Below are 84,270 nucleotides of genomic sequence, written 5' to 3'. Positions count from 1 at the left end.
CCTGCTCAAATAATCGGCAGGGAGGGTTTATACGTGGGTCAATATTCGATGCAAATCTAGGGGATTAGTGGGTCAGTTTTGGATGCAATTCAACAGTTTCACATTTATAAACAGCTGCCTGCGCGTTATCGATACACATCGCGATGACTAACGAGCTGATAACTCTCATGATTCCCTTCCTATACTTATTGTCTATTTTGCGTTCTTCATCGGCAATTGCCAGCTTTTCTAAATCCTGCAGAAATTGCGTCTGCCTCAGATGAAAAAGTTACACGGTTTTTATGGCTCACGCGATCGTAGCTGGGGCATCCTTCGGGCAAGTGATAGACTTTACTATTGCGGTTGCCCCTCACCGATCCTTCTTTTCCGTAGTCATGGCCGGCGTTGCTCACGTTTGCGACGGTGAAGTTACCCAATCCGTCGCCAGAAGGCTTGTAGCCAATCGACCATCTTCGCTCTCCAGTGACAAAGGGGTTCGAGTGTCCCATTCGACGCGCCACTCGGCGATCACGTTCTCGCTCCCACGCAGTAACTGGATACATCCGGTCCCATGCCATGAAAAGGCGCTGATCTTTCTTTGAGAGGCGGAGGTTGTATCGATCTGCCATATAGAAATAGATGCGGGCAACTTGTCCTTTCACTTCGTCGCGAGGCTCGAACTTTCGGCCTTTGAAGTCAGTTTCGGCGTCACAGGCGCCATACTGAGGTGCGGCGTCGGGTATCTCGGCCATGCTGTAGTTGGAGCGATCACCGTTTACTTCGCCGACGGCGGGGACCAAGTTGTGCAGGTCGGCTTCCATTATCTCGAATACAGGGTCATTAGCAGTGCAGTTTTTCCGTCCGCCGGACTGCCAGCATTGGCGCTGATGGCCCATAACCCACGCCGGTACGACATGCTCCCACTCAGTTCTCGCAGCCCGGGTAGCCTGGGCACGCACTTTGTAGCCGCATGAGTCCAGCTCGGTACGTCCGCCGGACCGGCCTACCCAGCGCCAGTTGCAGCCGCAGTAGAAGTCGCCGTCGTCGTTGCGGTCAGAGTATACGTAGGTACGTGCCTCATACTTCGAATCGCTGAACGATGTGGGTTGGGCGAGTGAGGTGATTGCGGTGAATGACAGGACAATGCCACAAAGTACACGTAGAACAGTTTGCATGCGCAAGGCGGGCCTCGTTAGTTATAGAAGGGTGTTGCTTGTTATTTTACTGGGTAGCGAAGACATGCAAGGCGCCTCCCTAAAATTACAAAAAATAAGAAGCCGTTAACTACACGTGGTCAACACATTTCCCAGCATGGGAATCCGTTATTGGGTCAATAAAAACGCAGTTTCATGGTAGCATTTAAACGCATGAGAAAAGCGCGAAAAACACGCATTAATAGTATCCAAAGCGCGAGGTTTTGATGTCAAAAAGTAACAGCCAAACAAAGCGGATGATGCTGCTCGGATCTGCATTCGGTCTGGGTGCGTTCATCACCATGTTTGTATTCGATATCTCGATCCCAGTGGCGTTCGGCTTTGCCATCTTCGGCTATATCGTGTCAGGCATTTTTCTGATGATGCGCACCGGTGAGGCCCGCATCTGATGCCATTGCCAGTCATCTTTATTGCTGCGGGATTATTGCTGCTCGGATTCATGCCTCTACCTTACGGGTACTACACGTTCCTGCGAATAGTCGCGACGATTGTCTTTGTTTGGGGGGCTTTCGTCTTACACGAGCAAAAGGAACCGGTACTGCCTTGGGTATTTGGGCTGGTTGCGATCTTGTTCAATCCGTTTATCCCGGTGCACCTTCCCAAGGACATCTGGGCAGGTATTGATTTGGTGGCAGGATGTCTTCTGATTGCGACCCACACCAAGCTCGCCAAGAAAGAAGTTAAAGAGTAGGTACTGATAGATGACAGCGGAAGCAGGGAGATTGGGCAGCATCGACGAGCTATTATCGGAGATAGCTAACTGCGATACGTTGCGAGAGCTCAACGAGATTGTGAGCGAGATGGAAGATCGGTACCGCGCTGGCGAGCTCGATATTACGGAGGAGCAATGGCCACGTATATCGGCCTTTGTGCGAACCCGCAAAGATATGGTCGTTAAATTCAGGTGACCAGTAGGGCCCCGGGCGGCCGCTAAGAAACTTACGCGATGGGTACTACGGATAGATATTCATGATTGATAAAGCGCGTTCATTTGCGGTTGCTGCTCATGGCAACCAGCTATACGGGGACCTTCCTTACCACACCCACCTCGATGCGGTGGTAGGCCTACTTGAACCCTACGGTGAGCAGGCGCAGGTCATTGGTTACCTGCACGACGTTGTGGAAGACACTGGGGTCACTATCACACAGGTTGAGAGGCTTTACGGCAAGCTCGTTGCCGACGCTGTTGAAATACTTTCGGACGAGGAAGGGGAGAACCGCGCTCTACGAAAAATAAAGACGTATCAAAAGATGGCGCGGGTTAAGGAGGAACTCCAAATAGCCTTGGTAGTAAAGGTGGCAGATCGTTTGGCGAATGTTCAGGCTTGCCACGAAATGCACCGGTTGGACAAATTGGCGATGTACCAGAAAGAGCACGAAGTCTTCCGTCAGTCGCTCTATCGTCCAGGGCTGTGTGAGCCGCTATGGGAGGAGCTTGAACAGGCCATACAAAGCTGAAGCAGGGACCGAGGGTGGAACGAGTTGGCCAGCAGCTATCGGATGCTGGTGCAGTGGGCGTCTCTTGTATATGTGGTTGCATCATTGGCAGAGGAGCAGCTGGCATTAGGGTCGCAGGGTAAAGAGCAGATGGTCTTTGAGTGAGACGCATGCTAAATAAACTGGCGTAATTATGCCTAACCGCTACGTGATTCTTTAAAAAAACATTGAGCCACGGAAAAGTAAGGTATCTATGAGTTACATAATTGCATTTGTGGGCTTTGATGGCTCAAGCGACGAGTATCCAGTGGAGTGTTTCCGAACTGATATTAGGCCCGGAGATAGTGTCATAATTCGCAGAGCGGATGGAAAGCTTAGGTACGCATCGGTTCGTAGCATTGAGTATTTGAACTGGGACTGCAAAGCTAGGATTGAGTGCCTGCTTGAGGAAGCTAGCCAGAATGCAGTTGGTCAATATATTGTTCCTGATGGCGCGCCTACTACCTATGGCTTATCAAGCCCAGAAGCCTTTAGTAAAGAATTGAGAGCGCACGGATGGGTCCCTATGAAGACAAAGCGTCGACAATATCGAGCCGTATTCGGCAAAGCCAATCAGTCCAGAGTCGCTTACATCTTTATAAGGAAAAATGGCATAGACATCGAAATGATCCGTAGCAACGATATCGAAGAACTAAAACCTTATAGCTTTCACCAACGATCCTCAGATATTGAAAAGGCAGTTGCGCATTATCTAGCTCACACCACGTTCAACCTTTTCGAGGGTTTACTACGTTTTTCCGAAAGTTTTATCAATAACGAAAGTGACCTTGATCGCTATTTCGAAGCACAGGGGTCGAAAGACAAGAGAAACGAGATGCTAAGAAGACAAGGTCAGGTAAGAGATGCCGAGCGTAGGCGACTAAAGGCAGAGCGAGATTACTATGACCCTGATGATCATGGTGACTACCCTGAAGATATGTACCTGGGGTATCACATTGATTGATACAGTACCGGTGCTATTTCCTTATAAGCTGTCGAAATCTTAAGAAAGACGAGCACTTGTTCGGTCATTAGCTTCTTGGGCACACGCCCACTAGGGATGCATATATCGTTGTATGCATCCCTTGATGCCAGCGAGCTGGGTTCTCGGCGAGAAATTTGTCGACGATAGCTTTGATCTGGGTGGCTACCATGTCGTCGATACAAGTCCGAAACCAATTCATGTCGGCTTTGTCCGCTGAAAGCGTGGGGGCCAGCTTCAGTCCGTCTACAACACCTGCGACGTATCCCATCTGCTCGGCGCTCGTCAGCGACTGATAGCGATTCCCACTGGTGAAAGCAGGATCTATATATACATCGGCATGGCCGATTGTTGGCAGACATAAAACTAGTATCAGAAAGAAAGTTCTCACCACAATATCCTCCTTTAGCCAACCGATAGACTAGGTCACTGACTATATTGAATTAGAAATGCGATCGAAGCGCAAACGCTTGCCCGGTATTTTTATACCGCACTGCTGTTACGTAGATTTTCGGTGAGATTGACATCTTTAAGCGCAGTAAAAAGACGTGAGCGTTAGGGTTCGCCTGTGTTGCAAATATTCTAGCGTGGAGATAATTAACTGAGAACTACGTTGTTGGAGATTTGCGCATTACTCCGTTTGACATAGGGTGCGCGACCTGAATAATTGTCGCCTCGCAAACGCTGTCGATACAGCGCGAATCATCGACTAATAACACTGCCAATGAAGAAAAAGGAAAATTGCATGAAACGACTGGTGACCACTGTTGCCGCCTTTATTCTCGCCGGACCGACTTCTGCCTATGACCTGACGCTTGCAGAGACCCTGGCGCTTGCAGAGACCCTGGCGCAGAACCACACCAACAAGCAGGCCCATGAAATTGGCTTGGAGTTTGGGGTTGGCCATTACCACGGCCCCTACGATAATGAGCAACCAGTTCTGCCATGCTCGATCGTAAGCCATCCGGATTGCATCAGTTATACCGGTTACCAGGTTGGCAGCAACATTTTTGAGCGCGTGAGTGAGAATAGCTCCCAGATGGTCGAAAACTACGTCTACTACCATGCACCTCTGACGCATAAAGATGATCTGACTATTCAAACGCCTTATCCGGGTGATGGTGGCTGAAAGCTTAATGCCGATGTTGCCCGGCTTGTCCGGGCTTTTCGTTTTGAGCCGTCGTTACCGTATTGAATTGCAGATTTATGGGATGCAAAGTAGGACTCGCAAGATAATGTGTAACCCAATTGTGTGATCCCCTTCAGCCTTCATCATTTGCACCACCATGATAAAGAACGCGACCTAGATTGCGATCGATCACAATAATCTCACTGTCGCGAATAAAATAGGGATCACGCGGTTTCAAGTACGCAATCCAGCAGTTTTCTAACGCTATGCCGTATAGAACCGGGTTCCGGCCGGTGATTTCATCGGGATGCAATACCTTGGTGACAAACGTGCCGGGGCGGAGCTCGTTAGCGTGCTGCGTGGCCAGATCAAAAGCCTGTTCCCGAGAGATCATGAGACACCGTGCTGTTAAGGCGCTGGCACGTCAACGACTGAGATGTAGTCGAAGAACTTGTGCAGTTCATTAAAATTGATGGCATGGCCTTCAACAGCGGCCCAATCGATCTCATCTCGATAATCGGCGTCATCGGTCACTACCAGGGTTTGCGCTTGACGATCGATTCGAAACAAGGCGTGAGGGATTCCGACTAAGACCGTGGTATCGCCTATGCCCAGCGAGATGCTAGCGCTCAAGCTGTCAGTGACCCGATAGCGGTGTTCATACTGATTGGTGCTGGAATTACGGTGGGCCACGGCTGAGTAGGTTCGATTCTCAAAAAGTGACACCATGGCAGGGTAACCATCAATCGTAAACTGCTGGGCTGGTGGTTCAAAAGCATGGTAGGTGTTGAGAGAATGGGCCTTTACACTCCCGGTGCAGAAAAAATCAGCGCCTTGGCATGTTCCCACAGGGAATTTGAGGATGTGGCGGCTGTTGTCTTTAAAATCAATGAACGGATGTCCGACGATGACAAATTCGGCACCATTAATTGTGATTACATCACCGATGTTGGTAGCTATTGCGTTGCGGGTATAGGGGTGGTGTGTTTGTTGCGTTGAGCCACTGCCGGTACTGCTTGCCGCAGACTCCAAGCTCCCAATTCGCCGATCCAGCGCCTGAAAGTTTTCGTTCACATGATTTGCATCAGCTACCTCGCCGTTGCGAAAGGTGTGCGGTAATCCTGCTGTAGCGACGTTGCAAAGCAAAGCAGCGCCTACCCCTAGACTAACTAGTTTGATGAGCTCCATTCAGCGGATCCTCCTCAGGTTGTTTGTCCCCATGTGAGCGGAGTGTCAGAAACGGTTGGTGCTCCGCCGGTGTTATTGGTTGGTGTTGATGTCTCTCCGTTACCGCCACCGCTACTACCACCGCCACCCCCACCGCAGGCAGACATCGTTAAGGCGAGCACGATTGGGAAAATACGATGCAGCATAGATTTCCTCTTACTGTTTTATTTGTGTCTTACAGGTTGCCAGACGTAGTCGTAGCGTCAATAGGGCGAGAGTGAAAAGAGGGATAGGGGTGGTGTAAAGGGTAGATATCGACTGTTAATCTCTGGTTGCCTGTTTTTGTGCTGCACAACTATTCGCACCAATGATAGGCTCTCTGCGCGTGTTTGAAGCACGCGTTTTTTTATCAGTAGAGAAAGGATTTCAAATGAAGAAACTCGCTATTGCGTTGCTGGCCCTCAGTGCGACTGCAGGATCGTTTGCTGCAGACAAAACGGGTGGTTTTGTCGGTATTAAGACCGGCAACATGGATATCGATTCATCCATTTTCGATGCAGACGCTCCGCTGGGTATCGTTTTCGGTTACCAAGGTCAGAGTGGTGCGGGCGTTGAGGTTGAGTACAACCGAGCGGATGTTGACTTTGTGATTAACGGACGTGCCTACACCGCGGATTTCAAAACGTTGGCGCTCTACGGTACTTACCGCTCTGAAGGCGACGCGTATTTCAAAGGCAAGCTGGGTATCTTGCGTGAAGACCTCGAAAACGATTTTGTCTCTATGGACGACAGTGGTCTTAGTGGCGGTATTGGTCTGGGCTTTCGTCTGGGCGAAGCTGCCTCGCTCGAACTGGAGTACACGGTGATTGAGGAAGATGTGAACTACTATAGCGCCGGCCTTAACATTCACTTCTAGGCCATGCCGGGCGCTTAAGGCGCCCATTCTTTTCCCGGCCCTGAATGACTTCTCGCAGAGACGGAGAAAACAACGATGAAAAACGATTCAGCGTTACGTGACTCTATAACCGCGATTTGCGTCAGCGCACTAGTCGTCCTTTTTCTGGCCATTCCTCCCTTTGCTGCGGCCATAGCGGCGGTGGTGGCCGTTCAAGACGGCAACATGACAATGGCCGTGGGTCTATTGTTTCCCGTGGTCGTAGGTGGCGGTTTTGCCGTATGGATGATTCCGGCCTTCATTAAAGACCAGCGCCAGGCGGCGAAGATCAGGGCGATGCGGCGAGAAGAGCTCCCTTAGCCCAGGCGCAAGGATGTATGGATGGCGGGCCAGCTTGAAAGCCTTGCTGCCACTAGGCTTTCGGATATTTCGAATATTGACGCTTTCGAATATTTCGAATAATATGGGCTCATCGGAATACAGCCAGCATGAGTTTGCCATGAATAGACTTGACGCCAAATTACCAACACCGGAAGAAGTTGCGCTATCTAAGGCATCGAGCCGCGAGCTGTCTGCATTTTTGGCGACGGGGGCGTCGGTTCAGAAGGTGGCTATTACCGACCCGAAAGGCAAAGACCATGTCGTGTCCTTACCGGTATCGGCCCTGCGTTTATTGGTAGACATTCTGACGGAGCTGGGTGATGGCAATACGGTGCAGCTGGTGCCGGTGCACGCTGAGTTGACGACTCAGGAGGCTGCGGATTTGCTGAACATGTCGCGTCCGACGCTGGTTAAGTTGCTCGATGAGGGCGCGATCCCGTATACGCAGGTGGGTAATCGACGCAAAGTGCGCTATGCGGATGTGCGTACCTATCAGGCGGCGCTGCGTGCTAAGCGACTGGAGGCTCTGGAGAGCCTATCCCAGATCGATCAGGAGTTGGGCCTGGGCTACAAATGAGCTCCAACTACACCGTCGTATTTGATGCCAATGTGCTGTATCCGGCGGAGCTGCGTTCGTTTTTGATGTACGTGGCTGTGTCGGAAGAATTTAGGGCTCGCTGGAGTGCGGATATCCACGAGGAGTGGATTCGCAACGTGCTTCTGGAGCGCCCGGATTTAAGCCGTGAGCAACTGGAGGGCGTCCGAGATCGGATGGACAGCCATGTACCGGGCTGTGTGGTGTCGGGATATGAGTCGCTGATTCCCTCGATCGAATTGCCAGACCCGGATGACCGTCACGTTGTGGCTTGCGCGATCAAAACACGGGCGGAAGCGATCGTGACGTTCAATCTAAAAGACTTTCCCAAGGAGGTGTTGGGGCCGCTGGATATCGTGGCGATTCACCCCGACCAGTTTGTTAGTGAACTGGCGACGATTAATGCGGCGGCCGTGATCGAGGGGGCGCAGTTGCATCGGCGCAGTTTGCGTAATCCGCCGTTCACCGTGCAGGCGTATTTGGACCTTTTGCAAAAGCAAAGGCTACCTGAGACGGTCGCTTTTTTGCGGCGTTATGAGGCGATTTTATAGCGCTGGATCCCGCTTTAACTTATACCACCCCCAGCTAGAGCCTCCGGCACCCTCCATCTAGCCCGTGCCACCCATCTAAGTTATACCACCCCCAGCTGTACCCCCACACCCCTCCCTCCATCGAGCACCGTGCCACCCTGATAGACCTTGTTTTTCCTTCCTTTTCCTTTCCTTTCCTGGCCTCGCGCGCACGCGAGGGGGTCGATAGGGTTGAGGGGTAGGGCTACGGAGTGCGTTGGGGTAGGGGGGTGGTTCGGAGTGGCGGTTGTGGTGGGTGCCCCGTCTGGGGGTGGTATAACATTTAGGGTTTGGTGAGGTGTTTTCGGTGTATGCTGGGTACCTATAAAAGGAGAGTGCTATGAATCGTCCCCAGAACACGCCCGACGGCATGACCTTTTCCTACGGAGACTACGAACGCTCACCCGTCGTGATGCTGAAAAACCGTAGAAATCTGCCCGTGGCTGCGGCGATCTATGTCGAGGGTAGTTGGCAGCGGCTCGATACGGCCGAGGCGTTTACGAAGGCAGGAAGGATGGAGAGGGCGCCGTGGGCGGAGCGCTTCGGACGCTCTCCGACTGAGCCTGAGCAATGGCTTCTGGCCAACATGAATAATGCTGAGGTTAATACCGATGTATAAGACCGGTGCTGATACGTCTCAACAGCGTCGAGGTCACGCGTATCAGTGGCTATGGCGCTATGGCGTTATCGCTTTATACGTCTCGCTCATACAGCCTGCGACGGCCAACCCTGCGCAACAGGACCCGCAACTACACGCTGATAAACACACAAACTATCTCTCACCGATCGAACGGGAAAAACAGGGGCCCCAAACACGACCGCCCGGGTCGCTGAGCGATAGCGAATTAAACCGGATTTCCATGGAGCTTTGCTCAGGAAGTTATACCTTCGAGGAATTTGTAACCCTCATGGAAGAGCACGGGATACTACGAAACTACCATCGCCATTGGCCGCAATTCTATTGCGATAAGCAGGCGCAGTATCACTTCCTTCACCTTCTTATTGATAACTACGATAGTTCAATGAGGTATATAAATGGGCTGCTGACCTCACTGCGTATCGTTGCCGCCTCTGACAACCTGGCAGAGCTGCTGAATATACCCGATCGGGAAGGATATACCGCTCTCGACATGATCGACTTTTTTATGGAAGACACGTCTGAAGACGATTATTTGAAGTTAGAAAGTCTTCGCAAGTCGTTAGCCTTCTTTGGGGCCAAGAACTCTCCTGAACCTTAAGTGACTCGCGGAACCGCTCACCCCTCTGGGCTTTTCTTTGACGCATCATAGAGGCGCCAGCCAACGATAGTCGATCGCCATATTGAAATGGTCGCAGGATGACTTAACGGTCACTGTTGCCATCAAGACAACCCCCTTGACGCTATAGTCCTGCGTTATAAAATTCACAGCGCAGTTCCATCCTGCCCGACGTAAAATCGAATTAAGCACGACAGTAAGACACCCAAGCCAACATGAAAATCGTGAGTCTACCCAGCTAATTAATGCCTCTCTGACGACTTTTTACTCAAAGAAGAACTCTAGGAGCCCTATCAAAAATGCTAACCGTGCCTACTGGCGAAACGTGTCCCACATGTTCCGGCCCGCTCGTGCGGGATACACGATCGATTATCACCTGCCCAAAATGCACGCCTGATGAGCAGCCAGCGCCCTCCGACATCCACGATGCCATAGAGGGGGAGAGCGAGATCAAGGAAGCGATAGACATCCAAGAGATTGTAGCGCGTATCTATATCATGGTGTTCATCGGATCGGGTATCGCGGCATTTGGATTCGACAAAGACGGCGCTGGAGTAGTATTTGGTCTGGGCGTGCTTATCGCCATTTTTTGGGGCGCGGTCGCCGGCAGCCAGCAGGAAGAAGAACGAAAAGACGAGCTGCTTCAACGTCAACGTAAACACATCGAATCCGTGTCCAAGCGTTATGCCGATGTGCTTGCCCGAAAACGCCGACAGCTCATCATCAAAGACGATTACGGCGATATCGACGACATTGCTTGGAAAAAAGAAATCGAAACCTTTGTGAATAAAAAGGTTAATCCATTCCCCGAAAACGCTATTGACGCCAAGCTTGGCGTTCACCTATCAGGCAACGAGATTGCCGAGATCGTGGATCAGATCGCCAGGAATGCGCAAGAAAGTGCACAAGCGCTGCCTTACGAGGAGGCCATGGATGGAATTGAATACGAACACTTTTGCGCATCATTGCTACAGGCATCCGGTTGGGATGCGCGCGTATCACAAGCCTCTGGCGACCAGGGTATCGATATCGAGGCACGAAAAGAGGGAGTTTCGGTAGTGATACAGTGCAAAAAATATAGCTCCCCGGTCGGCAACAAGGCGGTTCAGGAAGCATTGAGCGGAAAGCAATTCGCTGGGGCGGACTACGCCGTTGTTGTAACGAACGCGAGTTTCACGCCGTCCGCCAAGAAGCTCGCCGCAGCCTCAGGTGCCATCTTGCTTCATCACGAGCAGCTCGTCGAGCTTGAGACGATACTAAAGGAGTGTTCCACAACGACAGTTCAAGCGTAGGCACGGAAGCGTTCTAGGACGAACTTGCAAAATGCATGGCCGTCCTCGAAAGACATCGACTCGCCATCGAGTTCAACGTCTACACGCGCGCTAAAAAAACGGTCTTTCACGGTTCCGCCGTGAAGCCGCACCAGAGCATGCGCCATGTTGGAATTGAAGAGACCGTCGCCATACTTGATTTTCCCATAGTAATGCCGCGACTCAACGACCTTGCTCACGCCCTCGTACCGTTTCTCAACCTGATGCTTAATGCTAAAGGAACTAACACTACGGCCCATCACATTCACAATCTCATTGAGATAAAGCGCTGCCTCCTTGTGGCCTGATTTAATCAGATGTTCGGCATACGCCTGAATCTCTTTGTCAGACCCGAAATATCTCGACAGGTATTCCCCCTTAAGTTTGTTGGCAATTTCCTTTGCGTCATCAAACCGTTTTCTCTCCAAAAGGAGAAGCTTGAAAGCAAAAGAAATCCGCCATGAGAGCTTTTCTAAATCCTTCGAAATCGCATCGATGCGGGGGTAAAACTCGCATGCGACCGCCCAGGGCTTGTCGATAGGGCTGGTCGAGAAGGGTTGGTCGTTTTCAAACTCATCGGAGGAGGCGTTGTGCGAGTCCTCTGCTCGGGACTCGTCATATTGTTTTCGCTTGACCGGATCCGATAGCACGTCATAGGCAGCATTAATCTGCTGAGCTTTCTCAGCGGCATTTTCGTCGCTGTTTCTATCAGGGTGATAAATTGCCATCAAAGCGCGGTAGGCTGCACGAATCACCGCGTCCTCCGCGTCCGGCACAAGACCGAGGATGTGGTAGTAGTCAGGTTGGCTCATAAAATTTCCTCATCTGCATCACCCCAGCAGCAGATTCTAAACTAGTCGGCCAGTGTTCACTGCCCGTAGTGGCGCTCCCGGTGGCAATTGGGGCAAAGTGCCTCGGCGTTCTCGACCGTATCCTCACCCCCATTCGCCAGCATATCCTTATGGTGCACTTCGAGGTACGGCGTGCCATCCGAGGCACGAAGAAAGGGGGCGGGCTTCTGGCAGCGTTCGCAGGTGCCCGCGGCGCGTTCTAGGACTTCCGCCACGACGTCGGGATTGCGGACATGCTCAATGCGTGTCACATAGCGTGTTTTGGGGTTGGGATCCGCGTCTTGCAGACGTTTTTTCCGGGCGGCGGGGTCTTTGCTGGCCAGCCTCACATGCTGATAAAACGTCTCCCATTCTTCCTGCTCCGCTTTCAGACTATGAAAGGGGATACCGAGGTCTTTCATAGCTGCCTTTACCTGATCCGTTGAGTATTTCGCGGGGGGAAGATCAGCTGATAAGGCATACGTGTACTTTAGGGGGTAGAGCTCCTCCTCGAAAATAATGAACCAATCGACGCGATTCAGCGTTTGTGTCCACGGCCGGTCACCGTCGTTATAACGAGCGATGCCCTTCTTGAGGTCTGTCAGTGTGATTCTCGGAGCTGGCATAAATTCCTATCGCTTGATTCCGGAGCACGGTAGTGGCAACTACCACGATCTATCGTTTGAATGGTTTAGCATGATTCTTCGGATCAGCGAATATTGCGTCCAAAACGCCCACTAAATCGTCCGGTATATGTGTCATGCCCAAGGTCTCGCCGCGGAACCAGTCATAGAATTCACTATCGGTGATTTCTACGGGCGAATCGAAATACATACCATCCGATGCTTCACCATAGCGAACCGTATTCTTGTAAATGAATACGCCCTCCCAGAGAGCGCCGCCGGCTCTTTTGTGGACATCCGTTGAACGGTACTTGTAGCCCAACCGGTAGATCGTACTGCCATCTTCGCGCACAACTTCGATCACATACACAAAGTTGCCTTGCGCGGCCTCGTTCGCCTCGTGCTGTTTGCTGGTGAGGGAATAAGGCTGTTTTTCTACTTCGGGTAATATCTTAGACAGGGGGCCGTGTTCATAAGCGAGATGTTTTACTGCGAAAGCTTTCAATGATTACTCCTAACTTCAAAAAAATACTCATAGTTCATTTGCGATCGCCTGTTTAATAACCGGTGCTACAGTTTGGGGTGAAATGCCCCTGACTTTGCAATACTCCGACTGAAGCCATACCGAAAGCTGCTTTTGCCCCTTACTCGCATTGCAGCCTCGACAACACAGGGCAATGTTCTCCCGCGTAATGATCGTGGCATCGTTGATGATGTGCTCCCAGCTGGCAGATTGCTTGACCGATTCTTTGGGCGGAAGAAACTCTTTCCTGCAGTACACGCAAACCGTATCGCGTTCACGAACTTCGGCCTCCAGCGATGCAGGGATATTCCAATTGTTCGCCATAGTCACCCACTTGAGCTCTACGTTGCCGATTTATCCAAAGCGTCGATACACAGATCACATAGCTGCTGAAAAGACCACATTATGTGTCCCTGTTCTTACAGGTCAAACGCGGAGAAGCTCTTTCGCCCCTTTCGTGCATTTTCAAACGTTCCAGCTATTTTCTTTGCCAAAATGCTATCCGCGATGAGTACGGTGAAGCTCTTCTCCTTGTACGTGAAGGCGATTTCGCCGATGTCCACAACGCTTTTCTTATGGTTGCTATTAAATCGCAAGTCGGGGGAGCCATCTTTGTTGGTGTAGGTCCAAGTGTCCTCAATCACAGTGGCGCCTTCTGGGGCTCGGTCCATGACGACAGCGACTGATCGGGCGTTTACGGCGAGGTCGCTGTAGAGCAGAGCCTCCATACTATCTGCGGTTCGGACGAGGATGAACTCTGGCAGGAAATACCAGTGAGTTGAGCTAAAGCCAGTGGGTATTTCAAACTGGTAGATCGGGAGGTTGCATTCAACGTCGTCTGGGTTCCAGCGTGATGCAGCAATCGGTGTGCTGGTGAAGGTGCTAGCAGCATTGGAGTTGCGCCGCCATTCGCCAGGTGACGCCAAGCGTGTCTCCGATTTCATGAATTCTAACCATGGTAAGCTCGCGAGTTGCTGCAGGGCTTTGCACTTTCGGCTGTAAGCGTCGTGTGCGGCTTCACTTGGGAACTCAAAGTGAAGACGAGGAGTTTCTTTTGTTTCGTCCTCGCCAGGGGCTTCGTCCTTGGTTGGTCTTTCAGGATTACGGTAGTACAAGTATGTTGCGACATAGGCGAGTATGGCGCCGAGCACCAGTCGGCGCCAGCCATAGGGCGTGTTCATCATAGTTAGGCCGGTAAGCACGGCCATGGCTGCGCCGCTACCGGCAATCATGGTCCCCCAGCCATAGCGATTCATCGGCAGCGGGGTGTCTGGAGACTCAGCTTGCTTGGAGATGGCGACGAAAGATTCGCAAAACACTTTTTGTTCCGCTGAAAGTTCATTGGCGGTGTTGGACCATGGGCTTGGGGAGTATTGTGCGGTGTTCGGGGCGGTATGGTCGCTTGGCAGGGGGCGTGCCTCGGGAGCATTGAACACCCGGCCCAGCTCCTCTCGATAATAAAAGCCGTGTCGCCCAATGTGGATATAGCTTCGGCCGTCGGGTCTGATACCAAGGCGAAAACCGGTGATCCCAACAGATGCGCCAAGTCCACTTTTTGAAAGGTTCAGCCGAATTGGACCTAGATTCACGGACGATTTCAGGTAGGTGGGCACGATGCTCCCTCACGGCTTGGCTTTGCAATACAGCATAGAATATGGGGAGCGCCAGCGAAACCGACTGATGGTAGCTCAATAGGGAATTGTGCGACGGAGTGGGGCGGCATCTGGTTTTGACAGATTAATCATTACTTCGATTGAAGTAGCCGGACTCCTTCAGAAAGAAGGCACCGATCCCCAAGGCCACCAAGCCTAAGAAGATTGCGGCACCGTCGGACTCCGCTGGTTCGGCATGGGCGCCTCGAATTCCATAGTTAGCATACAGGCTGATATCACTGCCAGAGTGGCCTGACATCAGGAATACCAACCCGGCGAACGCCGACAAGCCGCCTACAATGGCTAGCCCCGAATCCTTTCTCATCATTTCTCCTGATATTCAAGCTATTGGCATTAGCCACTTTTGCGATGGATGGGATAGATACGCTCTCGGCCGGCCAACGATATGGCAACACAAAGAACGAATAATAACGGACTTAGCCACACCCAGCTGCCCATCACAGGGATTAATGCCCCAAGTAGACCACAGGATATCAAAAGCAAAACCCCACTCAGAGATTTATTCTTCTCGCTGAGCTTTGCCGTCGTATATTGCGCATCAACCACGACGCCATCAACGGACAGCTGACACTCAATTCTGCCTGTGAGTGGATTGCCAACCCGTATGTCTAGCTTATAGACGGAATCCCCTATGTTGACTGAATAGCTCGTTTTTAGCTTGTACCGACGAGATTGGCGCAACAGCCGGCCATTCAAGTAGACGAATTCATTGCCGAGCGGGGTAAGTTCTACAGCTAGACGGTCCTGCCCAACATCGAATTTAAAGTTTGCAGTCGCCAAGCAACGAGCTCCTGAAGTAGTTCGATTCAATATCTTACATGAACTTGCAGTTTGAGAAACCGAGGTAGGGTAGTAGTAAAACCTTTGCAGGAGTACTACATGAAGAAATCCATTCCCACCCTCGGGCACACCGTCGAAGATGTCGTTGCTGCCTGGCAGAACACCGGTACAACCCTCTGCGGAGAACGCGGCTGGCTGCGTCCCTTTGCTGAAGATATCTTCACCGGCCGGGAGTACTTCTGGAGCGGTACCGGGGCCCTACAGCGCGTTATCGGGCCAAATCAGTGTGTGGACGTCTGTGAATCGGAAGAAAAGTCGCTCATGGAGTCATTAGCAAGTGGTGCGGTAGAAATATATCATCGCGGCACTTGGGGGGCGTACGCAGATCGGCGCTGGCCGAAAATCACTTTGCATCGTGCAACGGGTCGCCGGATGCCTACGGAAAAGTGTGATGCAGCGTAGGCGCTAACGAAATATCGCCTCGATAATGCGGTTTTTGACCTTGATAGACAGATCAGGATGGAAGTATTCGTCTCGTCGCGCCTCGAACTTGTCTTGCGCGTTAACCACTTGATTGCTGGTCGCCGTCGGGTCCGGGTATTGAGTAGACTCTGATAGTCGGCTTAACGCGGCACGCATAGCATCATGTGCGCGTGTCTCATTAATGCTGCCATCAGTATTGGCCGTGCATCGACTGGCATCAATTCGAATAATTTTCTGGGGTTGTCGCCCTTCGCGTGTGTAATACGCCATCGCGAAGAGAACGTCGCGTCCTGCGTGTGATTTGAGTTCGGGTTCTCCGCGGAGAAAAAAGCGCTCCCATGCAGCATTTGGAAGGCGTTTGATGGAGCCGTCCGCCTCAACAATGAATACTCGATATCCCATGCTCATCACAATGCCCCTAGTGGTCATTGATACTCACAATACCGATTTATATCAGTTCAGTTGGGAGGGCGCCAATTTCGAGGGAAAGCTGCGGCGCACTGGTTTACAGGGAGTGGAAGAGTGTAACGCGGAGTCAGAAGAATCATCGCTATATGTTCGCGCACATGATTGCTTAGCGTGAAACGAGCGATAGAATAATCCCATGAGCGAACTGTTAATCCCCTTTGCAAGACACGAGCAAAGCGATCGCGTTGTTGGACCTGAAGAGGTCGAGCGCGGCGCCGCTTGCGGCTGTGTGTGCTTGTTTTTTGACGTCCTCCCCCACCTAGCGTCGGTGGGGGATTCCTTACGCAGCTATCGCTGCGCTGGGTGCCAGCCCCTCGCGAGGTAGCACAGGTTCCTGCTTCATTGAGTCATCCAGTGAGGACTCTCCGCAGGCTAACACCCGCCGTCCGCGGGCTAAAATATTAATCGCAGCAACACGATCCGCATTGTCTTGGTGGCCGCATTGAACGCAGGTGAAATTCGCCTGTGTTTTGCGATTATCCGGACTCACATGATCACAGGCCGGGCAGGTTTGACTGGTGTGATGTGCTGGCACCGCCAGCACGTCGCCACCCAACCAGGCCTGCTTGTATTCAAGCTGACGACGGAACTCGTACCACCCCTGATCGAGGATTGATTTGTTCAGTCCGCTCTTGGCTTTCACGTTGGTGCCAGGTGCATCAATTGTCCCCTTAGCCGATCGGCTCATATTCTTCGTGCGTAGATCCTCGATCACAATCATCGCGTGGTTTTTGCTGATCTCGGTCGAGGCTTTGTGCAGGAAGTCGTTGCGGCAATGAGCGATCTTGCTGTGCAAACGAGTGATGCGTTGTTTCTGTTTGCGCCAGTTGTTAGAGAATTTCACCTTTTTGGCCAAGCGGCGCTGTTCCTTGGCGAGGCGTTGTTCGTATTTCCGATAGATGTTAAGCGGCTTGATGCTCGTGCCATCGGAGAGCGTGACAAACTTAGCAACGCCCATGTCGATGCCGACTTCTCTGGTCGACGGATGGGCGAGCTGCTCTACCTTCTGCTCAACCTGGAAGCTGATAAACCAGTGGCCGGCGTTTCGGGTGATCGTGCAGTTTTTAATTTTCCCGGCGATGTTTCGCGACTTTCTGAAGCGGCACCAGCCCAATCCGCCTGGGAGTTTCACGCGCCGATTGTCGATTTTGCAGTATTTGCTGAAATTGACGAAGCGAATACTGTTGTCAGAATCGACATGTTTCTTTTTGAAGACAGGGCGAGAGGCCTCTAACTTTGGGTCAAAGTAACGCTGCCAGGCAAGGCTGAGGTCGCGCAGCTTTTGCTGGAGGTTGTCGGTGTAAGAGGTCTTTAGAAACGCATGCTCTGGGTTGTCACGAAATTCCTTCACCCAGTAAGTAATCGCAGTCTGTCCTGGTATCCGCTCGCCGGAATCCAGTAGCTTTAAACATCGATCCAGGCCTTTATTCCAGGCCCATCGAGCGCAGCCAACAAGTTCTGTCATTCGCGCGGATTGCTCGCATGTCAGATCGAGACGGAACTTGTAGGCTTTCAGAATAACTGGCTGCATATACAGTATTGTAGTGAGGGTTTCACTATTGTCAAAACAAGATGAGCTAGCGCTCATCTGCGCAATTCACCCCACACCTACTTCGGTGTGGGCACCCTTGCGCAAAATCTGGTGGCGGTGGCGAAGCGGTAGTTGCCCGTCGGGGCGAGACGAACAGGGAGCACTTTTCCCACGCGGCAAAGAAAGAAGAGCCTTGCCCGGCCAGCTTTAAGAGGGCCGTCCTGTGGATGGTTGGAAGGATCTTCCGGGAGGGAGCCTCGCTCGTCACGACTGACTACCAGATCGTTTTGAATCCCGGCGAGTGGGATGCTGAAGAAAGGCAGGTTACTGAGTCCCGCCAAATCAGCTATGAAGTCGTGTCGGTAAGAGAAAATGCAGCAGAGACACAACTCTATGCAGACCTGAAGGTGGCAAACGCCTCGCTGGGAGTGATCGCTACGTTCGGAGTAGCCGAAATCCCGCAAGAGTGTAAAAGTGAGCGAAAACCTGTCATTGAGATGAATCTGGTGATTGCGCATCTCCTGTACCAGCAGCACAAACAAGGGTTTCGTCAGGCACTTCAAGAAAAACTGCTCGGATCCGCTGAGCATAACCGCTGGTTGTACCATCCCAGAGAAACCTCTATGCGGAAGGCCTTCATGGACCATCGCGAGGCAGAACTCAGGAAGATTGAAGAAAAAAGGCTGGCCAGCGATCGAGAGTACGCCGCACAACAGGAACAAAGGCGAAAGGAACTTGAAACTGTCCCTTCATCGGAGAGAGAGCGCATTGATTGGTTAGCCAAACAGTGGGAAGAGCTCGCGCTGGAAGGGCATAGCCATGCTGCACATTGCCAGAACTGCATGGCCGCACAGGCGGATGATGCGCACTGCTGTAGGTATTGTGGGAGCGATGCGCTTGAGACTCGCCCAACCGGCAAAGGCATTTTGCTCGATATACGTTACAAGTTTCTCTGCTGGGGCTATGGCGTGAAATCGCTAAAAGCGATGCCGACCATCGGTGCAGATCAGTAAAGTATAAATTTTGCCGGCGTGACCGGGAAGCTCAACTGCAGCATCTAAAGCTAGGTAGAATAAAAGATTCCCTCATTACGGACATAGCCGGCTTGGGCGTACAGTTCCGTGTCTTGAGAGGCCATTTCTTTCAACCGCTCCTCGGTTAGCGGTCGGCCTGGGCGCTCAACCGGAAACTCTAGCTCAACGTATCCATTGCGGCCGTGATAGAAGTAGTCCATATAGAGTGCGCGGGTGCGGCGCTGGATAACGATATCCTCAGTGCGCCGTATCTTTCGCTTACTCTTTCTCATTAAGCCTTCAAGGTATTCGATGCCTGCGATCACGTCGTTGTCGTCTGCCCCCAAGCCTGCGAGCAGCGGAGCATAGTTTGTACTGACGACGAGATTGTCCAGCAAACTCTTGTCGACTTCTGCCAGTGCTCCGTAGCGATAGTCATCAAATAACTGCAGCAGTGCCTCCTTGGTGGGAAGGCTGTGCCACAGGTCGGTGAGTAGCAACCCGATGGGATTGGCTTTGTAGGGTTGGGGTTTTTGGCCAGCAACTTGGGGTAGGGCGTCGTGGTCGTCTGTGAATACCCAGCCGAGGAACAGCAAGCCCATGAACGCCTCAAGCCTTCCCTCGGGACCGTGAAAGTTGACCAGCGTGTGAGGCAACGCGGAGAAACCGACGTGTTGATAGCCGGCCAGCGCTGACATCAACTTGTGGATGGGGCTTGCCAAAAGTGGGGTGCGCTCTTGGGGCGGTATCTCTGCATGAGAACAAAGGCGGGGGGACCAGCATCTGTTCAGGATGTCCCGAGCCACGGGGTCGTGTTGGAAAGCTTCGAGAACGGCCAGCAGTCGGTTAATATGGTGCGGTAGTGCGCGCATTTCAGCGAGATGGATGCGATCGTCACTGTCGCCGCGGTGCGCGTAGTGCGTTCGGTGGTAGAGCTTGAGGGTTACGCCGAGATAGTGGAGCGCTTCGAGTTCGGCGTCGAGTCGGTTGAGCAGATGGATTGTTGGCTTAAATCGGGACTCAAGCAGTTCGAGCAACTCGATGCGGTTTTGCCGTTGTTGTATCTGTTCTGCCCGTGCAGCGAGGTCGCGTGTCTGTTTGGATACGCGGTGGGCTCGTTCGGCAATCACGAGAGCGAACATGGTACCCAGAAGTGCTGTCGGTATCCCCAAAATGACGGAGATTGAGTTTGAGGTTGAGCCGATGGTGTCGGAGTTAATGCCGGAGGAACCAAGCCACGCGATGAGGCTGAGTGCGGATATGGGCTGCTCGCTAGTGAAGAGCACGATGGCGCCCATAGTGAGGTAGAGTGCGATGACCGCGACGACAATAGCGATGGTGAATACGGCTGCGGATGAGGTTGGAAATCGCTTCAAGTTCAATCCTTAGGCTGTCTCAAAATTGGACAGTTTAGCACCAACTCAGGGTGAAAAAGGCACCGCCATGGCAGCTTGCATTTCTTTAAACTCTGTTACGATATCTCCATTCGACCAATGGACTGGCTAAGACATGAATGTGTTCATCTTTTTGGAAAAGGCTTCAGCATTGAAGCCAGTGAGCCCGCAAGATATCGCCGGGTACAAGGCCTCGTACATGAAGGCGGAGCGCCGAGACGCTCTGCAAGTCAGCGGTAGCATTGCAGCTATCATGCTGTTGCTTGGGATCGGAGCTATGTTCAGCCCCGCGCCGGGCCTCGCGATTTTGGCGCTTATCGCGGCTGTCCTCTGCATTGGATTCTTCTGGAACGAGCATTCTACCAGCTCCTCAGTCTTTGAAGTTGCGGTGTCGAGGATGACGGAAAGCGACTTTTCCATGGAATTCCTTACTCTCTGCCAGAACTACCCTGAAATACTGCAAACCATTCAAGCGCTCAAAGCGAAACAGGAGGGCACGGTATACAACTTCCAGGTGTGGCAGCTGTCACGACGGGGCCACAAACTTGCCGTGGAAGAGATACAAGCTCGTCAGATGGAGGCAGGTCATCATGCTGCATAAGATCAATGAAAACGTCGCCGACTTTGTGCGGCAAGAACAGAACAGCATTCTGCGTGCCGGCACCGGTGTTTCATGTCACTACTTCCGCGGATCGTTCGAAGGTGAGTACCTGAGCGACCGGGTGTGGGAGAAAGTTTCAGAGCGCGGCGGTATCGATGTGTTGTGGCTCGGCGCCAACCCAAATGCGCCGGAATCGCTAGCGCGTATCGTGTCGCAAACAGACCATGAGCACTACGAGGCCTTCTTGTCGCAGTTGGAAAAACGCTGGATCTGTGACGTAGCGCCGGATGACCCTGATCATTGGGACCCCCTATCAACGGTCAAACATGCCGGCTGGAAGTTCTATTGCGATTCCTTCGAGCGCGCCGGCGGGGCTGAAGCGATCATGTTTGCCAACATCATCCCTTGGGGGAGTAAAAATATCGATTCACTGTTCAAAACGCTGGATGAGAAATCTCCGGAGCTGCTTAACCGCGTCCTGCAGTTTGGCGATTCCCAAGTCCGAGCTATGGTCGATCTGCTAAAACCCCGATATGTCTTGGCGCCGAGCAGCTTTTGCAATCATCGGCGGCTGCGTGGCGTTATCGACTCTCCCATCCTGGGTGGGCCAAGCTATAAGTTTGAAAGGCGGTCGGTTAAGCCCGGCAAGCGAGCCATGAACTTCGCCATCCGGACAGATCGAGAGGCCGGCATTACGGTCGTGCATGCGGCCCATCCATCAGCATTGCGGGTAACCAATCAGTACCGCGACTTATACTTTGACGAGTTCACTCAGATACTGAGCGAGTTTTCCGTGGAGCGTCCGTCGGCGATGACTAGCTAGCGGTGGCCGCCGGCCGCGGCACCATCTTAGGCATCCCATCTCTAACCACACAGAAGGCCCTCTCGTTGAGGAGGGCACCTTGCACTGCCTTTTTATCAGGCACCTTCCGCCATACCGGGAAATGCCCGGGTGCGACGCTGTACTCCAGAATGTCCAGCTTGATCGGCCTGGCGGAACCGGAGTAGCGGCCTTCACCTTCAACCTCGGTCTGATCGAGGAATCCGCCCCACGCTACCCGGTGGAAATCTCCGTTTTTCAGTAACACAGGGACCACATCGACCTTATTGGGGCCAAGCTCGGAGAGGGTGGTTAACACGGCATTGTATCGGTAGCGCAAAATGACCATGCTGTAATTATATACAGTATCACGCGCGAGGCACAATTCCTGAGTCGGAGCATCCCTCTCGGTGCGAAAACTCCCCTATACGAACGCTGTGGCAGGTCCACCTCATGATAACTTGACCTTATCGTGGAAGGATTTGGAGAGATGGTTCAATGGAAATACGCGTAAGCAGTTACACGGCCGTCGTCGACTGCCCGCATTGTGGGTGTGGTAATTCAAATTGGGTCATGGACCCGAGGGGCGCCGAAGCAGAATGCGATAACTGTGAAAAGAAATTCACCGTTCCTGAAAACGCCAGTATTACCCTGACGTAGTAGGGATTAAGGCTTGTAGTCCCGCGCCAGGGGCCCCTCAACCTTTTGGTTGATCTGGCTCGGAAACTCAAGCTCTGGGCGAATGGTCTTAATGGCTTTAAACATCTTGTTGATGTTATTGCCGTAGTTCATGGACACGTTGTGGAACGTTCCATTCTTCATCAGGATGCCGCTGTAGGTGATTCCATCTCCCGCATGAGAGAGCTTGCGCCGGTGTTCAAACCGCTTAATATCGGCGATCGATACGTCGAAAGACCACGCCTCTGAATCCGGATAGCTCACAACAAAGCGCTCTTCCGTGATGATCGCCTCATACACGGCAGGATGTGTGAGCAGCCAATAAACGAAGGCCAGCAGTAGAACGCTGGCAATGGAAAACCCCAGCACCGCCCAGAAACGAGTATCAGCAGGGATGTCCACTGCGAAAAACCTTTCTGCGGCGAAAATGGCGCCGATATAGACCCAGCACGCGATAGCCATATTGAGAAAAAGAAAGGCCCACTGGGCTCGGGATTTTCTGTAGTGGTACAGTTCTTTTGACATCGTTTGGTGTTTACCTATCAACTTTAACAGAAGTCCGTGACGAGGAGAAAATGGACTCGATGGAAGGGCAGGACAATGATTGAGTTGTGGCCATTGGTAGGTGGGGATCTCACGCAAGAAGGGAATCATGTACAGTGTCGTTCGGAAACTCCTTCACCCCTTCGGCGCCAAAATCCACCATGACAGAACCTCGTTTGAGAGTAACGACACGCCCTTCGCCAAAATTCTTGTGGTAGACAATCTGTCCCTTGACCAATGCCCATAGAGTGACCGGTTCTCGCTCAGATGGCTTTCTAGGAGGGCGCGGGGTTTTTTTAAGAGATCGAACAGGGCGTGGATTGCGCATTGAGTCGAACTCGTCCTCTGAGATTAAGCTTAGATGCTGCCCGGCGCTTAGCCTGAGAACTCGCCTGCGGTCCTTCTCAAATTCAACCCAGAAAAAAATAGGGTTTTCTGAAACAATACGTCCACCCCCGAACTTTCTGTGGTAGACCGCGGCGCCACAGCCCAGTGTTGTCTGTTGATCCTCCGGTGCCTTAACGATTAGCTCGTGATCGAGCGCCGCCAGATAGGCTTCACCACTTTTGCTTAAGGGCCGCTCGGGTGAGAATTCCGCCTGGCCGCTATCCAGTGTGCCGGAAATAGCCTGGGCCTCATCCAGGTTGATCTCTTCTAAGAAGCGGCTCGGTGTAGTGGGGGACCCCAGCGCCAACGAAACGTCATCACCACCAACGGGCAGCTCCGGCGCAATCAGGTGCACCGATCGAATCGCCCGCGTCATGGCCACATACAGTAAGCGCCTTTCCGATTCGATCTCTCTCGGCGTTGGCTCGCGACCTTCTTCTAGCTGCTTTGAGGTTTGGTGCGGATAGTTCTTGTCGCTCAGACCCGGGATAACCACGGTGCCCCATTCCAAACCCTTGGCCCGGTGGATTGATGTTAGCGTGATAGGTTGCTGCGAGGTGTTACGCTCGGTGTTGGTCAGACCAGCGACCAGCTCATCAAGCCTTACGGTCATGTCGTGGGCAGACACCTCCCTCTGTTCTCTGACGAAATCAAGAAACGCGGATACGACCTCGGCGGCCTCATCACCGTCCTGCTCACCCAAAGCGCCAGCCTGGAGAGCCCTAATCAGATCCATCTCTATGCAAAACCCGCGCAATACCAGGTAGGCACTTTGCTTGACTGGAACAGTGGCGAGTAACGCATCCCAAACTCGCGAGAGCTGCCGCGCCGGCCAACCCTCAAGCTTCGCCAAAAATGGCTGTACAGCTCTCTCTCCTCCAGCCATTGCTTCGGCTGCGCCGGCCAGAACAGGGCCATTCACCTTGAGGTTGCAGATTTGTAGCAGCGTGACAAACCGGGATTCCCGGTCAGCGTCTGAATGCTCCCACACGTCGCCGGAGGCAAACTGGAGGACGGTGTTCAACGATTGAACCTCATCGCGCTTGAGTGCATAGCGACCGCCGTCCATGCGATAAGTTATCCCGGCCGACAGGAGGCGGAGCTCGACTGCCGTGCTTTGGGACCACACTCGAAACAGAATGGCTACGTCTTTGGGATCACCTCCGCTGGCAAGCGCCTTGCGTACGATGGTGCAGGCAGCTGCCGCCTGATTTTCACAATGTTCGAGTTGCACGGAGGTCTTTCGTCCATCGGGCGCCGCCAAGCATACGACGTCTTCTCGCTCTTTGTTGTGGCCAATAAGGCTGTTCGCCGCGAGCGCTAGTGTATGGCCGTAGCGGAATGTGTGGCTCAACGAGTACTTGGTGGTGCCCGGATAAGCTAAGTCAAAATCGTGGAGCATGAATTCCGGACGACTTCCTCTCCACTCATAAATAGTTTGATCAGGGTCGCCAATGCCAACGACCTGCGCCCGGCATCCCGCAAGGGTGTTTACCAGATAGGCCTGTATGCCGTTAATGTCCTGCATCTCATCGATCAGGATGAAATCCACTCGGTTGGCCACTATATCGACAGCATTCGTATTTGAGCGAAGACACATGACGGGATCAAACAGCATGTCCGCGTAGGTGATCTTGCACTTAGATTTACGCCAGTGCTCAAAACTGTCAAATAGCTCGATAAAGAACTTACATTCACTGCCAAGCTGCAATCGCTTAAAGGTATCTCGGGCTGAAACGACATCAGCTTTCACGTTATCAATGAATGACGCCGCGGCGGATATCCATTGCTGTCGTCGATTGGCTTGCAGCTCTGCCTTGAGCGACTCGCCACCGAGTTGTTGCAGCAGTTTGAGTATTTGAAGATTGACCTGCTTTTCGGAAAGAGGGCGCGTATCAATGCTTGGCAGGAAACCCCGCTGGATAAGGTTTTTATACAGCTTAAGCCCCATAGAATGAAAGGTACGCACCTCCGGGAGAGTGTAACGGCCGGCTCCACGGCGCTCCAGCTTCTGCACAAACTCCACTTGTGCATCTTTGTTGAACATGATCACGCGCATCAGCCGCGGATCGGTGCCCCTTTCGAGCTGGGCAAGAACGTATTCAACCAGCGTGGTCGACTTGCCCGCCCCGGCTACTGCTATGACCTTTGCATGGCCTCCGGAATGCTGGATAAAAGCCGATTGTTCTTTTGTAGGTCGCAACTAAGATGCCTTGCTTGATTCCAGGAAAAAGTTAATCTTCACTGGCACTCGACCGCGGGGTCAATCCTGACCAAGCGAATTGGTCTCTGGTTATTCCCGCTGTAGTGATAGCTCAATACTATACCATTCTCGCGAAAGAACGCTGCATCCGGATTCGTACACGCGTTCTCTATAAGAGAGGGTCGCATTACTTCCTCAACCATATCTGGATCAAGCTCGTCAGCGGGGTAAGAAACGAGCGTAAAGTAGCTTCGATATTCGTTGCTCAGCGCTTCTTGCCGATCGAGTCGGGTGACTTCGTCGACCATCATAGGAAGTGACTCATTGCTGATTGTTGCTATTTCCCGTAGCTCAGAGTTGAGATTGCGCTGAGATATCACATAGTCGTCGTTATAGTCGGACTCCCTTTCGGTCTGATTGACATAGGCAGTAACCATACCATTTGCTAGCAAAACAAGGGAAATAACGGTCACTGCCAACACAATCCGACCACTACCCATAGGAGCGGCACTTACGATATAGCGGCCTTCATCATAGCTTGCTGGCTTGCCCTGTTTGACACGGCCATGCTGGTACACGCATGTGAACAGACTTATCAACGGGAAACCTGTTCCGAGACCTGACCAGTAAACCCTCGCCTGGCGTGCGAGGTACATTCCAGCAGTTAAACGATTACCACTGGCATTGCGCACGTTAACGTTAAACAGAGCTTTTCCAATTGTCGTCCCGGTAAGGGCAAAAAGCAGGGCTTCGACAAACAGTATAAAAGGGGCCATGAACCAGCCAAGAAGAAGCGCCGGTGTTTCCAAGAGCCAATGCTGGAGCGTTGGGGAGACCATGCTCGCAAAATAGCCAAGAGGGTAACCTAGTAGTAACCCTAGCACCCAAATATCTACCGTTCTAGCTATATAGCGCCGCCAAGGGCCGGCGACCACCCCTGATGCTAGATCAGCAGGAAGAGAGGTTGTGACCTCATCTTGCGTTTGTTCTGAGCTGGCGGTAGAAGGTGCTTGTTGAAATCCATCAATGCTGCCAAGAGGTTTCCAGCTACCAAGGCCGTGGCGCCACACCATTGCGCGGCTGTCGACTCCACCGTTTTGGCAAAGTTTCCTCAGCTCCGATTCGCTTAAAGGTCCTCTCCGTTCACCTTCGACATTTATCCACCACTGGTCGCTCACGTTGCACTCCCTTGTTCTTATCCTTTGAAATATCAAACCACCGAAGGCGTTTACGCCGGTATGGTGGATCCGCGCCTTATCACATATTGCCAAAGCGAATATGAATGTCATACTACATTTGCTAGACGCAAATAGTAAGAATAACGCCTTAGCAAAACCGTCTTTGCACGGCGCAATGTCATAGGGAAGTGGAAGGAAAAGCATGCTTATTTTAGCTCGCCAGCGAGGCGAAAGTATCATCATCGACGGCCAGTTCAGGGTTACCGTCGTCGCTATCACCAGTCAAACAGCAACCATAAAGATTCCTGGTGATGAGCAGCCATACGAGCTCGGTCTCAGCGAGTCTATTCCCGTGTTGCAGGACGTAGAGATTCAGGTTTCCAGCATCAGTGGCGGACAGGTCCGCTTGGGAATTACCGCTCCGAGGCATATCGGGATCGTACGAGAGGAACTATTGGAGAAACCGCTAGATGAGCGGGAAGCCGAGCCTAATAGTACTGTACGATCTGCAGGCACGGAGTCTCCAGGCAGCGGTTCAACACGATCGGCTTCTAGGCCAAAGCTATCACTCAATCGGCGTAGGGCGATTTAGCCCTGACGAGATCAAATGACAGCCAATCGTCTCTCCTACATAGTCGACATTGAGGCATCAGGGCTTTCACCAGAAAGTTACCCGATTCAGGTGGCGTGGGTGGGTTTAGATGGAGGCCCGCCTGATGGGTTCTTTATCGTCCCAGCGGAAGGATGGACATACTGGGATTACAACGCGCAGGATCTGCATGGCATTTCTCGGGCGAAGCTGTTGGCCGAAGGCATATCCATCTACGAAGCTTGTCAAAGACTAAATGAAACGTTTCGCGGTTGTGAGCTCTATAGTGACGCGCCAGGGCACGATCAATTCTGGCTGAGCCAACTTTTCGAAAGCGCCGAAGTACACGATGAAATGCCCGAGCTAGCAAGTGTTTTCACGTTGCTGACTGCCGATGAAACAGAAGAGTTTATTCGTATATGTGGACTCCAAAGGCGTACTCACGACGCGCTAAGCGACTGTTCGGATGTACGAGAAGCGATCATCCGGGCGAGAAGGTACGACACGCTGCAGAGCTAAGCTGATGCTGAGAACGTCCTTCGCAAACTATCGCCTGTGTCTGTATTTTCTGTAGTCGACAGTGGTGTGATCAAACCCCAGTTCAGCGGAAAGCTCGTTAGCAATCCAGCCCCCGTAGAAGTTTTCGGTTAGCCACTGCTGGTGGCTTTGAGGCATATCTGGACCTTCACTATCACAATTAATTTGCTCAGGCTTGGAGAGAATCATTGTCGCCACAGCATTGAGCTTGCGGTGCAAAATGATGTGCTGCGCTGCAAAATGCTCATTTAGCAGCGGCTCAACGATCCACCCAGCAGCGACGTAGTCCGCACGTAATTCCTCAACCTCACACCTAGTATCATCCGCCAGCGCCTGAAGCTCTGCCATACCGATTACTGTGACTTCTCCCCACCCTACGCTTCGCTAGGGTGAGGCTTCTCACTTCTCAGGCCGCAGCCGACAATGTGTCGGTCTTACGCAGGCCTCCATGAGCAGAAACGGCGAGCCCCGCGCTTTTAACTTTAAAATTCCTTGCTGTCTTATGTTGATCGCTGCGTTCGTATCGCGATCCAGGACTGCGCCGCAGGCGCATGTCCAGGATCGGATATTTAAAGGCAGTTTTTCAACCTTTTTCCCACAGCAAGAGCAGGTCTTTGACGAGGCAAACCATTGGTCTATTTTGACCAGATGCTTGCCGGCTTGTTCGGCTTTGTAGCTCAGCTTTTCGATCTGGCTGTGCCAGCTTGCATCGGCAATTGCTTTTGACAAGCGCCGGTTCTTCATCATGTTTTTGACTTTCAGTGTCTCGACAACGATCGCTTGGTTTTCGTCAACCAGTCGTCGGGATAGTTTGTGCTGGAAGTCATTTCGAGCATTCGCCACTTTCTCATGGCACTTGGCAACAGCGAGCCGAGCTTTCGCACGATTCGAGCTGCCTTTCTTTTTTCGAGAAAGCGATTTTTGCTTTCGCCTTAGATTCTTAGTCGATCTTTGTATAAACCGCGGATTATCTATTTTAATGCCATTGTCGCAATTGACCAGGGCCGCAAGGCCAACATCAATGCCTCTTACGGAGTGAGCATTGATATCCGTGATCTGCTCAGGCAGAACCTCGTCAGTATCTACAAGTATCGCAGCGTAGTATTTTCCAGTCGGCGAGCGCGATACTGTGATGCTTTTTAGAGACCCCTTAATATCTCTGTGTATTTTTGCTGGAATTTTGCCAATCTTCGGCAGGGTGATGCTTTCATCGTCGTATGCCGTAGTTCCAGTGCAATGATAGCTCGACTGCTGGCCGCGCCGACTCTTAAACCTTGGATAGCGTGACGGACTGGATTTGTCGAAGAAGTTTTTAAAGGCCGTGTCGAGATTGCGACAAGCTTCTTGCAGAGCAATTGAATCAAAATCTTTGAGCCAGCTGTATTTTCGGCTTCGCTTTGCAACAGCGAGTAGAGGTTTTATATCCTTTGAGGCGCGCAAAGAATCGCCGTGAACCTTGTATCGGTGGCTGATTATCGCGAGTGCTTTGTTGTAGACGAAGCGCACAGCGCCAAACTGCCGATCCAATTCGGCTTTTGCCTGATCATCCGGATACAGCCTGACTTTCATTGCGCGTAACATGAAGATGAATATACTGTATGTATATACATGGCGCAAGGTTTCTGGGATGTACGATGAAGCGATCCGAAAAAGACACAGCGTAACGCTACTTTATGCGCACTTGGTATTCACGACCAAGTATCGCCGAAAGGTATTAACCGGGCGACATATAGAGGATATATCTTGGGCGTTTAAGCATGTGTGCGACAAGAATGGTTGCGTACTAGAGCAGTTTGATGGGGAACAGGATCACGTACACCTTCTCGTAAAGTACCCGCCGCGTATCTCGATATCATGGCTTGCGAACCAGCTCAAGGCGACTGGATCGAGACGCCTTAGAGGATTGCATCCTGAGTTGCAAAGACTTTCGAAAAGCTCCGCGCTTTGGAGTCGTTCATATTTTGCTTGCTCCGCAGGTGGTGCGCCTATAGAAGTGCTTCGTCAGTACATCGAACAACAGGATACACCGCCAGGCTAGCGCCTGGGCGCCTTATATCCCCGCCCTAATAGGACGAGGGTTTACGGCGCAACTGCTAACAGAACCGAAAGCACGCTCGAAATGCCCCCAGACTTTCGCTAAGCTATTGCTAGACCAATAACAAGAACACATCGGGGGAAGATATGGACTCAAACATTCTACTTCTAGTTTCTGCATTGACCTGCGGAATGATCTCGGCGCGCGCCGTCACGATCGCAGCCAGAGGCGGAGTCGAGACAACCAACCCTTTGGTGGCGGCAATAAGCTTCTTTGGCATGCTATCAACCTTTGCCATCATTATCTGGGGGTTTATGAATGTGGCGTGGTGGATACCGCTTGCTGCAATCGTAGGGACATCAATCGTAGCTGCGTTAGTTGTGGGGCGGTCCACCTGGGCCTTGTTCTATGAGCTAGCACCTATAACAAGTTTGGCCGTTATAGCATTGAACGCGTACGCTTGGCTTGCATGAATCAAAGCGCTCTGGAGAGGGAGTTATGTTCGGCCTCGGAAAATCGTCTGAACTGGATAAGTTATACAACCAATTTCAAGCGTCAATCCACTCCTTACTGCGTGGGTCGGATGCTAGCTCATATGATGCGGCAAAAGGCGTCAAAAAAGCATTCGATGTATGCATCCCAATCGAGGACGCTGGGTTTTCAGGGCTCGTTGACAGGCTCGAAGAAATTGAAAGAGAAATTGCACATCAGGAAGATTTCGTGCGAGGTGTGACCCTAGTTAAGATCATGTATCAGACGAAATCACTGAAAGATCCAAGTGCTCAGGAATACGTGGTTTATATGGAAAATACGCTGATTGCAATCGCACAATCGCTCGAAAGTTCAGATGTTCAGGTGGCAAAACGAATTCCACCCCCTATTACCCCCTCGACGAACTTTCGACGACGCTCGTAATAGGACGCCGAATGAAAGCGCAGCTTCAAAACATCGTCGAAACTCGCGAAACGTTAGCGGGAAAGATATTTGACACGGTGATACAATGTGCAATCGTAGTCTCGCTGATTTCATTCTCGATAGAAACGCTACCAACAATCTCCACAGATCTACGAAATACGCTTAGGGCGATCGAACTCTCGGTGGTAGCATTATTTACCGCTGAGTATTTACTGCGATTCTACGTGGCTAGCTCTCGTCCAAAATTTGTTTTTAGCTTTTACGGGATTGTAGACCTTTTGGCAGTTGCTCCATTTTACATTGCTGGCGGTCTGAATCTGTCGCCATTGCGTGCACTGAGGCTGCTTAGGCTATTCAAGCTCCTGCGCTACAGTCGCGCAATTACCCGCCTCAGCCGTGCTTTTGGAAAAATCAAAGATGAATTGGTGCTTTATGGCGCCGCGTCCCTGATCGTCCTGTACCTCGCTGCCGCCGGCATCTATCTCTTTGAGAACCCGGTACAGCCAGACGCTTTCCCTTCAGTATTCCATTCGCTTTGGTGGGCGGTTGCGACACTGACGACGGTCGGTTATGGGGATGTCTACCCGATAACGGCCGGCGGTCGCATATTCACTACCTTCATTTTGGTCATTGGGCTCGGTGTCGTAGCCGTCCCTTCTGGCATGCTGGCTTCTGCGCTAACAGAGGTCCGTGACGAAGAGAAAATGAACTCGTTGGGAGGAGGAGACAATGATTGAGTGGGCTCAACACCTGAATAAAGATGGGCAGCCTCTTTCGCGAGGGTTCAACCACCGTGCCAACAAGGAAAAGCTGGCTCTCTGTCTTCGCGGTATCCTCGAAGGGATAGAAATCGAAGGCCTGAAAGATCGCGAAATCGTATTCCTTCAGGCGTGGCTAGACAGCGTAGACGCCCTTCAAAAAGACGGAGACCTGCTCGATCTCGCTGACTTTGTCAGAGATATACTTCAGGACGGCGAGATCGAACCCGAGGAGAGGAAAGAACTTGCCCAGATGGTGGCGGATATCCTTGAGTACAGTGATATTTTCGCCGACTCCATCGACGCCTTTACAAACCAGCTCATTGGCTTCTGCAAGGGAATTGCAGCTGACGACTACATCTCGGACAAGGAAGTCCACGAATTGCGCAAAATGCTTCACACGGCGGTAGGGGACGATTTCCAGTGGCCTGCCTCAGAGCTTGCCGCGCGGCTCGATATCATTCTGGCTGACGGCGTAATAACTGATGATGAACGGGCTGAATTGCTCACGGTAGTAAAAGGGGTTACAGGCGCCCGCTTCACCGACACCGGCCTTGCTGAGGGCTTCGCAGTCACTGCTTTCTGCGATCCAATGCCTGAACTACCCATTGACGGCCTGACAGTTTGCTTTACTGGTAAATGCCTCACCGCAAGCCGCCAGAAGCTCCACGAAGACGCTCAATCACGCGGCGCAATCGTAAAGCGCTCTGTTTCATCCAAACTACAGGTATTGGTTACCGGTGAACTTGCAAGTCGAGACTGGGTGTATACCTCGCACGGTCGCAAGATCGAGCAGGCAATTCAGTTGAAGCGAGATGGTCATTCGCTAGCGCTTGTCTCAGAGCAGTCCTGGGTAGACTGGCTTTCCCGCTAGGCCGCGAGAAAAGACCCATAGAAATGAAAAACCCGCCGAAGCGGGTTTTATGATTACTGAAATTTCTTCTCGACAAACAAACTGTCCATCGCCGTACCGGGGCTATTGTTCAGTATGTTGTGCAACACATTCCACGCATTGGCGTGAATCGCAGGACCGAAGCCAAACCCGTCAAAATGGTCTCCCATGCCCAGTGCGTGCATAAACTCATGGATGGTCACATCAAGTGAAAGTCCGCCGGTGCAGCCGTCTGGCGAACTTGAGTCCAGATTGACCTGCAGAACGCTATCCATGTGCCCAGTTTCGCCATAGAAGTTTCTCGGCCAACCCGTCGAACCGCCTAACGCACCTACATGGCCACAGGCATTCGCTTCCGGGCCGCCTGAAGCGCCAACCGCCGTACCATAGCTGACAACGATACCTTTCTGGATCTGATCGTCTGGCGTGCTTTGAATTGATGTGCGATCGAACAAGGTTGTGCCCAGCTTGTCCTCAATAGCGTTCATCGCATCAATCGCGATTTGCACATTATTGTGTTTAACCGGAATCAACCCTTGAGTCGTTACATCCCACTGCTTCAAACGCTCATTGGTGGCTACCTTGGTATCGTGATCTGCATTGATCCACGGGAACTTATAGCTATTTCCATTTGCTGACCGGATAAAGTCTCTAATTGACTCTTCGTTAGCCGCGGGCATGGCGTTTCTATCATCGTCGTCATCGTCCTCATGCATGCAGCCGGCAGCAGAAACCAAAACTGCAGCGAGAAATATCGTCTTACTAAATCGCATAATCTTCCCTTGGTGGTTTGTCACACGCATCATACCGGCAGAGAATAGAATGCACGGGGGGCGCTCAGGGTGAAAACCACCCGAGTGAAACGGTCGATGTTATATTGCAGAAATGGTTGTGATAGATTTAGGTTTTTCTGTTAGAGAAGTACAGCAGCCTTTGAATCGTAAGATATCACCAGGCAAATAAAAGGCCCGACCGATTTCTCGGGCGGGCCTCAACGACAGTCGGGCATAGCGTGTTGAGCCTCGCCCCTGAAATCGCACTTGGTAGCCATAGGAACCCAGGTTGGGATAATCATGTTTGGACAGATAACGATCGCCTAACTTGGCGAGCTCAGTGTCTGTATAGCAATGGTGAGTACGGCGCGGCACGGTGTCTGAAACTAATCAATTGAATACTCCTAATTTAACATAGAGCTTTTCAAAGAAATAAATTGCGTGTTAATCTTGCCCTCGACTGGCGGAAGGGCCGAAAGCCCTCTGCCGTAACTGACGTTACGATCTACCATCGACAATGGAGAACCTCTATGGCTGACGCACGCCTGTACTCAAGCTTATTTACTACCCTCTACGACGAACCCGCCCCTATCGGTACGATTGGCCGCGGAACACATTACTCTATTCTTCGTGCGGTTCAGCTTCCCGGAATTGGCGCACTTCGTTCGTCACGCTCCGACGGCAGCACCACGCAAAACACCAACGCACACCCAGTCCAAGATATCGCCATACTCTGGGACGAAGACCACGACGCCCGTGTCATCAAAGCCCTTGAGAATATTTATATCGCGGGACTCGCGGCACCGATCCTGTTTATAGGTGAGCGCAAAGGGCATCTGAGTGTACTTGTGGACGAAGCCTTTATTGAGTCCGCTACAGACGCCGTGTTCGACGAGTACAAAGACACCATTTCAGCGATTGCTGATCAGCTCGATGACCCATGGTCCGCAGATGTAGGGGGCTTCGATCCGCGCGCAACCATCCAGTCGACGAGCTACCGATATAGCGTCATCGACGATTCAAGTGGGAAGGCCATGACCTACCTTTCCAACATCAATAATCTTTGGGCGCTCGGACCCAAGCGATTCTTAGATGGGGCCCCGCTACATTCCAAAACGGGTTCTGCCGAGATAAATTCCGATCCAGAGCCGACACGCAAAACTAGCGATCCTATCGTTATCAAAATTGCAGAGCCGGCTCTCCTCACCGAGGACGATTGGCCCAAAGATGGGGCCCTGATCGCGAGAAATATTAATTATCGAGGCGGACTGAACTGCATCAACCCAAACGCTGAGTTTAACGTTTCATTGATACCGGAAAATATTTTCAGCGGCCCAACGCTTCGGTACACGCCTGGCCAAGTCATCACGGCCGAGAAAATTGCTGAGTATCTCCCTGATGCGGAGGCGCTGGAGTGGTCGGAGATTGATGACGGCGAGTTCGGGTTCACTACCCGTAGCAGATCCAGGGCATCCTACGGCGGTTTGACCATAGATATCTGGGCAGGGGATAAACATGACCGAACGCACAAAGAGGTGAGGGAGGCTTTCCTATCCTTCATGCGGGGGGCGTAGTTCTCTAAAAAAGGTAAAAACCCTGCCCAAACGGACCAGAGAAAGCGAGACAGGGTAGCACTAGCTAGGTAATCAGTCGTGCTACCCGCTCCCCGCGGCGGGTAATATCCTGGATGCCCGGACTGGAGCTGACTAACTTACGCAAGGTTCGCCGGGCTTGCGCCAGCGGAAGCGAATCGTTGCCCGGCGTTTGCAGGTAGTTCAAGTGATCAACTGAAATCACCCTGTTCAGGTTTTCGATGTATCCGGCAGCGCGAAGGTATGCCGTGGTGTCGGTCGAAATCCAGCCGATGAGCTCTGCAACATCATGGACCATGTCTAAAAGGTTCTGGATAGCCTGGTGAGGATTCGCGGGATGCCGATGCTTCCACAGCGGTTCGTGATGAAACGCCCGGTTCCGAAATCTTTGTATTTTAACCAGCGACCGCCGGATAGGATCGCGCTGACGATGAACTCTTGTCGCATGAGGGAACACCGGCTGTAGCAAGGTAGGCCAAAGTGCGCGGGGCTGCCCGTTCACATCAAACACCTCGTTGAAGAGGTTGGTCCAGAACCCGAGCGTCTGCATGGCCACAATACGATCTGGGCTTGCCCGTCGTCCTAAAGCCTGCCGCGCCTTTGATATGTTGACCCCATGCTGCCGGGTGTGCCTCTGCTGCGCTGGGGTCGGGCGAGCCTTAGTTTGAACATTATCGAACCAAGCCTGCCCCCAGAGCTTGGAGGCCTCACCGTGTATCGCATTGCGCAGCGTTATCTCCAGCGTCTGCAACAGTGGGAAAAATGCACCGGCTACCTCTTTGTTCCACTGGTAGGCCCCCAGCAGGGCGACATCATCGACAGGGTTAAAAAAGTGACGGTAGGCATCCAGCCGGGGGGTCGAGATGTAGGGCTCAATGGCCGCATGGTTCAAGTTGCGCAATTTGACTTCCTTGGTCGCGTTTTAATATAATCCACCCATAGCCAGCGATGTGACCTCTCCCGCTAACCCGGTGAAGCCCTCGCAACATTGGCACATGTGTAAAGCCCCGGTGCGTATTGCGTGCCGGGGCTTTTTAGTTTCAGGGCCGCACTCGCGATGGCCCGCCCCCATAGCCACCCAGTATACCGCCCCTACCCCGGAACGCTAACCGCCCACCACTGCCGGCCGGCGCCAAAAACTCGCCCATACAACATTCCCGCCGCATGGGAATACGCTCATCTAGTTCTTACCAAATGGTTTTGACATGCCGATACTCTCGAATTTTGGTATCAGCAGTCACAAGCGAAACGGAACGATGCCGAGCTAAAGCGACGATGATCCGATCTGCGGGGTCAGAATGGAACTCACCAGGCAGTCGAACCGACTGCACAGCGACATCCGTAGTAACTGGGACAAATGAGATGCCATCAATGGCGGAAACGGTGTCCAGCCAGTCGTCAATATCCATCGTAAGCGCCAGTCTTCCTTTTGAAACCAGCATGGCGATCTCCCAGGCGCTTATCGAAGAAACGAATACTTGCCCATCCGGTAGTTCCGACTCAATTGCCTTCTTTGCGTTCGTTGATAACTGCTTGTCACCGTTAACCCACCAGATAAGGGTATGCGTATCCAGAACGATCACCCAAGCGCCTCCCATTCACCCTCGCCCACAGGTTCCGTAGGCTCAGAGTATTCAGTCACGCTACCCCTAAGAACGTCCAGCGGGTTACGTTCAACGTTACGATACTGGCGCACCTCAATAGTTGGTTTACCATGGTCTGTCACGATCACGGCCTGGCCGCTCGACTCAACCTGCCTAAATAGCTCAAGCGCTTTGGCCTTGAATTGAGACTTTGAAACCTGTTCCTGCATAACAACACCTATAGTCATGTAACCATGGTCATTATGGTATCGTGAAATGACTAGATCAAGTGGTCACTTGATGTCTCATTAGAGGGTTTTAGAACTTCAATTACGACGGGCGATCAAATAATGAACAAAAATTCAATCGTACGATTGAATTTTTGGTTGAATATTGACCACTTTTGCAGGTGGGGCGCTTGAATCAACGCCTATATACATCAAAGGGGTATATAGGGGGCTTTCGATATAACCAAAAGCCAGTTTTCTGTAGTGTACACTACACAACCCCTGACTTTTCCATGATCGCTCTTTCCTACACGCTGGGTTTCCAGAGCGGCGCCGTCCAACGCAATACCCAGTATAGCGCCCCACGCCCAGGACGTTAACCGCCTCGTGTCCGGGCGGGCTCGCCCCCATCCAACATTCCCATGAAGCCCCGGAATTGCTAGCTTTAGGGTTAAAAACCACTTTAAAAACAGCATATATCACATATCGGCACATAACGGTGTTTGTGATAATCCGGAGGCTGACTTATGCGGCGACCAAACAACCGGCTCAAAGATATTTACGAACCAGGGCGCGGCAAGGCTCAAATAATTGATACCCCAAAGCAACTCGCGCATGTCCTATGGGCCGCTTCACGGGGAGCGACTGGGCCTCGCAATGTAGCGTTGCTCTGGATGCTGTTTGGGAGCGGCCTACGGATCAACGAGGCGGCCCAGCTAAAGATTCGGGATGTTCTGACGGTGAACTAAGGGGAAGTTTCAGACTGCCCGGCAACTACACCAAAACCGGAAACCCACGAATCATCTACCTGCTGTGACAGCCTTGAAAACCTTGTCAGAGAGCTTATTAAGCGGGCCGGCGTTGAGGCTGGCTCACACAGTGGGCGCCGCAGTCTGGCGATCTGGATGGATCGCCGGGGGTATGACTTGAAAACCACCCAAACCGTTCTGGGTCATGCTTCGCCTGACATGACGCTGGTTTACATAGATGCCCGGGACAAAAGAATCTCCCTTGCCTTTCGTGAGTCGTGCAGAGGCTTGCGCCCACCTAAATACGAAGGGCAATATTCTATATACAATTGCCTTATACGTACGCGCTATATACATATTTGAGGATCGCATGAGCACAGGCACAGTCTTTGAGAACAATAGCACTCAGGCCGTTCGGCTACCAGCGGATACCCGATTCCCTGAAGGGGTAAAAAAGGTCAATGTTCGGGTGCAAGGCAAAGAAAGAATAATCTCTCCACTAGAGAATACGTGGGATAGCTTTTTCTTAAATGGGCCTGCGGTAACTGATGACTTTATGGAGGAGCGAGTAAGCCAAGAGTAGGCGCCACGAGAGGCGTTCTAATACTGGTCTCGAACAATCTAAGAGAGTTTGAGAGGGTCAAGGGAATCCGTATGGAAAACTGGGTTACACACGTCAAGGGGTAAAAGGTAATGTTAACGGCAAACAAAGGCGAACCCTACGGGGGGCATTCCGTCGCAGGCTACGACTAAAAAGGAACGTCATGTCGCTCGACAGAAATCAAAGAGGCCGAATAAAGAAACTGCAGCAGTCGACGTGAAGGGTGACATTTTGACGCGTAGTACTTGATGCTAAGCCTCTGTCTGAGCCAAGCGTTTACACACCAGCATGCCGCTCAACGGAATCCACAAAACGGCCAGGGTCACACCGATAGTAGATATGAAAACCTTCGCTAGCACTCCTGGGAAAGCGAAGTAGCCAACGACCGTAACAGCCATTATCACGGCTAGTCCCACGAAATATAGACCCACCATTGGGCGCAAAAATTCACTGGCTTTCATAATCATTCGAAACCCTCAGCCCATATCATTGGAAGCAAGTATAGCAAACCGCGAGGTAGAACGAGCCGGGAACGTTACTTCACATGATCCCGGTCGTTCTGAATTTAGCCGTAGTGCATAGTTAATTGAACGCACTAAAGCCCCATTAAGCCATCGGGACTGCTAAATCACCGCTATAGCTACTCCCTAAGCGCAGGTTAAATCCATGCTTTGAACTCATAAGCTCCGCGAAAGCCGATAGATAAGGAAGCGGCATAGAGTAATACCCAGCGGGTTCAATATGAAAATGAGGTATTTTCACCCGCTTTGCTACACTCAAACTTCGGTCCACCGATATATGATATGCACTGTCGGTAGTACACAAGATTCAGCAATTATTGATGAAGCGATCGGATATCTAAGGCGCCCACACAGTGAAAATTGTTAGCCAAAAGGAGAGCCTGTGTGTGCGGGCGTTCTGGCAACTTCTAAATAACGAAAAAACCGATCGAAGTGCACCGCCCGAGACTTCCGAAGATTTTGTAGGCTGCCAACGATTACTGAGCTTAATAGTAGATCGGCGGACAAAGCTGAATAAAATAGGGCGAATCAGCCCGCACTGGGGGCGAATAATAGCCTCTTGGGAAGATTTCGCAGCGCTTTCTCATTTAGGCGACTACAGAACACTAGATAGGCAACTCGCAGCTGTAGCTGATCACTTTGCATTCAGCGCCAACGAGGCCAATAGAAGAAGCGATAACGTTGTCGCCCTCCGGCCCATGCAGGCCTTTTAATACAATCAACCGAGTAGACGAAATAGTTCGCCACTCTAGATTAGGGACTCACAGGAATTAAGAGCGTCAAAATGACGTCAACAAGGAAGGTCAAGCTGAGTATACTCGGCCGCTACATGAAAATTCCCGGTATAGGTCAGTTCACCCGAGGAGTGGTTGGCGAGGGGAGGCGCCCAACCGCTTCCCGCATTCTTTTCTCTCCCCCCCTGTCATAACGCGCAGTCGTATTCACACTTTTATGTCCTGCCAGATCCGCCACCGTTTTTAGGTTTATGTTCGCGTCGAGCAGCGTCGTAATAAACGTGCGGCGCATATCGTGGGGAGAGAGCTCGCCCAGTCCCGCTAGGCCTCGGCGCTTATCCAGTATGTAGTAGACCGCTTGGTCGGATAGGGCGGTATCTTTAATCGTGCCGTTCTTAAGTATCCGAGTGAAGAGGGGGCCTTCGTGATTGCCCCTCCATTCCTCTATATAGTGCCGAGCCGCATCGATGACGATGGGTATCTCAATGGGGACTGCTCTTTGCTTGTTGCCTTTGCCGATAATTCGCACCCACCCCTCCGCAAGGTTTAGATCACGCTTCTCAACGGAAACGAGCTCTGACCGGCGAAGGCCGCACGCGTACAACAGGAGCATCATTAACGCATCTCGGGCGCCAGCTGCAGTGCCTTCGTCCCAGCAGGACTTTAATAGCGCATTTACTTCCGTCAGCGGCAAACTCCGACCGACGGCAAGACGCGAACCGGTTTCTGACTTAACGGAGGCAATAGCATCGTAGTGGTCTTTATCGATCCGCTTTGCATAGTGGGCTTCACGGGCCACGCCCCTGATGGCGGACAGATACATATTGATGCCATTGGGCGTTTTGCCGGCCTTCGACATAGCCGCCTTCACCAGAAACACATGCTGGCGTTCAATTTTTTCCCAGGGGCAGTCTTCGATCGAAGTGCACCCCAGAATAATCGCGATATTTTTCAGCGCGGATGCCATCGCACGCCGGCTGCTAGCTGATGTCAGGGAGGATAGATAAAGGAGGGCCGGATTTGCGTACTCCGGGCCTGGCGTTTGAGGAACCAATTGCGACGAGACATCGGATAGGTCGAGCAACTCACCAGATAAGACTTTGTCGGCCATTATCGATTCGCTCCGCGGCACCATATTTTTGATCGATGTTTATCGAACCCCAGAACCAAATCCTATCAGTTACTTTTATAAATGTATATTTACATAAGTAATATATCAAGCATTATTAGGCGTATTCCGCTACACTACGCTACACTACGTTATAATGCTGAAAACCACCCTGCGCTGATGATTGCAGCGGCGGGTATACATTCAAGCCATTGATAATAAAAACAAAATAACATCTGACGGAGGCGGACATGGCCAAAGGTGGCGTCACTCAATCGGAAGTATTCCGTGCTGCACAAGATCTGCTAGACGAAGGTATCAACCCGACTGATAAGCGGGTCCACGACATCCTCGGCGGGTCGATGACGACTATAAACAAGCACATGCAAAGCTGGAGGCGCCTACAGCAATCAAAGGCAGCCCTAATGCGTGACCCAGATAAGCTCCCGACCGAGCTCACGGATACAGTAACTGCACTGTGGGAAGCGATAAAATCATCCGCTCTGGCAGACTTTGAAGACTCCACTGCTGAGCAAAACCAAAAAATTGAAGCGCTTTCGCAGGCGCTCGAAGATAGCGAAGCTCAGAACCGCTCTCTTGCCGAAATAAACACCTCGCTCATCGCCAATCTTGACGACGCGAAGCAGCAATTAGATAGCATGGAAAAAGCGCTGCGCAAAACTGAGGCTCTGCTTTCGGAGAGCCGGCAGGAATCCTCCACGTTAAAGCAGGACCGAGATAGACTGCAGAAATATTCTAAAGAGAAAGACTCCCAGATATCGCAACTGCAAGAGTCTCTTCAGGGAAAAGACGTCCAGCTTGGACAGCTTACTGAATCAGTGATTCAGAAAACGGAGCAGCATGCTAGCGCAAAAGGCAGCTGCGAACGACTGCAGGCGGAAAACCAGCTGCTTCGCAAGCAGAACGGGGACCTCCAAGACAAGCTGAGGAGAACCAGTTCGGAATGCTCTTCGCTTTCTGATAAAGCACGCGATATGGAATCACGTCTGAATTCAGCCTTAGCCCACGGCGCGAAAGCGGAAAGCGACTTAAAGTACACGCAAGCACTCCTTGATAAGACAGACAAAGCTGTCCATATCTGCAGCGAACAAATTACGGAACTTAGAGAAACGGTTAGGTCGCTCCAAGAGGATAAATCCGCACTACTCGACGACAAAAACTCTCTTATCCAAGAGAAAACGACTCTATTGGCCCAAGTCAAAGAGCTCAGCTCAACCGTATTCGCCTACGCAAGTAACAAGCACTTATGAGATTCACGCAATATTCAAAGATGATAAAACACTAACAATTTTTATTGCAGTATTGTCGTATTTGTTACACACCTTCGCTGAAGGATAGACGACCTCCCTCACTCACCAAAGCGAGGAACTTATCATATATTTCTTTCCCCTCTGGCGTTAGGGTGGTTGCCTTTATATTGTTCGCTTGAGACACCTCATTCGCACTTAAAAATTCCCTGGAACGATGCATGACGAGAGGCCCTCGCTGATGATTACGCAATTTATAGAATATCTTTGCAACCGCATTATGAGATTCAAAGCCAAGCGCACTGGCAATGTAATTAAGCGAATGGTCAGGCCTGCTACCAATGAATATAAATACCCTCATCGCAGAAATAGAACGCAAGCCATAATCTTCAAGAAGCTTTGAGCCTGCCAAGAAACTTAAGACCAACTCATTATCTTTAATTACCGCCTCTGAACTACTATCAAAAGCGTCCTGTTTACTGACTCTGCCATCCATGCTTACTCTTTATCCTTAGGCTCGTAAGCTCTGCTCGACCGCCTTAGCAATGCCCCTATCTGCTTCGGTAACAACTACCAAATACTGATCATCTCACAGAGAGCCGCCATACCTATTCACCTCTTCGCGCAGGCAATTTGGCTAACCCGCGCTTGCATCAGGAATACGCGCCTTACGGAGCCGCTACTTTACATGTACAAATGAATCGCCATGTTGCTGCGGGCTTAGCCCGCGACTCACAGCAGTATAAAATTAGCTAGCAACGGTTTCATTACTTCGTCCCCGCCAAAACAAGAAGTACCAAAGAAATCGGCACCAGTAGATAGCTCACTGTTTAATGTGTTTGGCTTGCGCATGCGCAAGCCAAACACGTTTTCAGATGCATTACGCAAAAGATATATTTTCGAGCTTACAAAATGGACACATCATGTCTGAGACAGACTGATCTGGATGCGATGCGTAATCAGATTTGCATTGACCACAAGTCGTCATCCGCGATTGAGCAAGAGCGTACTCACGGATCAGCATATAAACTTTATCGACATTAAAAAGCTTTCGCTTGTACTTACTAAAAAGGGGGTAGAAAGCAGGAACTGAAGATACAAAATCAAGATATTGCCTATAAACACGCACCACCGTTTCTGGGGTAGGCGAAAAAACTGATGGGTCCTTTTTATTCTCAGAATTGCAACCTGCCGCCGCAGCATAAAGTTTTAGCACGATCGTATGCTCAAGAACCTGCAAGGTATTAGTAATCGTAGACCGAGCTGACGTCTTACCTCCACCCGCGCTACTTTTACGAAGACCTTGTCTATTGAGCTGCAGGCGACGACTTTGCAATCTTGCACTGTTCACTTTAGTCAAATCTTGGATGTGAACGGAGTGCATTCCAGCAGAAGTCAGGTAGTCTATCGTCGCATATTCTCTCGCTAACTGTGCCCCATCTTTCTTATTCGGCTTCATCTCTAGCTCCCTCTTCTTATTCAACTCGCATTAAGAATTAATTGTTGAATTCAAACGCTTGGATATAACCTGGCAATCCGTTAAGTGCGAGCCGCAATTCTTCAGCCAGATCGCGCTCCGTGTCGTCTAAGACCGACAGCACGATAGACTCGGGGATATTCAATACGAGATATGAGAAGGCAATTTTTGCAATTTCTAGGACATCTGCATCGCTGGCTCTCAAAAACCGACGGGAGGTATCAGCACTCCAGCTAGTCGATGCACTGATGACTGATGGGTCTTTATACCCCTCTTGTCTCAGAACTGTAAGGAGTGCGGCAGCACACTGCTGCTTGCGCAAGCGAACATGCTCCTGTGTCTCCATTTGCAACCGCAGACTCGTATCACCTCGCAGGTCCCCGATATCGGCCATTTGGGATAACAGCTCTTTATGAGCCTTACCCGCGACATTTGACGCAATCTCATCAACAGATGTGCGCGGAATGTTGCGGCCAGATGCAATACGCGGCGATCGTTGCTTTGCCGTGTTATCCCCCATAAATCACCACCCCCAAATATCTCAGAACCATATAAATCGCTTTGCTTATAATTAGACCTTTTCCATCTCTTATGTTGGGGGTGTAACTCTTTGTGTTCCCACCACCACCGCTAGATGAATTATTCATTTTCTGTGCTCCAGTTATCATAGTAACCAACCAGACCTGCTAATAAAAGCATATTACTAAAATAACACTTTAACTATGCCAGATAGAATAGTTCGCCGCGGCGCGCACCCATTTATGTCGGCCTAACCTCTTAATACCAACTGAGGCTTTGAGGAATAAATAATATTTGGCTAACAAAAGGTTTGTGGTAAATAAAAGCTGGGCCCCGGGTTATTGGTCCGCGTTGCAATCGCGCAAACCTCTGCTCAGCAGGTGAACTACCAATAGCACCGGATCAACTGCAGCTACATTACACAGCCCAACTATTCGTAACGCATTGAGATTTTGGAAAACCGGAAATGCTAAGATCTGCTAAAGGCAAGCTCATGGATAAGTATCAAACGCGCATCCGAGAAGGAGCGATCAAGCGTGCTAAGAAGCGATTAGCAATGGAGGGTGTCCCCCCCGAAGCAATCACCCGTGAAGAGAAAGAGGCGATCGTGGCGGAGGAGGAAGCCAAGATTAAGGCGACCTACCGCGACCTCAGCATTGGCGCCCTGATCTCTGCCCTGACCTTTGGTTCCTTCTGATGCTGACTCCACTACTGCGCACCGGCGCCTTCTATTTGATTTGGCGGCGGTACCTACGACCTCGATTCCGCGGCGCACTGTTTGCCACCACGGCTATTTTGGCGATCAACCTCGTGCACCACGAGGCACTCGCATTCTTCAGGGAGACGGGACATACGGAATATGCGGCCTACAGCTTCTACGCCCGCTGGGCGCTCTGGTTTCTCGTGGCGATCAACTACTTTGTCTTTGTCGAACATAGCCTGAGACGCAATGCAGCACCAGAACAATCCCAACGCAAACCTCCCGCTAGAACAAAGCTGCCCGAACAACCCGAACAGATTGACCCACTAGATGACGGTTTTGATGATGTGCGACATCTGCCTCGCGTTCGAACCCGAACCGAAATGATTCTGGAAGCGAAGAAAGATGGATAGTCAGACAAAGATCGTTGACCTGATACGCGACTGGGACAAACGAGACATCGCCAACCTCGCCATCATCTGCGACCTCGAAGAAGCCGCCTCACTGGAAGACATCGAGCACGCCATTACCTGGGCGTTCCACTCCAAAGCACGGCACACGATCGCCGGAAAGGTAAAGGGTGTATTCGACAAAGTGCACGCCTCCCCAACTTGCCCTACCTACGAGGAATTGCTCAGAGGGGCGGCCAAGGTCATGCAGATCAATAAGCACTGCAGCTCCATGGCAGAGTATGAGATGTACCTCCCTGATGCCGTGATCGTAGCAGCGCTGTCCCGTATGACCCCGCCACAGAGACGAGAGGTCTTTACGAGGGAGGTGGACGCGGCCCCTATGTGGGAAGCAGCTGGTGTGAAGGATCGTAGCTTGAGAGGCGTCAGAACTACCGCATCAATATTGGCGTTGGCCAATGCCTCTGGGTTTGCAGTCTATGCCGGAGCGACGACAGCGCTGGGCTTTATAACCCATGCGGTGGGCATCACCCTCCCCTTTGCCGTCTATACCGGGATGTCTTCGACGATCGGCGTACTGATAGGCCCGCCGGGTTGGATGGCTCTGGCGGCATGGGGCTTCTTCACAGTGACTGGGTCGAACTGGAAAATACTGATGCCTTTGTTGCTGTCGATCATACAAACAAAGAGTCGGCTCCAGATCCAAAGGCAGATCCAGCACCAACCAGCGTGAGCGGGGTAATGGCGGCACTATAAACGCCTTTGTCCTACTGCAATTTACTGGCAGCCCCACCCTCGTCCCGAACAGATGCCCTGCAAATGTTTGGGGCGAACCAAACAGCACTTTGTTAGTGTTGAGCAATATGACCCACTCCGTAGTACTTGAACCGGGCCCGATTGATACGACCCGAGCGCTCAAGCCCGAACCTTTTCTCCGCCTTTGTCTTTCCCCTTGTTTTCCCTTGCCTTTGCCCTTGCGCTGTTCCTATGGAGAGAGAGGTTTTGGGGTTTAGGATCTGTATGGGTTCGACACCGCGGCATGATGCTCCTATGGAGATCCCATCCACTCGCGAAGCGCGGCATCCAGGCAGAAGTCGGGGCTTTAAAAAGGCCTCTTTGTTCGAGCACAACTTTGATCTTGCGCATACGCAATGCCATGCCTTTAAGGCAGCTTGGGTATAGGCTCGACCGTGATAGCATGAGTGGTGTGTCAGCTTATCCCAAGCAAGGAGTCATAGATCCCATGGGCGAGAAGAATAATTACCCTCCAACCTGCGAAGAAGACTGCCCTAATTGTCACGGTAAGAACATTGCCTACATCTCCTATGGGCTCCCCAATATGGATCTTGCACGGCCCCTTATCGAAGCAGGAAGAATTAGTCTCGGTGGCTGCATAGTGGGACCTAACTCCAAGGAGTGGCATTGCAATGACTGCGGGGCTGAGTGGGGAGCGATAGATCACGACGCCTTGGTAAGGAACGAGCCTGCTGTAGATTTATAAAGACCTTGTTATCGGGCAAAGACGCGGCAGGCACCTTGCGCATGCGCAAGTTTAAAAACTAGATGCTGCGCTTGTTTTCGCTATGGCCCAAATCCGTGGCTCGTGGCTTTTAGTCGTCCTCATAAATAGCCATACCACTATCGTAATCGTGCGGCACGCTAGCAAACGCAGATTCACGTTTTAGCATCGCTAGCTCCTCATCGAAGTCAGGTTCCTGCACCTCAAGCGGGTCGTCATAGGCTGGCGGATTCGTAATGGGCGTTGTGAGTGCGTTGCTGAGATCGGCATCGTAGGTCGGCGGACGTATAATCCTGCCGTAGTAATTGTCGTCGTCTATGCCAGTGCATTCAACCTCCACGCTATTCCAGAGACGGTTCTTTATGTTGCGGGTGATCTGGGCTTCAGACATGACGATCTGCTTGGTTTCCGCAATGGATGGAACTGACTGCCGTCGCCCAATGCGCACCTTAATGTCATCACCGCAGAACTCGACGATACGGTCGCCTTGGGGGGGCTGAGCGATTCGGTTGTTATTCGAATGGATTCGATAAAACACGCACCCCACGCGCTCTATAGCATGTTCAATGTACGCGTCAGACATCGCAACTTCTGGGGGCATCGTGATACGCACTTGTGGGTGGGCTGACTCGGTGGAGGCTGGTAATACCTCAATTTGGTAAAAGTCTGCCCACACTGAATTACCGAACTTCCTGGCGTGGTATATCATGTCTTTTAACGCGCACCGCAGTTCGTCGGGGACTGACATCTTGGCAAGATAGTCGTCTTCGAGCGTTGCGACTACAGATGTTCCATCAGACGAAAAAGCCAGCTCGTTGGCATTATGCCCTTCAAGCAGGGCAGAAATGTCGGTTGGGTATTCGGTGATGCCTTTCCTGCGATTCCGCCCAATGAAGTGCTGGTAGGCGTCGTGGGCATGTATGCTGCCAAGGTACAAAGCAAAGAAAACAATCGCCGCTCCTCCGAGAGGGAAAAATAAAACAGTAAGGCCAACCCCTCCCCCAATAACAACCAGACCGACAAAACCCCAGAAAGCTAAAACCAGCAAACCGCCAGCAGCGCTGCCTGCCCCTTTTATGAAATCCCTATTCACACCCACTTTGCATCACTCAGATTTTGCGTCCGTTGTGTCTGTACGGCAGTGCCGACAACACCAAGAAAAGGTATCGCACTAACGATGGTATACGCTTAAAGTAAGAAGGACCACAGACTACACCAGAGAGGCGCCATGGCTGACCAGCCCCCATCAGAGATTCGAATGAGGCTGTCCCAGTGGATGGAGTCTTTTGCCCATATCAATAAGTTCAACGCTGACGGAGCGATTGATACGAAGGCAAAGAAAAGTAAATCGAAAGGGTACTCGCCAACTCGGGCTGCGCACGACCTCAGAGACACCGTCAGAAAGTATGTGGCCTATGCCGGCGACAAGATCATTGCTCACAACGAGATTAAAAGCCGCACGGGAAAACTGAAGAGCATCACATTGGTAAGTTATGAGCCACGAATCCGTATAAGCGAAGCAATGCCGCGGGTATACCCCGTGTCGGTGATGAGCCTCGATTGCCGGCGGTTTCGGGATAACGATCTAACCACCGTTGCCCACTTTTCCGAGCACGCGCTTTGCCGGATTATTCAGCGCGAGAAGTGCCAGGGCGTGGCTGATATCAATGACGTGATCTTCCCAGCCCTTGAAGAGCTGAATTTCCATCTGCTGCAGGGGTGGGAGTGTAATAAGGAAATGACTTTGTTAACGCGGGACTATTTTATGCCTCTCGCTCCAGGGCCCGGCGAAGGCCGCGGCCCAGTCGTTAAGTCGTATATTCCGAGATCGATCTGGCGCAGAGAGCAGGAGGAGTACTTTGCACCGATCATCCCAGAGCTGGATAGCGAGCCGGGCGACCGGTGCCGCTTTCTCCTCAGCGTTCCTACGCGAGACCAGAGGGTACGTCGGGCGCCGATGCCTGCTTAGTCACCGGTGCTCACTGTTCCGTTGCAACAAACACAGATCAACAGCCCCTCCCCGATCCAGTCACCTTCGTAAAGACCAATCGCCCAGTCGTCAGCTTGGGTCAGTGCGAGGGTGTAGAGCGCACCATCAATCTTCATCGTGCAGGTCAGCGCCATGCAGCCACCCCCGGTGTGCACTTCCTCAAAGTCATTCTGCCCGGGAAAGTTTTCGGTGAGGTGTTTGTGGACGGCCGGCGGCAGGGTGATGCCTGAGTCAGAGCAGGCGGTCAGCAAGGCAAGTTTAATCAGTGCGAAGTCCATGGGTATCTCCGGGTGGGTTTTACCCAGCGTATCCCAGCTTTACCGATATGCACGTTGTTACGGAAGCGCTAGTGGAAGCTCTTATAGAGAGGCGCCCCACAAGTCGCGCAAATGTGAGTGCGGCGCCTGTCCGTTGCTCCCCAAAGCCCACGAAACTGGATATGGCTACCGCCGCAATGCACGCAGTGGACCTTGCCGTCCTTCAGCGCATCGGGATGAGCGCCTTTTTAGTCGTCAAAGGTGGGAAAGCGGCTGTAGCGCGATCGGTAGTACCACCAATTTGAGGCGACGATAAGTCCAATGAAAAGAAGGAATATCTCCACGTATGGTTCTCCCTAATAAGGTGTGCGTTACAGACTGCACTACTCTGCCGCGGTTACAGCGTCAGCCAGCTGCCGATCGAGTGATGCGCTATAGGATGGCTGGCAATGCTGCATGAAGTAGGCAACCTCTGGCATATCGTCATACCCGGACAATCGGGTTCGGATGTCGACCAGCGCTTCCTTGAACTCTTGGTTACCTAAATGAGTTTCGCGCTCACAGTGATTCAACGCGGAGATCAGGTCGGCGGCCTTCACCAGGCGACGATACTCTTCGGGCATATGGTCATGCTGAACCAGCGGTTTGTAGTGCTCACGCAATTGCGGTGGCAGTGAATTGATGAGCAGCTGCTCGGCGCCCCGCTCCATTGCCTTGAAGGCTGACAGGATTTCAGGGCTGGCATTCTTGGCCGGGGTAATGGCGTCACCGGTTATCGATTCACTGAGATCGTGCATCAGGCCCAGTACCGCAGCTTGGTTGGGGTCGATCGGGTCACCACCGGTGATATGAAGACGGATCATCGCAAGGGCGTGGCAGATCATGGCCACCTCCGCCGAGTGCTCCAAGGTGTTCTCTGGCACGTGAGAGTGCTTAATACCCCAGCGCCGGACATAACGGGTACGCTGAGCTTGAGCAAAGAAGTGATACACAGGGCCTGCCCCATTGTTGTCATCAAACATAGTCATCTCCTAAATCCCACTTGCGCATGCGCAAGCTGTCAGCTGCCGAAACACACGGTGCCTTTATGGCAGACACTGATAAGGTAGTCATCCCCGATCCAGTCGGTGGTGCTGTGCAGGGAAATGGCCCAATTGTCCGGCTCAGGCAAATCCGATTCATCCGCTTGCGTCACGACAAGCAGGTACTGCGTGGTCCCTACCGTCATCTCGCTGACAAGGGCCATGCACCCACCCCCGGTCGAATCTGGCTTGAAAGAGTCATCGGCAGGGAATTCATTGGCAAGGTGATCGCGAACGTCACTGGGAATGACGCTCGGGTTGTTGTCGCATGCGTCGAGCAGTGCGAGCTTGATCAGGGTGAAATCCATAATCTGTCTCCGGTTGGTTGATACCAGCGTAACCCGAGACGCCCAAAATGCACGTGGCAATACGTGGGGATCACTTGCGCATGCGCAAGGTTAGTGCTGTGTCAGGATGACTTCAACCACTTACGCAGCTCGGCTTTGGCATTTGCTTCACCCACATCGACACCACACCGGTACCAAAGGTCGGCCTCTTTGATAAAAGCGATGGCCTGGGTGCGTGTCTTTATGACCCGAGGCAAAGGAGTGGAGGCCTCAAGGTCGATCGAGAGACGCCACCATCGTCCTTCGTCATCTTGCAACAGGTAACCCTCGCCCCAACCCGGACGCTCTACGTCCAAGCCAATCAAAAACACTGAGGCTAGCTTTTTATCAAGATGACTTATGTTCGCGGTCGTTTGTTCTGGCACTTATCAGTCTTGCGCATGCGCAAGACTGAGAAAAAATTAGCAACCTTGACCTTGAGTATTGAAAAAGAGAACATCGACAATGGCGAAATGGTCGAAGGCGAGCACTATTTTATCGACATCGTCCGCGAACTATCGCCCACCGCCGATAGCGTGCTCCAGCCCGGCCAACGGGTGCATATCCAGCTCCCTGAGTTGGGACAGATAACAGTAAACCGCACCCATGAAGGCGTGATTATCGACGCACACAATTACTCAGATAACGAGAGCATTGAGTCGTTAGCCATAATGAACGACGACTTCGAAGAATAAGCACAGTAGTCCATCCCGACTGCACGCACAGGGGGAGTTTATGACGAGCGAGAATGCGCTCGTTCAACAAACTCCCTGGAAAGCAAAAAGGAACAGTAACGATGAAGAACATTGCCCTGATTGGCCTGATCTCAGCTTTTGCCCTCACTGTCGGTTGCAGTAGCACACAGCCGTCGGGATCAGGCGCCGGCGTTCTACCTACCCCCAGCGACGACTATTCAAAATACGATAGTAGCGCTCGTTCCCTGCCTGACACTGGGGATGACTACAGCGCGTACGCTAAAGACGAAGAAGCTGAAGAAGAACCTATCGCGCGTGGCAGTGAAGGATGGAAAGCCAAGACTGTTGAAGACTACGAGTGGCTTTGGGAGCAAATGCAGGCCGAAGGTGCCGATAGGATTTCATTACTCATCGATTTCGGAATGAACAATTTGGATAACATCAAGGATGGACCGCCATCTCTCTACCGGAAGTTTATTCGGATAAAGGCGCTTTTATCCCACTTAACACTCGCCGAATCGTCTTATAAGCCGGCCGAGAAGGCCTATATCATCTCAGAGCTAATCACTGAGACATCTAACGCGCGGGCGTTGGGAACATCTCCGGGGGAAGATCCCGAAGTGCAGCTCAGTTTGACCGATAGCTTTTGCAAAGCCATGGCGAGAATGACTGCCTTACTGGGAACCAATGACGAGCTTTCGACAAAAGAGGCCCTTGAATCGTTGCTCGAAAATCACCAATTTGATGTTTGTGGCCCCTACATGTATGGGCCTTGGATGTATCAGGTGGCTCTATATGATAAAGAATTAGATGCCATGAAAATAATGAATGAAATGCTGCGCTATGTCGAACGTACACAAGACGGCGATTCATCAAAGAAAGCTGTAAAACTTGTACTTGAGGCTTTGCTCACCAATTGGGACTCAGAGCCACAAACGGCTTTATCCAAGTACGAAAAAGCCAAAGCGCTGCCGGTATCTGATAATGACCCGTGGGCTCCAAATGCGCATGAATTTGCCGTTCAAAGGTTTAAGGCCTTTGTTCCGATTCTACAAGAACAAGTAGAGCGCAATGCATGTAGAGAAACCCTACGATCGTCCACTCAAACATGGGCCGTTCGAGGTCGGGGCGTCGATGGTGTTGTGCGTTTATATAACCGCTATGTTGATGGACAGAATGAAACGGAGCCTGAATATTCTGGCAGCGGGGACAATAAGTACATCAGTGCATACCGCGTCAGCCCTGAACTCTATCGCCTAGAACCAGAAATAAAGCAGTGGCGGGATCAGTATGGTTCCTACAGCAGCGGCGTCTTTGCCGCACTTAACCAAACTGTCGACTACTTGGAAAGCGCTCTTAAGCTCCGCATAGAAGGCTACTTTGTAAAGAAGAAGGATTATCGCGGTGAGTTTGAACGTGCAACTGCCCAATTCAATATGGCAAACGACAAGCTCAAAGAAGCAAGAGAGATCTACAGAAGCACGTCAGACAACAAATGCGTAGGTCTTCTTATGGATGACGACTAACCATCACCTCGAACTTGGCGGCTGCCCATGTAAAGTGGGTATCCGCTGACTGCAATAGGCCACCATTGTGGAAGGACATGATAGCGATTGATTGGGAAGATAAATTTAAGCGTCACGACTCTAACGAAATCGTAGGGTCGGAACTTGCGATCGGCGGCCACCGGTTATCGATACACCGCCACATCTATCACGAGCCTGACGCGTGGCTAAGCTCCTGTGATGGGTTTTTCTCGCAACAGAAGCTATCAACCAAAGAATTGGACGAAGCCAAGGTGGAAGCTCTCCAGTTGATGCAAACTGAGCTGCGATCTCGCATTGAGCAAGACAAAGCGACGCTGCAAGAAATATCCAACATGAACAATCCTCGCCTGGATAAAGTCATCTGAATTCTGTCCGCTGGCATATCGCCTTTCGCGGGTGACGATAGAGACAACCAAACGGGATCTCTATCGTGACCACAGGATGCATAACAAAATGACCTCCACCGCCCAAGTCAAAACAACAACACTGCTTGATAACTTCGTCGAACGCTACGCCGCCGTGCTCAACACGTTTCCCGGAGAACCGGCCAAAGATTCACGAGATTCGACAGAGTGGCGTGCGTCGCTGATACTCGCGACCGAGACTTCGCCGGACGACCCGGCTTTGTCGAACGCATTCATTCTAACCTTCTGCCTCCATGATGAAGGTCACCAGATCGTCGTAACACTTGATCTTGAATATGACGCAGGGGAAGCGGGAGTATCAGACCGGTACCGGTTCCTTCTTGCCGGCGGTTACCAGCCTCACCGGCGTAATGTGGCTCGACACATGCTGGCAAGCCATTGCCACGACTGGCACGTCCCTGAATACCAAGCTGCGGCTCGCCGCGGTAACGCTATGCTGGATTGTGTATTCAATCTCATGCAGTCCGTGTCGTACAAAGAGCCGCAGGTCTGGGGCGGGTTTTAATCAGCTGCTCTATGAATAGGGCGTGCTCGTAGTGCGCCTATATCTAAAAAATCAGCCCAGATCGCGAGTGCGACCCGGAGAGGGTTCGCGCAAGCCTGGGCCGCACTCCCCCACCCCGAAATGTTACCGTCGAACATTATTTCACACTCAGATTAACGGATTGCAGCACCATCCCTAGATCCATCATACGCACCACTTCCCCCATCCAACTACCTTGCATATGCACCATCCCGTGAGACCTTGGTTGTAAGCCAAACGAACACCGGAGTGCCAAACCATGCGTAGCTGGATTGTATTTAACTTGCCGATTGTCTTTGCAGGTGGACTCATTGCCGCCGCCGGAGCCGCCGCTCAGCTTGCGCCAGGCGCCGGAGTGCTGGCCGTAATCGCTGGGCTGCAATGCTACATCCCGCTGAAAAACAAACTGGGCGGGTAAGCGATCTACCCCTGACCCACCTCTTTGATTCACCCGAACCAAACAAAACACCAACAAAAGGAATAAGCCATGACCACTACGATCTGCTCGAACCCCAATCCAACGGCCGACAGCAAGCTCAATCTGAAAGGATTGCCTGTGAATCTCGAAACGCGCCAAAAAGCCATTGCTGCCGTCGAACAAGCCGCGCTGGATGCCAATGTATCCCCTCTTGGTTTCGTCATTGATTCATCGTTGTGCGACTGCGGGGAAATCGAAACCGCCGGGGTCGCTGACGTGCTCGACGCGACCGCAGGTTTGTTTGGGGAGCACGGTTCTGAGGGTTACACGCTGGTCCTTGAGACCCTGTGCGAGGACATTTCCGTGCACTTTGCGCAGGCGCCATCGCGGAAAGGAACCGATGCCGCCTACAGCGCCGTGCTCGCTCACAGCGGCTATGCCGGGATAGACACCAACGCTCCCATGGAAGAACAGATTGGTGCGCTGATGACTAATCTCCAAGCTCTGGCAGCCGAGTACGGCGTAGCCACCACCGACGCCACAGCAGGCTAAACAGGAGACCACTTTATGACCCCGAACAGATCACAGACCGAAACGTCAAACCCAGACAAAGGCATCATTGCCTTTGATGTCGCCCCAATGGGGGTTGCCGGGCAAATCCGGTTCACACCTTTTGGGAAGACTACATGTGCGGGTTGTACGGTGACTGGGCTTCGCACTCCGGCTTCAAAAGCCTCTACGGGGGATCGGCTTTCGACATCTTTAAAGAGGCCTACCCAGCACGTCACAGCGATCCGTTTTTGGACGCTGATTGGTTTCGCTGCTTTGGCCCGGTCAAAACCCATACGCCGGTACCGCCGATGACGGACGATAGTTTGTTTGTAGTGCTGCACGCCCTGACCGATCACGGTTTTGAGGCGCTGACCGCTGACATTCAGAAGGCGTGGGATCGTCGGTCAGTCACTCTGGAATCTGGTCTTTCAAAAGTGAACGCCCATTTGCTGCTCGACGCCATTCAACACATTCCGCTCGACAAGGACAATTGCACCCGCCATTCGTTCCTACAGTTCTCGGCGGGGACCTCACCAGAACTCCTTATGGTCTGGGTGACAGAGCGCTACCTGCACCCTTCGCGGCCGGATGCCAGCAAAGGCTAAACGGGGCCACTGGATTTATATATGAATAATATGTATCCTGCATTCATGGATAAACGGCCCCTAAATGGAGGCGACACCATGAATCAGAAGGTCAAAGCCACTAAAAGCGAGCGTGCGGCCGTTGTAGCCGAGGCGGTACTGGAAACCGCCCATCTGCTCGGTATGAAGGACAAAACCTTGGCCGAAGTACTGGGCCTGTCGCCCGGCATGGTCAGTAATTTGCGCCACGGCAAAGCCGAACTGGAAGAGGGAAAACACCCCTTTGAGATGGCTGTTGCCCTGATCCGCATTTACCGCTCACTGGCCGGTATTGTTGGACTTCAAGAAAAGCACCTTCGCGGCTGGTTCAACGCGCACAACGCTGATCTTGGCGCGGTCCCGGCAGAGCTGGTTCGTAAGCCGCAGGGCCTTTTTACCACACTGACATACCTCGATAGCCACCGTGCCATTATTTGAGCTGACTCCCTTTAAGGCTAAGCCGTGGCGGTGTGTGGAGCATCAGGCCACCATCGCCACCATGAATGTCGTCCACGGCAATTTGGCGAAGCACGACATATTGGAATCAGTGCTCGAAGACAGCAAACCCGCACTGCCCGAAGACACCGCCGGACTGCACTGGTTGGCCGCAACGCCCTTTCGCTATATGCGCGCCCGTGAGAGCCGCTGGGGCCGCACAGGAACGCGGGGAATCTGGTATGGGGCGCTCTCTCAGGAAGTCGCTTTGCGCGAGTGTATCTTTCACCGCCGGGCCTTCTTCGATGCCTACCGTGGCGACAAACCACACACGCTGGAAATGAGCCTGATCCAAGCCAAAATTGATACACCGGCTGCCGTCGACTTCACCGCGCCCCGGTATAACCGCATCCGAAAAAAGATCGAAGATCCCGATGACTATTCGGCCTGCCACGCCAAAGCAGACGTAGCCCGTAAGTCCGGTGCCCACCTGATCGCCTACAATAGTGCGCGTACCCCCGATACGGCAAGCGACCGCCTTTGTGTTGCCGTGATGAACCCACAGGCGTTCAGCAAACCATCAATTATTTGTGAAGGCAAAACCGTGTCTTTGTCCGTGGATGACAAACGCATCCGGGCTTACTTCAATGCCTCGCGAACAACCATCGAGTTTTCCCAAGAAAGCCTCGACTGGCAGCAACACACTTAAAGATCACATCTTGCACATGGTGCGTCTCATGTTCTCCTGTCTACAAACAAGGCAGAGCCAACAGGAGAACTACCATGACCACACAACCTACCGAAAAGATCACCCGAGGCGCTATCGCTTACCTGAAGCTGCTGGTGCCTCGCCTGGGTGAAAGCTCCCCAGAGGCGCGGATTGAGTTTGCCTCCACGGTATTTGAGTACGGTCTGTACAAGGCGGTTATCAACCACGATTACTATGAGCGTGGCATTAGTGGTCGTGACTTTGATACGTGTTTTGAGATGGGGGACGGCGATGTCGTGGTTCATGCCATCATGCGCAAGGCCATGTACGACTCACCGGCTATTCGCGCCGGAATAGAAAGCATGGGCAAGGATGTGTGGCCTGCATGGCAGAAAGTCTTTCACCAACAAGAGGAACGCCGGGCCTTTGGCGCCCCAAGCGATAGCAATACAACAGCCCCCTCTCAGATCGACGCCTTCTCACAAAGCGGTATGGAAAACGGTTGATGTTGGCTATGCCACAGGCCGGGCACTCGCCGCCCGGCACTCTATTCATTGACCTTGGCTGCGAGCTGAACCTTCAGCACGCGCACCCAATCGAAACGGTCGAGGCCCGCTGGATCGCCAGCAACGCCTGCGCATCCTACAAGGACGGCGCCGTTTACTACGTCATCGACGCGGAGCGACCCTACCTGCATATACCGCTGCGGCTCGATAAAGCCTTCCGGCGCGCACACAGAGAGGGATGTCAGCATATCGCTTTCGCCCTGCTTTAATGTTCGAGCCAAACAAAGCCACAACCAGTGAATAAAAACACGGGCAACCGCCCGCTGGCCCGCTTGCATGATCGGGAACCCGGGTTCTAAAGAAATAACCAACACCGAGGAGACCACCATGCACATTACCGTTGAAGACCTGAACGACATTGCCGCCCTGATCGCTGAGCGCGTGAAAGCCAGCTCCGGCCAAGACGTGACTGCCGAGCGCCGCCAGCAAATTGCTGATGCCGTTGAGGAGTCTTTGATCCTGAACTGCCTGATTGAAGTCGCGTAACGAATAAGGGAGATAACCGAATGAGCACTGATCGCGAACAACTCGAAAAAGACGCACTGATTGCCTGCCAGGCGGTCGACTACTACGATCTTGCAGACAACATTTCAGAGATGTCAGATGCGGAACTGCAACGGATCATCGACTACAACGAGAAGCCTCTTGAGAGCGCCTCTCCGACTAGCCGCGAGACCGCAACACTACTCGCCGCACTCCGTTACTGGCAATCGGTTACTACCGGTATGGATTACAAGGAAGCCGCAGCGCTGATGCCGGAAATGTTTACATCCGAAACGCCTTTGTTAGACGAGGACATCGACGCGCTAGCCGAGAAGCTGAACACACCCAACCCCAGTGCATACAGCGCGCTCGCGGTTTCGACTCGCCATATCACCGAAGAAGACAGCAAGTTTCTCGGCCAGCTCTCACGCGCCCCCTCTGCCATGCACTTCATGGAGCGAGAGACGGGTTATTTTATCAAGATGCCGGAATGCGAAGACGCACTGGTCAAAACCGCACACGGGCTTTCAGAGATAACGGTTGCGCTTATGGTCGAGGTCCATCGGGCGGGCTACCACATGCTTGAGCTGGATCGAGATGCGGAAGAAATAGGTGGGTTTCCGGTCTTTGACTGGTAACCTGTAATGGGGAGGAAAAGTCATGGCACAAGAAAGCGGTAAGAAAGGTATCTACAAGATGACCCCCGAGGAAGCGGCCGCTGCGGCCAACGAGTTCAAACAGCTACCGCATCTCGCCGCTGACTTTTTCCCCTTCACTCCCGCCGGGTTCGGCACAGTGACAGGGCTGACGTTCTTCTGCACCGCGTGTGAAGGCCCCATGCCTCCTGAGTATGTTCGACTGCGACACAACCAGTTCCCCGATAACGTCAACGAGATTCGCGCCATTGGCGTCTGCAAAGATTGCCGGTGCCTGACCCGCTTTATGTTCCGCTTTCGCGAAGACGGCCACATGGAAAGCCTGGTTGGTCACCAGTGGCGCCGCTTTAAACTGAACGAGAAACCCTCTGGGTGGAAACGGGTGTTGCGGTGGCTACTGCCTTTCGGGGCTGCACCCTAATCACCCCAGAGACCGGTCACCGGCACCGGCACCGGCACCGGCATGAGAACCGGCATGAGAACCGGCATGAGAACCGGCATGAGAACCGGCATGAGAACCGGCGTAAATAGCCGTTACATAGCCTGCGACATGATTGCCTGGCGGCCACCCAAAGTATCCATCATTCTGTTTTATAAGGATTAATAGGCTTTCACGGCTGAAAAAACCGTCCGGTATAGTAACCGGCATACAAACCGGCATGAAAAGAGGTATCATGGACCCATACCAACGGCCCATGAACTCGCTATGTCAGACCCAAACAGCGCACAGCCCTACATCCCATCGGAGACCGGTGTCGCCAAATCGGATCTCCCGAACAAGGTTACCCAGCTCGAAAGGGCCGCTGCCAGCCTGGCCGGGGCTGCCGCGTCGCCGGTGCTACAAACTCTCGAACAGCACATGCGCGCCATCAATTCGTACTACTCCAACATGATCGAGGGGCACACCACGCACCCCCGCGATATTCGGTCTGCCCTAGCGGGTGAACTTAGTGACGATCCTCACAAGCGAAACCTCCAACTGGAATCGCTAGCGCACATTCGTGTTCAAGATAAGTTGGCCACAATGGCGGCGACCTATACCGATGCCTGCTCGCCCTCGTTCATCTGCGACATTCACCGGTGTTTCTACCAAGAGATGCCGAAGGAGTTTCGCAAGGTTTCCGTGGGGGGAAAGGACTATGAAATCAAACCCGGACAATACCGGGATCATCCTGTGGCTGTCGGTCTGCACGAGCCCCCGCCGGTCGAAAGCTTACCAGCGTTCATGGACTTTTTCGGCGAGACGTACGGCAACAAGTATCTAACCGGTGAGCGCCGCGTTATCGCCATTATGGCTGCGCACCACCGACTGGCCTGGATACACCCCTTTCTCGATGGCAACGGTCGCACAGCGCGGCTGCACACAGACGCACTGCTGAAAGCCGCCGGAGTGCGGGGCACCGGAGTGTGGTGCCTCAGTCGGGGACTGGCAAGAAAGTCCACCCAATACAAAGCGGCACTGGCCGATGCCGACAGCGCGCGGCGCGGCACCCACGATGGTCGAGGAGCCCTGTCAGAACAGGCACTCATTAAGTTCTGCGATTTTATGCTGGATGTCGCACTGGACCAGGTGGACTACATCGCACAGCTGCTTGATCTCAAAGGAATGCGCAAGCGGATCAAGGCCTATGTTCAAGCGCGACAAGACGGTCGTGTTATCGGCATGCAGCCGCTCGATCCTTATGCATTGAGCATTCTGGAAAAGGCCTATATCTACGGCGAAGTAGAACGCCGCGAGCTCTTTGAAGCTTCTCCATACAAAGAGCGCAAAACTCGCCAGATCATTAGCGAACTAAAAAGCGACGGCCTGATTACCGAAACTAGTTCACGGTCACCGCTTAGATGGGCTATCCCCAGTCATGCTGAGTCGCACTACTTCCCCGAGCTCACCCCGACGGCGTAGCCCTACTCGCGCTGAGCGCCGACAGCGCAAACTATTGTTCTAGCTCTTTGTTGTAACTCAGCATAACGACCAGAAGCCCTTATCCTCTCTGCAAATCCTTTATCAGCCCGCACTTTTGACAATACGTTTTCTTATTTCGTATCTCAGCTATAAATGTCTCTTGTGTATTGGATAATATAAAGGCTTGCAACACACTCCTGCGCTGAAAAGAAGGCAAATTGCATTTTTACCTCGCAGGCCTTTATCGGTCATATGACCACATTGTCGTTCAAGGGCCAGGACCCACTAAAGCACAATCTACATAGTCGACAGCCCGCCGCCTCCACTTAAAACTAGCTACAGGGCATACACCGCCGCACCGGGACCGACGTGGGAATCCCGGCAGCAAAGATTGCGGCGCTTATGGCCATTGATCCAGATGAGGAAAAATATCCGCCAAGCCTGACTGCCTGAAGCGCTCGGGGTCAAGTGCTACCAATATAGCGTCCGCTATGTCTTCAGCAGTATCGCCCTTCGACATCGCATCGAATATCAGTTCTCGGCTTACCTCCACTAATTGATCAGCAGCCATCGCTGGCATAGGCCCCCTATCCCGCAATATACTCGCCACGTCCCCAAGCATGTTCTTACGAGCGTTTAGGAAAACGGCGAACTGATAAGCGATAAACATCACAACAGCTAGGGCGATTAAGATTGCTATTTCCATGCAGAGAACAACTCCAACAACTACGTATTCACAGACGCTAGACAACTTAAGGGCCGGTTAAATAATGCTTTTATCCAACAGCATTATAGCGATGTCGCGGCATAAAATTACGTGGCGCAATTGCTCTAAATACAAGCTGCTGTCTCCGACCTTACAGAGCTCTAAACACTAACTTTGTCAGCGTTCGATTATCCTTTGAGTCAGCCTACGCCATCTTGATCAACCTCACCAGGTTCAATGGTGCTCGCGTAAGTCACGCCAGGATTCCGAAGTGAGATCACGTTTAGCTCCAGATCTTTCGATCGGAGACATGCTTACAATTGGGCTTTGCCGCGATTGAGCGACTTTCCCCACCCCTCTAACGCAAGATAATCATAACTGTCCTTTCTAGCGAGAATGACATATATCTTCCACGCTTAGAGCGAACTATGATTGGTAAATCCTTGCGATTGGCAGTGTAAGTCATCCAAGCTCCAGCACGAGGAGGAAAACAGGAACTTTTCTACCGTTATGTCACGCAACTGGGAACGCGTAGTGCGCTAGCTAATCGTGGGATCTGCGCTTGCCAAACAGCTTTGAAAGGAATCCCTTTCCTTTGGATCTCCCGCAGAACTCTGGGATTTCGAGATACTCATATCCGTCATCTTCTGGGATCGCCGTCACCGGAACGCGTAACAAGTGTCGCCCATCCCGAGCATAAAACTCCATATCCCACTCAGCCCCTGTGCACCCATCGTCAAAATAGACTGCTGCCGTAAAGTCATCGGAGGTCACCCCGTAGATGAACGGGCTGGTATAAAAGGATCGGCCGGATTCCCGCGCCCAGTTTTCAACGAATCGCAAATAGTTTCGCTGATTCTGCAACACGACACGGGCTTCTGGGTTCAGCGCAAAGGCATCGTCCAATACTGCCCTATAGTCGCAATCCGGCATGCCGAGTCGGCAGCCATCAACGATAATTGATGCGTGACCAGGTGGTATCGGTTCAATGAACATAGAGTGAGGGGAGAAATAGAAGTGCGCACGCCTCTTAAGACATGCGCAGGTTAGTTACGCCGCAGCCACAGCCGGTTGGTCTGCGAATTCTTTAGGGTTAGCTCCGAAACGGTTGGAGCCTTGCTGAGAGTCTAAACAGGCAAATACGAGCAAAACAAGGGAGCCTATTAGAGGTATAAGACCAATCACAACCCACCAGCCAGTGCGATCAACATCATGGAGGCGGCGGACACTAACCGCAAACCATGGCAACAATATAACTAGTAGAAACAGCAAACTGACGAACGGAACAACAGCCCCTTCGCTTAGTATAACGAGCAATCCATCGATAATGTTTGCTACGAACTGACCAATTAGAACAAAAAGAGTAAACAGCCAATATTCCTTGCGACGCGCGCGGCCTTCAAACGTGGCATATTTTTTTAGCGGTTCAAACATGTAATTCATTATAGTTCTCCAGATTCATTCGAGAGATGTTTTTATTTACGACCCCAGTTTGAGTTTATGAGAAAGATACCAGCACTGCCACCACTACTATCCAGACCATGCGCATCAGATCAGAATGGCGCTTAAAAGGGTAAAAAACGCCCATTGTGGTAGGTCGAGAATTCTTTAGCCAAGTGTATGATTGAGGCCTGAACTAGATTTCTATACAAAAATGGAATCGTTGGAAATTAGCTCACCCGTAATAGAACCGCTTAGTTTTCAGCTTAAGATGAGAGAGAAAGAATGGGCACCGCCTATATCTAGGCGAAAAAAGTCTGCGACTGACAATCTTTTTCTCTTAATTATCAGGTCCATTCTATCGATTTAACATGTTATGAAATGTAAATTTTGGCGCCGCATTTGTTTCATTGAGAGTTGATCGATAATTGACCTCTAAACGAGTGCCCAACGCCAACGGAGAATCGATCCATGGCGGCAACATTACGCATTGCGACAATGAAAAAACTGTCGAATTGCACAAATTTATCTTATCGGCTCCCCACAAGCCGCTTTTGCCCGCTCACCCCATAGCGGGCTTTTTTGTGCTAGAAAAGTTAAAGACGCGGACACCTCGATTGGGAGCATTCTACCGAATGCAGCGCCGTCCGAGCAGAAACCATAGAGCAAGTAATAGCGTACTTTGGGCGGATAATCACCGATAAGCGCGAAGTTGAAAGGGGCGTCACGTTGGCGCGCCCCATAGCGGAAATTTCGGAGGAATTAACAGGCGGTAGAGTGGGGTCAGATGTCTGCCATCTAAGTGCGTAGCGCCCACCACCGCAAAGGTGCCCGCTTGTCTCCGCGAGACTGGTAGCTATACCCCCACTCACCATAAAACGCCTGCTGGCAGTATGAGTCAGCAATAAACCAATCTCGTTGCTCGGCTGGCATTTCTATCGCGCTATCCCCCATCACAAGATCAACAATCGCATCGGCTATCAGGTCGATAGTTAACGGGCCCCAGATACTTTCCATAAAAACCTCTATGCCCCTCAATGGCGAGTGAAGTCTATTCTTTTATGTTTATGTCCAGCTACTCCGACTGGGCCTGAGCTAGAAACCCTTCGGCTGACAGTTTTTGGGCGGCTTTGCGACCAATAGACGCAAACAAGTCCTCGGCATCTAAAGACCACATCCGCACCGATCCAAGGCCCTCCCACGCCGATTCACCGCCAAAGTAGGCCTGCTTGCCATCGCGTAGGAATAGCCTGTATACGGCTTGGTCGCCGCGGATGAGGCTGAATATCATAATGACGCCGCCCGCATCTGCTTGCTGCGCGCGATATCGAACACTTTCCGGCCAGAACTGGGGATGCCGGACATCGTATTCCGCAGGCACAACCTCGACACCGGAAAGGGCATGGACCCCTACTGATGCCATACCCTCAACAACTGATCGCTCCGCCAGCGCCCTATCTACAGGGTTTTCATCCGTCGTCAGGACAAATACCACGGGATTCGCAATGGCTTGGCCGGCCAGCGCCGACGACTCGCTCGACAGCGAGTGCAGCATCGGGGCTGAACACCCCGCGAGCCCCAGGAGAGCTAGTAGCAGCAAAGAGAATCGGGTCACGAGGATCCTTAGGTGTAGAGTGCCAGCGAATAATTACAGGGGGAACAAAGGTTGTCTACCATACCATCAGCGAAAAAAGATACTACGCTAAGCAAAGGTCCCTGACGAATAGATTCTACCGTAGACAGACTGACAAACTAAGCCTGCTGCCTGTTGTTCATTACAGCGTCCTTCTTTGATTTGATGGAGCCCCTCTGAAGCAAAGCCTTTCATATTAAGAGCAGAGTAGACGGACGACTCCGGAAGATAGACCCAGCGAGGCGGCATTAGGGCCGGCACTGTTTCATAGAACTCTTTCATTTGGGTGATGTGGATATTTGTGTTCATCTTCACTCGGTTCGGGATCAAACTCACCACGTTATTGTGAGGGGCTCCAAGCGGCCGAGACATGTTGTCCGCTGTAATACTCTGAAGCACAGCGTTCAGACACGATAAGGCCTTGGTTTCGAGCTCAATAGGTATAACACTGTAAGTCGCGGCTCGCAGCGCGGCCCAATAAACCGCATTCCTCGAGGGACCAGTGTCAACGATAATGATGTCATATTCAGAGGCAACCTCTTCTGAGTGGATTACCTCCCTGAAGCGGCGAATTATCTTGGATGCTGTGGTCCCGCAATTTATCGAGTATTTACTGACAATAGCCTCAAGCTTCTCTGGGTGTCCCGCTAAAACATCAACCCTGCCTGAGTAGCCCGTCTCTGGGGAAACGCGAGTCGAATGCGGTAGAACTGCGTAACCATCCCAGAGGTCAACAACACTTGATCGCTCGCATATCTCCATGTCACCTGGTTCATAATCGGGATGCTTTGGAGGCAGCTGACCCGCGATTGAACTTTCATCGACATCCATTCCTATCCAGATGTTAGTGGCACTGCATCGCAAGCTTAAATCAATGATCAAAACACGCTGCCCTTCGCGGGCACAGTATTCTGCTAGCAATGTAGTTAACAATGTCTTGCCGCCGTTTTGATACGAGTTTAACACTGTAAGTACGTTTGACCTGTACTCCATCAAAAGCAACTCCTCGGTTATGCTGAACTAGTGGCGCACTCGAAACCCAGTGCTCAAAAGATAATTAGGAAGCTATGGCTTTCTGACAAAACCGTTCTCCCAATCCTTTCTGAATTGCTGAATTACCACCATCACGCAATCCGAACACAAGCGAAATAGTCGGCGCATCGCGTATGACAGTAAACGAAATACAGCTACAGGGGAAACAGGCTGATTACCGTCCAGAGCCTCAATAGGCTCTCAAATGACCCTGAAACCACAACCACCCCACACTGCGAAGAACTCCGATATTTGGACGCTTTACGCACAAGTTCCTTTACCTCCCAAGCATTGCCCAATGTCGAGCAGAACCGTGCATCTTGAGCACTGGCTCGGCTATGCTTCAAGACAAACCCCTGAGCGTCTTTTTGCACCCACTTACCTTTATACTCATGCATCTATTGAGATAGTTTAGCCTGCGCCCCGCGACAGCCATGTGAACCCCGCCGCTTTCTAGCCCAGTACTGCTACTAACTTCTGCGCAACACCCATTGCACGTTTCCGGTCAACTAAAAAGCCGATACTGCATCCAGGCCATGGCCGCACTATCACTACCGCCCGCAATGGGAACCATTCTTGGAATCACGCGAACTCTTGATCTCTGAGCCAATCGGGCATAGACCTCCGACGGCATGTTCGCACGTGCGCTTACCCCTTCTCTGTATGGCCATGGTCAACCAAGTCCGCTCTCCCAGCGCTTTGCTTGCCAAGAATCGGCCTCCCCTACCAACCGAAATAATGCCACAATCGAAACAAAACCCAGCATTGAAGCCCCATGTTCTATCGCTACAAGGCAGCATGAGGGCAGCACGAATAAATCAGCAAGCCGGAGTATCTGCGACGTGAAAACCAACCACATCCCCGACAAAGAATTTCTCAAGCACAGCCTATTCGAGGGGGTGGATGTAGAGTTCCTCAGGGTCGACCCCTCCCTGTGTAATCGGGGGGCATTTCAGTCGCGAACGCATTTTGATGAGCAGGAGCTTGCCAATTTAGCAGAAGCCCTGAAAAGCACCGGGGGCAACTACAATCCGGTGATCGTTCGCCCTCGCCTTGCGGGCGGCTATGAAATCCTGGCGGGAGAACGCCGCGTCAGAGCTGCCATTATGGCAAAACTGCAAGTTCTAATAATGGTGGGCAAATTCGATGATGAGCAATCTGCCATCATCACCGTCACTGAAAATCTCCAGCGAGAGAACCTCAACCCGATTGAAGAAGCCGAAGGCCTTGCACAAATGGCTGGGGAACTTGGACTGACTCACCGGGAAATTGGTGAGCTGATCGGTCGCTCACGGATGTATGTAAGCAACAAGCTTCTGCTACTGAACTTGGATATTTCCGTAAAAGATTACCTTCGGGCCGGCAAACTTTCCGATGGACATGCCAAGGCGATAGTAGGCCTAGCCAAACCCCAACAGAGGGAGCTGGCTAGAAAGGCCGTCTCACATGAATGGACAGTCAGGCGTCTGGAAGAAGAGGCCAAGAAGCTCCGGACACCCGACCCCACTCCCCCGCCTTACCACAAGGACCGCGATATCGCCCTACTAGAGGAGGATCTCTCCGAGACGGTAGGTCAGCCTTGTCGCATTCAATACAACGACAAAACAGGCGCTGGGGAGCTGAAAATAAGGTTCTTTGGGAATAGTGACTTTGAAGGCATATTAAGCAGGCTTCGTGGAGTCTAGCAGACAATTAGAAGGTTTCACGTAGAACCCCAAGCAATAAAAAGGGGGACATTTTGCCCCCCCCCTGAAAAATTATTTTCATTTGTAATCAATGGCTTAGAATAAAAAAGGGTCTAAGTTCGCTAAGCGAACCTAGGACAGCTTCAGCTCCCTGATTAGCCTCTCTACTACAGCTTGAGTGACCGCAGCATCAACCCCTTTGAACTCGATCTTGGTCGCCAGCCCATCCCTTGACAAGCTATGCTTCAGCTCAACACTGCCATCCTTTGACCGGTAAACAACAGGCTTCTTCTTAGTTGGCTGCGATATAGCGCCCGCGGCCCGAACGGCCTTCCTCAGCCGAGATAGGACCGCCCGACCATCCAGCGGATCCTCCCCTCTCGCGACTCTCTGCTGCTTATCCTGAACAAGACTAGCTGCCTCATCCAGCAGCGCCTTGCGCTTTACCTCATCTGAGTTTTGCACCTTCCGAATCCACTCAGCGATAGTGGTGCTCAGGCTATTCGGATCCGGAAATGCTTTAACAAACTGCCGATCAATTTCCACAAGCGCCTTATAGCGAGAGACCGTGCTTTTATTTAGCCCCTCTGCGGCAGCAAGCTGCTCCCACGTTTTAAACAAGCCCATATCAATATCTCGCTGATATGATCTAGCGCGCTCAAATGCGGAAGGTGGCTTGTGGACGTTTTCTGTTCTGGATAGCACCCTTACATCTGCATCAGGGATATCACCAACCAAAGCGATGTAATCGACACCACAGGTTTTTGCGCAAAACAGCCTCCGAGAGCCTTCGATTAATTCAAAGCGGCCACCCTTGGTGGGCCTGACTGTTCCGGGCTGTTGTTGCCCGTTCTTCTGAAATGAAGGGAGGATGTCAGCCACAGCAGCCTCATCCAACAACTCTTGATCCCTCTCGTTTTCAGGAGAAACATCAATCAGCTCGGTCGGTATTTTCTGGAGCTGAAGTCGAACATCAAGCTTTGTGACCGGCATGGTAAGAGAAATGGAATCGGCTTTACCTTCCAGTTCTTTTACTTGGGCCTTTAGTGCGCCATAAGCAGCGGCCGAACGATCACCAGGGCTATCCGTCGTCGCGGCAGAAATACCAACATGCTGATCTCGGCGTCTTGACTTAGCTTCCGCGGGAGGCCTGCTAACTTCTGGCTCCCCTCCCGTATTGATTGGCTTGCTTTCAGATTCTTCCATCGCCCCTGCAACAAGAGAGCTAATTCTTCTCTGTTTCCTTGCCATCGTTTATTCCCCCTGTCTCAGACAGCAGTTTTTGATTCGCGCATATTTATGACTTTATCCAAGTCACGCGGAACGATTCCTCGCACCACCCTATTTGTCACTTCCGTGAATACCTGCTCATAATTTTCTAGCGCTCTCTTATGGGCCTTAGGATTTGTAATCAATGAATTGGGTACTTCGTATATAGTGTGCAGCGTATTGCCCTCTCTTTGGACCTCATCTGACTTCTCAACCGGTGTCGACAGCACCATGTCTTTGAAAATATGACGGATCATCGACTCAGCCGTGTAAGAAGCTTCGGAAGCCGAATAACGGTTGATCAAGAAATTTACCCCCATGCTCACCCTAGCGCTGTCATGATCTCTGAATAATTTAAAGACTTGCCTCACTTGATCAACAAACTGCACAGTAGAGGCAATATCAATCATATGAGCTGGCGTAGGAATCAACACTCTGTCACAAGCAGAAAGTACATTAGTCGTATTCAAGTTAAGTGAAGGCGTTCCATCTAGCAGGATAATGTCATAACGCTCTCTTAAGGGCTCAAGGCCAAACCGCAATATGTCTGTTGCCGGAAACTTGCGACCAAGCCCTACCCGCTGACATATCACATCTGGAGCCTTAGTCGTCATGTTTCTGTAAAGATCAATTTCTAGGAGAGAACCACACGCGGGGATCAGGTCAATTCCATGAAAGTAGGTTTTTCTGACAGCATAGTTCAAATCGTTAAGCTCACGGCTATCTCGCCCCAATTCCTCCTCCCAGCGGTGCTCATCCTGGATAACGAAGGGTGCGATGGTATCCTCCCAACCGATGTCTATATCTGGCTTCAAACCCATCCAAGTCGTCAGCGATCCTTGGCCATCGGTATCGACAATCAGTACTTTGTAGCCTTGGACAGCCAGCCACTGAGCGTAAAACAAGGTGGTAGTAGTCTTCTGAGCTCCGCCCTTCTGGTTTAGTACGCCAAGTACGTAGGTCTCCGGAAACTTGGCAGGTAGCTTTCCGAAGACACTTCTCATATTCTCTATTTGCTGCAATGTGAACCCGGCTCTAATATTTCTTCCGTCGGCAGAGGGCTTTGTATCAGGCGCAGGTAACCTACCCTCTTTCTCAGCCTTGTTTATTGCCTGTCTTGTTACCCCGAGAAGAGACGAAGCTTCTTGCATTGAGAAGCGCTTTGGCATTACTTTGCTGCCTAGGCCAAGCTCTTCAATTGCCTCTTGGCTCAAGTCGGGAAATAGTTCTTTGAGTAGCCCAGACTGAATACCCTCAAAGAGTTTGTCCCCTCGTTCAATAGCAACTTCGAGATCGGAATCCAGCTCCTCGATAGTTGGTTGGCTCATTCTGTTCATCAGATCACCTTGGATTTTGACTGTTGTTGAAGGTTTACGCATATAATAGAATTTCTAGAAAAAAGGTAAACTAAAAAGTATGGCTATCCAAGAAGAACCCGCATTTTTAGCGCTGCTTAAATCCAGAAATGAGGTTGACGACGCTAAAGCTGAAGGAATGTCCGCCGCAGACGTCGCAAACGTCATAGCACGGCACGGGTTCGAAGCCCTACCGGAAAACATTTTTCGGTTAATGGCACCAGGCCAGCGGGAAAAACTTGGGTCGCTTGCTTTTGAAATTTATGACAAGGTCATTGCCAAAAATGGCAATCGGAGCATGGAACTCTGGTTCGTCCCCGCGCCGTTAATACACTCTGGCATACCAGCTCAGAATCCAGGCGCAGCAACCCAATACCTAACTTCATCAAAAGTCTATGAAACGACTATCAGCATGCCTCTGGCAAAGAATAGTCGGGACCAAGTAAAGCTTCCTTATGGGATCCCAGGGCGGCAGGTATTGTCACTACTCACAACATTGGCCTTACAAAGTGAAGAAGGAGAGGTTATAAATCTACCCGCAATTAAAACGAGGTTCGTAGAAGAATTATTTGATATTCCTGCTGTTGGCGGGAAGAGGGGCAGCGTTACCAGATACGTAGAAAGTCTAATCTCCTGGATCAATGCCACTATCCATATAGTTGGGAGGGGAACACTGGAAGAGGAGGGGAGGCCATCGATGCCCTTTACCTCTGTAGAACCCATGGGGATAGTTCATAGGGCCGTCTACTGGGGACATAAAGATTTTATAAAGTCGGAAGGAATCCAGCTGACCTTCTCGTCTTACTTTTCGAACCTCGCAAAAAAACACGCTGTCCCTATAGATCGTGAAGTTCAACTGAAGCTGGCGAAAATGGAAAATCCGCTGGCTTACGACTTAGTTCATTGGGCCGCGTATAGGGCAAACAGCCTTCGAAATGATTCCCAAGGAGTTATCCGACTGAGCTGGAAGGACTTCCACGACCAATTTACTCCGGCATTTAAATCTCATTATTCAACTGCTGACGCCGCTTTGATGGCACTAGAGGCATTGAAAAACGAGGGAATCTCTCTACCAATCATTGCAGACAAACGAGGAGGCTTGATGCTGGTTGGTGACTCATCAACAATCAGTGGCGCCGTTTCTCCCTCTCAAAAGCCTTTGTTTTAACCCCTTTCTACCTATACACACCAATAGGGAAACCGGCTCATCCAGGCAAAACTCCCTATTAACTTAGGCAAGTGTCATCACTTTTTTTTTCTGCGGGCCAATGAAAAATTAAAGTTTACAAAAAAAAAACAATTGCTCTGTTTATCGTAAACTTGCTAGCTGTAGATTCCCCCAAAAGGTCGAAAATCAACCATGACCAAGTTATCCACAAGAAAAGTGATGACACTTGCCAAATATTTGGGACAACGCTATGACGTAAGCCGGACTAAGGACAGACATAGATGTGACTGAAAAATAAATATATGCTTTAATATCAATGGGTTGCGACCTCCCAAGTAATACAAGGATTTCAAATAACTCTATTATGGCAAGTACAGTAAATGAGTAATTTGCATACTCGATCGAGGAACAACTTTTGTTAACACAAGTAAAAGAGCTTATTGACAAGGGCTATTCGTTAACAGAAATAGCGCAAGCTCTAGATAGATATCTAGACAAAGAATTTAACTTCGAAAAAGCTGGCGAATCGAATGATTACGATAGCAGTGGGAACTATTGCCCTCCTTTGGAGGTACTCCTTCCTGCTTTGTCTATCTGCTCTGATATAGAACAGATTAAACTCGCACTCATTGAGTTTAATCTGTATTGGAAAGAAAGCCGGCAGGGGAGGGTAATATACCCTCATCGGCTATTTATTGAGTTCTTGGAAAAAAGAGATTTCTCTTTTTAATCGTATGCCACCACTGCTTGAAACATCCATGATCTCCCATGTAATGGCTGAACGAGATATCGGTGAGGAAATTCTCCATGGAATCAACGAAATTCGGAAATACAATAAAGGTGAAGTTTAGTTACAACGACATGGTTGTCATGTCTACGTACGGTGCAAGATTAGAAACAGGGACGTCGAGAGCCTCAAAACCCTGACGCCATTGTTGCTCATTGCAAAGCCCCCGGAAGTATTCTCGCGGCTCCACTGATGTGAGCTTGTGTCATTGCTAAGCACCTAGCCTGAAGGTTCCAGAGTATTAAATCTCCGGTGACCTGACCTTTCCCCAGAGTTAGTACCACTGCTCTGATGAGATTTTCCAAAAGTTATGCTGCCTGATTTGTAAATAAAACAGGTGGCAGATAGTCCAGAGAACTGTGTGGTCGAACGTGGTTGTAGTGGTGCCGCCACTGATCGATCTTGACTCTGGCTTCCTCCATTGACCGGAACCAATGACGGTTTAAACACTCGTTTCTGAACTTTCCATTCAGGCTTTCTACAAAAGCATTCTGCGTAGTTTTTCCAAGCTGTATGAATCCAAGTTTCACGCCTGATTCCTGGCTCCAGAAGAACATCGCCTTACTGGTAAATTCGGTGCCGTTGTCGCAGATAATCGTATTCGGCTTACCGCGAGCCTCGATTAACTGACCAAAAAAGCGAGCAACTTGCCGTCCACTTATCGACACGGAAACCAGCTGGCCAACCATCTCGCGGGAATAATCATCAACGACATTGAGCACTCGGAAGCGTCGTCCATTAGTCAACTGGTCTGACACAAAGTCCATCGACCAGCGCTGATCAACACCCAGAGGCACCTCCATTGGCAGCCTTGGGCGCTGTAGCTTCTTCCGCTTCTTGGTGCGTACCTGAAGGCCTTCTTCGGTGTAAATCCGGTACGTACGCTTCCTATTAACCACCAGTCCTTCCGCCTTAAGAAGGCCATGCAACAACAGATAGCCATAAGCAGACTGCTCAACAGCTAATTCCTTTAGCCTGGCTCTCAGAGCCCCGTCGTTGCTTGGTCTGGCCTGATAGCGATACGCCGTTCGGCTGATGCCCGCTAACCGCCAGGCGGCTCGTTCACTGATGCGATGTTCTACGATCATGTGCTTGGCTGCCTGCTTGCGACCGGCGGGCTTCACCACTTTTTTGACAGCACATCCTTCATTGCTTCAACTTCAAGGAGCTTATCCGCCAATAGCTTCTTGAGTTTGCCGTTCTCGCTTTCCAGTTCACGTAATCGCTTGGCTTCGTTGACTTCCATGCCTGCGAACTTGCTGCGCCAGTTATAGAAAGCGCCGTTTGAAATACCCAGGTTACGACAGATGTCTTCAACCTTGGCTCCGGCCTCATGCTCTTTGATGGCCTTGATGATTTGCTCGTCGCTGTGTCGCTTCTTCATGCTGAGATCTCCATCCCGTTAGGTTAACTGGAAATCTCATCGTGGCCATGGTTCTAAAATTGGGGGAAAGGTCAGTGCAAATCGGCGGTGCTCCAAAAGGGGAGAAAACTACCAGAGTGCAGAGTTTGAGTTCGTGTGGTCTGCTCTAACATGTGGACAGAACTAGTAGAAGAAAACTTGATGGGGGAATACATCATGAAGGCCATACGTAAAGCAATGCCAGCAATTGCGCTGAGCGGGGCGCTACTCGCGACCGGCTGCGCGACTTATGACACATCCACAATGGTCCAAGACCTCGACAGCCACTACCAGAATGGTCGGTATGAAGGTGTGGTTTACGCCGTGGAAAGTGCTTTAGATCTGCGGGATGAAGAAACGGGAAAGTTATTGCCGGTGGCAGCAACCCCTAAGAGCATTCTGATGCACTTAGAGGCCGGCGAGAGCTGGCGCCTAATGGGCAACTATCGCCGTGCGATCGCTCACTACGATGCAGTGGAAGGGCTATTCGCAAATGAAGATACGGAAAGCGTTGGCGCCAAAATTGGCGAGAGCATCGGTGCGGCGCTACTAAATGACTCTGCGCGATCATACGATCCACCGCCCTCAGAGCGTATTTTGACCAACTTTTACAAAGCCCTGGCATTCTGGGGTGAGGGCGAGCCCGATAATGCCCGCGTCGAATTCAATCGTGCAAATGATCGCGCGCGAATCGCGGTTGAGCGTTACGCAAAAGACATTGCGAAGGCACAAGAAGAAGCCGCGGAGAAGGGCGTAGAAAATTCCAATGAGCAAGTGGATAGCGCTCTGTCGCAGCATTTCCCCGGCATAGATCAGTGGGAAGTCTACGATGATTTTGTGAATCCGGCAGTGGCCTATGTTAATGCGCTTTTCTTGGCCGGTGGTCAAAACGCAGATATCGAAAAAGCCGAAACGCTCATGAAGCGTGTTCGCGGTATGACTGGCGAGCATCCGGTTATCGACACAGACCTCATGGCGCTGCGCCAGACTAGCTCGATTGGCGGGGATGGTCATTACCGTTGGGTCGTGTTCGAGGCCGGCCTGGGTCCCATCTACAAAGAGAAAAAAATCACTATGCCGTGGCTCGCCAGCATGAATGGGCAGCCTGTGATGATCAATCTTGCGCTGCCAGAAATGACAGACCGTAACGGGGTTGTCGATGTAAACAGTGTGGTCGTCAATGGCAAACCACTTGAATTCGCCCCGTTAGCTTCCATGGAGAAGGTGCTCCGTACTGAATACAAGAAGCGCATGCCTCCAACCGTGGCTCGCGCCGCAGTATCTGCTGGTGCCAAGGCGCTGATCCAGAAAGAAATGGGCGATCGCATGGGTCCGATGGGTTCTCTGCTGGGCATGGCGTATTCGGCGGCGAGCACATCTGCGGATACGCGAATTTGGCGATCTACGCCGGAGAAGTGGGCGGTCGCGAAGATTTCGGCGGATCAAGGACAAGAAATACTCCGCATTCCATATGGCAACGGAGAATCACGCGAAATCTATCTGCCAGCAGGGAAGAATTCCTTCGTCTATATCAAGCAACCCACACCGGCATCATATCCGCTGGTTGAAGTCTACGAACTGTAAGGGCCGCCAAAATGAAGAGAATTGTTCTACTGATAATTAGCGCCCTCTTTGTGACTGCTTGTGCCTCGCCGGTTACCAGCAATCGACAAATGTCACATGCGAATGAGCCATGGGCCGCGCATGTTAATTACGGCGGTAAGGGCTTGCAGATTGTCGATGTTAGGTCATGGTATAGCTCAGACAAGGGCATGAAGGTGATGTTGTCTGCGAAGTCGACGGCATTGATGGACCTTAAGCTGAATTACCGGGTTCTCTGGTATACCGCTGACGGCCAGCCGATTAAAACGCTGCTTGGGAAGTGGCAAGAGCGATTGGTTAAACCGGGTCAACTCATCGAGCTTACGTCGGTTTCACCGGGACCCAGAGCAGCGGACTATCGAATTGAAATTCAAGAAATAAACAAGTGGGGATACAACCAATGAAAAAAATTCTATCAATATTGCTGTTTACAGTAGCCATTACAGGCTGCGCTTCTCAAGGCGTGCAGCTGGTCGACACTAGCAACGATACTGCTGGCACGGTTATGGGGTTGGAGTACCGTGATTTTGAGAAAGCGGCAGCGGAGTCTGTTCAATCGATGCTCGCCACCGGTGCTGTGACTAATCCGAATGGTGGTCGCTATGTGATGGCGGTGAGCCGCGTAATTAACGACACCATGCAGCGTATCGATACCGATCAGCTGATTAAGAAGATTCGAATTGAACTGCTCAACTCGGGCAAGGTTGTTGTAACAACCGCAGTTGGCCTTAATGGTCCAGAAGACCAGATGGCCTATGCCGCGCGCGAACTGCGCGGCAATGATGAATTCGACCAGAGCCGTGTTGCACGAAAGCGCTCACTGCAGGCACCTGACTTGTCCCTTTCCGGGAAGATCATGCAGCGTAACCATGCGATGGGTCGTGGCCAAACACAGGTTGAATACTCTTTCCAGCTTACCCTTACTGACATCAACACCGGTCTGGCAATTTGGGAGGGCGAGACGCCCATCGTAAAACGCGGATCAAGCAAAACAGTCAGCTGGTAAGGGAGTAGCTCTATGTCTATCCGAAAAGCATTTTCTGGGGCGGTCGCGTTCGTGGCCCTTGGTATGGCAGGCGCCGTAAACGCTGCCACACTGAATCTGGCTGAAGGCGTTGATCTCTATGACGCGCTCGATGCCTATAAGATCGAGATGGAGAATGAGCTCCTCCAGCGCGGCAAGAACTATCGCTTGGCCTATGGTGTCGCCGGCATTGCCGGTGCGCAGGGCAGCACTGCCTATGTTACGAGCATAAATACCGCCTATCAGTTTGCGCTTGCGCAAGCCTATACCCAGCTGGCCAATGAGCTTGGTGCAGATCTAATCGCTGCGGAAACTGGTATTCAAACGACCTCCACCGGCGGTCCCGCAGAAGCCTTGCTGGCAAGCTGTGAAAGTGACCACAAAGCTGCAAAAGCAGCCGCTCAAGCGGACGAGTCCTTTCTGGATGTCGTAAAGGGTGCGATTCGCAATTTCACTACGTCCGACGAGGAGAAGGCAGAGAAGCGTAAGCTGGACTCGGTTATCGAGTGCTCTTCGACAGTTGATCGCCGACTCATCACTGACGTTCTCTCGCGTTCTGTCTCTGACGCCTTTTCAGGCGCGCGGATTGTGCAAACAGCAGTCCATAACGGACAGATGGCGGTGGTCGTTGGCCTTTCCCCTGATACGGCAGAAGTCGCTGGTGTGCTCAGTGGTCAACGTGGTGCAGCTCAGACAAACCCTGGTGCGCGTGCTGAGATCGCCCAGTGGATTCAAGAGCAAATGAGCAACCAGCCAGGATCAATGCTCGGCATGGTCGGTACTCGTATGACAAAGCTGTCAAACGGCGAGTGGGCAGTCATTGGCTTTGGTCTGGCGCCAGCTAGCGAATCGGGCGGTTCGAGCATACTGAACAGTAACCGCATGCAATCTGAGCGAAAGATGGCCGAGAACAACGCTGCGCGTGAGTTGGCCCGGTTTGCGAATATGAGCTTGGATCATTCGCTGAACCAGAGTGTGCGCGACGACACGCATGTTCAAGTTAAGAAGCGCATTGAAGGTGATTCGGAAACGATTAGCCAAGCGCAAGAAAGCGTGGTGATCAGTCAGCTGAATCAGAACTTTAACACGCAGAGTGTTCTCAAACTGAAGGGCGCTTCGAAGCTCTACGCCAAGAAGGTGAGCGATGAAGCCGCTGGGGTAGATTTTTATCTGACCGCGTACGCGTGGAGCCCAAGCATGTTGTCCTCTGCTGAGAACTTCCGTGCTCAAACGGCCGAAGCTTTTCAAGCGGGCAAGACGTCCGGCGGTAATCGTCAAGGAGCGAGAGCGAGCTCGGCGACGGCAACTGGCAATGTCACCTCAAATCCGCGGATTCAGGAGGACTGGTAATGTTCGCAGCGAGCAATTCACAATCGCCAAAGCGGTGGTTAACCAGTCTGGTCGGTCTGGGCTGCTTGGTCGTATCTCTGGCTGCCAATGCGGCAGGTACGCAACAGGTTGAAGTCCGAGCCAAGGGATTTGGCAGCTCTGAGTCAGAAGCCGTGAGAGAGGGGCTTTCCGCTGCTGTGGCGCAGGTCAACGGCACTACGCTGAAGTCTTCCCAATCAACGCGGACTCATAGCGTTACGGCTGCAGCGAGCAACGAAAAAGGCGAGCGAGAAGAGGTCGATATGGAAATGACCTCCGAGCAGAGCGCCGCGACGCAAACCAGCGGTGAAATCCACAGCTACGAAATCCTCTCGATGGAGCGAGTGGACAAAGGCTACGCAGCAGAGCTCCTTGTGCGAGTCTACCGCTATGACGCACCTGTGTCCTCCTCGCGAAGCCGCATGGCTCTGCTCAAGACCGACCACAATCGCAGCCGCTATGACATTTTTGGTGTGTATTCCGGCCACGATCTAGCGGGGAGAGTGAACAGTGCGTTAGAGCGCGAGCTCGTTCAGTACCGCAAGTTCGCCGTCCTGTCTCGGCAGGAGCTGGATCATATTGGAAACGAGCTCGCTTTGATCACGTCGGATGCGACCTCACGCGAAGAAAAAGCGAAGGCCGGACGTATGTTGGGTGCCGACTATCTTCTTATCAGTGAGATCACCGGTGCCGATGGCCGGACCTGGAGTGAGACGACGCAAGTTACCGGTCAGACAAAGCACTACCGCAAGGGCACGTTTTCAATCGGATTGAAGGTTATCGCGGCGGCTACCGGCGAGATTAAGTTCTCGGAAAAATACTCTGGGTACACGACAAAAGGCAATGTCGACTCGCTGATTGCATATGTTGCCAAAAAAGCCATTGCGGATACGGTAGAGCGTATTTTTCCGAAGCGGATCGTTAAGGTAAGCGGTGATTCGCTGGTGATCAATGCCGGTGGTCGAAGCATCTCGGTTGGTGATCACTACGATGCATTTACCGTCGGTGAACCAATCATTGATCCGTATACCGGTGAGTCCCTGGGAGGGGAAGAATCCTATGTCGGTACGATTAAGGTTACCGAAGTTCACCCCAAGCTCGCTTATGCCAAACCTGCCAGCAAAGGAAGCTTCACAGAAGGCATGATTCTTCGCGCGGCTAAGACCGCCCCAAAGAAGAAGAGCCGCCCTAAAGCGGAGCAGCCGCGGGCGACAACTGGTGTGCGCTTGCCCTTCGACTAACGGCCCTTCGACACAAAGTCACTTATCACCACTAGCAAAAGGAAGGTTTGAATGAAGAAAATCATCAAAGGAATCATGGTCTCAGCGCTGGTAGCGTCGAGCGGAGCGATGGCGCAGGTGGGGTCTTTCTATGCCGCAGGGCAAATAGGCACCACTAACATCGACTTTTCTGAAAGCGATTACAAGAGCGCAATCAGCGACGGCAGCCAGATTAGCAATGTTGACGTCGATGACAGCAGCAACGCGCTTGTCTTTGGATTCGGTTACCGGGCGACGGCCAATGTTGGCTTTGAAATACAGCGAGTCGATTTCGGCACTCTCGATGCTGACGCAACTTCAGACGGCAGTGGGGCCGTATGGTCCGCCGGCGGCGTTAACTCAGAGATTGAGGTCACTGGGCTGACAATTGGCGCAAACTTCATTGCCCCGGTCCAACCAGGCCTAGAGCTGTATGGCCGCTTGGGCCTGCTTCAATGGGACGCTGAAGTCAGCATTACCAATAATAGTCTGAGCGGTAGCGGCGATGATGACGGTAATGACTCCTACTACGGGTTCGGCGCTGCATTCTCACTGTCAGAGGCGGTTCAACTAACGGCCGACTTTACCCGCTATGACGTCGATGGCGATGATTTTGATCTTATTGGCATCGGTGTCCGTATACACTTTGGGGGATAAGTAAGTCTTAGGCCTCCTAATATATGGGGGCCTAAACTATAACTTTAGCGGGCTTGGTAGTAGACTATGCCAAACGGCAAAGTTAGAGGATTCCCTGCTTATGTCCCCACCAGCAAGAAGAGATGCTCAACTGACGACTGAAGAAAAAATCCTTGTTGCTACTGAAAAGGCCTTTGCACTTTCCGAACTAGATACTCCTTCGGCGACTGATATAGCAAGACTTGCAGGGCAGGCGAACAGTGCGGTTGTGAACTATTACTTCAAGACTCGCGATAATGCTGTTCAAGAGGCTCGCAACTTTAGAAACATTGCGATCAACCAGTTTAGGGGACGTCTCATAGCACGTTACGAGCGTATAAGAGGATTGGAAGAAGCGGGGCTGTTCGACCTGCTGTTTCTATTACTTGCTCCAACCGTTGCTGTAGTTAAATTATCCTTACCTGAAAGTTATCACGCCAGATTTGTGCAAAGACTCAACAGCTACAACCTCACGGGGTATGAAAAGGCTGTATCAGAAGAATGGGCTGCTCCAGCTCAGCGAGTTATGGAAACGCTGGTCAAAGCTCTTTCCAATGAGCTTGGCGTTGACGGGGCTATGACCAGTATGCTCATAGCTCAACCTGCGATAGCTCCTGGATTAGCAGGCATTGAAGAGCAGGCTATGAAAGTATGTGACTATGAAGGCCACGCGAAAGCGTTGGCTAATGTTGACGAATTACTCGTAAAATTCGTTAGTTTCGTTACATCCGGTATACTAAAAAAACCGTGCTTATCGGCTATTGGAGAGGCCGAGATGCTCGAAATAATGAATGACGAGCTAGGCACTGCGCCCCCCGATTTTAGATTCCACATAAAAGAGTCCTCCGGCGTTAATCTAGGCGAATTTATTTAGTAGGGAATAGAAAGAACGGGATATTGCATTGCGCGCACCAAAGAAGTGCGCCGAAAGGTGAGCAACTTTTAAACTGGGGACGCATCCGCTATATTCTACTGTCCCAAGCTAGGGCTGTCGCTGTGTCATCCCCCCCGCCGACAAAATTTCTATATGCCTCTCTTCCGACGAAAGAGAGGCTAATAATTGCCGCTGAAAAAGAAATCGCTAATGCCGGTATTGCCGGCATGATGGATGTGGATATTGTAGAAGACGCGGGAGCCACTAGCCCATCTGCGTTGAGATACCATTTTAAAAATAGGAACCAGCTCTTAATTGCTGTGATCCTGTATCGCTATCATGCATTAGCGAAGATGACTTCTTGGCTAACTACGGGATTGCAGCAGACTTCGCCGCCATCTTTGGCAGACTATATCGCAGTGAGGATCTTTGCAAAGGCCTTTATTGTTGAACGGTCAATGCCAGCGCCGTATCACGCAAAGATGTTGAGATCATTGCATGAGGCTAGAATAGAATTTAAGGACCTGGCCGAGGAGCATCGACCCTGGGTAATTGAGCTGTGTGCTCAGCATGAGTGGTTACAGCAGAAAGTAGCCGAGGTCATAGGCATGGCGAAAACGCACAGGCGTTCCCGTCATGCCCTAATATTTACCCATGCTGGAGCCACTAGACTCGAAGCTGAATTACGAGGCCGGGCCCAAAAGGAGCCGATTGATATGCTTATTCCTATATTAGATAGGCAGGCAAGAGAATGCGCCAACGCTATTGCTGCAGGAATCCTCAGGGAAGAATTCAAACCTGTGTCTGACGAAGTGTTCAACGCGTATCAAGATGCTAAAGCGGAGCTTAATAATATCGGATGGTACATAGAGCGTGGATGAACTACCACAACCTCTTATCAACGAAATTTATCAAAATGCGCCCACGCGTTCTCGCTTGCTCCACGCCATCGAAAAGCATATTGCTATCTTCGGATATGATGGAGCGAGGGGCGCTAATATTTTGCAAGACGCTGGATCATCGAACGGCGGCGCAATCCAGTATCATTTTGGTGATCTTCATTCGGCAGCGATGATCATTATGCGGCAACGGGGCCGGATTATGGCTAAGTACATGGACGCAGCTCGTAGTGTCCTAATGGCTGAAGAGAAGGCAGGGACTGTGATTGTCCCGTTTTACTATTGGGTGGCGAACATGGGGTGCTACTTACACCTTGCTATCAAATCAGCACCGGCCTGTTATCTAGCGGGATTTGTTGATGAATTTGTGCGGTTAGACCAAAGCGGTGGGATGGCTCTGACCAATGAGGCTTGGGCGGAACCGATTCGTTATCTGAGAGACATGCGGAAGCAGTCGTTTTATGCGCTAGTTGGTGAACAGGTGGCCAAGGAGCGCTTTAGGTATACTGCGAATCATCACTTAAAAGCAGTCCGTGAAGGCGAGCAGTCATTGCGACGGCTTCTACTCTCAGGAGGTTCTCTAGACAAGGTAGTTAAAGATTCGATATATAGTTATGCTGCCTCTATAGCTGAGTCTATCGTAGCAAGCGTTCTACAAGAAAAATACAAAGCTTCTGGCGCCTCGACAGCGGAGCTGCTCTATAGGATAGAAAAGAAGGCCGGTGAGCTTGACACACGTTTGATATAGCAGGAGGGTAGAGTATTTCCGTAACTTTACTGAAAAGCTACAAGCTTGCTATGGTTTTACTCGCCACACTTCCAAATCAATAAAGTGTATGAAGTTGCCCTCTATATTCGAGATTTTTCGATGGCTTGCATCAAGCGCAGCAGGAATATAGGTGATGGCTAGCTGCATTTCTCATAATTCCGACTGCGATTATTTTATTTAAGAATTCCTTCGCTCAACATAGGTTGAACGAAGGCTATGGCAAAATAGCTAATTCGTGCTTGACTGTATCTGTCGGAAAATCTTGGCGTATGAGTTCGGCTTGAGCCCTTAGTTATGAGGACTCGTCTAGTTTCGGTCGCCCGTGATTACTACGGCTGAAAGGATAGCGGAATCAACCTAAATAACCATCGCGCCATAGGAGTTCTCTGTCTACAGAGCTGCGTAGTTAGTAATACCGTTTCCGATATCAAGGGCAATTACTGGCAGGCGTTCTTTGGGTTGATGTCTAATTTTGATAGCGATAAAGGCTCAAAGAATTAATGTATGGTTTACCGCTTAGACAAATATCAGATCTCTTTGCGCGTGCAGGTGAATCATCAGCACCGCCTGGCCACTTTATAGCTGGAAGAGCGCAACCGTCCATAATAATAACCGATGGAGTTATGATCTGCTGGCGCTTTCTAGCCTGATCAGTAAACGTAAGGTTTGCTCGTAGTTGTGGTTTTATTGGTTTCCGGTATGCAAGTTTTTCGCCCGCATTTAAGTCCGCTAAAAGTCGCAGTGCTGTATCGCGTGCGGCACGGCAGGATAACTCGTTTGCAAGAATACGAGCCTGTTCAAGTGTTACAGAGGACACCTCGCTATGCCGCCGGGCCCATGTCCAGCGGACGCTTTTAGTTTCGGGATGCAGTATTCGGACTGTGCGATACGCGGAAACCAAATTGAGCCGGGAGAGATCCATTCGCTGAAGCACGCGAGAGAGATCGGAGGACCGTGAAGCTGATGTGTCCAGTATTTGTCCCATCAAACGGGATATGCTGGTTTTGTCGGCGGTGCGTCGCTTGCTGGTACCGAGATCGCCAGATGATTGCCGGAAGGCAACGACAGCGCTTTGGAAGGCTTCCTTTGCGGTGTTCAGCTCACGGGCGGCCGCAACTGTCTCTGGACTCGCGCAGAGGATACCTGACCGCGGCGCGACGAAGTTGTCGTCAAACCAGAGGGGGGCTATCGCCTCAATGGCAACAGAGCGGTCGTCTTTGCCTGGAGGGATCTGAACCTCTTCGGGCAGCCAAACGGGCAGTGAGTCCTTTTGTGCCAGCGCAACAAAGTGGGAGTTGAGAGCGAGCAGACGTTCTGCGCTTTCGAGAATATCTGGAATTAGGCTTGCATCCATACTCGTCACCAGTAGTGTATATGTGTACAGTTTATAGTCAGGTGCCGTATTTGCAACATGCGGACTGGAATTGGAAGAAGTTGGGGAATTAAGGGTATGAAAAGTTATCGAACCCCTCGAGCGCCTTTTGTCACGTTGGCAATGATCGTTTTGGGCTTGTTCGGACAGGCGCATGCTGAAGAAGAAAATGTGACCGTTCAGGTCGGTGAGAAGCGAATCGAGATTGCCACGCCACCGGGCTACTTCCAGGTAACCCCAAATATGCAGCCGTTGTACCGTTTCGCGACGATAATGGTCGCCGAGAGCAATCGATTTCTGACGTATTTTGTGCCGGAAAAACACAAAGAAGCAGTAGTTTCCGGAGAGATGCCCGTCATGGAGCGCTGGTATGCCGTCCAAACCCTTGCCGGTTACGAAGACCGAAAAATATTGCCGGAGCATTTGCAGGCAAGTGCACGGTTCCTGAGGGAACACTATGCTGATGCCTATGCAAAGATACAGCCGGACATGGACGCGAACATGGTCAAGGTGAGCGGCGAGCTCTCACAGGACTCTGGGGTTGATGTCTCCGTTTCGATGAACGGCATGGAGTTTTATCCTGCGCACGAAGAAAGCGACTCACACTTCAGCCATAGCATGATGAACAGCTACGATATGGCTATTGAGAGTGGTACCAAAGAGACCAAGGTCGCGGCGACGGTTACGACGGCATTGATCAATGATCGAATGGTTTTCATGTATGTGTATGGGGAAGAGTCTGGCTTGGAGTGGACACGCTCTGCAGCTAGTGAGTGGGTCGCCAGCACCTTTAAAGCCAACGGTGTTAATAGTGTCAGTGCTTCCAAAGCGAAAGCCCAGACTGGCGATGCTCGAACGGAAAAAGCTGTAGCGAGCGGCCTTTCAAGTTGGAAGGCTGTGTTCATAGCCCTAATGGCCGTCATTGGCGTAGTTTCGGTATGGCGACTGGAGAGAAAAAGGACTCCACCCAGCAGTTGAGGGCGAGTCCCATAGACCGAGCTTGCGCATGCGCAAGTTTTACTGAAGCCCCTTTCGGGCACATTGAGAAACGATATGGACATCTTATTCATTGCTATTGTGCTCATCGTCATAGCTGGACTGATTGCAGCGCTGGGAAAAGCTAAGGCGGGTTCACGCGAGTATCCCTATCAGCTATCCAAACATCAGCAAGTGAATGGGTCGCCATGACACTTGGAGCGAACGGGATCAAGCCCGAAATTGAATCAAAGCTAGCTGAAGCCTCCGAAGCAAAACGAACATCGACGGCGATCGCGCAGGGCATCTCTGTTGAACTTGGTGCATTCCTGGTGATATTAGCGGGGGAGTATTGCGCTCGCGCAGCGAAAATAAGACTTCTAGCGATGGGTGGCCGCTCTCCGACCTATACTTCGCTAGGACGGAACTCAGGCCGCCGCAGTTGTGATCCCCGCATGTGGTTCTCTTATAAATGTCGCTGGCCTTATTGGGATTCTTCTAACCATTTTGTGGCTAGCTCGTGGAAGCCAAGTAGCTCGACATTGACATCAAGGTCGTAGTACATGCCGCTCACGCGGACTATCGGCTTGTTGGATTCGGCCAGCGTCGCAAAGATGATCTGCTCGTCATTTGGCCCATGTTTGTGCGCGTTAAGAGAAGCAAGAGCCATGACTTGCTGAGCTCCGCGAGAGTAGTCTGTGTAGCGGTTCCCGCCCCGAATGGCTTCAACCATGCCTTTGCCAGCCCGCATCTTCGGTGAAAATTTAGACTGAGTATGCGCGTCGCCGTCCGTATAGTGGTGCGTGAGATGCATCAAGAAAACGCACTTTCGCTGAGTAAAAACGCCGAATGATTTGGTTTCGATGCACGACTTCTGAGGACGAATGACGAGGTGCTTGCTCACAGGCCAAACGGTGATCGGCTCGTCATACTCGATGTTGTTCAGTGTGACTGGGCTCACTTGCTCATCTACAATCTCTACCGCAAACAAGTCGCTGCTTTGAAAAAGCGTCGCAAGCAAAATAGCGAATATTGCCGTCAATCTCATCTATCTCCCCTCGTGCACACGCAAGTGCATGCTAGATGTTTAGTTTATTTCGCACTATGGTCACACATCCAGATCGCGAAGTCTTTCGCGTAGATAAGCTATTTCGGCACGCTCGCCTTCAATCAGGGCATTATATTTTTCGATGACAGCGTTCATCTCGGTCGCGATGCTTTGCTCCCATGTGGCGCCAGCTAGATTGTTTGCAGCTCTCCGCCGTTTTGATCGTAGTATCCTGAGCTCTCTTTCTCGCTGCCTTTCGAGACGGGCTATCGCCTCTTCTCGGCCAGAGATTTTGCGCTGCAATTCTCGACGTTTGTTGCTCGCAGTCACCTTCGACCAGTCACCTTCAGCGGTCATACCAATGCCGGAAGAAGTTGGCTTTTTTATATCAATCTGTGTTGCGTCAGTCCCACAAGGCTTATCGCTAATAACAAGGCCCTTAGGGGTTTCACATTTGTTGATTTGCACTTAAAACTGACCCGGGAATTGCATTTAAAATTGACCCACCCGATTACGCCAGATTATGGCGCAGCTTTTCCTTTTTTGCCTG

103 protein-coding genes and 1 pseudogene are annotated in these 84,270 nt (G+C 51.5%); 58 read left to right on the top strand and 46 right to left on the bottom strand.

Going from position 1 to position 84,270, the window contains the following annotated elements; translation table 11 throughout:
- Nucleotides 1-206 precede the first annotated feature (206 nt).
- Nucleotides 207-1,154 carry an endonuclease gene (locus FHR99_RS16055; protein ID WP_183411766.1) on the bottom strand — a complete coding sequence of 316 codons (948 nt, stop codon included), beginning with the start codon at nucleotides 1,152-1,154 and terminating at the stop codon, nucleotides 207-209.
- A gap of 245 nt (nucleotides 1,155-1,399) precedes the next feature.
- Between FHR99_RS16055 and FHR99_RS16050 the strand changes: the two genes are divergently transcribed.
- From FHR99_RS16050 to FHR99_RS16025, 6 genes are all read left to right on the top strand, one after another.
- Entirely contained in the window at nucleotides 1,400-1,582 is a 183-nt protein-coding gene (locus tag FHR99_RS16050; protein WP_183411765.1) for a hypothetical protein, read from the top strand.
- Entirely contained in the window at nucleotides 1,582-1,884 is a 303-nt protein-coding gene (locus tag FHR99_RS16045; protein ID WP_183411764.1) for a DUF6804 family protein, read from the top strand. The genes FHR99_RS16050 and FHR99_RS16045 overlap by 1 nt, the downstream gene beginning before the upstream one ends.
- A 10-nt stretch (nucleotides 1,885-1,894) precedes the next feature.
- Nucleotides 1,895-2,101 carry a transcription-repair coupling factor family protein gene (locus FHR99_RS16040; RefSeq protein ID WP_183411763.1) on the top strand — a complete coding sequence of 69 codons (207 nt, stop codon included), beginning with the start codon at nucleotides 1,895-1,897 and terminating at the stop codon, nucleotides 2,099-2,101.
- Nucleotides 2,102-2,162: 61 nt separating this feature from the next.
- Complete coding sequence (locus FHR99_RS16035) at nucleotides 2,163-2,651, top strand: HD domain-containing protein (protein ID WP_183411762.1); 489 nt, start codon at nucleotides 2,163-2,165, stop codon at nucleotides 2,649-2,651.
- Between the two features lie 232 nt (nucleotides 2,652-2,883).
- A complete protein-coding gene (locus tag FHR99_RS16030) occupies nucleotides 2,884-3,633 on the top strand; it encodes a hypothetical protein (RefSeq protein ID WP_183411761.1) in 750 nt (249 codons plus the stop codon).
- 763 nt (nucleotides 3,634-4,396) lie between these two features.
- On the top strand, nucleotides 4,397-4,780 hold the full coding sequence (locus FHR99_RS16025) for a hypothetical protein (protein ID WP_183411760.1): 384 nt from the start codon (nucleotides 4,397-4,399) through the stop codon (nucleotides 4,778-4,780).
- A 133-nt stretch (nucleotides 4,781-4,913) separates the two neighbouring features.
- Here the strand turns inward: FHR99_RS16025 and FHR99_RS16020 are convergent, their stop codons facing one another.
- Both FHR99_RS16020 and FHR99_RS16015 read right to left on the bottom strand, forming a co-directional pair.
- Nucleotides 4,914-5,174 carry a hypothetical protein gene (locus FHR99_RS16020; RefSeq protein ID WP_183411759.1) on the bottom strand — a complete coding sequence of 87 codons (261 nt, stop codon included), beginning with the start codon at nucleotides 5,172-5,174 and terminating at the stop codon, nucleotides 4,914-4,916.
- A gap of 14 nt (nucleotides 5,175-5,188) precedes the next feature.
- On the bottom strand, nucleotides 5,189-5,968 hold the full coding sequence (locus tag FHR99_RS16015) for a hypothetical protein (RefSeq protein WP_183411758.1): 780 nt from the start codon (nucleotides 5,966-5,968) through the stop codon (nucleotides 5,189-5,191).
- Nucleotides 5,969-6,377: 409 nt separating this feature from the next.
- Between FHR99_RS16015 and FHR99_RS16010 the strand changes: the two genes are divergently transcribed.
- The 6 genes from FHR99_RS16010 to FHR99_RS15985 all read left to right on the top strand — a co-directional run bounded on the left by FHR99_RS16010 (nucleotide 6,378) and on the right by FHR99_RS15985 (nucleotide 9,625).
- Nucleotides 6,378-6,863 carry an outer membrane beta-barrel protein gene (locus tag FHR99_RS16010; protein ID WP_183411757.1) on the top strand — a complete coding sequence of 162 codons (486 nt, stop codon included), beginning with the start codon at nucleotides 6,378-6,380 and terminating at the stop codon, nucleotides 6,861-6,863.
- Nucleotides 6,864-6,938: 75 nt separating this feature from the next.
- Nucleotides 6,939-7,202, top strand: a complete 264-nt coding sequence (locus tag FHR99_RS16005) for a hypothetical protein (RefSeq protein ID WP_183411756.1) — start codon at nucleotides 6,939-6,941, stop codon at nucleotides 7,200-7,202.
- Between the two features lie 139 nt (nucleotides 7,203-7,341).
- On the top strand, nucleotides 7,342-7,800 hold the full coding sequence (locus FHR99_RS16000) for a helix-turn-helix domain-containing protein (protein WP_183411755.1): 459 nt from the start codon (nucleotides 7,342-7,344) through the stop codon (nucleotides 7,798-7,800).
- Nucleotides 7,797-8,369: a PIN domain-containing protein gene (locus FHR99_RS15995; RefSeq protein ID WP_183411754.1), complete on the top strand. Its 573-nt coding sequence runs from the start codon at nucleotides 7,797-7,799 to the stop codon at nucleotides 8,367-8,369. The genes FHR99_RS16000 and FHR99_RS15995 overlap by 4 nt, the downstream gene beginning before the upstream one ends.
- Before the next feature lie 358 nt (nucleotides 8,370-8,727).
- On the top strand, nucleotides 8,728-9,006 hold the full coding sequence (locus FHR99_RS15990; protein WP_183411753.1) for a hypothetical protein: 279 nt from the start codon (nucleotides 8,728-8,730) through the stop codon (nucleotides 9,004-9,006).
- Nucleotides 8,999-9,625: a hypothetical protein gene (locus tag FHR99_RS15985; protein ID WP_183411752.1), complete on the top strand. Its 627-nt coding sequence runs from the start codon at nucleotides 8,999-9,001 to the stop codon at nucleotides 9,623-9,625. The genes FHR99_RS15990 and FHR99_RS15985 overlap by 8 nt, the downstream gene beginning before the upstream one ends.
- Before the next feature lie 45 nt (nucleotides 9,626-9,670).
- On the opposite strand, the gene FHR99_RS16520 is transcribed toward FHR99_RS15985, so the two are convergent.
- Complete coding sequence (locus tag FHR99_RS16520; protein ID WP_281388679.1) at nucleotides 9,671-9,793, bottom strand: hypothetical protein; 123 nt, start codon at nucleotides 9,791-9,793, stop codon at nucleotides 9,671-9,673.
- 149 nt (nucleotides 9,794-9,942) lie between these two features.
- Between FHR99_RS16520 and FHR99_RS15980 the strand changes: the two genes are divergently transcribed.
- The gene (locus tag FHR99_RS15980) at nucleotides 9,943-10,935 is read left to right on the top strand and encodes a restriction endonuclease (RefSeq protein ID WP_183411751.1); all 993 of its coding nucleotides are present in this window, start codon (nucleotides 9,943-9,945) and stop codon (nucleotides 10,933-10,935) included.
- Here the strand turns inward: FHR99_RS15980 and FHR99_RS15975 are convergent.
- From FHR99_RS15975 to FHR99_RS15950, 6 genes are all read right to left on the bottom strand, one after another.
- Nucleotides 10,926-11,765, bottom strand: coding sequence for a J domain-containing protein (locus FHR99_RS15975; RefSeq protein ID WP_183411750.1), 840 nt, complete (start codon nucleotides 11,763-11,765; stop codon nucleotides 10,926-10,928). The two genes, FHR99_RS15980 and FHR99_RS15975, sit on opposite strands and share 10 nt — an antisense overlap.
- A 56-nt stretch (nucleotides 11,766-11,821) precedes the next feature.
- On the bottom strand, nucleotides 11,822-12,409 hold the full coding sequence (locus FHR99_RS16625) for an HNH endonuclease (RefSeq protein ID WP_183411749.1): 588 nt from the start codon (nucleotides 12,407-12,409) through the stop codon (nucleotides 11,822-11,824).
- Nucleotides 12,410-12,458: 49 nt separating this feature from the next.
- A complete protein-coding gene (locus FHR99_RS15965) occupies nucleotides 12,459-12,911 on the bottom strand; it encodes a hypothetical protein (RefSeq protein ID WP_183411748.1) in 453 nt (150 codons plus the stop codon).
- A 27-nt stretch (nucleotides 12,912-12,938) separates the two neighbouring features.
- Entirely contained in the window at nucleotides 12,939-13,253 is a 315-nt protein-coding gene (locus FHR99_RS15960) for an HNH endonuclease (RefSeq protein ID WP_183411747.1), read from the bottom strand.
- A gap of 95 nt (nucleotides 13,254-13,348) precedes the next feature.
- On the bottom strand, nucleotides 13,349-14,542 hold the full coding sequence (locus FHR99_RS15955) for a DUF4236 domain-containing protein (protein ID WP_183411746.1): 1,194 nt from the start codon (nucleotides 14,540-14,542) through the stop codon (nucleotides 13,349-13,351).
- A gap of 124 nt (nucleotides 14,543-14,666) precedes the next feature.
- Complete coding sequence (locus tag FHR99_RS15950) at nucleotides 14,667-14,906, bottom strand: hypothetical protein (RefSeq protein WP_183411745.1); 240 nt, start codon at nucleotides 14,904-14,906, stop codon at nucleotides 14,667-14,669.
- A 575-nt stretch (nucleotides 14,907-15,481) separates the two neighbouring features.
- Here FHR99_RS15950 and FHR99_RS15945 point away from each other — a divergent pair.
- A complete protein-coding gene (locus FHR99_RS15945) occupies nucleotides 15,482-15,844 on the top strand; it encodes a hypothetical protein (protein WP_183411744.1) in 363 nt (120 codons plus the stop codon).
- 3 nt (nucleotides 15,845-15,847) lie between these two features.
- On the opposite strand, the gene FHR99_RS15940 is transcribed toward FHR99_RS15945, so the two are convergent.
- Together FHR99_RS15940 and FHR99_RS15935 are read right to left on the bottom strand one after the other, a co-directional pair.
- The gene (locus tag FHR99_RS15940) at nucleotides 15,848-16,273 is read right to left on the bottom strand and encodes a hypothetical protein (protein WP_183411743.1); all 426 of its coding nucleotides are present in this window, start codon (nucleotides 16,271-16,273) and stop codon (nucleotides 15,848-15,850) included.
- Between the two features lie 340 nt (nucleotides 16,274-16,613).
- Nucleotides 16,614-17,864, bottom strand: a complete 1,251-nt coding sequence (locus FHR99_RS15935) for an RNA-guided endonuclease InsQ/TnpB family protein (protein ID WP_183411770.1) — start codon at nucleotides 17,862-17,864, stop codon at nucleotides 16,614-16,616.
- A gap of 227 nt (nucleotides 17,865-18,091) precedes the next feature.
- On the opposite strand from FHR99_RS15935, the gene FHR99_RS15930 reads away from it, so the two are divergent.
- The gene (locus FHR99_RS15930) at nucleotides 18,092-18,877 is read left to right on the top strand and encodes a hypothetical protein (RefSeq protein WP_183411742.1); all 786 of its coding nucleotides are present in this window, start codon (nucleotides 18,092-18,094) and stop codon (nucleotides 18,875-18,877) included.
- Nucleotides 18,878-18,927: 50 nt separating this feature from the next.
- On the opposite strand, the gene FHR99_RS15925 is transcribed toward FHR99_RS15930, so the two are convergent.
- Nucleotides 18,928-20,253, bottom strand: a complete 1,326-nt coding sequence (locus FHR99_RS15925) for a hypothetical protein (protein WP_183411741.1) — start codon at nucleotides 20,251-20,253, stop codon at nucleotides 18,928-18,930.
- Nucleotides 20,254-20,386: 133 nt separating this feature from the next.
- Here FHR99_RS15925 and FHR99_RS15920 point away from each other — a divergent pair, with 133 nt between their 5' ends.
- Together FHR99_RS15920 and FHR99_RS15915 are read left to right on the top strand one after the other, a co-directional pair.
- On the top strand, nucleotides 20,387-20,872 hold the full coding sequence (locus FHR99_RS15920) for a hypothetical protein (protein ID WP_183411740.1): 486 nt from the start codon (nucleotides 20,387-20,389) through the stop codon (nucleotides 20,870-20,872).
- On the top strand, nucleotides 20,862-21,695 hold the full coding sequence (locus FHR99_RS15915; RefSeq protein ID WP_183411739.1) for a hypothetical protein: 834 nt from the start codon (nucleotides 20,862-20,864) through the stop codon (nucleotides 21,693-21,695). Before FHR99_RS15920 ends, FHR99_RS15915 begins: the two co-directional genes overlap by 11 nt.
- Here FHR99_RS15915 and FHR99_RS15910 read toward each other — a convergent pair.
- From FHR99_RS15910 to FHR99_RS15895, 4 genes are all read right to left on the bottom strand, one after another.
- Entirely contained in the window at nucleotides 21,688-22,032 is a 345-nt protein-coding gene (locus FHR99_RS15910; protein WP_183411738.1) for a hypothetical protein, read from the bottom strand. The two genes, FHR99_RS15915 and FHR99_RS15910, sit on opposite strands and share 8 nt — an antisense overlap.
- A 326-nt stretch (nucleotides 22,033-22,358) precedes the next feature.
- Nucleotides 22,359-22,895 carry a hypothetical protein gene (locus tag FHR99_RS15905; RefSeq protein ID WP_183411737.1) on the bottom strand — a complete coding sequence of 179 codons (537 nt, stop codon included), beginning with the start codon at nucleotides 22,893-22,895 and terminating at the stop codon, nucleotides 22,359-22,361.
- A 109-nt stretch (nucleotides 22,896-23,004) separates the two neighbouring features.
- Nucleotides 23,005-25,503, bottom strand: a complete 2,499-nt coding sequence (locus FHR99_RS15900; RefSeq protein ID WP_183411736.1) for an ATP-dependent helicase — start codon at nucleotides 25,501-25,503, stop codon at nucleotides 23,005-23,007.
- 38 nt (nucleotides 25,504-25,541) lie between these two features.
- Nucleotides 25,542-26,681: an RDD family protein gene (locus FHR99_RS15895; RefSeq protein WP_183411735.1), complete on the bottom strand. Its 1,140-nt coding sequence runs from the start codon at nucleotides 26,679-26,681 to the stop codon at nucleotides 25,542-25,544.
- Between the two features lie 202 nt (nucleotides 26,682-26,883).
- Between FHR99_RS15895 and FHR99_RS16660 the strand changes: the two genes are divergently transcribed.
- Entirely contained in the window at nucleotides 26,884-27,273 is a 390-nt protein-coding gene (locus tag FHR99_RS16660; protein ID WP_183411769.1) for a carbon storage regulator, read from the top strand.
- Between the two features lie 15 nt (nucleotides 27,274-27,288).
- A complete protein-coding gene (locus FHR99_RS15885; RefSeq protein ID WP_183411734.1) occupies nucleotides 27,289-27,789 on the top strand; it encodes a hypothetical protein in 501 nt (166 codons plus the stop codon).
- Nucleotides 27,790-27,816: 27 nt separating this feature from the next.
- Here FHR99_RS15885 and FHR99_RS15880 read toward each other — a convergent pair whose 3' ends face one another.
- Complete coding sequence (locus FHR99_RS15880; RefSeq protein WP_183411733.1) at nucleotides 27,817-28,155, bottom strand: hypothetical protein; 339 nt, start codon at nucleotides 28,153-28,155, stop codon at nucleotides 27,817-27,819.
- 51 nt (nucleotides 28,156-28,206) lie between these two features.
- Complete coding sequence (locus FHR99_RS15875) at nucleotides 28,207-29,376, bottom strand: RNA-guided endonuclease InsQ/TnpB family protein (protein WP_343067646.1); 1,170 nt, start codon at nucleotides 29,374-29,376, stop codon at nucleotides 28,207-28,209.
- 58 nt (nucleotides 29,377-29,434) lie between these two features.
- Between FHR99_RS15875 and tnpA the strand changes: the two genes are divergently transcribed.
- The 4 genes from tnpA to FHR99_RS15855 all read left to right on the top strand — a co-directional run bounded on the left by tnpA (nucleotide 29,435) and on the right by FHR99_RS15855 (nucleotide 32,389).
- On the top strand, nucleotides 29,435-29,845 hold the full coding sequence (gene tnpA, locus FHR99_RS15870) for an IS200/IS605 family transposase (RefSeq protein WP_183411768.1): 411 nt from the start codon (nucleotides 29,435-29,437) through the stop codon (nucleotides 29,843-29,845).
- Nucleotides 29,846-30,340: 495 nt separating this feature from the next.
- Nucleotides 30,341-30,757, top strand: coding sequence for a hypothetical protein (locus FHR99_RS15865; protein WP_183411730.1), 417 nt, complete (start codon nucleotides 30,341-30,343; stop codon nucleotides 30,755-30,757).
- An 11-nt stretch (nucleotides 30,758-30,768) separates the two neighbouring features.
- A complete protein-coding gene (locus FHR99_RS15860) occupies nucleotides 30,769-31,494 on the top strand; it encodes an ion transporter (RefSeq protein WP_183411728.1) in 726 nt (241 codons plus the stop codon).
- Nucleotides 31,487-32,389 (top strand): BRCT domain-containing protein, encoded by a 903-nt coding sequence (locus FHR99_RS15855; protein WP_183411727.1) that lies wholly within the window; start codon nucleotides 31,487-31,489, stop codon nucleotides 32,387-32,389. Before FHR99_RS15860 ends, FHR99_RS15855 begins: the two co-directional genes overlap by 8 nt.
- 53 nt (nucleotides 32,390-32,442) lie before the next feature.
- Here FHR99_RS15855 and FHR99_RS15850 read toward each other — a convergent pair whose 3' ends face one another.
- Nucleotides 32,443-33,180, bottom strand: coding sequence for a hypothetical protein (locus FHR99_RS15850; RefSeq protein ID WP_183411725.1), 738 nt, complete (start codon nucleotides 33,178-33,180; stop codon nucleotides 32,443-32,445).
- A 530-nt stretch (nucleotides 33,181-33,710) separates the two neighbouring features.
- On the opposite strand from FHR99_RS15850, the gene FHR99_RS15845 reads away from it, so the two are divergent.
- Nucleotides 33,711-34,754 carry a hypothetical protein gene (locus FHR99_RS15845; RefSeq protein ID WP_183411723.1) on the top strand — a complete coding sequence of 348 codons (1,044 nt, stop codon included), beginning with the start codon at nucleotides 33,711-33,713 and terminating at the stop codon, nucleotides 34,752-34,754.
- Between the two features lie 64 nt (nucleotides 34,755-34,818).
- Here the strand turns inward: FHR99_RS15845 and FHR99_RS15840 are convergent, their stop codons facing one another.
- From FHR99_RS15840 to FHR99_RS15830, 3 genes are all read right to left on the bottom strand, one after another.
- Nucleotides 34,819-35,673, bottom strand: coding sequence for an Abi family protein (locus FHR99_RS15840; protein WP_183411722.1), 855 nt, complete (start codon nucleotides 35,671-35,673; stop codon nucleotides 34,819-34,821).
- Between the two features lie 286 nt (nucleotides 35,674-35,959).
- Nucleotides 35,960-36,355, bottom strand: a complete 396-nt coding sequence (locus tag FHR99_RS15835) for a PIN domain-containing protein (protein ID WP_183411721.1) — start codon at nucleotides 36,353-36,355, stop codon at nucleotides 35,960-35,962.
- Nucleotides 36,352-36,585: a type II toxin-antitoxin system Phd/YefM family antitoxin gene (locus FHR99_RS15830; protein ID WP_246387152.1), complete on the bottom strand. Its 234-nt coding sequence runs from the start codon at nucleotides 36,583-36,585 to the stop codon at nucleotides 36,352-36,354. Before FHR99_RS15830 ends, FHR99_RS15835 begins: the two co-directional genes overlap by 4 nt.
- 818 nt (nucleotides 36,586-37,403) lie before the next feature.
- On the opposite strand from FHR99_RS15830, the pseudogene FHR99_RS16655 reads away from it, so the two are divergent.
- Nucleotides 37,404-37,694 (top strand): annotated as a pseudogene (locus FHR99_RS16655) (tyrosine-type recombinase/integrase); the annotation flags it as partial.
- A gap of 7 nt (nucleotides 37,695-37,701) precedes the next feature.
- Nucleotides 37,702-37,914 (top strand): type II toxin-antitoxin system VapB family antitoxin, encoded by a 213-nt coding sequence (gene vapB, locus FHR99_RS15820; RefSeq protein ID WP_183411718.1) that lies wholly within the window; start codon nucleotides 37,702-37,704, stop codon nucleotides 37,912-37,914.
- A 1,388-nt stretch (nucleotides 37,915-39,302) separates the two neighbouring features.
- On the opposite strand, the gene FHR99_RS15815 is transcribed toward vapB, so the two are convergent.
- A complete protein-coding gene (locus FHR99_RS15815; protein WP_183411716.1) occupies nucleotides 39,303-40,298 on the bottom strand; it encodes a tyrosine-type recombinase/integrase in 996 nt (331 codons plus the stop codon).
- Between the two features lie 248 nt (nucleotides 40,299-40,546).
- Here FHR99_RS15815 and FHR99_RS15810 point away from each other — a divergent pair, with 248 nt between their 5' ends.
- Nucleotides 40,547-41,566: a DNA-binding protein gene (locus FHR99_RS15810; RefSeq protein ID WP_183411714.1), complete on the top strand. Its 1,020-nt coding sequence runs from the start codon at nucleotides 40,547-40,549 to the stop codon at nucleotides 41,564-41,566.
- A 64-nt stretch (nucleotides 41,567-41,630) separates the two neighbouring features.
- Here FHR99_RS15810 and FHR99_RS15805 read toward each other — a convergent pair whose 3' ends face one another.
- From FHR99_RS15805 to FHR99_RS15795, 3 genes are all read right to left on the bottom strand, one after another.
- Nucleotides 41,631-42,059 carry a hypothetical protein gene (locus FHR99_RS15805; RefSeq protein ID WP_183411713.1) on the bottom strand — a complete coding sequence of 143 codons (429 nt, stop codon included), beginning with the start codon at nucleotides 42,057-42,059 and terminating at the stop codon, nucleotides 41,631-41,633.
- A 384-nt stretch (nucleotides 42,060-42,443) separates the two neighbouring features.
- Nucleotides 42,444-43,022, bottom strand: coding sequence for a FlhC family transcriptional regulator (locus FHR99_RS15800; RefSeq protein WP_183411711.1), 579 nt, complete (start codon nucleotides 43,020-43,022; stop codon nucleotides 42,444-42,446).
- Between the two features lie 37 nt (nucleotides 43,023-43,059).
- Nucleotides 43,060-43,560, bottom strand: coding sequence for a hypothetical protein (locus FHR99_RS15795; protein ID WP_183411710.1), 501 nt, complete (start codon nucleotides 43,558-43,560; stop codon nucleotides 43,060-43,062).
- A gap of 555 nt (nucleotides 43,561-44,115) precedes the next feature.
- Here FHR99_RS15795 and FHR99_RS16410 point away from each other — a divergent pair.
- From FHR99_RS16410 to FHR99_RS15780, 3 genes are read left to right on the top strand one after another with little or no spacing between them, the layout of a single operon-like run.
- Entirely contained in the window at nucleotides 44,116-44,256 is a 141-nt protein-coding gene (locus tag FHR99_RS16410) for a hypothetical protein (RefSeq protein ID WP_246387149.1), read from the top strand.
- Entirely contained in the window at nucleotides 44,256-44,672 is a 417-nt protein-coding gene (locus FHR99_RS15785) for a hypothetical protein (RefSeq protein ID WP_183411708.1), read from the top strand. The genes FHR99_RS16410 and FHR99_RS15785 overlap by 1 nt, the downstream gene beginning before the upstream one ends.
- Nucleotides 44,665-45,402: a hypothetical protein gene (locus tag FHR99_RS15780; protein WP_183411706.1), complete on the top strand. Its 738-nt coding sequence runs from the start codon at nucleotides 44,665-44,667 to the stop codon at nucleotides 45,400-45,402. Before FHR99_RS15785 ends, FHR99_RS15780 begins: the two co-directional genes overlap by 8 nt.
- 877 nt (nucleotides 45,403-46,279) lie before the next feature.
- Here FHR99_RS15780 and FHR99_RS15775 read toward each other — a convergent pair.
- Nucleotides 46,280-47,281: a hypothetical protein gene (locus FHR99_RS15775; RefSeq protein WP_183411704.1), complete on the bottom strand. Its 1,002-nt coding sequence runs from the start codon at nucleotides 47,279-47,281 to the stop codon at nucleotides 46,280-46,282.
- A gap of 135 nt (nucleotides 47,282-47,416) precedes the next feature.
- On the opposite strand from FHR99_RS15775, the gene FHR99_RS15770 reads away from it, so the two are divergent.
- Nucleotides 47,417-48,157 carry a hypothetical protein gene (locus FHR99_RS15770; protein ID WP_183411703.1) on the top strand — a complete coding sequence of 247 codons (741 nt, stop codon included), beginning with the start codon at nucleotides 47,417-47,419 and terminating at the stop codon, nucleotides 48,155-48,157.
- Here the strand turns inward: FHR99_RS15770 and FHR99_RS15765 are convergent.
- The 4 genes from FHR99_RS15765 to FHR99_RS15750 form a co-directional block, all read right to left on the bottom strand.
- A complete protein-coding gene (locus tag FHR99_RS15765; protein WP_183411702.1) occupies nucleotides 48,154-48,456 on the bottom strand; it encodes a hypothetical protein in 303 nt (100 codons plus the stop codon). The genes FHR99_RS15770 and FHR99_RS15765 overlap by 4 nt on opposite strands.
- Before the next feature lie 362 nt (nucleotides 48,457-48,818).
- Nucleotides 48,819-49,457 (bottom strand): 5'-deoxynucleotidase, encoded by a 639-nt coding sequence (yfbR, locus tag FHR99_RS15760; RefSeq protein WP_183411701.1) that lies wholly within the window; start codon nucleotides 49,455-49,457, stop codon nucleotides 48,819-48,821.
- Between the two features lie 38 nt (nucleotides 49,458-49,495).
- Nucleotides 49,496-49,825 (bottom strand): hypothetical protein, encoded by a 330-nt coding sequence (locus FHR99_RS15755; protein WP_183411700.1) that lies wholly within the window; start codon nucleotides 49,823-49,825, stop codon nucleotides 49,496-49,498.
- Nucleotides 49,826-49,926: 101 nt separating this feature from the next.
- A complete protein-coding gene (locus FHR99_RS15750) occupies nucleotides 49,927-50,229 on the bottom strand; it encodes a hypothetical protein (protein WP_183411699.1) in 303 nt (100 codons plus the stop codon).
- Nucleotides 50,230-50,280: 51 nt separating this feature from the next.
- On the opposite strand from FHR99_RS15750, the gene FHR99_RS15745 reads away from it, so the two are divergent.
- The 10 genes from FHR99_RS15745 (at nucleotide 50,281) to FHR99_RS15700 (ending at nucleotide 56,276) form a co-directional block, all read left to right on the top strand.
- Nucleotides 50,281-50,538: a hypothetical protein gene (locus tag FHR99_RS15745; protein WP_183411698.1), complete on the top strand. Its 258-nt coding sequence runs from the start codon at nucleotides 50,281-50,283 to the stop codon at nucleotides 50,536-50,538.
- 53 nt (nucleotides 50,539-50,591) lie between these two features.
- A complete protein-coding gene (locus FHR99_RS15740; protein ID WP_183411697.1) occupies nucleotides 50,592-52,064 on the top strand; it encodes a hypothetical protein in 1,473 nt (490 codons plus the stop codon).
- A gap of 77 nt (nucleotides 52,065-52,141) precedes the next feature.
- The gene (locus FHR99_RS15735; RefSeq protein ID WP_183411696.1) at nucleotides 52,142-52,450 is read left to right on the top strand and encodes a hypothetical protein; all 309 of its coding nucleotides are present in this window, start codon (nucleotides 52,142-52,144) and stop codon (nucleotides 52,448-52,450) included.
- 88 nt (nucleotides 52,451-52,538) lie between these two features.
- The gene (locus FHR99_RS15730) at nucleotides 52,539-53,015 is read left to right on the top strand and encodes a hypothetical protein (RefSeq protein ID WP_183411695.1); all 477 of its coding nucleotides are present in this window, start codon (nucleotides 52,539-52,541) and stop codon (nucleotides 53,013-53,015) included.
- Between the two features lie 277 nt (nucleotides 53,016-53,292).
- Nucleotides 53,293-53,451, top strand: a complete 159-nt coding sequence (locus FHR99_RS15725; protein ID WP_183411694.1) for a hypothetical protein — start codon at nucleotides 53,293-53,295, stop codon at nucleotides 53,449-53,451.
- A 69-nt stretch (nucleotides 53,452-53,520) separates the two neighbouring features.
- A complete protein-coding gene (locus FHR99_RS15720) occupies nucleotides 53,521-54,003 on the top strand; it encodes a hypothetical protein (protein ID WP_183411693.1) in 483 nt (160 codons plus the stop codon).
- A 134-nt stretch (nucleotides 54,004-54,137) separates the two neighbouring features.
- Nucleotides 54,138-54,608 (top strand): hypothetical protein, encoded by a 471-nt coding sequence (locus tag FHR99_RS15715; RefSeq protein ID WP_183411692.1) that lies wholly within the window; start codon nucleotides 54,138-54,140, stop codon nucleotides 54,606-54,608.
- 78 nt (nucleotides 54,609-54,686) lie between these two features.
- Complete coding sequence (locus FHR99_RS15710; protein ID WP_183411691.1) at nucleotides 54,687-55,064, top strand: antitoxin Xre-like helix-turn-helix domain-containing protein; 378 nt, start codon at nucleotides 54,687-54,689, stop codon at nucleotides 55,062-55,064.
- Between the two features lie 34 nt (nucleotides 55,065-55,098).
- Nucleotides 55,099-55,770 (top strand): RES domain-containing protein, encoded by a 672-nt coding sequence (locus FHR99_RS15705; protein ID WP_183411690.1) that lies wholly within the window; start codon nucleotides 55,099-55,101, stop codon nucleotides 55,768-55,770.
- Between the two features lie 74 nt (nucleotides 55,771-55,844).
- Entirely contained in the window at nucleotides 55,845-56,276 is a 432-nt protein-coding gene (locus tag FHR99_RS15700; protein WP_183411689.1) for a hypothetical protein, read from the top strand.
- A 41-nt stretch (nucleotides 56,277-56,317) separates the two neighbouring features.
- Here the strand turns inward: FHR99_RS15700 and FHR99_RS15695 are convergent, their stop codons facing one another.
- Nucleotides 56,318-56,665 (bottom strand): hypothetical protein, encoded by a 348-nt coding sequence (locus FHR99_RS15695; RefSeq protein ID WP_183411688.1) that lies wholly within the window; start codon nucleotides 56,663-56,665, stop codon nucleotides 56,318-56,320.
- Here FHR99_RS15695 and FHR99_RS15690 point away from each other — a divergent pair.
- From FHR99_RS15690 to FHR99_RS15680, 3 genes are read left to right on the top strand one after another with little or no spacing between them, the layout of a single operon-like run.
- A complete protein-coding gene (locus tag FHR99_RS15690; protein ID WP_183411687.1) occupies nucleotides 56,664-56,822 on the top strand; it encodes a hypothetical protein in 159 nt (52 codons plus the stop codon). The two genes, FHR99_RS15695 and FHR99_RS15690, sit on opposite strands and share 2 nt — an antisense overlap.
- Before the next feature lie 20 nt (nucleotides 56,823-56,842).
- The gene (locus FHR99_RS15685) at nucleotides 56,843-57,457 is read left to right on the top strand and encodes a DUF5983 family protein (RefSeq protein WP_183411686.1); all 615 of its coding nucleotides are present in this window, start codon (nucleotides 56,843-56,845) and stop codon (nucleotides 57,455-57,457) included.
- Nucleotides 57,458-57,479: 22 nt separating this feature from the next.
- Nucleotides 57,480-57,896 carry a hypothetical protein gene (locus tag FHR99_RS15680; RefSeq protein ID WP_183411685.1) on the top strand — a complete coding sequence of 139 codons (417 nt, stop codon included), beginning with the start codon at nucleotides 57,480-57,482 and terminating at the stop codon, nucleotides 57,894-57,896.
- Here the strand turns inward: FHR99_RS15680 and FHR99_RS15675 are convergent, their stop codons facing one another.
- A complete protein-coding gene (locus FHR99_RS15675) occupies nucleotides 57,897-58,124 on the bottom strand; it encodes a hypothetical protein (RefSeq protein ID WP_183411684.1) in 228 nt (75 codons plus the stop codon).
- 57 nt (nucleotides 58,125-58,181) lie between these two features.
- On the opposite strand from FHR99_RS15675, the gene FHR99_RS15670 reads away from it, so the two are divergent.
- Entirely contained in the window at nucleotides 58,182-59,378 is a 1,197-nt protein-coding gene (locus tag FHR99_RS15670) for a Fic family protein (protein ID WP_183411683.1), read from the top strand.
- A 400-nt stretch (nucleotides 59,379-59,778) separates the two neighbouring features.
- Here FHR99_RS15670 and FHR99_RS15665 read toward each other — a convergent pair whose 3' ends face one another.
- The 6 genes from FHR99_RS15665 to FHR99_RS15640 all read right to left on the bottom strand — a co-directional run bounded on the left by FHR99_RS15665 (nucleotide 59,779) and on the right by FHR99_RS15640 (nucleotide 64,150).
- A complete protein-coding gene (locus tag FHR99_RS15665) occupies nucleotides 59,779-60,084 on the bottom strand; it encodes a hypothetical protein (RefSeq protein ID WP_183411682.1) in 306 nt (101 codons plus the stop codon).
- A 543-nt stretch (nucleotides 60,085-60,627) separates the two neighbouring features.
- Nucleotides 60,628-60,990, bottom strand: coding sequence for a hypothetical protein (locus FHR99_RS15660; protein ID WP_183411681.1), 363 nt, complete (start codon nucleotides 60,988-60,990; stop codon nucleotides 60,628-60,630).
- Nucleotides 60,991-61,134: 144 nt separating this feature from the next.
- Nucleotides 61,135-61,527, bottom strand: coding sequence for a DUF805 domain-containing protein (locus FHR99_RS15655; protein ID WP_183411680.1), 393 nt, complete (start codon nucleotides 61,525-61,527; stop codon nucleotides 61,135-61,137).
- 795 nt (nucleotides 61,528-62,322) lie between these two features.
- Nucleotides 62,323-62,541, bottom strand: coding sequence for a hypothetical protein (locus tag FHR99_RS15650; protein ID WP_183411679.1), 219 nt, complete (start codon nucleotides 62,539-62,541; stop codon nucleotides 62,323-62,325).
- 58 nt (nucleotides 62,542-62,599) lie between these two features.
- Nucleotides 62,600-63,079 carry a hypothetical protein gene (locus FHR99_RS15645; protein ID WP_183411678.1) on the bottom strand — a complete coding sequence of 160 codons (480 nt, stop codon included), beginning with the start codon at nucleotides 63,077-63,079 and terminating at the stop codon, nucleotides 62,600-62,602.
- Between the two features lie 147 nt (nucleotides 63,080-63,226).
- Nucleotides 63,227-64,150 carry a ParA family protein gene (locus FHR99_RS15640; protein WP_183411677.1) on the bottom strand — a complete coding sequence of 308 codons (924 nt, stop codon included), beginning with the start codon at nucleotides 64,148-64,150 and terminating at the stop codon, nucleotides 63,227-63,229.
- An 881-nt stretch (nucleotides 64,151-65,031) separates the two neighbouring features.
- On the opposite strand from FHR99_RS15640, the gene FHR99_RS15635 reads away from it, so the two are divergent.
- Entirely contained in the window at nucleotides 65,032-65,874 is an 843-nt protein-coding gene (locus tag FHR99_RS15635; protein ID WP_183411676.1) for a ParB/RepB/Spo0J family partition protein, read from the top strand.
- A 132-nt stretch (nucleotides 65,875-66,006) separates the two neighbouring features.
- On the opposite strand, the gene FHR99_RS15630 is transcribed toward FHR99_RS15635, so the two are convergent.
- Complete coding sequence (locus FHR99_RS15630; protein WP_183411675.1) at nucleotides 66,007-67,125, bottom strand: ParB/RepB/Spo0J family partition protein; 1,119 nt, start codon at nucleotides 67,123-67,125, stop codon at nucleotides 66,007-66,009.
- Between the two features lie 17 nt (nucleotides 67,126-67,142).
- A complete protein-coding gene (locus FHR99_RS15625; protein WP_183411674.1) occupies nucleotides 67,143-68,480 on the bottom strand; it encodes an AAA family ATPase in 1,338 nt (445 codons plus the stop codon).
- A 79-nt stretch (nucleotides 68,481-68,559) separates the two neighbouring features.
- On the opposite strand from FHR99_RS15625, the gene FHR99_RS15620 reads away from it, so the two are divergent.
- Entirely contained in the window at nucleotides 68,560-69,666 is a 1,107-nt protein-coding gene (locus FHR99_RS15620) for a hypothetical protein (protein ID WP_183411673.1), read from the top strand.
- Between the two features lie 415 nt (nucleotides 69,667-70,081).
- The gene (locus tag FHR99_RS15615) at nucleotides 70,082-70,396 is read left to right on the top strand and encodes a hypothetical protein (RefSeq protein ID WP_183411672.1); all 315 of its coding nucleotides are present in this window, start codon (nucleotides 70,082-70,084) and stop codon (nucleotides 70,394-70,396) included.
- Between the two features lie 365 nt (nucleotides 70,397-70,761).
- Here the strand turns inward: FHR99_RS15615 and FHR99_RS15610 are convergent.
- A protein-coding gene (locus tag FHR99_RS15610) for an IS3 family transposase (protein ID WP_183411671.1) occupies nucleotides 70,762-71,837 on the bottom strand; the annotation gives its coding sequence in 2 pieces (ribosomal slippage) (nucleotides 70,762-71,588 and nucleotides 71,588-71,837; 1,077 coding nt in all).
- A 195-nt stretch (nucleotides 71,838-72,032) separates the two neighbouring features.
- On the opposite strand from FHR99_RS15610, the gene FHR99_RS15605 reads away from it, so the two are divergent.
- The 9 genes from FHR99_RS15605 to FHR99_RS15565 all read left to right on the top strand — a co-directional run bounded on the left by FHR99_RS15605 (nucleotide 72,033) and on the right by FHR99_RS15565 (nucleotide 80,304).
- Nucleotides 72,033-73,439: a COG3014 family protein gene (locus FHR99_RS15605; protein WP_183411670.1), complete on the top strand. Its 1,407-nt coding sequence runs from the start codon at nucleotides 72,033-72,035 to the stop codon at nucleotides 73,437-73,439.
- An 11-nt stretch (nucleotides 73,440-73,450) separates the two neighbouring features.
- Entirely contained in the window at nucleotides 73,451-73,861 is a 411-nt protein-coding gene (locus FHR99_RS15600; protein WP_183411669.1) for a DUF1425 domain-containing protein, read from the top strand.
- The gene (lpoB, locus tag FHR99_RS15595; RefSeq protein ID WP_183411668.1) at nucleotides 73,858-74,463 is read left to right on the top strand and encodes a penicillin-binding protein activator LpoB; all 606 of its coding nucleotides are present in this window, start codon (nucleotides 73,858-73,860) and stop codon (nucleotides 74,461-74,463) included. The genes FHR99_RS15600 and lpoB overlap by 4 nt, the downstream gene beginning before the upstream one ends.
- Nucleotides 74,464-74,475: 12 nt before the next feature.
- The gene (locus FHR99_RS15590; protein WP_183411667.1) at nucleotides 74,476-75,831 is read left to right on the top strand and encodes a hypothetical protein; all 1,356 of its coding nucleotides are present in this window, start codon (nucleotides 74,476-74,478) and stop codon (nucleotides 75,829-75,831) included.
- Complete coding sequence (locus FHR99_RS15585) at nucleotides 75,831-77,090, top strand: CsgG/HfaB family protein (protein WP_183411666.1); 1,260 nt, start codon at nucleotides 75,831-75,833, stop codon at nucleotides 77,088-77,090. The genes FHR99_RS15590 and FHR99_RS15585 overlap by 1 nt, the downstream gene beginning before the upstream one ends.
- Nucleotides 77,091-77,141: 51 nt before the next feature.
- The gene (locus tag FHR99_RS15580) at nucleotides 77,142-77,765 is read left to right on the top strand and encodes an outer membrane beta-barrel protein (RefSeq protein ID WP_183411665.1); all 624 of its coding nucleotides are present in this window, start codon (nucleotides 77,142-77,144) and stop codon (nucleotides 77,763-77,765) included.
- 100 nt (nucleotides 77,766-77,865) lie between these two features.
- Nucleotides 77,866-78,657 (top strand): hypothetical protein, encoded by a 792-nt coding sequence (locus tag FHR99_RS15575; RefSeq protein ID WP_183411664.1) that lies wholly within the window; start codon nucleotides 77,866-77,868, stop codon nucleotides 78,655-78,657.
- Between the two features lie 122 nt (nucleotides 78,658-78,779).
- A complete protein-coding gene (locus FHR99_RS15570) occupies nucleotides 78,780-79,538 on the top strand; it encodes a TetR/AcrR family transcriptional regulator (RefSeq protein ID WP_183411663.1) in 759 nt (252 codons plus the stop codon).
- On the top strand, nucleotides 79,531-80,304 hold the full coding sequence (locus FHR99_RS15565; protein WP_183411662.1) for a hypothetical protein: 774 nt from the start codon (nucleotides 79,531-79,533) through the stop codon (nucleotides 80,302-80,304). Before FHR99_RS15570 ends, FHR99_RS15565 begins: the two co-directional genes overlap by 8 nt.
- A 487-nt stretch (nucleotides 80,305-80,791) precedes the next feature.
- On the opposite strand, the gene FHR99_RS15560 is transcribed toward FHR99_RS15565, so the two are convergent.
- Nucleotides 80,792-81,679, bottom strand: a complete 888-nt coding sequence (locus FHR99_RS15560; RefSeq protein ID WP_183411661.1) for a hypothetical protein — start codon at nucleotides 81,677-81,679, stop codon at nucleotides 80,792-80,794.
- A 96-nt stretch (nucleotides 81,680-81,775) separates the two neighbouring features.
- On the opposite strand from FHR99_RS15560, the gene FHR99_RS15555 reads away from it, so the two are divergent.
- Nucleotides 81,776-82,675, top strand: coding sequence for a hypothetical protein (locus tag FHR99_RS15555; protein WP_183411660.1), 900 nt, complete (start codon nucleotides 81,776-81,778; stop codon nucleotides 82,673-82,675).
- 481 nt (nucleotides 82,676-83,156) lie between these two features.
- Here FHR99_RS15555 and FHR99_RS15550 read toward each other — a convergent pair whose 3' ends face one another.
- Nucleotides 83,157-83,720, bottom strand: a complete 564-nt coding sequence (locus FHR99_RS15550) for a hypothetical protein (RefSeq protein ID WP_183411659.1) — start codon at nucleotides 83,718-83,720, stop codon at nucleotides 83,157-83,159.
- A 60-nt stretch (nucleotides 83,721-83,780) separates the two neighbouring features.
- On the bottom strand, nucleotides 83,781-84,188 hold the full coding sequence (locus tag FHR99_RS15545) for a hypothetical protein (RefSeq protein ID WP_183411658.1): 408 nt from the start codon (nucleotides 84,186-84,188) through the stop codon (nucleotides 83,781-83,783).
- Nucleotides 84,189-84,270: the final 82 nt, after the last annotated feature.

The organism is Litorivivens lipolytica (assembly GCF_014191715.1).
GTDB classification, from domain to species: domain Bacteria; phylum Pseudomonadota; class Gammaproteobacteria; order Pseudomonadales; family Spongiibacteraceae; genus Litorivivens; species Litorivivens lipolytica.
The sequence above is the reverse complement of the archived record's forward strand: the minus strand, read 5'-3'. Positions and strand labels throughout refer to the sequence as shown.

Coding starts and splice junctions, on each gene's coding strand:
- FHR99_RS16000 (WP_183411755.1), top strand. CDS start 7,342: ATGAATAGACTTGACGCCAAATTACCAACACCGGAAGAAGTTGCGCTA.
- FHR99_RS15865 (WP_183411730.1), top strand. CDS start 30,341: ATGTTCGGCCTCGGAAAATCGTCTGAACTGGATAAGTTATACAACCAA.
- FHR99_RS15730 (WP_183411695.1), top strand. CDS start 52,539: ATGACCTCCACCGCCCAAGTCAAAACAACAACACTGCTTGATAACTTC.
- FHR99_RS15935 (WP_183411770.1), bottom strand. CDS start 17,864: ATGCAGCCAGTTATTCTGAAAGCCTACAAGTTCCGTCTCGATCTGACA.
- FHR99_RS15755 (WP_183411700.1), bottom strand. CDS start 49,825: ATGGATTTCACCCTGATCAAGCTCGCACTGCTCGACGCATGCGACAAC.
- FHR99_RS15555 (WP_183411660.1), top strand. CDS start 81,776: ATGAAAAGTTATCGAACCCCTCGAGCGCCTTTTGTCACGTTGGCAATG.
- FHR99_RS15560 (WP_183411661.1), bottom strand. CDS start 81,679: ATGGATGCAAGCCTAATTCCAGATATTCTCGAAAGCGCAGAACGTCTG.
- FHR99_RS15640 (WP_183411677.1), bottom strand. CDS start 64,150: ATGGAGTACAGGTCAAACGTACTTACAGTGTTAAACTCGTATCAAAAC.
- FHR99_RS15580 (WP_183411665.1), top strand. CDS start 77,142: ATGAAGAAAATCATCAAAGGAATCATGGTCTCAGCGCTGGTAGCGTCG.
- FHR99_RS15860 (WP_183411728.1), top strand. CDS start 30,769: ATGAAAGCGCAGCTTCAAAACATCGTCGAAACTCGCGAAACGTTAGCG.
- FHR99_RS15785 (WP_183411708.1), top strand. CDS start 44,256: ATGCTGACTCCACTACTGCGCACCGGCGCCTTCTATTTGATTTGGCGG.
- FHR99_RS15950 (WP_183411745.1), bottom strand. CDS start 14,906: ATGAGAAAGGATTCGGGGCTAGCCATTGTAGGCGGCTTGTCGGCGTTC.
- FHR99_RS15665 (WP_183411682.1), bottom strand. CDS start 60,084: ATGGAAATAGCAATCTTAATCGCCCTAGCTGTTGTGATGTTTATCGCT.
- FHR99_RS15700 (WP_183411689.1), top strand. CDS start 55,845: ATGACCACACAACCTACCGAAAAGATCACCCGAGGCGCTATCGCTTAC.
- vapB (WP_183411718.1), top strand. CDS start 37,702: ATGAGCACAGGCACAGTCTTTGAGAACAATAGCACTCAGGCCGTTCGG.
- FHR99_RS16045 (WP_183411764.1), top strand. CDS start 1,582: ATGCCATTGCCAGTCATCTTTATTGCTGCGGGATTATTGCTGCTCGGA.
- FHR99_RS15810 (WP_183411714.1), top strand. CDS start 40,547: ATGGCCAAAGGTGGCGTCACTCAATCGGAAGTATTCCGTGCTGCACAA.
- FHR99_RS15575 (WP_183411664.1), top strand. CDS start 77,866: ATGTCCCCACCAGCAAGAAGAGATGCTCAACTGACGACTGAAGAAAAA.
- FHR99_RS15720 (WP_183411693.1), top strand. CDS start 53,521: ATGACCACTACGATCTGCTCGAACCCCAATCCAACGGCCGACAGCAAG.
- FHR99_RS15975 (WP_183411750.1), bottom strand. CDS start 11,765: ATGAGCCAACCTGACTACTACCACATCCTCGGTCTTGTGCCGGACGCG.
- FHR99_RS15605 (WP_183411670.1), top strand. CDS start 72,033: ATGAAGGCCATACGTAAAGCAATGCCAGCAATTGCGCTGAGCGGGGCG.
- FHR99_RS15850 (WP_183411725.1), bottom strand. CDS start 33,180: ATGCGATTTAGTAAGACGATATTTCTCGCTGCAGTTTTGGTTTCTGCT.
- FHR99_RS15940 (WP_183411743.1), bottom strand. CDS start 16,273: ATGAGCATGGGATATCGAGTATTCATTGTTGAGGCGGACGGCTCCATC.
- FHR99_RS15630 (WP_183411675.1), bottom strand. CDS start 67,125: ATGGCAAGGAAACAGAGAAGAATTAGCTCTCTTGTTGCAGGGGCGATG.
- FHR99_RS15620 (WP_183411673.1), top strand. CDS start 68,560: ATGGCTATCCAAGAAGAACCCGCATTTTTAGCGCTGCTTAAATCCAGA.
- FHR99_RS15920 (WP_183411740.1), top strand. CDS start 20,387: ATGAATGTGTTCATCTTTTTGGAAAAGGCTTCAGCATTGAAGCCAGTG.
- FHR99_RS16625 (WP_183411749.1), bottom strand. CDS start 12,409: ATGCCAGCTCCGAGAATCACACTGACAGACCTCAAGAAGGGCATCGCT.
- FHR99_RS15985 (WP_183411752.1), top strand. CDS start 8,999: ATGTATAAGACCGGTGCTGATACGTCTCAACAGCGTCGAGGTCACGCG.
- FHR99_RS15650 (WP_183411679.1), bottom strand. CDS start 62,541: ATGGAAAGTATCTGGGGCCCGTTAACTATCGACCTGATAGCCGATGCG.
- FHR99_RS15585 (WP_183411666.1), top strand. CDS start 75,831: ATGTTCGCAGCGAGCAATTCACAATCGCCAAAGCGGTGGTTAACCAGT.
- FHR99_RS16410 (WP_246387149.1), top strand. CDS start 44,116: ATGGAGGGTGTCCCCCCCGAAGCAATCACCCGTGAAGAGAAAGAGGCG.
- FHR99_RS16050 (WP_183411765.1), top strand. CDS start 1,400: ATGTCAAAAAGTAACAGCCAAACAAAGCGGATGATGCTGCTCGGATCT.
- FHR99_RS16035 (WP_183411762.1), top strand. CDS start 2,163: ATGATTGATAAAGCGCGTTCATTTGCGGTTGCTGCTCATGGCAACCAG.
- FHR99_RS15845 (WP_183411723.1), top strand. CDS start 33,711: ATGGCTGACGCACGCCTGTACTCAAGCTTATTTACTACCCTCTACGAC.
- FHR99_RS15765 (WP_183411702.1), bottom strand. CDS start 48,456: ATGGACTTCGCACTGATTAAACTTGCCTTGCTGACCGCCTGCTCTGAC.
- FHR99_RS15655 (WP_183411680.1), bottom strand. CDS start 61,527: ATGAATTACATGTTTGAACCGCTAAAAAAATATGCCACGTTTGAAGGC.
- yfbR (WP_183411701.1), bottom strand. CDS start 49,457: ATGTTTGATGACAACAATGGGGCAGGCCCTGTGTATCACTTCTTTGCT.
- FHR99_RS16025 (WP_183411760.1), top strand. CDS start 4,397: ATGAAACGACTGGTGACCACTGTTGCCGCCTTTATTCTCGCCGGACCG.
- FHR99_RS16015 (WP_183411758.1), bottom strand. CDS start 5,968: ATGGAGCTCATCAAACTAGTTAGTCTAGGGGTAGGCGCTGCTTTGCTT.
- lpoB (WP_183411668.1), top strand. CDS start 73,858: ATGAAAAAAATTCTATCAATATTGCTGTTTACAGTAGCCATTACAGGC.
- FHR99_RS15590 (WP_183411667.1), top strand. CDS start 74,476: ATGTCTATCCGAAAAGCATTTTCTGGGGCGGTCGCGTTCGTGGCCCTT.
- FHR99_RS15780 (WP_183411706.1), top strand. CDS start 44,665: ATGGATAGTCAGACAAAGATCGTTGACCTGATACGCGACTGGGACAAA.
- FHR99_RS16055 (WP_183411766.1), bottom strand. CDS start 1,154: ATGCAAACTGTTCTACGTGTACTTTGTGGCATTGTCCTGTCATTCACC.
- FHR99_RS15735 (WP_183411696.1), top strand. CDS start 52,142: ATGATAGCGATTGATTGGGAAGATAAATTTAAGCGTCACGACTCTAAC.
- tnpA (WP_183411768.1), top strand. CDS start 29,435: ATGTACGATGAAGCGATCCGAAAAAGACACAGCGTAACGCTACTTTAT.
- FHR99_RS15805 (WP_183411713.1), bottom strand. CDS start 42,059: ATGGATGGCAGAGTCAGTAAACAGGACGCTTTTGATAGTAGTTCAGAG.
- FHR99_RS15995 (WP_183411754.1), top strand. CDS start 7,797: ATGAGCTCCAACTACACCGTCGTATTTGATGCCAATGTGCTGTATCCG.
- FHR99_RS16005 (WP_183411756.1), top strand. CDS start 6,939: ATGAAAAACGATTCAGCGTTACGTGACTCTATAACCGCGATTTGCGTC.
- FHR99_RS15875 (WP_343067646.1), bottom strand. CDS start 29,376: ATGAAAGTCAGGCTGTATCCGGATGATCAGGCAAAAGCCGAATTGGAT.
- FHR99_RS15980 (WP_183411751.1), top strand. CDS start 9,943: ATGCTAACCGTGCCTACTGGCGAAACGTGTCCCACATGTTCCGGCCCG.
- FHR99_RS15670 (WP_183411683.1), top strand. CDS start 58,182: ATGTCAGACCCAAACAGCGCACAGCCCTACATCCCATCGGAGACCGGT.
- FHR99_RS15770 (WP_183411703.1), top strand. CDS start 47,417: ATGGCTGACCAGCCCCCATCAGAGATTCGAATGAGGCTGTCCCAGTGG.
- FHR99_RS15625 (WP_183411674.1), bottom strand. CDS start 68,480: ATGAACAGAATGAGCCAACCAACTATCGAGGAGCTGGATTCCGATCTC.
- FHR99_RS15930 (WP_183411742.1), top strand. CDS start 18,092: ATGGTTGGAAGGATCTTCCGGGAGGGAGCCTCGCTCGTCACGACTGAC.
- FHR99_RS15945 (WP_183411744.1), top strand. CDS start 15,482: ATGAAGAAATCCATTCCCACCCTCGGGCACACCGTCGAAGATGTCGTT.
- FHR99_RS15880 (WP_183411733.1), bottom strand. CDS start 28,155: ATGGCAGAGCTTCAGGCGCTGGCGGATGATACTAGGTGTGAGGTTGAG.
- FHR99_RS16040 (WP_183411763.1), top strand. CDS start 1,895: ATGACAGCGGAAGCAGGGAGATTGGGCAGCATCGACGAGCTATTATCG.
- FHR99_RS15815 (WP_183411716.1), bottom strand. CDS start 40,298: ATGGCCGACAAAGTCTTATCTGGTGAGTTGCTCGACCTATCCGATGTC.
- FHR99_RS15855 (WP_183411727.1), top strand. CDS start 31,487: ATGATTGAGTGGGCTCAACACCTGAATAAAGATGGGCAGCCTCTTTCG.
- FHR99_RS16010 (WP_183411757.1), top strand. CDS start 6,378: ATGAAGAAACTCGCTATTGCGTTGCTGGCCCTCAGTGCGACTGCAGGA.
- FHR99_RS16660 (WP_183411769.1), top strand. CDS start 26,884: ATGCTTATTTTAGCTCGCCAGCGAGGCGAAAGTATCATCATCGACGGC.
- FHR99_RS15725 (WP_183411694.1), top strand. CDS start 53,293: ATGCGTAGCTGGATTGTATTTAACTTGCCGATTGTCTTTGCAGGTGGA.
- FHR99_RS15645 (WP_183411678.1), bottom strand. CDS start 63,079: ATGCTGCACTCGCTGTCGAGCGAGTCGTCGGCGCTGGCCGGCCAAGCC.
- FHR99_RS15675 (WP_183411684.1), bottom strand. CDS start 58,124: ATGCCGGTTACTATACCGGACGGTTTTTTCAGCCGTGAAAGCCTATTA.
- FHR99_RS16030 (WP_183411761.1), top strand. CDS start 2,884: ATGAGTTACATAATTGCATTTGTGGGCTTTGATGGCTCAAGCGACGAG.
- FHR99_RS15830 (WP_246387152.1), bottom strand. CDS start 36,585: ATGCAGGAACAGGTTTCAAAGTCTCAATTCAAGGCCAAAGCGCTTGAG.
- FHR99_RS15680 (WP_183411685.1), top strand. CDS start 57,480: ATGGCACAAGAAAGCGGTAAGAAAGGTATCTACAAGATGACCCCCGAG.
- FHR99_RS15710 (WP_183411691.1), top strand. CDS start 54,687: ATGAATCAGAAGGTCAAAGCCACTAAAAGCGAGCGTGCGGCCGTTGTA.
- FHR99_RS15740 (WP_183411697.1), top strand. CDS start 50,592: ATGCGCTCGTTCAACAAACTCCCTGGAAAGCAAAAAGGAACAGTAACG.
- FHR99_RS16020 (WP_183411759.1), bottom strand. CDS start 5,174: ATGATCTCTCGGGAACAGGCTTTTGATCTGGCCACGCAGCACGCTAAC.
- FHR99_RS15715 (WP_183411692.1), top strand. CDS start 54,138: ATGTGCGGGTTGTACGGTGACTGGGCTTCGCACTCCGGCTTCAAAAGC.
- FHR99_RS15685 (WP_183411686.1), top strand. CDS start 56,843: ATGAGCACTGATCGCGAACAACTCGAAAAAGACGCACTGATTGCCTGC.
- FHR99_RS15905 (WP_183411737.1), bottom strand. CDS start 22,895: ATGTCAAAAGAACTGTACCACTACAGAAAATCCCGAGCCCAGTGGGCC.
- FHR99_RS15990 (WP_183411753.1), top strand. CDS start 8,728: ATGAATCGTCCCCAGAACACGCCCGACGGCATGACCTTTTCCTACGGA.
- FHR99_RS15550 (WP_183411659.1), bottom strand. CDS start 83,720: ATGAGATTGACGGCAATATTCGCTATTTTGCTTGCGACGCTTTTTCAA.
- FHR99_RS15915 (WP_183411739.1), top strand. CDS start 20,862: ATGCTGCATAAGATCAATGAAAACGTCGCCGACTTTGTGCGGCAAGAA.
- FHR99_RS15695 (WP_183411688.1), bottom strand. CDS start 56,665: ATGGTGGTCTCCTCGGTGTTGGTTATTTCTTTAGAACCCGGGTTCCCG.
- FHR99_RS15800 (WP_183411711.1), bottom strand. CDS start 43,022: ATGAAGCCGAATAAGAAAGATGGGGCACAGTTAGCGAGAGAATATGCG.
- FHR99_RS15795 (WP_183411710.1), bottom strand. CDS start 43,560: ATGGGGGATAACACGGCAAAGCAACGATCGCCGCGTATTGCATCTGGC.
- FHR99_RS15690 (WP_183411687.1), top strand. CDS start 56,664: ATGCACATTACCGTTGAAGACCTGAACGACATTGCCGCCCTGATCGCT.
- FHR99_RS15960 (WP_183411747.1), bottom strand. CDS start 13,253: ATGGCGAACAATTGGAATATCCCTGCATCGCTGGAGGCCGAAGTTCGT.
- FHR99_RS15885 (WP_183411734.1), top strand. CDS start 27,289: ATGACAGCCAATCGTCTCTCCTACATAGTCGACATTGAGGCATCAGGG.
- FHR99_RS15600 (WP_183411669.1), top strand. CDS start 73,451: ATGAAGAGAATTGTTCTACTGATAATTAGCGCCCTCTTTGTGACTGCT.